Here is a 115,343-nt window from a genome sequence, read left to right as displayed (position 1 = left end):
ATTCAAGCACCTATAGAGAAGAAAGCCGTTTCAGGAGAACAGCTAAACTCACTCATATCTCAGCTATTGCCTGCATTAGAATCAGCCCTTGCCGCAACCGATGTGAACGCTATAAGTTTGCAGCTGACTACACTGGCAACCTCCCCGACGATCTCAAAAAAAGATTTCGTAGCGATAAACGGTATCAGCGCATCGATTCTCGAAAAGTGGATCGCTAAAGGCGTTGTTCTTCTTGCTCCTACCCCTTCGAGCACAGTCACTCAAAAACGCAAAAGCATCAAAACAGGTCAAATGCAAACTATCGTAATGGAACGTCACGGTAATACATTGATCAATCTCGAAGCATGGCGTGAGAAAAACCGTTAGCAAGCCATCAAGTGCCGCTACATAAAGCCTTGAGTCAGATTATTCAAACTAGCAGGGACTAACAATGTTTGATTATCGCGTTTCCAAACACGCTCACTTTGACGATGCATGTAAGGCATTTGTGAGTCGTCATAACCTCACCGAACTTGCCGCGCTGATGGGGACTAAACCCCAAATCCTGCGCAATAAGTTCAACCCAGCCCAGCCCCACAAACTGACTTGTGAAGAAGTCCTGTTGATCACTGACATGACAGAAGACGCTGCACTACTCGACGGTATGCTGGCACAAATTAACTGCCTTTTGTACCTGTTAACGAGCTCGCGACGTCGAATCTCTCAACCTACGCACTCCAGGCAACAGCGGCGGTTGGTTCTATTACTGCCGATGCTGTTCGGGGAGGAAATGTTTGTTCACAGCGTAGGATGTCGTTACTTGATGGAGTGAATGCTGGTATCAGGCATCTCTCACTGATCGGTCTAATTGTTCAGGGCCGTGTCCAGGCTTCACCTGCTCTGGCTTCTGCGGTAGGCGCTATCGCCAGCATCACCATAAATGGGATGGTGTGACCATGGCCATATCTATTGCTCCCCTGCTGAAGCAACAATCCGCTGCCCGTCATTTCGGTCATGGCTGGATTGAATTACCAGGCGGTGGACACTAGAACCATGCGCCACGCCAGGCTGCTTTTGTAACCTCGTCAACTCCAGCCAAAAGAAGCTGTTATTTAAGCGCCTATTTAGTTGAGGTCTTCATGTTATTAGCAAACGAAAAACAAAGAGAAATTGGGATCAAACATCTCTCCCGTATAAAAGAAATGCTTCCTTTCCGTAAGAACGCAGCGCAGGAAGCATTTGACGAAAGTCCGCCACATATGAGTAAAACTATTTTGCTTCCATGCTGGATTAAAATCCCGCCATGTGGAAATGAAGTTTTCGGAACTAACTTACGCCGAACGTAAGCAAGTGGTTGCCGCACTGAATTCTTTAATTGACCTACTGGACTCGCTTCCAAAATTTATCAGTGATGATGATTGCACATTAAATATTAAACACTAACCAAGATTTAATTAATTGGCGTTCAACTCGCCGGGCATTGCTTTGCCTAAAAACAAGAATATCACAATGAATATCAACCAAACCAAATCAACTGACGCAGTAATTGACCATTCGCAACCAGATAGCGATCACTGTGGTGTCTTAGTTCTCTTAAATGAAACCAGGTAAGATCAGCGTCGTAACAGCGCTAATATTTTCTCTTCGCGACTGCAGGTTCTTGCCACCTACATCATCAAGCATGAGATGACCGTAATCGAGGCCGTTGAAGCTCTGCGTGTAAAAGCTGAGCATCTTCAGAACGAAGCGGCGGAGGTTCACTAATGCCTGATTTATTGGATTCAATCACAGAGCGTCAGGCCAACATCCTTGAACATCAGATTAACGCTGCCTGTCAGACGGTAACGGGCGTATCTGCAATATTCTGCCTCGACTGCGACCGCCCTATCCCTGAGACTCGTCGCGCCGCTTTGCCCGGTGTTGATACTTGCGTTACTTGTAAAGAACTCCAGGAGTTCAGAGATCGGCTTTACCGGGGGCGGACATGACTATTTTCTACATTCAGGCTGGTGTCTTGGCGGTGATCGCCAGTGGATTTCTGGCCGCTGACATTAGTTATGCAGATTTTCATAAACGGGCTGAGAAACGTAATGAGGGATTGAATAAATGACCCCCCTTTGAAAATACCTTCGGCACAACGAGAAGCACTATGTCTTATAAAGGGCGTATTTTGGATACATCCCATCATGGCAAGCGGGTGCCTTTGTCGCATCAACACAACCCACTACAGCCGGTCGGATTTCTCCAGCTATTAGCGAACCTACAAAATGGCACCAGTCAGTAGGAACAGCTAAAATTGAAGTGTTCACTGGGACATGAAGCCGATCATTTAAAAAGAGAAGGATTGTCTGCCGAGAGCGATTTACCGATATATGAATATCTGTCTCTAGCTCTGTTCAAGTCTGCCACGCCAGCGCTGGCGTGGATCACACTGGATCATGCAACTGCATTAAAAGCGACCTATAAAGCGGGCAGGCGTGGCGGGGATCGCATTGCGCGCAGCCAGCGCTGACGTTTTGGCCTCTTGCATGTGGATACATACAGTATTAGTCTTATGGACAATCCACTAGAATCACAGTAATTAAGTAGTAGGTATAGGATCAATATGAAGAAGAACCAAAAATTCAAAGTGATAGACCTTTTCTGCGGTGCCGGAGGGTTGTCGGCGGGTTTTTTGAAAGGAAAATCAGCTCAATACTTTGAAAGTATTTTGGCTATTGATAATGATCAAGCTGCTATCAAGACCTATAACGCTAATTTTGGTAATCATGGCGTAGCTGTCAACATCGACGAATGGATTGAATCGAACGAAATTCCTCAGGCAGATATTGTTATCGGGGGCCCCCCATGCCAGGGCTTTAGCTTGCTGAACAAAAACCGTGAAGGAGACCATCGCAGAGCTCTTTGGGAACCCTACATGGATATTATTGAACGTTCAGGTGCATCCATCTTCGTTATGGAAAATGTACAAGGGTTGCTTAAAAGCGAAGAATTTCAAGATATCACCGCAAAAGCGGTTCAACTTGGCTTCAGGCTTCTCAATCCCTCACTATTGAATACTGCAGACTATGGCGTTGCACAAACCCGCAAACGAATAATTGCTGTTGGTATCAAAGAGACACTTTTTCAGTTAGATGAGCTGCCAGATTTTCCACCGCCTCCAACGCATCGTTCGCCAGATAAGAGCGGGACTTTGCCCATCTGGAGATCTGTAAAAGAGGTCATTGCAGATCTTCCCGAACCAGTAGGGACTGAAGTCAGAGATGTCGCATCTCCTTTAGACCTACATTTCGGTCGAAATCCCACCCCTTTGTCTCAAGAACGCTACAGAGCGGTTCCCCCTGGTGGCAACAGATTTGATCTTCAGAAAAATCGGCCTGAATTAACTCCAGCCTGTTGGATAAAGAAAACTTCTGGTGGCACCGATTTATTCGGAAGGTTATGGTGGGATAGGCCATCAGTAACGATTAGAACGGAGTTTTTCAAGCCTGAGAAAGGTCGCTACCTGCATCCAGATAAACATCGCCCGATTACACATCGTGAAGCAGCTCGAATTATGAGCTTCCCTGATGATTTTATCTTTATTGGCACAAAAACAGAGATAGCAAGGCAAATCGGCAATGCTGTTCCGCCAATTTTTGCCGAGAAGATTGCAGCATTTATCATTCAACTCATGGAATTAAGAGCAAGTAATGGCGAGACGATCAAAGCAAAGCATCCCGGAAAAGCTGCGTAATGAACTGCTTGAACTCATAGTCGATTTCGAGCACAAGCTATTAGGTGAGTCACTGCGGGACCAAGTTAAAGCATTGGTTCCTGCTAACCACATTTTGCGAGATCTGGGCAGTTCCCTTGTGGTTGGTGATAACAGTAATTCAGCAAGAGACCGTATTCTCTCCTATCTGGCTAAATACCCCCGTCAAATAATTCATGGTGATGAACTGATGGTGGTTGCAGGAATTAGTGAGTATGCACGTAGGATAAGGGAGCTTCGAGTCGAGTTTGGCTGGGCTGTTTTGAGTGGGAAATTGCTTAAAGAAATGATTGAACAAAATGAGGTGACGCTGGAAGAGCTTGGCGCAGATTCTCTTCAATCACTTAAAACCGATGTTTATACACTTATCAATCCTGTTCAAGATAAAGAATCTGCCCATCGATGGAACGAAGCCAATGAGCTGCGAAAAAGCAAACTATCGGTAAAAGATAAAATTCTGCAGCACTTAAGGACTAACGTTGGCCGAGCTGTTTCTGGAGAAGAGTTACGATATTTGGCTAACGATAGCAAAGAGTGGGCGAGGCGAACCCGTGAATTGAGAACTGAAGAAGGTTGGCCAATAGCAACAAAAAATTCGGGTAGGCCCGAACTCCCTGTAGGAGCTTATCTTTTAGAAGAAGACCGCCAGGCAAAAGTTCATGATAGGAAAATCCCTGACCCAGTGAGGGTCAAGGTCTTGGAAAGGGACAAGCACTCTTGCAGAATGTGTGGGTGGAATCATGACATTAAGAAGGCTAATGATCCACGCGCACTCTTAGAATTGCATCATATTAATCATCATGTTCATGGGGGCAATAATACAGTGGATAACTTAATTACTTTATGTAACGTTTGCCATGACGAAATACACAGAAATAATCAAGATGATATTTTAATAAAACTCATTTTATAATCTCTTTTATTTCAGGGAAGGAGCGCCTTTGCCTAACGTTCCTTATTTATCAAAGAAACGTATATCCACAGAAAGTTATTACTTTCACACCCTGATGAAAGTTAACTTCCCTAATTATCTCCTGCAACGGCGTCAACTCGTTCCTAACGAACACCTGAGCCGCCTTCTCTACATCCCCAACCCCCCCGCATTATCTGGGATGATCCCCATCATCTGCGGTGGTACACGGTGCGCAGTTAGCAGGTCGTCACGTGTGACTTTCTTGATATTGAAAAAATCATCCTTGGTGGCGACTTCACTGAGCGGGACAATCTGAATACCGACTTTCTTGTCGTTCAGCGCATACATTGGAGATATCGTAAGTTGCCAATCCCTCAGGTTCACTCAACAGGTCGATTTTACCGCTGCTCAACACTGCAACAGTCATACATCACACCTCCGGTTAGAGTCATAGCGGTGGCAGGAAATTTGCCTCTTCATTAGCACTACAGAAATACACCAAAAGCATCCTGTGTCTTCTAACTATGAGTGAACTCATTCAATGTCAACACAAAAATCAGAGATTAAAGAAATTAAACCAGGATTAACATAAAAAACATCCTGGATTAGTTAAAAATCACTTGCTAACACCCCAGGAGTGATAGATTATCTCTCCATACTTACTATGGAGATTCATATGAACAACGATAATTTGCCAACCCCAATGACTGGTTCACTTGACGATTTACTCAGTATTGGTGACGGCGTGGATGAAAAACAATTTAAGGTTTTTGTCGGACATAACCTCGGACACAGAGTCTTTTTGCTTCAAGTTCCGATGCATGAGTTTTACAAAATCTCAGAAGTTGCAAATGAGCAAGCATGTGAAGGAGCAGCAGTTGCACAACGCAAACTCGATCCTGTACATGCTCAAAAGTTAGCAAAATACATTTTGAAAGGCTTGGTTTCTTCGGCAATCAGCCATCGGGAACAAACTAAAAAGTCTGAAATTCCAGCTCTTACCGAACTATTAGCGAAAATGGGTAAACAGCCTTACATGTCCCTACAACCCCTTGTTACAAATGTGAGAGACATAGGCGTTAATGGGCGCGAATTAAGAGCAGAAAGAATTACAGCTAGTAATGACGGGTCGACCGTTGGCTTTAAAGTCTACATGTCGCAGAAAAACATTCTCTGGGTCATTGATGGTCAACATCGTCGTGAAGCTATGAACATGGTATTCGAATTCCTTGATAATATCTTAAAATCAAGGAATTACCCTAAAAAAGGATCACTTTACGATTCTCCGACGCAAGATGTTAGTCATGAGGAATTATTAGCCTGGCAGGCTGCTCATGAAAGTGCGCGGGCGTTCTCGACTGTTTCAGTGGAAATGCATCTCGGCTTATTGCCTCTACAAGAACGTCAACTTTTCCATGATTTGAATAATCTTAGTAAAAAAATAGATAAAAACCTTGCTCTTAAGTTCGATAATTCAAATCCAATAAATCTCTTCATTAAAGAAATCTTAATTGAAGAATTGGGCGTGAAGATTATTGAAAAAGATGTTCGCGATTGGAAAGATGATGAAGGGGGACTGTCTTTGAAAGATGCTGTTTCCATTAACTCGATATTATTCTTAAATAAAACCAATATTTCTGGCGCAACACCTATTATTGTTCAAGAGAGGGCCTCAAAGGCTAAAGATTTTTGGGTATCTGTTAATGCAATACCTGGTTTTGGTGAGGCTGGAGCAAAAAACAATACTGTTGTAGCACAATCAGTGATGCTTAAAGCGCTTGCCAAACTTATTTATGACTTCAATTTCAGCGCAAGAAAACCAGATGATGGCGATGAGTTAAGCGCAAAACTTCTTAATGCTATTACAGATATCGACTTCTCTCATGAAAATCCTATGTGGCGTTATTATGAGCTTAATGATGAAGAACGTAATAAATTCGAGGGCCTTAGTGACTATTTGCCTTCCGATGATAGCGGTAACCGTGACTTAGGGGCATATCAAAACGGTTTAATGAGATTTGGCGCTAAGCATAATGATATTTACCCACTATTGGGTGACATCATCAGATGGAAATTATCATTACCTAATCGTCATACTAAATAATTTAGAAAACCCCTCGGTAATTCGAGGGGGTTTATTATAATTAAAAGATAATTTATACTCGCGGAAGTTTATAACATCCTTTACAAACCAGCCACTAACCTCCTTCATCCTCTCTTGCAGCATCGTCAGCTCGTTCCTTACGAATACCTGAGCCGCCTTCTCCACATCCCCAAATCCCCCGCATTATCTGGGATGATCCCCATCATCTGCGGTGGTACGCGGTGCGCGCTTAGCAGGTCGTCGCGTGTGGCTTTCTTGATATTGAAAAAATCATCCTTGGTGGCGACTTCACTGAGCAGGACAATCTGAATTCCGCCTTTCTTAACGTTCGGCGCGTACATAAATAGGTTACGGAAATTGCCGATCCCTTTGATTTCACGCATCTGCCGAATACCTTTGAAACTTTGCGCGGGATCGGTCATATACAAGATATAACCTGCGTGTGCGCCGTTCTGATAATACTTACGGCGGAATAACGTGGCTGACTCATTCAGCCAGGCCGAATTTAAAGCGCTGAGAAATTCAGGTAGGCCATACAGTTCCTGATTAATATCCGGTTCGATAAGGTGAAAGACGCTACCCTTTGCGAACTGGTACAGCTCTTTCCACTCCTGCACAAACAAGTACGTCTCCTCTTCAACTCCACGACGATTATATTTTGCCGGTACACATTCAAAACATAAGGGTTCGCCAAGTTGGTGGCGCCGCAATCATATTTAGCAGCATGGCAGTTTTGGTTTCAGGGCTGCTGCGGTTTACCCATACTACCGGAAAGGCAAACTCCCCCATAGAGTGGAAACACTCTGAACATAATATAATCTATTGAATTTGATATATTTTATTGATTTTTTTTAAAAAAAAGACCGAATACGATTCCTATATTCGGTCTAGGGAAATGGCTCTTGGGAGAGAGCCGTGCGCTAAAAGTTGGCATTAATGCAGGCGGTTAAGCCGTACAACTTAAAGCGTAGTTGAGAGTTGCTCGTTTTCCAATCAACTTGTAACCAAGTGATAATAACTTCGCTAAATTAGTTGCTCTTTGTGATAACAATCTCAAAACAGAGGTGAGATTGCTGGCATAGAGCAGGGCTTTAAGACTTAGCAAAGGGTTTCGGCTTTGGCGATGAACGGAGCGAGGCTCATTTTCTGGCCTGGGTTTTTCGGGTCGTCGAGCAGGATTTTCTCCAGCGGCACGGCCTGTACTTTGTGGCTCTTCACCTGCTCCCGCGCGACATCGTTCAGGGGATACTGCGCCAGCGTGCTGTCGTTAATCACATACAGCGCCTTGCCTGCACGGCATTGCAGCATGACTTCTTCGCGGGTGAATGCCCAATCTTTGCCGTACTGGAGACGTGAAACCGTCACTAGCTCAGGCGCGGCGAAGCTGCTGGCTGACACAGCGAGCAGCAGAGTGGCAAGGAGTGTTTTCCTCATGGCTTTTTCCTTTATAACTAACTTTAAAACGTGATCACGCCGAAGCGAGTCGCCCTTCCCTGCTATCTAATTTAGAATGGCGACAGCGTGGCAAACCAGCTGACCAGCAGCATCACCACCAGCGATAGCACTAACTCGAGCTTGGTGGCGGAAGCCAGTCGCTGATAGGCCAACTGCGGCTGGGTCGGGATCAGCGGCACTAACCGATAGCGATTAAATATCGCCACGCCGGTCATCACCGCCACCAGCGTGATTTTAACCAACAGCAGTTGGATATAGCGCGACGACAGGTCTGTAGGCAGGCGTTGCAAAATAATGGCGCTGTTGAGTATTCCGGTGAGGATCACCAGCGCGACCGCCACGTGCCCGCAGGTTGAGAAGCGAATGAGCGTCGCTATGGCGTAAGGCCGCGTCTCGTCCCGTTCGGTGTAAAGCAGGCAACCTAACAGTGGAAGTAAGCTACCGAACCAGTAGGCGGCGCTTAGCAGGTGCAAGGTGTGATTACCGCGTTGCAACAGGCCCAGCGCGCCTTCGTTCATGGCCGCGTGACCAATCAGTGCCTGGCTGAACAGCAGGCCGGTGCTGGTTAAGAACATCAGCATCACCCGCCCCGGCAGCCAGTCCATCAGCCACACCATCAGCGCAATCGCAGTGAGTAACAGGTGCCAGCGCCAGACCTCACCAAAGGTGGTGGTCAGCACCAGTAACCAGACATTGAGGTTTAAACAATCCTCAAGGCCGTTGCCCATCAATCCAGCTTGAATCGCCAGCATGCCAACCGCCGTTAGCGCGGCGACTCCGACCGAGAGGGTCATCAGCCGCTGATTCTGGTTAAGCAACCCTGTTGCGAATCCTTTCGGTGCCAGCAGTCCCGTCATCACGCTGATGCCAAATATCTGCATCACCGCGGCAAAATGGAAAAACCGACACAGAACAAACAAAGTGGCCAGAGTCATGGCTTATTGCACCGTGAAACTGTACTGCCCCTCAGTTTTGTGACCATCCACTGAAACGACGTGCCATGAAACGGTGTATTTGCCCGCCTTCAGAGGTGCATTCAGAGGCACGATGGCCTGAGTCTTGTCGTTGGCCGCCAGAGCCAGTTTGCCCGTCTCGATAGCTTTGTTGTCAGGTCCGCTCAGCGCGACCTTGCTGAAATTAGGTTCAATCCCTTCGCTGAAGCCCAGAGTCAGCTCGGTGGGTGCAGATTTGAGGGTGGTATCGGCAGCCGGGGTTTCAGTTTTCAAGTGAGCATGCGCCAGAGCCTGTTGTGACATAAGACCTAAAGCAAGCACCGCGGAAGTAGCCAAAATACGGCAGAGAGAAGAGGATTTTTGCGACACAATTTTTCCTTAGCTTTCTGGTTGAGGGATTTTAACGCCGCAACTTTAGCGCAAAGTCGCCCTGCAAGTCTGTCAAATTTAAGGGATGGTTTAGGGAATCGTTAAGCAGAACCGAAGTTTGGCACTTTTTGCCCCAAGGCAAAAACAAAAAAACCGCAGCGCTATCAGGTTGCCCTGAAGCTTACTGCGGTTTATTACCAGACGTTTTTGACGACGAAGTAATTAGGCTGATGGACCTTGGTTGACCATGCCTTTCAGATCTTTGTCGACGAAGAACAGACCATTGCCGGTGTTGCTAACCAGTCCCAGTTTATCAAGAACAGATTTGAACAACGTCTCTTCTTCATGCTGCTCAGCCACGTACCACTGCAGGAAGTTGAAGGAAGAGTAATCTTTCAGCGTCATAGCCAGGTCAGCAAGTTCATTGATTTTGGTGGTGATGTGCTGCTCATGCTCGTAAGTCTGCTGGAAGACGTCGGACAGTGACTCAAACTCCACCGGCGGCGCGGCAATCGCACCCAGCAGTGGCAGAGCGCCGGTGTCGCTGACGTATTTGAACAGGCGGTGCATGTGTTCCATCTCTTCCTGCGAATGTTGCATCAGGAAAGCGGCGGCACCTTCAAAACCTTTATCGCTGCACCATGCGCTCATTTGCAGATATAAATTGGCAGAATAGAACTCAAGATTCAGTTGTTCATTCAACTGATCGATCATTTCTTTTTTAAGCATAATAGCTCCACATAAATTGGCGAATAGCAGGATGAATTCATTATTTTTACGCATTATGCCGATCGTAGAACAAAATAAAAACACCTTATTTACAATAATAATGATATAAATAAAGAAAATACATAATCCATTGATAAATAACGAATTATAAATTTCATTCAAATCTTATTGAGAATTATTCACAGGGAATATAAATATTAAAAGAGAATCATTCTTATTCTTTATTTATTTCTTTTTAAGCTATTTCCCGCCTTATTTTCGAAAATAATTAAGAATGATTCTTATTACCTGAAATTAATTAGCAGATTAAAAATGGGCTGTGAACATTCACCCAACGCGCTGGGTCGAGTACAATGCGCGCCAAGGCTCGCTTAGGGGAAAATCAATGAACAAGAATTTGGCTGATCTGAGTAAAGAAGAGATGGATAAGGTGAACGTTGATTTAGCCGCGTCTGCCGTGGCGTTCAAAGAGCGTTACAACATGCCGGTGGTGGCAGAAATGGCCGAGCGCGAGCAGCCAGCACACCTGCGGGATTACTTCCGTGAGCGCGTGGCGCACTATCGCGCAGAGTCGCACAAATACTCACGCCTGCCGTACGAACCTAAGCAAAAGTAGCCTTAAGCTCGGCCAGCAGGCGCGGGTTGAAGCCTTAAGCGCGGGCGAAACGCTCGTTGGCGCGAATCAGCTGGTCGAGAATGCCTGGCTCGTCAAACGAGTGCCCTGCCCCTTCAATGATATGCAGGTCAGCTTCCGGCCAGGCCTGCGCCAGATCCCACGCATTCTGCACCTGACAGGCCATATCATAGCGCCCGTGAATGATAACCCCCGGAATATGCCGAATACGCTCGACGTTCTTCAACAGCTGATCGTCACTGTCTAAAAAGCCCATATGGGTGAAGTAGTGATTCTCAATGCGCGCGAAGGCCAGAGCAAAATCATCTTCGCCAAAGGATGCCGCGTCTTCCGTTGGCAGCAGCGTGACCGTCTCCCCTTCCCACAGGCTCCAGATTTTTGCTGCTTCGAGCTGCACGGCCCGGTCGTCGGAGGTGAGGCGTTTACGGTAAGCCGCCATCACGTCCCCCCGCTCTTCTGGCGATAAAATCGATAACATGCGCTGCCATTTGTCAGGGAAGAAGCGCGACGCGCCTTCCTGATAGTACCAATGCAGCTCCTGCTTTCTCAGGGTGAAGATGCCGCGCAGGACGATTTCACTGACGTGCTCGGGATGGGTCTCGGCGTAGGCCAGCGCCAGCGTCGCGCCCCAAGAACCACCAAACACCAGCCACTTATCCACACCCGCCATTTTGCGCAGACGCTCAATATCTTCGACCAAATGCCAGGTAGTGTTGTTGTCCAGACTGGCGTGAGGTTTGGATCGCCCGCAGCCGCGCTGGTCAAACAGCATGACGTCGTAATCGTTGGGATTAAACAACTGGCGATGAACAGAGGAACAGCCGCCGCCCGGCCCGCCGTGAATAAACACCGCCGGTTTGCCCTGCGGATTACCGCTGCGCTCCCAATAAATCTGGTGACCGTCGCCGGTGTCCAGCATCCCGCTGGCATACGCCTCTCTTGGCGGATATAAACCTTTCAATTTCGGCATGGCGTTTCCTGTTTTTTGAGGTCCAGAATATCAATTTCTCATTTACGCTTTCTCATAACAGCGCATCAGGCTAAGCCGGTCAATCAACAACATGTTGTTAACAATAAAAAAATGCATTTTTTCAATCAGTCGCACAGTAAATCAGCGCCGTTGTATAAAGAAACGGCATAACGTCGCAAAAAATTCCTCATAAGAGCATGTCAAAAAACAATAACTCGCATAGAAACATGCCGTTGAGCGAAACCTCGCCGCCCGCTATTGCAAGTTGAGCGAATTAAGCAGTAAATAGGTGAGCAACCCAATCCACTAGCTTTAGAGAGGCAAGCCACCATGAGTAAAGGAATGGATAGCAAAAAGAATGCGAAGAAGAAGCCGCTGAAAACGCCAGCTGAGAAAAAAGCTGATAAGAAAGCCAAAAAGGCAGCCGCTTAACGGTTTCTTGAGTCATTTAAGTCACACCGTTTCGTATTGATACAAACCCGCTGATAGCGGGTTTTTTTGTTTATTTACCCTCTGCGTCAGCGCCATCACCGCTATCTGCTGGCATGTTGTTCTCCGCTAGGGCCATCCGCAGAAAAGTGCGGAGGGTTGGTCAGGGGCCACCTATCCTTTACACTTTGATCATTGAGAAGCTTGCTCATTAATAAGAACCAAACAGGAGAATCGGTATGACATTCCGGGTAATTGATACGGAAACCTGTGGCCTGGACGGCGGCATTGTTGAAATCGCCACCGTCGACCTGATAGACGGCGAGATTGTGCAGCCGATGAGCGACCTGATAAGCCCAGATCGGCCGATTAGCCATGAGGCGATGGCCATCCACCACATCACCGAAGAGATGGTCGACGGCAAACCGCGCATCGCGGCGGTCATCGGCAAGTATCACGGCAGCCAGTATTACGTGGCGCACAATGCGGCTTTCGATCGCGGCGTGCTGCCTGAGATGCACGGGCAGTGGATTTGCACCCTGAAGCTGGCACAGGCGCTCTATCCGAATATTCGTTACAGCAACCAGTATCTGCGCTACGCCCTGAAGCTCGACGTCACTGTTCCCGAGGGCCTGTACCCGCACCGCGCCCTGTATGACTGCTATGTCACCGCCGCGCTGCTCAAGCGAATTATTGCGGATTCAGGCTGGAGCGTGGAGAAAATGCTCGAGATAAGCAACAGTCCGACCCTGTTGCGGACACTGAAGTTTGGTAAATACCGTGGGCAGAAGATTGAAGATATCGCGCTGCAAGACCCGGATTATCTGCGCTGGATGTTGAAGTCGATTAAAGATTTAAGCGGCGATATGCGCTTTAGCATTGAGCATTTTCTGGAGAAGTAATAAAAACTTGCTGACGTCACGCGGCCCTTTCATCGCGAAAAGGCCGCGCTATTAACTCACTGAATTACGACTTTCCCGCCAGTGCCAGAACAAAAGCATATTCCAGCGCAATGTCTTCGTAAGCCTTGAAGCGCCCCGACTTGCCGCCGTGACCGGAATCTATATCGGTGTACATCAGCAGCTGGTTATCGTCAGTTTTCAACTCACGCAGCTTCGCTACCCACTTGGCCGGTTCCCAGTATTGCACCTGAGAATCATGCAGGCCGGTGGTCACCAGCATGTTGGGGTAATCCTGCGCCTTCACCTGATCGTACGGGCTATATTGCAGAATATAGTCGTAGTAGGTTTTGTCATTCGGATTGCCCCACTCGTCATACTCGCCGGTGGTCAGCGGGATAGACTCGTCGAGCATGGTGGTCACCACGTCAACAAATGGCACCTGCGCCACTATGCCGCGATACAGCTCCGGGGCCTGGTTAATCACCGCGCCCATCAGCAAGCCGCCGGCGCTGCCGCCCATGGCATAAACCTGACTGGCTTCGCCATAGCCCTCGGCCACTAGTTCTTTGGTGACGTCGATGAAGTCGTGGAAGGTGTTCATCTTATTGAGCAGCTTGCCGTTGTCATACCACTGCTGGCCCAGCTCTGCGCCGCCGCGAATGTGCGCCAGAGCGAAGACAAAGCCGCGATCCAACAGACTCAGGCGGCTGCCGCTAAATGCCGGGTCCATACTGCTGCCGTAAGAGCCGTAGCCATAGACCAGCAGCGGGTTGCTGTTGGGTTTGAAGGTATCACGGCGGTATACCAGCGAAACCGGCACTTTCACGCCGTCGCGCGCGGTTACCCAAACGCGCTCGCTGCGGTAGTTGGCCGCGTCGAAATCTTTCACTTCCTGCTGCTTCAATAGCCTGCGCTCGCCAGTGTCCAGATTCAGCTCAAACAGCGAGCTTGGCGTGGTCATTGAGGAGTAGCCGTAACGCAGCAGCGCGGTGTCCGGCTCTGGGTTGTAGGCCAGCCAGGTCACATAGGTCGGGTCATCAAAGCTTAGGGACTTCTCTTCACCCGTCGCCCAGTGGATCTGGCGCAGGTTGGTCAGCCCCTGCTCGCGCTCTTCCACCACCAGCCAGCCGCGGAACAGGCTAAAGCCCTCCAGCATCACCGCCTCGCGCGGGGCGATCAGCGTCTGCCAGCTGGCTTCGTTGTTATCGGCGCTTTTGTATAAACCGAAGTTTTTACCGTCTTTTGGCGCGGCGATGTCGCGGTTCGAGCGAATGTAGAAATGGCCCTGGTAGTGGTCCAGCCCGTATTCATGGTCTTTACGGCGCGGCACGAATACCTGCGGCTTGGCCTGCGGGTCGTTGGCGTCTAGCAGCAGCACTTCGGAGGTGGTGGTGCTGTCGAGATGAATAATCACATATTGGTCGGAGGTGGTTTTATCCAGACCGACGTAGAAAGTGTCATCTTTCTCTTCATACACCAGTTGGTCGTTTTTCGGATCAGTGCCGACGGTGTGACGGTAAACCTGATACGGCAACAGGGTCTTTTTATGTTTGCGCACGTAATACAGAGTCTGGGAATCGTTGGCCCACTCGCTGCCTGCGGTGTTTTTCAGCAGGTCATCGTTCCAGCTCTCATCCTGCAAATTCTTGATGCGAATGTCATATTGGCGGCGAGAGAGAAAATCTTCCGAGACGGCCATTAGCTTGTTGTCTGGGCTGATATCCAGACCGCCCAGCGTGTAGAACTCGCTGTCGCTGGCGCGCTCATTGCCGTCAATCAGCGTCTGCCACTGCTCGCTCTCGGCGGCTGGCTGGCGCAGATAGATCGCGTATTCATTGCCCGGCTCGTAGCGGGTCTGATAGCGGTAGCCGTGTTTGACATAAGGTACCGAGTGGTCCTGCTGCGCGATGCGCGCTACCATCTCTTGATACAGGGTTTCACGCAGCGCCTGATGGGGTAACAGCGCCTGTTCGGTATAGGCGTTTTCCGCCTGCAAATAGCTCAGCACGTCGCTGTTGGCGCGGTCATCGTCACGCAGCCAATAGTAATTATCGACACGGTCTTCACCGTGGATGGATAGCGTTTTAGGGCGTTTTTCAGCCTTTGGAGGTGTGATCATCAGGCTTTCTCTCAATATTCTTGAAGGTTTATGCAGAGTGACAGGTTTATTTTGCGAAACCAAGCACTAAGCGGGCAAGCGAGGTGGGGAGCAGGAAACAGCAAGAGTAAGCGCCGTCGGGCAAGGTGCCGAGGCGCTTTAAGCAGAATTAGTGCGGCGTGCCGTAGGTGATCTGGCCAATCTGGCAGTTAAGCGTTACCGGATAGGTTTTCTCAGCGCGGTTACCGCGCGCTTTCACCGGAACGCTCCAGTTGGCGCTGTCGCCCGTAATGCTGTCGGGGGAGATCCACACTACCGGCGTTGAGGTGCCGAGCAGTTTTTTATCTTCGTCCCAACGGGTAATACGGTTTTGCAGAAAATCACGTTTTACCAGAGCGGCCACTTCATCCTTGCTGGCATTGTTGCAAGGCGCGATGGTTATGGTGCGACTTTGCTGCTCCGAGGTCTGCGCGGCCTGCGCTGCGCCACTCAATCCTGCTACTGCCACCACTGCGCTAAGAATTAATTTGTTCACGTTTCGCCTCCCGAATGCGGATTCTGTCCCTGACCGAACGCTGCATTAAGCGATATCCTTGCTTAATGCAGGGTCATATTTAACAGGCACATGTTAATCTATGACAAGATCATAACACAACGTTAACATGGCGGCGGCGCGAACTTATTTCTCGGCTGCTGGCTTATCGCAGGATAATGGCTTTGCAGCTTTTGCCTTTGATTTTGCCTTCCTGCAAGCGTTGCAGGGCTTTCTTGGCGCTTTTCTGGCGAATCGCTACATAGGCGTGAACCGGGAACATATCGATTTTCCCCACTTCTGCCGCCGTCAGCCCGGCATCACCCGTCAAGGCACCGAGAATATCGCCGGGACGGATCTTGGCTTTGCGGCCGCCGTCGATGCACAGGGTGGCCATTTCTGGGTCCAGCGCCACTGGCGTTGCCGACATGACCTGCGCGGCAGGCTGCCAAACCACGGCCTGACGGGTGTAATCTTCCAGCGCGTGAACGCGCACCATCTCCTGCGGCGTGACCAGACTCACCGCCAAGCCGCTGGTGCCTGCACGGCCCGTACGGCCTACGCGGTGGACGTGGACTTCCGGATCAAACGACAGCTCATAGTTGATCACCAGACTCAGCTGTTTGATGTCCAAACCGCGCGCGGCGACGTCGGTCGCCACCAGTACGCGGCAACTGCCATTGGCGAAACGCACTAATACGCGGTCACGGTCGCGCTGCTCGAGGTCGCCATTCAGCGCCAGCGCGCTAATGCCCTTGCCTGCCAGTGCTTCGTAAATCTCCTGGCAGTCGCGCTTGGTGTTACAGAACACCACGCAGGAAGCTGGCTGGTGCTGATACAGCACCGCCGTGAGCAGCGCCAGACGCTGGTTGCGGTCAGTTTCGATGAATACTTGCTTGATGTCGGCAATGTCATCTTCGCCTTCAATTTCAACTTTCACCGGCTGACGCTGGAATTTGTTGCTGATGCGCTCGATGCCTTCCGGATAAGTGGCGGAAAACAGCAGGGTTTGGCGATCTTGCGGCGCGTAGCTCACTACGTCTTCGATATCTTCGCTAAAGCCCATATCCAGCATGCGATCCGCTTCGTCCAGCACCAGCACCTTCAGCTGATCCAGCTTAAGCGTGCCTTTACGCAGGTGCTCCTGAATACGGCCCGGCGTGCCGACGATGATATGCGCGGGATGCACCAGAGACTCAAGCTGAGGTCCGATAGCCTGGCCGCCGCACAGGGTCAAAATTTTAATGTTCTGGGTGAAGCGTGCCAGACGGCGTAGCTCTTTGCTGACCTGATCGGCCAGTTCACGGGTTGGACAGAGCACCAGCGACTGGGTCACGAATTGCCCGACGGTGATTTTATCCAGCAGCCCGATGCCAAACGCGGCCGTTTTACCGCTGCCCGTTTTGGCTTTGGCGCGGACGTCCTGCCCTTGCAGGATAGCCGGTAAAGACGCGGCCTGAATGGGGGTCATTTCGGCATAACCCAGCTCGGACAAGTTAGATAGCTGCTCGGCGGGCAGTGGCAGGACGGAGAATGAATGCGTGCTCAAGGCGATAACTCTTTATATAAGGCAGAAAATTCGGGGCAGCGACGGAAAAAACGGCGCCATGATTTGGGCTAAATGATAACAGAGAGACGGCCTGCCCGCCTTACTCAGCGAACGTCATGCACAAAAAAACCCGCACTAGGCGGGTTTTTCATGCTGCGCAGCGACAGATTGTCTGTCACTGCCCCGAGGTCAAGACGCTCAGGCGTTTTTGCTGTAAGACTTACAGTGCAACAACGTTAGCAGCGGACGGGCCACGTGGGCTGTCCTGAATGGTGAACTCAACGTTCTGACCTTCGGCCAGCGTTTTGAAACCATCGCTGTTAATTGCGGAGAAATGCACGAAAACGTCTTTAGAACCGTCGGCCGGAGTGATGAAACCGAAACCTTTGCTTTCGTTGAACCACTTGACCTGACCAGTTAACTTACTCATTTTTATATCCTTTACTATTTTAAAAGCATCCGCCTCGATCGCGAGTGCAGTGATATTAACGCATATTCAGCCGCCTCACGCAAATCGCACTCTTTGCCGCGCAATCGTTTTCGTCGCCTTTTTTTTCCGTTATAATGCGCCCGAACTGCTCACAGGGCGGCGAATTTGGCCTATGAATGCGCCATCAGCACACCTTTTCAACCACCACAGATCTGGGTACGAAGCTATGTTAACCATTGGTACTGCACTGCGCACCGGCGCGACTCGCGTCATGTTATTGGGTTCCGGCGAGTTGGGTAAAGAGGTCGCCCTTGAATGCCAGCGTCTTGGTCTGGAAGTGATTGCCGTTGACCGCTATGCCGATGCTCCCGCCATGCAGGTTGCCCATCGTAGCCACGTGATCAACATGCTCGACGGCGAGGCGCTGAAGCAGCTTATTGAGAGCGAACGCCCTGATTTCATCGTGCCTGAGATTGAAGCTATCGCCACCAGCATGCTGGTTGAGCTTGAGAAACAAGGCCACAACGTGGTGCCGACTGCCGAAGCCACGCGCCTGACTATGAACCGCGAAGGCATTCGCCGTCTGGCCGCTGAAACCCTGAAGCTGCCAACCTCTACTTATAAATTCGCCGACGACGAAGCCGCTTTCCGCGCCGCCGTCGATGAAATTGGCTACCCGTGCATCATCAAGCCGGTAATGAGTTCCTCCGGCAAAGGCCAGAGCCTGATCCGCAGCGAAGCGACATTACAGCAGGCGTGGGACTACGCCCAGCAAGGTGGCCGCGCCGGTGGCGGTCGCGTGATTGTGGAAGGTCTGGTGAAGTTTGATTTCGAAATTACCCTGCTGACCATCAGCGCGGTGGACGGCATTCACTTCTGCGCGCCAATCGGCCATCGTCAGGAAGATGGCGACTACCGCGAATCCTGGCAGCCACAGCAAATGAGCGAGCTGGCGCTGCAACGCGCCAAAGATATCGCCGAAAGCGTGGTGAAAGCCTTGGGTGGCAAGGGTTTGTTCGGGGTTGAGCTGTTTATCTGCGGCGATGACGTGGTGTTCAGCGAAGTCTCCCCGCGCCCTCACGATACCGGCATGGTGACCCTGATTTCTCAGGACTTGTCAGAGTTCGCTCTGCACGTGCGCGCCTTCCTCGGCCTGCCAATCAGCCAGATTCGCCAGTTCGGCCCGTCGGCTTCTGCGGTGATTTTGCCTGAGCTGACCAGCAACAATGTCACCTTTAGCGGGCTGGAAAATGCCTTGGTTGGCTCGAATCAGGTTCGCTTGTTCGGTAAGCCAGAAATCAGTGGCAAACGCCGTCTGGGCGTGGCGCTGTCTATCGGCGACAGCGTGGAAGAAGCCGTCGAAACCGCCAAGAAAGCCGCGGCGGCGGTGGTGGTTAAGGGCTAAACCTTTATCTGCTGAAGTTGAATGCAAAAAAACCGGGCCTGCGAAGGACCCGGTTTTTGTATCTCTTGCGCCCGGCTTCTCAGCCCGGCTAGGCATTATTCGTCTTCGTCATCAAAAATGACGGTGACGCGGTCGCCCTGATGCTTGGTGCGAATTTCGTCCGCCACCGTGGCAATGGCTTCGCCGCTGCTCATGCCGTCGGCCATCAATTGGCGGATACGGTCGGCGGCCTGTTCCTGTTCGCTATGTGAAAGTGAAGGCATACCTGTCAGCATGGGAGTGTCCTGTTTCTGGGTCATGAGGGAAATACGGTCAGCAATGTCGCCATTCAAGCGCCACTACAACGTGAAGGACCGCCAGTATACTCCTTCTTACTGCATTGGCCTATGCAGCTTTCAGGGGCGTAAATCTATGTTAGGATCGCCACCCTGTTCCAGCCCATTCGTCAGACATCGTGAAGCCATCCATGCAGCCTGCCCAGAATTACCGTTTACACGCGCTCCCTTACCATCCCGATGCCCTGCTGGCGCGGTTCGCCCCGCTCTCTGCTCAGCCGTGGGCCATGCTGCTGCACTCCGGCTCGGCAGATCACGCCCATAATCGCTTTGATATTTTAGTTGCCGATCCGTTGATCCGGCTGACTACCCGTGGCGATAGCACGGAGATTACCAGCGCAACAGGCACTCAGGTGAGCGACGCGGATCCGTTTCTGCTGATTGACCAGCAATTAGCCCTTTCGGGCCTGCGGGCCGAGTCGCGCGAAGATCTGCCGTTTCTCGGCGGCGCGCTGGGGCTGTTCGGCTACGATCTGGGCCGTCGGGTGGAAACCCTGCCGAACCTTGCCGAGCAGGACATTCAGCTGCCCGACATGGCGGTAGGCATTTATGACTGGGCGCTGATTGCCGATCACCAGTTGCAGCGCCTGACGTTGGTGTGCCACGGCGACATTCAGCAGCGTCTGGCATGGCTTGAATCTCAGACCCCGCCGGCGGAAAGCAGCGAATTTACGCTGCACGGCAACTGGCAAGCCAACATGAGCCGCGAGCAGTATGGCGCGAAGTTCCGCCAGATTCAGGAGTACCTGCACAGCGGCGACTGCTACCAAATCAATCTGGCGCAGCGTTTTTCCACCCGCTATTCCGGCGACGAGTGGCAAGCCTTCCTGACGCTGAACGCCGCTAACCGTGCCCCCTTCTCAGCCTTTATTCGCCTGCCGGATAACGCCGTGCTGAGCCTCTCGCCGGAGCGTTTCCTGTGGCTGGAGAACCAGCGCGTGCAGACGCGGCCGATCAAAGGCACCTTGCCGCGCTTAGCCGACCCGCAGGCCGATGCCCAACAGGCGCTGCGCCTCGCGGCGTCAGAGAAGGATCGTGCGGAGAATCTGATGATTGTCGATTTGCTGCGTAACGACATCGGCCGCGTCGCCACCCCCGGCAGCGTGCGAGTGCCGGAGCTGTTCGTGGTCGAGCCATTTCCGGCGGTACATCACTTAGTTAGCACCATCACCGCCGACCTCCCGGCGGCGTGCCACGGCAGTGATTTATTACGCGCCTGCTTCCCCGGCGGCTCTATTACCGGCGCGCCAAAAGTCCGCGCCATGCAGATTATTGAAGAGCTGGAGCCGCATCGCCGTAACGCCTATTGCGGCAGCATCGCCTATATTAGTTGTTGTGGCACGATGGACAGCAACATAACTATTCGCACCCTATTGACCGAGGGCGATCACATTTATTGCTGGGCGGGCGGTGGTATTGTGGCGGACAGCGTAGAACAGGCGGAATATCAGGAGACTTTCGACAAAGTGGCCCGAATTCTGCCTCAACTGGGAGAACCTAAGCATTGATGAGCCTTGAAAAAGCGACCGAGATGCCGCGTTATTCACCTGCGGTAGAAGAGTTCTTGCGCCGTTTCCAACTGCAACTCCCAGCCTCTGCGCCAGCCAAGGTGACGGGGAAACGTCAGGCGGCGGTGCTGATCCCGATCATCTGTCGCGAGCAGCCGACGCTGCTGCTCACCCGCCGCTCTGACCGCCTGCGCAAGCACGCCGGGCAGGTCGCCTTCCCCGGCGGCGCGGTGGACGAGACGGATTCATCGATTATCTTCACCGCACTGCGTGAAGCGCAGGAGGAGGTGGCGATCCCCTACGGCGACGTCAACGTGCTCGGCACGCTGGCCCCGCTCGACAGCAGCACGGGTTTTCAGGTCACGCCGGTGGTCGGGCTGCTGCCGGTAGATGTGCCGCTGCACCCCTGCGAAGACGAAGTGGCCGAGCTGTTCGAGATGCCGCTGGAAGAGGCGTTTAACCTGTCGCGCTATCACCCGCTGGATATCCATCGCGCCGGCACTCACCATCGCGTTTACCTTTCCTGGTATCAGCAGCAGTTCGTTTGGGGGCTGACCGCCGCCATTATTCGCCGTCTGGCGGAGCAAATTCGCGCCTAATCCCCTCTTTTGATATGGCCATAATTTACACATTGGTCACATTTCGGCATCAAATTACTTTATTTCATGCGAAAAAAGCCACTTTAGGTCACAGGGCCTTTTACACTGTGTGTTAAGTCCGGAATAAAACTGCGATAATCCACTACTAAAGATTAATTAAACAGTAAATCTATCCGGGCATGATGCACATGACAGTGCCATCGGCCAAAACAGGAGTATTCAACGTGATTAGCGTTTTCGACATGTTCAAGGTCGGTATTGGTCCTTCCAGCTCCCACACGCTGGGGCCGATGAAAGCGGGCAAACAGTTTGTGGATGACCTGCTCGAAAAAGGCATGATGGCCGACGTCACTCGCGTTGCGGTAGATGTCTATGGCTCGCTGTCGCTGACGGGTAAAGGACACCATACTGATATCGCCATTATCCTCGGGTTGGCGGGCAACAAGCCTGACACCGTGGACATTGATGGCATTCCGCACTTCATTCGCGATGTCGAGCAGCGCCGCCGTCTGCCGCTGGGCGACACCCACCACGAAGTCGATTTCCCGCAGGACACCGGCATGGTGTTCCGCAATGAAAATCTCTCCAAGCATGAAAATGGCATGCAGATCCACGCTTTTGCGGGCGACAAGCTGCTGTACAGCAAAACCTACTACTCCGTCGGCGGTGGTTTTATCGTCGATGATGAGCATTTCGGCCAGCCGGTGCTGGATCAGGTCACCGTGCCTTACGCCTTTAACTCGGCGAGCGAAATGCTGGCGAAGTGCAAAGAGACAGGCCTGTCGCTGTCTGCGCTGATGATGAAGAACGAGCTGGCGCAGCACAGCAAGCAGGATATTGAGCTCTATTTCGAAAATATCTGGCAGACCATGAAGGCCTGTATCGATCGCGGGTTGAACACCGAAGGCGTGCTGCCGGGGCCGCTGCGCGTGCCGCGTCGCGCTCCTGCCCTGCGCCGGATGCTGGTGTCCAACGATAAGCTCTCCAATGACCCGATGAACGTCATTGACTGGGTGAATATGTTCGCGCTGGCGGTCAATGAAGAAAACGCCGCCGGTGGCCGCGTGGTGACGGCACCGACCAACGGCGCCTGCGGTATCGTGCCGGCGGTTTTGGCCTATTATGACCAGTTCATTGAATCCGTTAGCCCAGACATCTATTTGCGCTACTTCCTCACTTCCGGCGCTATCGGTATTCTTTACAAGATGAATGCCTCTATCTCCGGTGCGGAAGTGGGTTGTCAGGGTGAAGTGGGCGTGGCCTGCTCAATGGCGGCTGCCGGTCTGGCGGAACTGCTCGGCGGCAGCCCGGAGCAGGTATGCGTGGCGGCGGAAATCGGCATGGAACACAACCTCGGCCTGACCTGTGACCCGGTAGCTGGGCAAGTGCAGGTGCCTTGTATCGAGCGTAATGCGATTGCGTCGGTGAAAGCCATTAACTCGGCGCGTATGGCCCTGCGCCGTACCAGCGAGCCTCGCGTTTCTCTGGATAAAGTCATCGAAACCATGTACGAAACCGGCAAAGACATGAATGCCAAATACCGCGAAACATCGCGGGGTGGTCTGGCCATCAAAGTACAGTGTGATTAACCTGCCTCAACGCTGATAGTTACCCCGGCCGCCCTCGGTTTTATGCAGTAATACCGAGAGGTGGCCGCATGAAATCTGCCCTTCAGTAAACTCCACAGCCATTTGTTCTCTATTAACAGAAACCCCCTGTAATATCAGGAAAAACTCATTTCACCCTCTTGCATTCTCCGCGGCTGCTACGGCATTCTGCGTTATTACTGAAACACGTGTTACGTCAGCTATTCTGGTTCACCAAGCCATAAAACGAATAAGCCGCTATCTTCGATGGTGGACATGATAAGGGCATTCATCCGTGACAACGTCACTTTCGCGCATTTTGTCGGAATTTGAGGAGCAGTAGTATGCCTTTTTCACCGATAGCGCTCGCAAAATATCGCTCCTACCGCGTGGCCTTCGCCGCCGCGATTGGCCTTTTCGCCCTGATCATGACGCTAGGTATTCGCATTTGCGAACAGAGCCGGGTCATCAGTTTGAATCAGCAGCGGCTGGCAAATCACACAGTGCAAAAACTGGAGAACCTTCTACAGCCTGCAACAAAAGTTTCGTTTGGCGACTTTATCGCGGCGGGTACCGGCTGCGCTCAGCAGCAAATCGGTTTGCAGCGCGCCGTGGCGAGAATTCAAACCCTGCGCGCCATTGCCTTAGTGATAAATGGCAAAATCGTCTGTTCGAGCCTCGCGGGTGCGCTACAGGTGGACTTCAACCAGCTACTGCCCGAACTGGCGTTAGGCAACAAGCGGGTGCAGCTGCGCTACTCGATCATGACGCCAGAAAGCATCCCGACGCTGGTGCAGTGGCAGCCGTTAGAAAACTATAATCGCAACGGCGTGCTGTTTGTCTATAACATCGGCATTCTGGGAAATTTCCTGCTAGAGCCGCAGCCACCTTATGCCAATCGTATCGTGCTTAACGTGCTCAATCAGAGCCTGGAATACGACAAAAACCACATTGTGCCGCGCAGCAAGCTCGGCGGTGATGAAGTGGTGCAGGCCTATTCCACCCATAATGATTTCTCCATTTCGCTGTATGGCGATACCGCCACCACCATTGCCTGGGGCGGCCTCCCTTCTCACCTGCCCCTATCACTGCTTATCAGCCTGCTGGTCGCCATCGCCACCTATTTGCTGTCCGCCAGCCGCCTCAGCCTGGGTTATCCGATTAGCCATGCTATCTCCCATCGCGAGTTTCAGGTCTATTGCCAGCCAATCATAAATAGCGGCAATGGCACCTGCGTCGGGGTTGAAACCCTGATGCGCTGGAAGAACCGCCGCCAGGAGTGGGTGTCACCCGAACTGTTCATCCCGCTGGCCGAGCAGCATGGGTTAATTATTCCGCTGACGCGCTACCTGCTGCGTCAGGTGAGTGAGAACCTGCACCTTTTTCCGCCACGCGAAGACTTCTACATTAGCGTCAACGTCGCTGCGCAGCACTTCCACAATATGGAAATCATTGATGACGTCCGCGATCTCTGGCTTTCCGCCAAGCCCGACGTCTCGCTGATGCTGGAGCTGACCGAGCGTACCCGACTGCAGGAGCTGAGCGCGCAGCATATAGCCAAGCTAAAAGCCATGGGAGTGATGCTGGCGATTGACGATTTCGGCACCGGGCATAGCTCGCTGAGCTACCTCAAGGCACTGAATCCTGACGTGTTGAAGATTGACCGCGCCTTTACCGCTTCCATTGGCACTGACGCCATTAACGCCACGGTGACTGACACCATCATTACGTTGGCCCATCGCCTGAAGCTGAAACTGATTGCCGAAGGGGTGGAAACGCTGGAGCAGGCCAACTATTTGCGCGAGCGCCAGGTGGATGCGCTACAGGGTTTTTACTTCGCCCGTCCGATGCCGATAGATATCTTCCCGCAGTGGCTTGAACGCTATGAGCAGAACAATCAGCTGGCCGCGCCATTTTCCTTCTAAGGAGGATTTTGGCTGGGCAGAATAGAAAACGGCGACCGAAGTCGCCGTTTTTATTGCTGAATCACCCTGACAGGTTATTCGGCCTCGTGCCAATCATGCTCAGATTTAATCTTGGTTATCTTCACGCGCTCAATACGGTACTCGGCGAGTTCGATAATTTCGAATTTCAGCGGCGGGATCTCAATGATTTCCCCCACTTCAGGCATTTGCCCCGACTGGGCTAACAGCAGACCGGCCAACGAGGCGTAGTCGTCAGTTGGGCTGACCAGCTCGTAGGTGTCGAGGATCTGCTGCAAGAGGTGCAAATCGGTGCCACCCTTGGCAATCCAGCCGTCGCCATCGACGATCACGTCTGGGGTTTCATCCTCGTCCGGGAACTCACCGGCAATGGCTTCCAGCACGTCCAAAGGCGTTACCAGCCCTTGCACCACGCCAAATTCATTGCTGACAATCACCAAACGGCCTCTCGCACGGCGCAGAACCGACAACAGGTTGATGACGTCGATAGTTTCCGGCACCACGATTGGCGCAGTCTTTTCGGCAAAGGCGACAATGTTTTCGCCGTTTTCCAACGCCACCAGCAGGTCTTTAGCGCGCACCACGCCAATCACGTCATCCAGAGAGTGGCGACAGATTGGGAACAGGCTGTGCGGCGTGTCCAGCAGCTGCATGCGGATTTCCGCCGGAGAGCGTTCGCAGTCGACCCACGAGATATCCGCGCGCGGCGTCATGATGCTGCGCAGAGAGCGCGAAGCCAGCGTCAGGACGCCGCTAATCATGTGGCGCTCTTCTTCGGCGAAGGTTTCTTGGTTCGGCAGCGTCTGACGTTGATCGTCTTCTTCTTCATGACGGTGGCTTTTGCCCCCCATCAGGCGATGGATCGCCTCGGCCGTGCGTTCACGCATTGGGCGATTCGACTGGCTCTTGAGGAAGTTGCGACGCGCGATTTGGTTGAACAATTCGATAAGAATCGAGAAACCAATGGCGGCGTACAGGTAACCTTTCGGAATATGGAAACCAAAACCTTCCGCAATCAGGCTCAGACCAATCATCAGCAGGAAGCTCAGACAGAGCACCACTACCGTCGGGTGATTGTTCACAAAGCGCGTTAGCGACTTGGAGGCCAGCAGCATCACGCCCATGGCGATCACCACCGCGGTCATCATCACTGCAAGGTTATTCACCATGCCGACGGCGGTGATCACCGCGTCGAGGGAGAATACCGCGTCGAGCACCACTATTTGCGCCACCACCGACCAGAAACTGGCGTAACCGCGGTTATTACCGCCGTGGCTTTGCTGCCCTTCCAACCGCTCATGCAGTTCAGTCGTGGCTTTAAATAGCAGAAATATCCCCCCCAGCAGCAGGATCAGGTCGCGCCCGGAGAAACTAAATTGCGCGATGCTGAAGAGCGGCGTGGTGAGTTTCACCATCCATGAAATCAGTGACAGCAGGCCGAGGCGCATAATTAGCGCCAGTGACAGGCCGATAATACGGGCCTTGTCGCGCTGCTTTGGCGGCAGCTTGTCAGCCAGGATGGCGATGAAAACCAGGTTGTCGATGCCGAGAACAATTTCCAGCACGACCAGTGTCAGTAGACCGACCCAAATCGATGGGTCCATTAAAAATTCCATATTAGGCCCCGTGATTCACACAATGAGAAAAAAGACGCAAGACGTTCCCGCCAGAGCTGGTCCGGTGGTTGAGATCAGTGGTGATCTGAGTAAACGATTTCAATGCGGCATTAATCCGACCTGAATAGGCGAAATTGCCGGAATACTGAGAAAAGAAGGAAAAAGAGGATAAGTGACGTCGGTGACAGTCCATAGGGAGGGCTGAGGCCCGATACTCCTGTGCAATTATTGGGAAAGCAACTCTATCAGGAATCATTTATTCGGAAAAGAATGTTTTTGGCTCCAGAGTATTCCACTTCCACTATGCTGTTTTTGTATGCAATGACATAACTCATTCATCATACGTCGTTCAATAGCAGACAGTCGTCACATAATTTATTTTTTCACACACTAAAATAAATCCGGTCGCACAACCTGTTGAGGTTCTGCAATGCACGCTTCTTGTTGTTTATCAGAAATTAATGACTGAAAAGCACGAAGGTTCTGAGTCATCTCTCAATGGACCGCGCGCAAGAACAGCAACATTCGTCACGGGTAACAAAAGTGTCGAATTTAATGAGCACCCACACTTATGTGCATAACCTTAAGGGTTAACAGAGGAGGTAGCGAGTGAGTATTGCTATTATCATCGGCACGCATGGGTCAGCAGCCGAACAGCTGCTGAAAACGGCGGAAATGATTTTAGGCGAACAGGATAACGTCGCCTTTATTGATTTCGTTCCCGGCGAAAATGCTGAAACATTAATTGAGAAATACACGGCAAAGCTGGGTGGACTTGATACCAGCAGCGGCGTGCTCTTCTTAGTAGATACCTGGGGTGGCAGTCCGTTTAATGCCGCCAGCCGAATTGTCGTCGACAAAGAGAATTATGAAGTGGTCACTGGGGTGAATATCCCTATGCTGGCGGAAACCTTCATGGCGCGTGACGACAACCCTTCGTTTGCTGAACTGGTCGCCATTGCGGTGGAAACCGGGCGTGTTGGCGTGAAAGCGCTGAAAACCCCTGAACCAGAAACAGAAACAGCCGCTGTTCAACCTGTGGCTTCGGCACCTAAAGCGGCCGCGCCAGCGCGTCCAACAGGCCCGAATGATCACATGAAAATTGGCCTGGCTCGCATCGATGACCGTTTAATTCACGGTCAGGTTGCGACACGCTGGACCAAAGAAACCAATGTTAACCGCATCATCGTCGTCAGTGACGAAGTAGCCGCCGACCATGTCCGTAAGACATTGTTGACGCAGGTTGCTCCTCCTGGCGTGACGGCGCACGTCGTCGATGTGGCTAAAGCCATTCGCGTTTACGACAACCCAAAATATGCCGGCGACCGCGTTATGCTGTTATTTACCAACCCGACAGATGTTCTGCGCGTTGTTGAAGGTGGGGTAAATATTACGTCGGTTAACATTGGTGGTATGGCATTCCGTCAAGGTAAAACTCAGGTTAATAACGCCGTTTCCGTCGATGAAAAAGATATTGAAGCTTTCAAGCAATTGAACGCCAAGGGTATCGAGCTTGAGGTGCGTAAAGTCTCTTCTGACAGTCGCCTGAAGATGATGGATCTCATTAATAAAATGAATTAATAAACTCAGCGAATTAAAGCGACAGATTTTTAACAAATAATCTGTTTCTGATGAGCTTATTTTACTCAGAGTCCTTTTGTCATAGGAGAAGTGCAATGGAGATCACCACACTACAGATTGTGCTGATATTTATTGTTGCATGTATTGCGGGGATGGGTTCCATCCTTGATGAATTCCAGTTCCACCGTCCTTTAGTGGCTTGTACCTTAATCGGTTTTGTTCTTGGTGATGTTAAAACCGGGATCATCATCGGTGGTACGCTGGAAATGATTGCCCTTGGCTGGATGAATATCGGTGCGGCAGTGGCGCCCGATGCCGCCCTCGCCTCCATCATTTCAACCATCCTGGTTATTGCCGGTGGTCAGTCGGTTGGCGCGGGTATTGCCCTTGCTATCCCACTGGCAGCGGCGGGTCAGGTTCTTACCATCATCGTTCGTACCATCACCGTTGCCTTCCAGCACGCGGCTGACAGTGCGGCAGAACGCGGCAACCTGCGCGCTATCTCCTGGATCCACGTTTCGGCGTTGGTACTCCAAGCGATGCGTATCGCCATCCCTGCCGTGATCGTTGCCGTGTCTGTTGGTACCGAAGTGGTTCAGGAAATGCTGGCATCTATCCCTGCTGTTGTGACCAACGGTCTGAACATTGCGGGCGGTATGATTGTGGTCGTCGGTTATGCGATGGTCATCAACATGATGCGCGCCGGTTACCTGATGCCGTTCTTCTACCTCGGTTTCGTCACCGCTGCTTTCACTAACTTCAACCTGGTTGCCCTGGGTGTGATTGGTGTGGTTATGGCAGTGCTGTACATCCAGTTGAGCCCGAAATACAACAAGTCTGCGCAAGCGGCTGGGCCAGCACAGGGTGTTAACGATCTCGATAACGAATTAGATTAAGGGTGAGAGAAATGGTTGATCAAACTGCAGTTAGCCAAACTCCTGAAAAGAAACTAACGCCAGGCGACATTCGCGGTGTGTTCATGCGTTCGAACCTGTTCCAGGGTTCATGGAACTTTGAACGTATGCAGGCACTGGGTTTCTGTTATTGCATGGTTCCGGCCATTCGTCGTCTCTACCCAGAGAACAACGATGATCGTAAAGCGGCCATCAAACGCCACTTAGAGTTCTTTAACACCCATCCATACGTTGCGGCACCTGTACTGGGCGTAACGTTGGCGATGGAAGAGCAGCGTGCCAACGGCGCACCTATCGACGACGCGGCCATCAACGGCCTGAAAGTCGGTCTGATGGGTCCATTGGCTGGCGTGGGTGACCCAATCTTCTGGGGTACTGTTCGCCCGGTATTCGCCGCCCTTGGCGCGGGTATCGCGATGAGCGGCAGCCTGCTGGGTCCACTGCTGTTCTTCGTCCTGTTTAACCTTGTACGCCTGCTGACTCGCTACTACGGCGTGGCATATGGCTACAAAAAAGGTGTCGATATCGTTAACGATATGGGCGGCGGCTTCCTGCAAAAACTGACCGAGGGGGCGTCAATTCTCGGCCTGTTTGTCATGGGGGCCTTGGTTAACAAGTGGACGCACGTCAACATACCGCTGGTGGTGTCGACCATTACCGACCAAACCGGTAAAACCACGGTGACTACCGTTCAGACCATTCTCGACCAGCTGATGCCGGGTCTGGTTCCACTGCTGCTGACCTTCGGCTGTATGTGGCTGTTACGCCGTAAAGTTAACGCCTTGTGGATCATCATTGGCTTCTTCGCCATTGGTATCTTCGGTTACTGGATTGGCCTGTTAGGTCTTTAAGTAATCACTAAGCCGGGGGAGCCTATCCCCCGGCTTTTTTATGCTTTCACGCTGGAGAAGTTTGCATGTCCCTCACTGATATCGTCCTCGCCGTCTTCGCCCTTCTGCTTCTGGCCTACGCCATTTACGACGAATTCCTGATGGGATCTAACAAAGGGAAAACGCTGCTGCGCGTCAACCTGCGCCGCCGTAACAAGATTGATTGCATTATCTTTATTGGCCTGCTGGCCATCCTGCTTTATAACAATGTGAATGCTCAGGGCACGCCGATCACCAACTACTTATTAATAGGTCTGGCGCTAATTTCTTTCTATATCTCGTTTATCCGCTGGCCAAAAATGTTGTTTAAATCGACAGGCTTTTACTACGCCAATGCATTTATCACCTATGACCGAATCAAATCCATGAATCTCTCAGAGGATGGCGTTTTAGTGATCGAACTGGAACAACGCAAGCTGTTAATAAGGGTTAACCAGTTAGACGACTTGCAGAACATCTATAATTTAATGATTGAACATCAATAAGTTACGTAATTTATGCTATTGGCTATATTTAATAGCATTATATTTAAATAACGCCAATTACCCGTAGAGTTGTTATTGATGTTTAATTCCACAATTTGTGAGTTTATTATCCAATCAATATGATCAGTGCGGGTACTTAATGAAAATCATTATCTTTGAGAATGCTAAACCCTAAATTATTTGTTGTTGTTATCAATTAAAATATTATGTTAAGGTTGCGCCGTCATTTGGGGAGTAGCCGGTTTTTGCATCCATTGTCTTGTACAATAGATGTGAAAACGCTCGTATCAACATACTCGTTTTGAAATAAAACGTGGTGCGAGCAGCCGTAAGGTTGGCGAGACCATAGACGCGTAGCTCCGTCGTAAGGTTGGGGGTGGGTTACGTGTATATGGAAACACCCGGCCGAGGTAACACTCGTGAACTTATCCGCAACACTGATTCTGGCTTTCGGCATGTCGATGGACGCATTTGCGGCGTCGATAGGCAAAGGCGCCAGCCTGCACCGCCCTCACTTTCGTGAAGCACTGCGCACCGGTTTAATCTTTGGCATCATCGAAGCTATCACCCCGCTGATTGGTTGGGGCATTGGCTTGGTCGCCAGCAAATATATTATGGCGTGGGACCACTGGGTCGCCTTCACCCTACTGTTCATTCTGGGCGCGCGCATGATTCTGGAAGGTTTGAAGAATAAACCGCAGGAAGAAGCCACCGCGCAAAGCCGCCACGGCTTTTGGATTTTGGCCGCCACCGCCATTGGCACCAGCCTAGATGCTATGGCCATCGGCGTCGGCTTGGCTTTCCTGCAGGTGAATATTATCCATACCGCGCTGGCTATCGGGCTGGCCACCACCATCATGGCGACCATCGGCATCCTCTTAGGACGCTTTATCGGCCCGCTGTTAGGGCGCTGGGCCGAAGTGCTGGGTGGCGCGGTGCTGATTGGTATTGGCTGCAACATCCTGCTGGAGCACCTAGGCTATCTGAGCTGAGAAGCCTGTTAGGCGCGGCGATGCACTCTAATGAGGAAGTCGGTTTCACAGGAGAACGACGTCTCAGCCAGCAACGCCGCTTTAACTTCTTCGGTGGCCCGCCACGCAAAGGGCGTCATCTGCAATAGATCAAAAGCTTCGGCACCCTTCAACTTCATTGGATACGCCAGCGTCTCCTGACTCACCCGCTCAAAGCCTTCCAGCCGTTCATCCAACTCGGCGTGCAGTTTCACTTGCGAATAGATAAGCCCTTTCAGCTGGTATAAATGACGCGGCCCCGGCGCGACGGTCAGTACCAGCCCGCCGAACTTAACGGCGCGATATAGCTCTTCTGCCTTGCACGGCGCATAAATACGCAGTACGGCGTCAAGCGACTGGTCGGCAAACGGCAGGCGGTGGCTCGACGCCACGCAAAAGTTCACCTCACGATAGCGTTTGGCGGCGTTGCGAATGGCCACTTTGGCGACATCCAAACCATACACCTCGATCCTGAGCAGCTCGCTCAAACGACGCGCCACCTCGGCGGTGTAATAGCCTTCACCACAGCCGATGTCCAACAGCGTCGAGGCCTCTGCCGGCAGCGCCTCGTTCAGCCGCTGCGCCACAAGATCGCGCAAAGGCTGGTAATGACCAGCGTCGAGGAACCGGCGGCGCGACTCCATCATCTCCGGGCTGTCCCCCGGCTGCTTCGAACGCTTATGCTGTACGGGCATCAAATTGACATAGCCTTCTTTGGCATGATCAAACTGATGATTTTGCGGGCAGCGCCACTGGCGATCGTTAAGCGTAAGTGGCTGATGGCAAAGAGGACATTGATAACTCATGAAGATCCTAAAGGGAATTCGCGGTGCCCGCAGGCAGAATGCCGCCAAGTCTAAAGAACGCACCCGAGAGTTGCAACCGCTGGCAAGGAAAGGAAAAACCCAGCTACACTGAGTCTTCGACGTTTTACTTATTTGACGTGGTTTATATGACTGACATTTCGGCGTTACTCAGCCAGATACCTGGGATCCGCCACGGCTTCGGCAGCAAGCGCGCTCTAATCCCCGAGGTTTTAGCCGAGTTTGAAACGACCCGGCCGCAGAAAAAGCAGGTCCACGGTACCCGCATCGTGGATATCATCCAGCCCGCCCAACCCTGTGGCGAAGCTGACGGCTTCTATACTTCCCAGCCCGGCATTCTATTAACCGTGTTTAGCGCCGACTGCCTGCCGTTAATTTTCAGCTGTCGGGACGGTCGCCGCGTGGGCGTGGTGCATGCCGGTTGGCGTGGGCTAAAGGCGGGCATTATTGAGAAAATGGCCGAACGCATTAATCAAGACGGCAGCGTGGAGGATTGGGTGGTATCAATCGGCCCGGCGGCGCGCGCCTGCTGTTATGAAGTCAGCCAAGAGCTGGTGGATGAGTTTCTGCGCGATCTGGACCTGCCGCCCGCACTGATCTCCCCTTCCCCGCGCCATCTCGACTTAGCGGCCATTGCTCAGGCCAAGCTTGAGCATTTAGGCTTTGGTGCCATTGACCATAGCGGCGGCTGCACCATCTGTAGTACCGAGCTGGACGGTAGCTCTACCTACACCAGTTTTCGCCGCAACACCCACCAGCGGGCCAAAGACCCAACGCATCCGGGGATCAGTGGTCGCAATCAGCAATCGGGCATTATGATTTTGCCTGAGTGACGCGGCCTCAGATCGCAGATACAAAAAAACCCGCACATGGCGGGTTTTTTTCACAGCTGATGCTGCTTAGACTGGAGTTACATCAACAGCAGATGGGCCTTTCTGGCCATCTTGAATTGAGAACTCAACGTTCTGGCCTTCAGCCAGAGTTTTGAAGCCGTTGCCCTGAATGGCAGAGAAGTGTACGAATACGTCTTTGCTGCCGTCAGCAGGAGTGATGAAACCGAAGCCTTTAGACTCGTTGAACCACTTAACCTGACCTTTAATCTTTGCCATCTTGAGTATTTCCTTTGGATTGTTTAAAGCCGCCTATTGGCGTTACATAGACAAACTAGAGTCGTTACTGCTTGAGGCACTAAGATATAAATCGGCAGAGAAGCAGCGTTCAACGATAACGTTTTTACTCAAGTCTTCTTTACTGAAAATGCCACACATATACAGAACCGTACCTCGTTTTACCCATATGCGTTATCACATAAACTGATTTCGATGGCAAGCCATTTTTAATCAGTGATGGACGTGTCGCACATATTTGAGCCGGTTAAAGCCGGTAGCCGTTTGGCTAAGCTGAAATATGTTGATAGACATGCTTTTTTCTGCTTAACAGGGAAGCCTGTCTTTGATTCAAAACAATAACGACTAGCCCTGATTATTGCTCATTTAATGGCGAACGGTAAGCGTAAAAGACAACTTTATTTGAATTTTTATCTTTTAAGATATGCCATGAAGTACTGAGAGGACTGCGCCGCAACGCTCGCTACTGATTGGTTATGCATTCACCAAAATGGGCGCACTTGAAGGCCGTGGTGCATTTCATTGGTCCGCCCGTAATCTATTGCACCGCAAGCGAGCAAACAATTTTATTTCAACTAATAACGCTGCCTTATTAGTTGGTATAATTTCAGCCGCCCATAGCGCCATGGTCAATATGGCAATAGCGCCTGTTTCTAGTATTTAACATTATGATGAAATAATAATGACCGGATGGTTAAATTACTGTTTATTATATAACCACAGTTAATTTAAGTATGTTTAAATCCGAAACTGGATTTATATTTTAATAAACCCTTTACAGTGATCGTCATCACGATTCCATTTTCTATTTGGGTAGAAAACGAGAGCTAAGAGACATTTTCAGCGTTTCACCGGTTTTAGCCTCTGCCCGGCAGGCGGCTCAGCAGCAAGGCGCTGGGCCTATGGCGATGTTATCGGGCGGGGGAAATGATCATCAGCCATGACGAGAGGATAGCCTCCCGTCAATAAGCGTTAATACGGTAACTATTTCACTCAGGCAGAATGCTCTGCCCAATTTTCAACGGATAAAAACGCGCGGCGATTTCTGCATTGTTTTGCGTGGCCTGGGCTAATTCCTGCAAAGGCTCATCCAAAGATTCATCCGCTAATTCAAACACCCCCCAGTGAATTGGCACGGCTTTGCGGCATTTTATTTCTGCGAACACCTCTACCGCCTGCTGCGGGTCCATATGCTGCGCACTCATGAACCATCGTGGTGCATAGGCGCCGACCGGGATCGCCGCCAGATCGAAAGGCCCCAGCTTATCGCCAATAACTTTGAATTGATTGCTATAACCACTGTCGCCGGAGAAGTAGAAACGCAGGTCGGCGCTGGTGACCACCCAGCCACACCAGAGCGAGCGATTTCGGTCCCACAGGGTTCTCATACTCCAGTGGCGGGCGGGCACCGCGTGGAAAGTCAACCCGCCAAAGCTGTGCTCCTGCCACCAGTCCAGCTCGGTGACGTGGCGCGCGCCCTGGCGTATCAGCCAACGCTTCATGCCCAGCGGCACAATAAACTCCAGCTCGGGGAAGCGGCGCAGCAGCCGTTTAATGGTCGGCTTATCCAGATGATCGTAGTGGTTGTGCGACAGCAGCACATAATCGATGTGCGGCAAATCCGCGACGTCGGCGCTCACCGGCGTCTTACGTTTTGGGCCGTAGAATTTCAACGGCGAGGCGCGAGCAGAGAGCACCGGGTCCATCAGCACGGTTTTCCCCGCAATCCGTAACAGCAGGCAGGCATGGCCGAGGAACCACAGGCGATCTTCGCGGCCGCTAAACTCGGCCTTCTGCCACCACTGGGAAATAAAATGCTCATAGCCACGGCGCGGCGGCTTGGGCAACTGCTGCTCTTTGCGCTCGCGCTGCCAGCGCTTGAGATCGCCGTCCTGTCGATTATGAGGTTCAGGATTGGTAAACCCTTCCGGCGTATGGTGCGGCTTAGACGCATCATAATAGGGATTTTTAATAGCCATAACGTTCCTTCAAATTACGCAGACAGCTTACTTATTGGGAAGTAAAAACCGCGATGAAGGCTAGCCTCATCGCGGTTTGGGTGTGAATAAACAGTAGTATGTACAAAGTTTTACTGCAACATCCGTGACAGGACTTTACTCAGGCAGCTTCTGCACAAAGTTTGGTGAGATTTCTGGCTCCAATCATAAGGGTAGCAACGTAAGATTGCCGGCGGGTAACCACTTCTACCGCCACACGAGAGTCTTTGTATTTGATGAGGTACGTTGAGGGCCAGCCTTGGCGTCGCGTGCCGTAGGCTTTTTCATGACTGTCGATGGCTGCATGGGCAACCACCAGATGGGAGAGATTTTTATCACCTTTAATGATGCGCTTCATAATGGACTCCGCCTTAGACACAACTGTCAAAATGAGGAAACATTAATCACTTGATACGCATCGCTTCGCGCGATGCTTATTCGAATCACTTCTTTGCAACTTTGTTACAGAATGAGTATCTCTGCGCTTTTTATTGCGCGCAAGTTTTACTTAACAAGAAACAAACCATCGCAGCACGCAGTGGTCGGTGACTATCGGCATGCCAATGCCCCTGCTCGCTTTGGATTTGCGCAGACCAGCGGGTATCCCCCGGCCGTTCAGTGGCATTAAGGCTAATTTTATTGGCACAAATAATCGGCCAGGCATCGGAAGGGTTGTTGCAATAGTCTTTACCTTTGACGCCGCCGTAGGGATACCATTTGTCGGGCTCTTCGCCCGTCAGTAAGGCAATATTGTGGTTCAGCTCGCTGTCGTTCTCTTCAGACCATTTAATCATCGTCATTCCATCGGGTATCGTTGTTGCCCTGAGACTACGACAGAAATAAGACAGTTTTATGAAAGCCAAATCGGAAACAAAGAAAAGCCCGCAAGTAGTAACACCGGCGGGCTTGGGTCAGATCAAAAGCATCAATCCAAACGCTTATCTTTCGGGGATAAAGCCCCGCAGGCTGAGCACGGAATCCTCTTCCTCAGGCTCTTGAGGGGTTGGCCCTTTAACCTGCGCAGCAAGAATTTTTAACAGCTCCGTTTGTTGGCGCTGCTGTTCAGCGATTTCCTGTAAAAGCTGAATTTGCTGATTAGCTCTGACGCTGGCGCGGTTAACCACAAACCACAGCAGCAAAAATAGCAAAATAAACAAAACACACAGCACCAATGAGGCCAGGCTGGATTGGCCCATTGCGAGATCGAACATTGACAACCCTACAGCTAAATTTTAACGAGCACGTATCTTACCATTCCGCTGAAAGCTGGGAAGAGCCCATCCCAAAAACTCGCCATTTTTAGCGGTCTGGGCGGGAAAACTACCAGGGGATGAAGGATGTCACCGCGCAGACACCGAGTTCAAAGTTTCCACCTTGATCGCAGTAGCTGTTCAATGCCAGAAGATAGAGCGCGATGCAGATAACCAAGAGAACTAAAATCAGGCTAAGTTTCTTCAGGTTAAAGAAAGATCGTTTCGGTTTTATGGTCGGTTTCTTCCGGTTGGTATCGGGTTTATCAGAGCTCAACGTCAGCATCCAACACTTAATGATTCATAAAGTGATGCTACGCCACGAACCTTAAACAAAATATTAACAACCCCGCCCCTATCCACATTAGCAGCACATATTACTAAGTAAGAAGTATTGATTCTAGGAATACACTGTATTTTTACACTGCCCATAGCGACGGGATCCTTCTTACATCTATACTTATCAACACCCTGAGACTCCTCAGGGAGTACAAAAAGGAAGGCAGCAAATGGGTGCGATTAAAGCCATTATTGTTTTGGTGATTATTTATGCAATTTTTCTCTTCTCAGGTTATGGCGTTACCGTGGGAAGCAGCGAAAATGCGGCAGGATTGGGCCTGAAGTGTCAGTATTTAACGGCGCGAGGTATTGTTGATTCACAGTATCTGCATACCGATAGCGGCATCGTTGGCGTGGCCAAGTGCCCGATATTCAAGCAAATAGATGAAGTGGTCGACAAAAAATAGTCGCGCCGTACAGCGAAATAGCGTTAATAGAATGCCCACCAAGGTGGGCATTTTTTTGCCTGACGCCCATCAACAGCCTGACGACTAGCTGTCGTGCTTGGTGAATTTCAGGTCAATCAGCGCGATAGCTTTTTCGATGGCGCGCTTGGTGACGGGATCCGCGCCCGCCGGATGACGTGAAAAATCGATGCTTTTCAGCTGGTGCGACATCTTGTCGCGCACTTCGGTCGGTGCAATGACGTCAATCACATCCAAAATCTGCTTAATGACCAGCTGACAGGCGACTAAGTCAGACGCGTACTCTTGTTCTTGGGTTAAAAGCTCGGACATGGGAATTCCTCTTGGCATGCACGCAATGTAGGCGCACTTGGCTAAAAAATTTGGCCGCCAGAATAGCATGTCGCGTCAATTATTTTATCCCGACGGTGCTCATCTGCGTTGAGAATGAGCGGAATGTTTAAATTCTCGGCAATCAGGTCAGCCCGCCTGTGGTTATCGCTGCATATCTTCTATGCTTGATGAAGCGGAGCAAAAAGGAGAGGTTATGTTCGCGCTTGTATTGACCATTTGCTATCTCGGTGGTGGCTGTGATGATCTGGCTATCGATGCCTTTGATACCAAACAACAATGCATGGCCGCTATGCGGCAGGAGGGTTTGCGCCACGCCGGATGCTACCCATTGGAAGATTTTATCGACGGCTACTATCTGCCCGCCCGAGAGAATGCTGACTTTTAGAGGGTGATCACACTATATTGTCCTGTTCTTGTAACAGCTCTAACATAAATCTGACATATGTATTGCCAAACGTATCAGCCAAAGGTATGACTATCCTGTTACTTATTGATATTTAACTATATTAACAGGACAGGAGATGGCAATGATGCAGCAAAAACGTAACGCGATTTTCAAGCAAATCCCTCTGGCACTCTTAATTTCCAGTACCTTCCTTTCCTCAATTCCCGCCTTGGCCGCACAAGTGCCCGCTGGCGTGGAATTGGCTGCTAAACAAGAAATTGTGCGTAACAACGGCAGTGAACCGGCTTCTCTTGATGCCCACAAAGTCTCCAGCGACGTTGAATTCAATATCATTGCCGACCTGTTCGCCGGGCTGGTAAGCATTGATGATCAAGGTAATCCTCACCCCTCTCTGGCGGCTAGTTGGGATAATAAAGACAATAAAGTGTGGACCTTCCATCTGCGTCCCGACCTGAAATGGTCCGACGGTTCGCCAATCACCGCCGAAGACGTGGTATTCAGCTGGCGCCGTTTAGTAGATCCAACCATCGCCTCGCCGTATGCCACTTACCCAAGCAGCATGCATATTCTCAATGCCGCGGACATTACCGACGGTAAAAAGAAACCTGACACTTTGGGCGTGAAAGCCCTCGACGCGCACACCGTTGAAGTGACGCTGGACCAGCCGATCTCCTATTTCCTCGGCATGGCCGCGCACCCAACGCTGTTCCCACTGCCGGAAGCCGCAATCAAAAAATTTGGCGATAAGTGGACCCAGCCGGGCAATTTAGTCAGCAGCGGCGCCTTCAAGCTCGATAGCTGGACCGTTAACGAACGCGTCGTTTCTGTACGCAACCCGAATTACTGGGACAACGAACATACTGTTGTTAACAAAGTCACCTACCTGCCGATTGTTTCCGGCACCGCCGACGTCAACCGCTATAAGGCCGGTGAAATCGATATCACGAGTACCGTGCCTGAAATCCAATTCGCCGCGCTGAAAAAACAGCTGGGCTCGCAGGTGCATGTCGGCCCTAAACTGGGCGTGTATTACTACTCCCTCAATACCACCCGCCCGCCTTTCAACGATGTACGCGTTCGTCAGGCACTCAATCTGGCATTGGATAAGGACATTATCGCCAATAAGGTGTTGGGACAGGGGCAAAAACCCGCATGGGCCGTGGTGCCGGATAACACGGGCGGCTTCGAGTTTAAGAAAAATAAATATCAGCAGATGACCCAAGAGCAGCGCGTCGCCGAGGCGAAAAAACTGCTCAGCGAAGCAGGCTATGGCCCTTCCAAACCTTTAAAATTCAATCTGTTGTACAACACGTCGGAATCTCACCAGCGTATTGCTATCGCCGCCAGTTCGATGTGGAAGAAGAATCTGGGCGTGGATGCCACCCTGCAAAACCAAGAGTGGAAAACCATGCTCGACACCAAGCGTCAGGGTAACTATGACGCAATACGCTATGCCTGGATCGCCGACTACAATGAGCCATCCACGTTCCTGAATACCCTACGCACCGGCGATAGCGAGAACTCCTCGAAATTCAGCAACGCCGCCTATGATAAAGCGCTGGACGACGCACTGACGGCGAAAGACAAAGCCCAGGCCGGTGAATTCTACCAACAGGCTGAAGACGTGCTGTCGGAGCAGGTTCCGGTTATCCCGCTGTACCAATATGTCAGCGCCAAACTGGTGAAACCTTTCATTGGCGGTTACGACAATAAGAGCCCGCTGGGTTACATTTACACCAAAGATTTGTACGTGATTAAGCACTAATTTTTCACTGCCGTTATCCGGCGGCGCAGTGGCTTAAAGGCTGCTGCACCGCCGGACTTCACTTCTCCCTCCTGCTTATGCCCATCGCGAAAAGTTCATATTTCTCCCTGCATCGGGGCTTGCCTCATCGCGTCCAGATGTTAGATTGGAGAAAAATCACACAGCGGGAGGAGAGATGAAATTATCGGAAAGTGAAATCCAACCCCTCTGGGATGAGGTTTCACGAATTATTGGCGATGCGGTGATCCATTTGCATCATCGGGGAGAGTATTTGAGCAATGACGCGCTGGTCGGCTATCTCGACGGTCAACTGGGCAGCACGCAAAATGTAAAAAGCCGCATCCTGTTGGGCGCGGCTATTAATATGTTAAAGGCCAATCGGGTGAGAAATTAACTCAGGCAGACTGCACGATCTCGGGGGTTAAGGTGCGCAGGCACTTGTCTAAGACCACATAACTGCCTTTCTCGCCGTACAGATAGCCATTCATCACCATCCAATTCAGCGTGGCTTCAAAGTCGATAATCAGTTCGCGGCCGTCAAGGCCCGGCTCTTCGACCCTTTCGCCCTGCTCATCGACAAAGAAATAGTCATAGTTCGGCACGGCGGCAAACATGCTGCTCGGCGGCTCTTCGTTGGCTTCTTTATCCAGCGTCCAGCCGGTTCTGCTTGCGCCAAATTCACCGTTTCGCAAAGCCTGATTCACGACTTCAAGAGAATCAAACTCAACCGCCCTGGGTAAGGCGTTAATTAGCGCCGCCCTGCTTAACTTATAAAACAGAATGAAATTTTGCATTTTGCCTCTACTCCACACACAAAACGCCCGACCACGCACGTGGACAGGCACTGAAATGAGAAGATCACTATTGAAGGGGCGCAGTTTATCTATTCCCTCTCATTACTGCGAGAGAAGGAAGGAATAAACTGCGCAATAACGTGGCATCCGGCCCTATTTAGACTGTGCAGCACGTCCTTGCGCAAACAGGAAAATCCGCTGAGTGATGTCATCAGCCCCCAAGATATTGCCTTTCTGCTCCAGATTGGCGCGGGCGTAGGCAATATCATGGGCCTGATCCACCATCATAATCACTTTATCGCGGGTCTCTTTATCCAGATTTCCCAGCAATGTGGTCAGGATGGCTTGATAGGCGTTGGAGGCATAAGTCAGCTGCTTTTCGCGCTGTTCGAGTGCCTCAATGCGGGCTACCAGAGACTGCAAAAGGTCATGTTCAGACATAGTGATATCCTTCTGTTCTGGTGAAGGCGACCCAGCGAAATATCGAACAAGCAGGTCATTGCACTGAGCCTACTGATAAGTTTAGCAGAGCGTGCAAAAGTGCTGATAAAACTGTTTACATTCCCGCGCCAGCCCGTCCGATGATTAAACCAATATTCAACCGTTTAGTATCTCATTTCGCGGCGTTGCCAAGCTGTAACTACGTCCCCGCTCGGCCAAATTCCCACAACGCTCAGGCCGTGCGGCTTGCAGAGGCGATTCGCGAGTGACTCAGCTCAACAGGTAACAAATGCAGCAACTGGTTACAGATGCCCCCATAGAATATCGGGCCGCGATGTGACATTTTCAGCGCAGGTTTAGCCTTCTTTGTTGACGTGGTGAGATGAATTTATGACAAGAAAAACGATTTACACTCTGGCTCTGACCATGATGTTGTCGGTCAGCACACTGGCTCATGCCGAAGGCTGTCTGAAAGGGGCAGCGGTGGGCGCAGCGGCCGGACACCTTAAGCACCATGCCGTATTGGGTGCCGTGGCGGGCTGTGCTGTCGGGCATCACTTAGCCGCCAAGGCGAAGGAAGAGAAGGCGCAGACGGCGGCCAATAAATCTTAAAATTCAGGGAGCTTCGGCTCCCTGATTATTTTTCCACAGTCGCGTTCTGCTACAGCTGAATGGTCTCGAAACGGCCATCCAGCAGCGGCTTGCAGAGGATCTTGTAGCCGTCGCTGTCAAAGTAAGTGGAGACTTTTTGCAGACTCTCCTCATCTTGCAGCGAATCCACTGTGCCGAGATAGAACCAATCCTGAATAATATGGTACTGGGTGAATCTCGCCCCTTTCTCAACAATGGCAATGCGCCCCGGCCAGTTCCAGCAGTGCAGCCGCAACGACGCCAGCGACGCTTCCAGACGCTGTTGATGCGCGTCCAGTGATTCCGCGCCGCAGCATGCCCCGGCGCAGCGCTTCAGGCTGTAGCGAAAACAGGCGCGGTTTTTAGCCAGCTTCTCAATGCCCAGAATGCCATAACAGAGCTTCTGCTCATCCGCCAACTGCCGCAGCTTTTCTAACGCCACGGTGCGATTGGCAAACAGCCCAAACAGCCCCGGTGTGCTGGAGAAGTCGATCTCTTTGGCATAAGCCACCGCCACCTTGCCCTCTTGAATATGCAACGAGCAGAGCTGTTTGGAACGCCGCAGCCTTTTATTAAATAGCGGCTGCTGCTCCTTAATCATCCGCGCCTCGGTCAGCAGCGCGCCCAGCTCCCCTGCCGTTTCGACAAAGGAGATATGGGTGGTCTGGCGCAACATGCGGGCTTCGTCTTTCGCGCGAAAATGGGACATCACGCGAGTACGAATGTTTACGCTTTTGCCGATGTAGAGCGGCATCTGCTCGCTCACACCGTGAAAAATATAAACGCCGGGAGAAGAAGGCAACTGCGCCAAATTATCTCGCAGATGCTCAGGATATTGGTAAATTTCAGCGGCAAACTCGCTGCGGGACAAATTCCTCAAACGTTCTCACTTATCTCTGTATTGCCATTAGGACGACACAATCACACGGTTTCGCCCTTCCTGCTTGGCAAGATACAGGGCTTCGTCGGCCTTTTTCAATACTTTCTCTGCGTGATTTTTGCTCGACACCCCCGCAGCCACCCCGAGAGAGATAGTGATTTTATCGATATCCACCACGTCCATTTCAGCCACCATGCCGCGCAAACGCTCGGCGATTTGCGCCGCGACGTCCAGCCCGGTGCCCGGCAGTACCATCAAAAACTCCTCGCCCCCGTTGCGACAAAGAATGTCGCTCTCGCGCGAACTGGCGCGGATCTGCTGGGCAAGCTGCTTGATCACTTCATCGCCGGCGTCGTGACCATAGGTGTCATTGACCTTTTTAAAGTGGTCGATATCCAGCGCGATCACCGAGAAGCTCAGCTTCATCTGCTGGATATATTCCAGCGCCGTCGCCAGTCCGCGCCGGTTAAACAGCCCGGTCAGCGGGTCGGTTTGCACTTCAAACTTCAACTTACCGATTTTCTTTTGCAACAGGCTGATGCCCACCAGCAGCGCGCGTTTCAGCTGCGTTACTTCGAAATACCAGTCCGGGATCATGCGAATATTATTGGAAACGTCTGGCTTATCCATCTCATTGGCGCTACGAGCCAGCTGGCGCAGAGGCCGGGCAATCAGCCGCGAAAGCAGCCACACGCAGAGCAGCGTCACCAGCGCCAACGGCGTCAGATGGCGCAACACTTTAAACATCAACCCCTGCAACGGCTTGAGGGTGGAGTCAGTCGGGCGCAGCGTCACGATTTCCCACCCGGTCGAGGGAACCTGCGCATAGCCCGCTAACACGGCTTCGCCGGTGTAATTCTCCATCACCAGACTGCCGTTGCTGGCTTTTTTCACCGCATCGGTGATGGGCCGTGGCGGTAACACTTTGCCCACGTTGTCCATATTGGGGTGGTAGAGCACGCGCCGGTCGCTGTCGATCACCGCGATATAAGAACCATCGCGATAATAGTGTTCGCCCAGCAGCTCGTTAAGAATACTCTTCTGCTTGAGATAAATGGTGCCGCCGATATAACCACGATAGCGGCCATCGGCGGTGACAATTGGCGTAGAGATATTGATAACCAAATTATTGGCAGCGGAAATATAGGGCTTGCTGACCAGCGGCCGCCTCTTCTTCAGCGCCTCGACCGAGCCTGGGGTGGAGATGGTGCGCCCCATCAGCTGCAAACTGTCTGGCGACGTAGCGCGGATCAGCCCGTGGGCATCGGTGATCACCACCGAGTTAAAGCTGTCGCTCTGGTATTTGAGACGGGCAGTTTCAGCCTGCAAAATCGCCGGATCGTCAAAATGCTCGGCGGCAATACGGCTGCTGTAAAACAGCTGTTTTTGCATGCTGCGGATAAACAGCTCCGTGCTCGCGGCAAGCTTAGTGGCGTATACCCGGTTGGCTTCCAGCGTGTTATCAATCAGCAGTTGGCGCTGCACGCTATAGCTGGCGTAGAAACTGTTAGCCAGCGTCACGAAGGCACTTGTCACGGCCAAAATCAGGATCAGACGGCGAAGATCGAGACGGAAAAAGGCGCTGGAAAAGGATGATAGTGACAAGAAAATAGCCCTTGTGGAAAAAGTGGCTCATGTTTACCACTGCCCGTTACGCGGCACAAGGAGGACACTGGAAAAATCCTTAAAATCAGCAGATACGGATAGGAAACAGACTTAATACAGGCGATCAAAAAAGGCGGTGATCATTTCAGCAAACATATCGACTTGTGCTGTTGACTCTTAGGTCAGTCATTTCTATGAAGCAAAGGTAAATCAATTTATATTTAATGAACCCCTAATAATATTCCTAGAGATATCCCTCAATTCCATAGTACACTACTTAAACCCATTTAATTTCTAAAAGGTTCTCATAGACATGAATTTAGATTTGGTTTTTTCATCAAGAAAAAACAAAAACCTTAGTGCTATATTAGATGTTTCCTCATGTTTTATCATAATTCTAATACTCAATTTTACAATAACCCCTCCTATTGACGTTAATAGTTCCTTTACCAGCGCAGGTGAAATAATAAATCACCTATGGATTTCGTCACCTTTAATTTTACTATATTTATTAATGAGAACCCTAAAGGCGCCATCTATATTTTCTTTATTTATAAATATCATGGCGATACTTTTACTTAATTACATAAACATAACTAAAACAGCATTAACAGGGGAACCATTGTCATTTAACGACCTATCCTCGGGCGTTAACTTAAGCATTACTGCAAAATATATAAATTATAAATCCGTATCTTCCGCATTATTTCTAACTTTAATTGGCATTATTATTTTTGTTTTTGGAAGAAAAATTAAAACAACCATTAATAATTACATAATTATAGTTACTTCATTACTAATCCTTATGCCATTCACCTTCTCCTCTTATTTCCCCGTAATACTTGGTGACAATAATTTAATCACTGAAAAATTTAATGCCTTAGAAAAAAAATTCAACATTACATATTTATCCTGGGATTGGCAGAAAAATGCACTCGTAAATGGATTACCTATGCATTTAATCCAAACAAGCGCTAGAAAATCGATACCCACCGCATCAGCGGTTGAAAGAAAGGAATTCTTAGAGAATAACATCGACACTCCAATTACGTCATCAACAAAACCCCAAAATATCATCTATATCCTTTGTGAGTCATGCTGGTATAACAATGACCATTTTAAAGAGTACTTTCAGCCTTTGCTTAATGCAGGGTTTAAAGCATTTAGAGCTACCTCTCCTGTCTACGGCGGAGGAACAGCGAATGCCGAATTCGAAATGTTGACAGGACTTCCTAGTAATTCTGGTGTGCTGTCTGGAATAATTTACCAAGAATATGCAAGCCTCATGAAGGATAACTCAGCCACTTTGCCTAGTATGTTACATACTGAAGGCTATAAAACGATTGCTGCTCACAACTATGGAGGAAAGTTTTGGCGCAGAGATGAAGTGTATAAAAAATTTGGCTTTGATAAGTTTCTAAGCCTCTCTGATATGGGAGAGCTTCCTCAAAAATATAGTCTACAAAGAAAATTTGGTGCTTGGCCACCTGATGACTTCCTTCTCTATAGAACAGTATTAAATGAAATAAGAAATAATAAAGATAACAAAATGTTTTTTAACCTTATCACCATGTCAACACATGGCCCTTTTCAGCATGAAAATGATTTTGGTGAAGGTATATACGCGCAAAAATTGCAGGAATCAATGACAAGATTATCTTGGTTTACTAACGAACTAGCCAAGCTTGATCCAAATGCCATTATTCTAGTTTATGGTGATCATAAGCCTGCGCTTAATAGATTTTTCTATGAAAATAAAATTTTCCCTGCCGATTTATTTATGAAAACTGGCAAAGAGGATAATGATTTCTTATTTAAGAAAGATGCTACACCAGCCGATTATGGAGATGTACCTGTCTTCATAAAAAGCAATAATGAAGAACTCGTTAACAAGGTGATATCGGAAGCTAATGGAAAACCGTTCTTCTGTATATCCTCAATTTTCGATAAGAATTTTATACAATCTGGGTTATTTTCTTTTAATTATAACATCCAGCATGGATGCCTTGCTCAGCAGCCCTATGACTATAAAAAAATGACAACTTTTACCCCTGCTTGGATTTATGCGTTATCACTTTTCGAATAAAATTGGGGGCATAATAGCATTATACGATTGTAACTTTGGCTTCTGAAATGAGCTAATAAGGATAAGCTGGTCACATTGGTGATAGGTGTGGCCAGCGATACTAGATTCACGTCACATGGTAGCTAAATTTCGAACTTGTTCCTCTAAGTTTGAACCAATAGTGCATCCATTAAGAACCAAGACGCCGGTCAGCAGCCATTTTTTCATCCAAACCCTATCAAAGTGACAATTCAATAATGTTCTCTGCGCCAATCCTCCTCAGGGATTGCGGCATGAACATAGCAGAATCACCGTGAGATTTGCTATCGACCTCAGCCTGAATTAAAGGCGTAACTCAGCTGTTTTCAACGAATCGGCAGCATGACATGCGCCGTAAAATCGCGCGCTCTTACTTAAGCTACAGTAATGAAAAACATCGATACGTTATCTTTCCTGCAGGTAAACAAACCAGGTTTCAAACTAAATTGTGAAGGTGAGTTAATAAGGAGTTTTCTTAGAAGGATGTGACATAAGCGTGGGTTAAGGCATTAAAAAAGGAGCCCTAAGGCTCCTTTTCTCATTCATTCCAGCAAATTACATGTTGGAAATGATATCGTCGCCGAACTCGCTGCATTTACGCAGTTTCGCGCCGTCCATCAGACGTTCGAAATCGTAAGTCACAGTTTTGTTAGCGATCGCGCCTTCCATACCTTTAACGATCAGGTCTGCGGCTTCGAACCACTCCATGTGACGTAACATCATTTCTGCGGACAGGATGATGGAACCTGGGTTCACTTTATCCTGACCTGCGTACTTAGGTGCAGTACCGTGGGTTGCTTCGAACAGTGCGCAATCGGAACCGATGTTAGCACCCGGTGCGATACCGATACCGCCAACCTGCGCCGCCAGGGCGTCAGAGATGTAGTCACCGTTCAGGTTCATACAGGCGATAACGTCGTATTCAGCCGGACGCAGCAGGATCTGTTGCAGGAATGCATCAGCAATAACGTCTTTAATGATGATGTCTTTGCCGTTGTTTGGGTTCTTGATTTTCACCCATGGGCCGCCGTCGATCAGCTCACCGCCGAACTCTTCGCGTGCCAACTGGTAACCCCAGTCTTTGAACGCGCCTTCGGTGAACTTCATGATGTTGCCTTTGTGAACCAAAGTCAGGGAATCACGATCGTTGGTGATAGTGTATTCGATAGCCGCGCGAACCAGACGCTTGGTGCCTTCTTCAGAACAAGGCTTGATGCCGATACCGCATTCTTGTGGGAAGCGAATTTTCTTCACGCCCATTTCGTCTTGCAGGAACTTGATCACTTTGTCTGCTTCAGCAGAACCGGCTTTCCACTCGATACCCGCGTAGATGTCTTCGGAGTTCTCACGGAAGATAACCATGTCGGTGTCTTCTGGGCGTTTAACCGGGCTTGGAGTACCGGTGTAGTAACGAACCGGACGCAGGCAGATGTACAGGTCAAGCTGCTGGCGCAGGGCAACGTTCAGGGAGCGAATACCGCCGCCGACTGGGGTAGTCAGTGGGCCTTTGATAGCCACGCGGTAATCACGAATCAGGTCCAGAGTCTCTTCTGGCAGCCATACGTCTTTACCGTAAAGTTCAACCGATTTCTCACCGGTGTAGATTTCCATCCAGGAAATTTTGCGTTCGCCGTTGTAGGCTTTTTTAACCGCCGCATCCACAACCTTGATCATGGCTGGGGTCACGTCAACGCCAATACCGTCGCCTTCAATGAACGGGATAATAGGATTATTAGGAACGTTCAGTTTACCCTGGGCGTCAACTGTGATCTTCTTACCTTCAGCCGGAACAACTACTTTGCTTTCCATTAACCTCTCCTTCGAGCGCATTTTTGTTAAAAATTTGTAAGATGCGGGTCGATATTACTTCAATAATCGCCCCGCGCCAATCCGAAACGGTTTTCACGTATAATGCGCCAATTATCTTTTATCTCAATGTCTGTGAGAACAATGTCTGTTAAAAATCACCACGTTAAACGTTTCAGCAAGCGGCCTAACAGGGTTCGTCCCGAACAAAATGCGCCACGAAAAGTGCTATTGTTCAATAAACCTTACGATGTGCTACCGCAGTTTACTGACGAAGCCGGACGCGCCACGCTAAAAGACTACATCTCATTAACAGGTGTCTACGCCGCAGGCAGGCTGGACCGCGATAGCGAAGGTTTACTGGTGCTGACCAACGACGGCAAACTGCAAGCCGCGTTAACTCAGCCGGGCAAACGCACCGGCAAAGTCTATTATGTGCAGGTGGAGGGTGAACCCGACGATGGGGCGATTACTGCCCTGCGTTCAGGCGTCGAGCTAAAAGATGGCAAAACCCTGCCAGCGGGCGTGGAGCTGGTGGCCGAGCCTGAGTGGCTGTGGCCGCGCAACCCGCCAATTCGCGAACGCAAAGCGATCCCAACCCGCTGGCTGAAAATCACCTTATACGAAGGTCGCAACCGACAGGTGCGCCGCATGACGGCCCACGTCGGCTTTCCCACTTTACGTCTGATTCGTTTTAGCATGGGCGAGTACCAGCTTAGCGACTTACAGCCCGGCCAATGGAAGGAGATTACTGATGTTTAAACCCCACGTTACCGTGGCCTGCGTGGTGCAATCGCAGGGGCAGTTTTTGATTGTCGAAGAGACAGTCAATGGCAAAGTGACCTGGAACCAGCCCGCCGGACACCTTGAGGCAGACGAAACGCTATTTAGCGCGGCGAAACGCGAACTCTACGAAGAGACGGGGATCCACGCCGAGCCGCAATCCTTCTTGAAATTGCACCAGTGGCAAGCGCCCGACGGCACGCCATTCCTGCGTTTTGCCTTTGTGATTGATTTGGACCAGCAGCCTGCCACCGCGCCGCAGGATAGCGATATCGACCGCTGCGTGTGGGCAAGCGCGGAAGAGATCCTCAGCTCGAAACAGCTGCGTTCGCCACTGGTGGCGGAAAGTATTCGCTGTTACCAGCAGAGCGCGCGCTACCCTCTTGACCTGCTGGCCAATTTTAATCTGCCGAACTAGCTCAAACAGCCATCCACGGCTGATGGCCTGAGGCACCAAACGACGGTGCAGCAGGCCGCCTGACGTGCTAAAATCCCGCGCTTAGTTTTTAGGTAGTACCCTCTGTCCGGTCCGGAGTGACTTTTTGTTGCGCGCGGCCTTCATCCTCGTGTGACCTTCTGGCAGTGAAATGTCAGTCAAAAGCGCCACCCGTCGGGCAATTTATTTATGCAATTCGGTAAAATCATTCGGAATGACAATGTCTGAAGACAACAGCCAGAAAAAAGTGATCGTCGGTATGTCCGGCGGTGTCGACTCCTCCGTCTCGGCCTATTTGCTGCAACAGCAAGGCTATCAGGTGGAGGGCCTCTTCATGAAAAATTGGGAAGAGGACGACAATGAAGAGTATTGCACCGCAGCCACTGACCTCGCCGATGCGCAGGCAGTCTGTGACAAGCTGGGTATCAAGCTGCACACCGTCAACTTTGCGGCGGAATATTGGGACAACGTGTTCGAATTATTCCTCGAAGAGTACAAAGCGGGACGCACGCCAAACCCGGATATCCTGTGCAATAAAGAGATTAAATTCAAAGCCTTCTTGGAATTTGCCGCCGAAGATTTAGGGGCAGATTTCATCGCCACCGGCCACTATGTGCGCCGCAAAGACTTTGACGGCATCAGCCACCTGCTGCGCGGCACCGACGGCAATAAAGACCAGAGCTACTTCCTCTACACATTAGGCACGGACCAAATCGCCCAGAGCCTGTTCCCGGTGGGTGAGCTGGAAAAGCCTGAAGTGCGCCGCATTGCCGAAGAACTGGACCTGATCACCGCTAAGAAGAAGGATTCCACCGGGATCTGCTTCATCGGCGAGCGCAAGTTCAAGGATTTCCTTGGCCGCTACTTGCCAGCTCAGCCTGGCCCAATCAAGAGTGTTGATGGTCAGGACATGGGACAGCATCAGGGCCTGATGTATCACACCCTCGGCCAACGTAAAGGTCTGGGCATTGGCGGCCAGAAAGACGGCGGCGAAGACCCGTGGTACGTGGTGGACAAAGACGTGGCGAATAACATTTTGTACGTCGCTCAGGGTGGTGAACACCCGCGCCTGATGTCCGTGGGCCTGATTGCTCAACAGCTCCACTGGGTGGATCGCAAAACCCTGACCGAGCCGCTGCGCTGCGTGGTGAAAACCCGCTATCGCCAGCAGGACATCCCTTGCACCGTCACGCCGCTGGGCGAAGATCGCATCGACGTGCGCTTTGACGCGCCGGTGGCGGCAGTGACGCCGGGGCAATCGGCGGTGTTCTACATCGATGAGATCTGCCTCGGTGGCGGTATCATCGAGCAGCGCCACCCGCTGTAACGCAGTAAATATCAATTCGGGACGCCAATGCGTCCCGAATTTTTGACCAGAATATGCCCGTAAATCTGCACTTATTCCGAACTGGGTTTAAAAAGGATTTTATGGCATGATCTGCGGCTCAGATTCGGCCAGCCGGTTGGTGTCCGAACAACGCTTACAGGAGTAGACGTGGCTAAAAATTATTATGACATTACGTTGGCATTGGCCGGAATGTGCCAATCAGCACGTCTGGTGCAGCAATTAGCCCATGAAGGGAATTGCGCGCAGCATGAAATGTCAGTGTCGTTGCGCAGCCTGCTGGAGATGAATCCAGCCTCAACGCTCGCGGTCTACGGCAATAATGAAGCCAATTTGAAAATGGGTTTAGAAACGCTGCTTGGCGTGCTCAACGCTAACCGTCAGGGGCCGGGCGCGGAATTAACCCGCTATGCGCTAAGCCTGATGGTGTTAGAGCGCAAACTGAATGCCAATAAAGCGGCGATGAACAAGCTTGGCGAACGCCTCGATCAGCTCGACCGTCAACTAGCCCATTTCGAACTTGAATCTGAGACGATCATCAGCTCACTGGCGGCGATTTATGTCGATATCGTCAGCCCGGTCGGCCCGCGCATTCAGGTCACGGGTTCACCTACCATTTTGCAAAACCCTCAGGTTCAGGCCAAAGTCCGGGCCGTGCTGCTGGCGGGTATCCGCTCAGCCGTGCTGTGGCAGCAAGTAGGCGGTGGACGCCTGCAACTGATGTTTTCCCGTAATCGCTTGTTTGAACAGGCGAAAAATATTTTAGCTCATTGTTAAGACCAGGAGTTGCTACCGATGGAATTATCCTCACTGACCGCCGTTTCCCCCGTTGATGGACGCTACGGTGATAAAGTCAGCGCGCTGCGCGCAATCTTCAGCGAATTTGGCCTGCTGAAATTCCGCGTGCAGGTTGAAGTACGTTGGCTGCAAAAACTGGCAGCGTGCGCAGAAATTAAAGAAGTTCCTGCTTTTGATGCTGACGCAAACGCTTTCCTTGACCAGTTGGTGGCAAATTTTGATGAAAAGGATGCTCAACGCATCAAAGACATCGAAAAAACCACTAACCATGACGTTAAAGCCGTTGAGTATTTCCTGAAGGAAAAAGTCGAAGCGATCCCTGCCCTGCACGCGGTGTCTGAGTTCATCCACTTCGCCTGTACTTCTGAGGACATCAACAACCTGTCCCACGCGCTGATGCTGAAAACCGCTCGCGAAGAGGTGATTGCTCCTTACTGGCTGAAAATCATTGATGCCATTAAAGGCCTGGCGCACCAGTTCCGCGACATCCCGCTGCTCTCCCGTACTCACGGCCAGCCTGCTACGCCATCCACCATCGGTAAAGAGCTGGCTAACGTCGCTTACCGTATGGACCGCCAGTACAAACAGCTGCAACAGGTTGAAGTGCTGGGCAAAATTAACGGCGCGGTGGGCAACTACAATGCCCACATCGTGGCTTACCCGGAAGTGGACTGGCATAAATTCAGCGAAGAGTTCGTGACTTCATTGGGCGTGACCTGGAACCCGTACACCACCCAAATCGAGCCGCACGACTACATCGCCGAGCTGTTTGACTGCGTGGCGCGTTTCAACACTATCCTGATCGACTTCGACCGCGACATCTGGGGCTACATCGCCCTGAACCACTTCAAACAGCGCACCATCGCTGGCGAAATCGGTTCATCCACCATGCCGCACAAAGTGAACCCGATCGATTTCGAAAACTCCGAAGGTAACCTCGGACTGTCTAACGCCGTGCTGCAACACTTGGCGAGCAAACTGCCGGTTTCCCGCTGGCAGCGCGACCTGACTGACTCCACCGTGCTGCGTAACCTCGGCGTGGGCTTGGGCTACGCGCTGATTGCCTATCAGGCCACCATGAAAGGCGTGAGCAAGCTGGAAGTGAACGAAGCCAATCTGGCCTTCGAGCTGGATCACAACTGGGAAGTGCTGGCTGAGCCGATCCAGACCGTAATGCGCCGCTACGGCATCGAAAAGCCATATGAGAAGCTTAAAGAGCTGACTCGCGGTAAGCGCGTTGACGAAGCCGGCATGCACAGCTTTATCGACGGCCTGCCACTGCCTGAAGAAGAGAAAGTGCGCCTGAAAGCCATGACGCCGGGCAACTACATTGGCCGCGCGGCGAAGATGGTTGACGAGCTGAAATAGCTTTTTGCCTTCACATAGCGCAAATCAGTGATATCAGGCGACCTGCGGGTCGCCTTTTTTGTTATAGAATAGAAACCATTACTAGAATCACGCTGGCTACAGGAAAACTGCGGTTTATGAGCACGGACACCAACCAACGCCTACTCGAGCTTCTCAAACAAAACCTGGCCGCCGCCGGGACGCAGCCGCTTTATCTCTGTTTTAGCGATGTTGTCGCGCAGGCGATCAAAGAGGGAGTTCTGGCTGAAGGGGATTTTCTACCCAGTGAGCGCCAGTTCACCGAAGAGCTGGGGATCTCACGCATCACGGTGCGCAAGGCACTGGCGAGGCTGGAAGAAGCAGGCAATATTGGGCGTTCGCGCGGTTACGGCACCTTTATTAAAAAGGCCGGCGAGGCCAAACTCTCTTACTCGCTGGCCGATGTGAAAGGCTTCTCGCGCGAAGTAATGCTGCAGGGCCGCAAGCCTGACACTCTTTGGATCAGCCGCGAAAAGGTGCCCGCCGAAGCACTGGTCGCCAGTAAATTAGCCATCACCGAGCGCACGCCGGTCTATCGCCTCAAGCGTATTCACTATATTGATACGCGCCCGATGTCCGTTGCACTCTCCTACGTGGTGGTGGACGCCATTGCCGACGTGCAGGATATCGGCGTTTCGCTCTACGACTATTTCCATCGCAATAATATCGAGTTAGGCGCGCTGCAAAGCCGCGTCAGTGCCGCCATGTCTGACGACGAACTGATGCAATCGCTCCAGTTGAAAACCCCGATGCCGATCTTAATCATTCGCCAAACCCTGTTCGATGGGCAAAACCGCCCCATCGAGTACAGTGAAAGCTTCTGTCGCAGCGACATGTACGAATTTATCAGCGAGGATTAATCCTCGCGGCTCATCTCATCGGCGAGCTGGGCCAGCGTTGGCGCGCAGTCGCCGCCCGGCTTAGACACCACGTAGGCCGCCACGCAGTTCGCCAGCATCATGCTCTGCCAGTGACTTAATCCCAGCGATAGTCCCGCCAGCAGCCCGGCGCAGTGGCTGTCGCCCGCGCCAATGCTGTCCACCATGGTCACTTTACGCGGCGCAATCCAGCCGTGGTCGCTTTCTCCGCCAAAGTAGTAACTCCCTTTCGCGCCGCAGCGCAACACTACCAGTTCGCCGGTTTTACCGTGCAGCTGGCGGCAGAAATGCTCTTCGTCGTCGCGATAGCCGAGCAGGCCCGCCTCGCGCTGGTTAAGGGTCATGATCACCCCCGGACGCAGCAAACCGTCGATGAACTCTGGTGACATGGTGTCGAGACGCGGGCCTAGGTCCAGCACCACGCGCACCTCGGCGGGCAGCGCCTGCATCCACGCCACCAGCACCCCGCCCTGTTTGGCGCCTAGCTGATAGCCGGAGAGATACACCAGCCCGCTGGTCGGCGTGCGGTTCTCCAGCCACGCCGTCTGCCACTGGTTCTCGACGCCGTCGATGGAGATAAAAGTGCGTTCACCGTCGGGTTCCACCAGCGCCAGGCACCAGCCGTTATCCGCGCCGCCGACCTGCAAGTCAGACTGAATGCCGCGCTGGGCCATCTCATCGCGCAGCCGGGTAGCCCACATGCCCTCTCCCAGCGGCAGCAGGTTGCGGCTATGAATCCCCAGCTGTTTGAGGCCAAGCGCGATATTTAGCGCGCAGCCGCCGAGGTGAAATCCTGACACGCTGGCGGCGGTGTCGCCACCGCGCTCGGGCAAGGCGTCGGCGTGCGCCACCATGTCCATCACCGCCGCGCCGACCACCGTCACCGGACACTGCTGGTGCCAGTTCCCCTGCATCAGCGTGTGGAGCAGTTCGCCGTGCTGGTTGCTCATGCCGCCTCCCCAGCGCGCTGGCGGAAGCGCAGGAAGGCGCTGCTGTAGGTGGTCATATCCAGCGGATTGACGCGTTTTAATTCGGCAAGGTACTGCGCGTCGAAGGCGTCAATGCCCTGCAAGGCGCCGCAGATCGCCGTCGCCATTGCGCCGATGGTGTCGGTATCTCCACCCAAGTTGGCGCACAGCACGGCGCAGCGGTTCGGGCAGCCTTCGGCCAGTTCAACCATGGCGATTGCCGCCGGAACCGACTCAATGGTGCTCACTCCCGCGCCCACCAGCTGGTAAACCTGCTCGGAAGCCTGCTCGCTGCCGGTGGATTTCGCCACTACCTCCAGCGCCAACTCGATGCGAGCGGCCAAAGAGGCGCTGAAGGTGGTGCTCTGGCGGGTCTGGGCGTATTTGGCAATGTCCGGCAACGCCAGTTTAATCTCCGCCCAGCTCGCTCCTTCAATTGCTTTGGACACCGCCCAGGCAATCACTACGGCACCGGCCACGGCGATATCAGACTTATGCGTCGGGCTGGAAGCCAGCCACACCTGTTGGCAGAAGTGCTCCAGCGGCGCAGAAGGCAGCACGCAGCCCAGCGGCGACACACGCATCGCCGCGCCGTTGGTCACGCCGTTGTTCTCCAGCTCACTGATCGCCACGCCCTTCTTCTGCTCGGCTAGCGCCAGCTTCGAGCTTGGTCCCAGAATGTTTTTGTTAAAGGCGTCAAAGCCGTCCACCCAGCGAATGACGTTGCGGGCAATCAGCTCCGGCACCACTTCGCCATCGGCTTCAATCAGGGCATCGGCCAGCGCCAGCGCCATGGAAGTGTCGTCGGTAAACTGCGCGGCGGTGAAGTAGCAGGCAGCGTTGTTTTCAGCCGGGCCATCAAGAAAACGGTCAATCCAGCCAAAATGCTTTTTCACCCGTTCACGCGGCCAAAGCTCTGACGGCATACCCAAGGCGTCGCCCAGCATTTGCCCATAGAGCGCGCCAAGAATGCGGTTTTCGCGGGTTATCTGTTGCATCTGTTATCTCCATAAATAGGACCACTGGCGAGCAGCGCGCCCGCCAGAGAAATCATTAAAATCAAGAACGTGCCAGTGTTACCGGTTCAATCGTTTTGCTGCGCTCGCGGAAGAACAGCAGGAATAACAGCATCACCGCGACCACCATCGCCGCGCCAACGCCCCACACGGCGAACCAGTCGAAAGTCATGCCGTTGCGCGGCGTAGTCAGGGCGAAAGTGGTCATCGCGCAGCCCCCCAGCCAGTTGCCGATAAAGCTGCCCAGCCCCTGGCAAATCAGGGTGATCAGCCCCTGTGCCGCGGTGCGCATGTGCGCCGGGGCCTTTTTATCGACATAGATATAGCCTGTGACGAAATAGAAGTCGTAGCTCACGCCGTGCAGTAGGATGCCGAGGAACAGCATGCTGTAGCCCCACACATCCTCGGTGCCGCCGTAGATAAAGAAGATGTAGCGAATGGCCGCCGTGATGAAGCCGAGCATCAGCACCTTCTTGATGCCGAAGCGTTTGAGCAGCAGCGGCAAGGCAAGCAGTGCAAAAATCTCCGAAACCTGACCCAGCGTCATCCAGCCGGTGGCTTCATTCAGCCCGACCTGCGTCAGATAGCCGTTGGCGAACTGGTAGTAAAACGCCAGCGGCATGCAGAACAGGAAGGAGCAAAGCGCGAAAATCGCGAAAGAACGGTCTTTCAGCATCGCCAGCGCATTCAGGCCAAACAGCGCCTTGATATCCACCGGGCCACTACCCTTGGCAGGCGTATCCGGTAGCCAGAAACTATAAAGCCCCAGCGCGATAGAGGCCGCGGCGGTCAGCCACAGTGGCAGGTTGGTATCAGAGATATTGCCCATGCCGAGCATCGGAGGCAGGACAAAACCGATGAACAGGCCCGAAGCAATCCAGCCCAAGGTGCCCAGCACGCGGATGCGCGGGAACTCTTTTTCGGGATCGCCAATGTTGGCGAACGCGATGCTATTAGTCAGCGCCACGGTAGGCATGTAGGTGATGGCATAGACCACCAGCAGCGGGAAGAAAGAGGAGAATTGGGTTTGCAGCGCGATGAAACACATCAACGCGCCCCCTGCCAATAAGAGCCAGGCGAGAACCTTTTGCGCGGCAAAATAGCGGTCAGCGATAACCCCTACCAATACCGGCGAGAGAATAGCGGCGATGGCGGTGCTGCTATAAGACCAGGCGATTTCAGATGGGCTAAAGCCCAGTTTATTGAGGTATTGCCAGAGAGGCACAAACCACGCCCCCCAGATAAACCATTCAATAAACATCATGACGGACAGCTTCAGATGGGTACGTTTCATTATTATATCCTTGCTGAATGAGACACCTTTAGCACGAATCTCAGGTCGGCTACAGGCAGATAAAGGCATCTATCAGATACCTTTATAATACCTTAATAATACATTTAAAATCTTACCGCGATCTTTCTCACATTTCCTGTCATCACTCCTGAGGGGCGTTTATAATTGGTTTAGCTTTCATTTAAGTTACCCCCCGTCGTGTTTATCTGGCGTTGAAGCAAATGTTTCTGGATACGTTAGAGTTGTGTCACGATTTATCCTCGAGATTTCAGCCAAATGGGCGTAACAATGCCTCTTACTCGCGCTAACAACCTCGGGATCACTATGCAAATATTGGCCGGGGTTCGTTGTACCCTGCATTAAAAAGGAGTTGTTATGCGAATTCTGGTTGTCGAAGACAATGCGCTGCTGCGCCATCACCTCTCGGTGCAAATGCGCGAAATGGGCCATCAGGTTGATGCTGCTGAAGACGCCAAGGAAGCCGACTACTTTTTACAGGAACACGCGCCGGATATTGCCATCGTTGACCTCGGCCTGCCCGGTGAAGATGGCCTGAGCCTGATCCAACGCTGGCGTAGTCATCAGGCAAAATTGCCGATTCTGGTGCTAACCGCCCGCGAAAGCTGGCAGGACAAAGTGGCCGTGCTGGAAGCGGGTGCTGACGATTACGTCACCAAACCTTTCCATTTGGAAGAGGTTATCGCCCGCATGCAGGCACTGATGCGCCGCAACAGCGGCCTGGCGTCACAGGTGATCACCCTCGCACCTTTCCAGATTGACCTGTCGCGCCGCGAACTCACCGTCAGCGAACAGCCGGTCAAACTGACCGCCTTTGAGTACACCATCATTGAAACCCTGATCCGCAATGCCGGTAAAGTGGTCAGCAAGGACTCCCTGATGCTGCAATTGTATCCTGATGCCGAGCTGCGTGAGAGCCACACCGTTGACGTATTGATGGGCCGTTTACGCAAAAAATTGCAGGCTGAATATCCTACCGACGTGATAACCACCGTGCGCGGTCAGGGTTATCGTTTCGACATTCGTCCGTAACGCCGTCGAGCACACTTTTATGAGATTTCGCAAAGGAAAGCCCTTCTCACTGCGCTCGCGTTTTATGGTCGCCACCGCTGGCGTGGTGCTGGCGCTGTCACTGGCTTACGGGCTGGTGGCGGTAGTCGGCTATATGGTCAGCTTCGACAAAACCGCCTACCGCCTGCTGCGCGGTGAAAGTAATCTGTTCTTCAGCCTTGCCCAGTGGCGCGATAACAAGCTGACAATTAATGTGCCGCCAGATTTGGATCTCAACTCGCCAACCTTAGTCTTTATCTATGACGACAAAGGCAACCTGCTGTGGGCCCAGCGCCGCGTGCCGGAGCTTGAGACGCATATCGACAAAGAGTGGATGAACAAGCCCGGTTTCTACGAAATCGACACGGACACCCAGGTCAGTAGCGAGGTCATTGGCGATAATCAACAAGCCAAAGACAAGCTGAAAAATTATGACGACACTGACGCCAACGCCCTCACCCACTCCATTGCGGTAAATACCTACTCGGCCACCTCGCGCCTGCCCGCGCTGAATATCGTGGTGGTAGATACCATCCCGCAAGAGCTACAGCGTTCCGATTTGGTGTGGGAGTGGTTCAGCTATGTGCTGATCGCCAACTTGCTGCTGGTTATCCCGCTGCTGTGGCTGGCGGCCTACTGGAGCCTGCGGCCCATTAAGGCGCTGATCCGGCAAGTGGCTGAGCTGGAAACCCACGAGCGCGAAGCCTTGGATGAAAACCCGCCGAGCGAGTTGAAAGGCTTGGTGCGCAATCTTAATACTCTGCTGCACGGCGAGCGCGAACGCTATGACCGCTATCGCACTACGCTGGCGGATTTGACCCACAGCCTGAAGACGCCGCTGGCAGTGTTGCAGTCCACGCTGCGCTCTCTGCGTAACGGCAAACAGATGACTATTGAACAGGCAGAACCCGTGATGTTGGAGCAAATTAGCCGCATTTCGCAGCAAATTGGCTACTATTTGCATCGCGCTACGCTGCGTTCCGAGCACAACATTTTGGTGCGCGAAGTGCATTCGGTGCCGGGCCTGCTCGACAGTTTATGTTCCGCCTTGAATAAGGTGTATCAGCGTAAAGGCGTGGCGCTGACGCTGGATATCTCGCCAGAAATCACCTTTATTGGCGAAAAGAATGACTTTATCGAAGTGATGGGCAATGTCATCGATAACGCCTGTAAATACTGTCTGGAGTTTGTCGAGATCAGCGCGGTGTATGCTGAGAAGCAGCTGGTGATCCTGATTGAAGATGACGGCCCCGGCATTCCCGAAAGCAAACGCGAAGTGATTTTCCAGCGCGGCCAGCGCGCTGATACGCTGCGCCCCGGCCAAGGATTAGGCTTATCCCTGGCCAGTGAAATTATTGAGCAATATGACGGCCAGATTATTATTGGCGACAGCCCGCTCGGCGGTGCAAGCATGCGGGTTTGCTTCGGTAAACAGCACGACGTGGACAACGATTAAGCTTTCCTCCGGCAATTCGTCCGAGTTACCGGTTATTAATGAAATTTGCAGGCGATTGCCCAATGCAGCCGCCTCGCCTTCCGTTATAATCCTCTCAGTGACTCTCATTTACGCCATGGAAAACATTTATGGATTATCAACTCGACTTGGACTGGAATGACTTTTTGCAGCGTTATTGGCAAAAACGTCCGGTGGTTCTTAAACGTGGCTTCAAAAACTTCATCGATCCTATCTCTCCAGACGAGCTGGCCGGACTGGCGATGGAGAACGAAGTCGACAGCCGTCTGGTCAGTCATGAAGACGGTCGCTGGCAGGTCAGCCACGGTCCCTTCGAAAGCTATGATCACCTCGGTGAAAATAACTGGTCGATTCTGGTTCAGGCGGTTGATCACTGGCATGAGCCCTCTTCCCACCTGATGCGTCCTTTCCGCCATATTCCTGACTGGCGTATGGATGACCTGATGATCTCCTATTCAGTGCCGGGCGGCGGCGTTGGCCCTCATCTGGACCAGTATGACGTGTTTATCATTCAGGGTACCGGCCGCCGTCGCTGGCGCGTTGGGGAGAAAATCCCCATGAAACAGCACTGCCCGCACCCGGATTTGCTTCAGGTTGAGCCGTTCGAAGCCATTATTGATGAAGAGCTTGAGCCGGGCGATATCGTCTATATTCCGCCGGGCTTCCCGCACGAAGGCTACTCGCTGGAACACGCCCTGAACTACTCGGTCGGTTTCCGCGCGCCGAACGCCCGCGAAATGCTCAGCGGCTTTGCCGACTATGTGCTCTCCCGAGAGCTTGGCAGTAAGCGTTATGGCGATCCAGAGCTGGTTGAGCGCGAGCACCCGGCGCAAATCCTGCCAAACGAACTGGACGGTCTGCGCAATATGATGCTGGAGCTGGCGGGCGACTCCGAGCACTTCAACAGCTGGTTTGGTGAGTTTATCTCCCAGTCGCGCCACGAGCTTGACTTAGCGCCGCCGGAGCCGCCTTATCAGGCCGGTGAAGTTTATGAGCTGCTGGAATCGGGCGAAACCTTGCAGCGCCTCGGCGGCCTGCGCGTGTTGCGCATCGGCGACGTGTGCTACGTCAATGGCGAAGCTATCATCACGGAGCAAGTTGCCGCCGCTGACGCCTTAACGCGTCACCTGACGGTAACTCGCGAGATGCTAGGCGACGCGCTGGATGACCCGTCATTCCTCGCATTGATCTCTGCGCTGGTGAACAGCGGCTACTGGTACTTCAATGATTAATCGTTGAAGTTAACCATATAAAAAAGGGTGCGTATCCTCGCGGAGCGCACCCTTTTTGTTTTCACTTCGCTAAACAGCAGAGTTATTTTTTGGCGTTGCTGGCCGTCAGTTCGGCAATACGCATCACCACGCTGACCGCCTTCTCCATCCCCTCCAGCGTGACAAACTCATGCTTGCCGTGGAAGTTGTAGCCGCCGGTGAAAATGTTCGGGCAAGGCAGGCCGCGGAAGGAGAGCTGCGCGCCGTCGGTGCCGCCGCGAATTGGCTTCATCAGCGGTTCGATTTCACAATCAATCATCGCCTGTTTGGCAATTTCAATGATGTGCGGATGCTGCGCCACTTTGTCGCGCATATTGTAATAATGGTCATCAAGAGTCACCTCGATATAGCAGTCGCGGTGCAGCCCTTCGCCCACCAGATGCGCGATATCGATGATTTTCTGCTTGCGCGCTTCAAAGTTCGCCTGATCGAAATCGCGAATAATGTAGTGCATTTCGGCGCGTTCGACCGAGCCTTTCATCGACGTCAGATGGTAGAAACCTTCGTAACCTTCTGTTTTTTCAGGTGTTTCATCAGCTGGCAGTTCGGCATGAATTCGTACCGCCAGCGACAAGGCGTTGACCATCACCCCTTTGGCGCTGCCGGGATGGACATTATTGCCGACAATTTTGATGGTCGCCGAGGCGGCGTTGAAATTCTCAAACTCCAGCTCCCCGACGCCACCGCCGTCCACGGTGTATGCCCATTGGGCGGCAAAAGCCGGGACGTCGAAAGACTGCGCGCCCTTGCCGATCTCTTCATCTGGGGTGAAAGCAATGCGCAGCGGCCCGTGCGGGATCGCGCTATTTTTCAGACGCGCCATGGCGGTAACGATAGTGGCGATGCCTGCTTTATCATCCGAGCCGAGCAGGGTTTTGCCGTCGGTGGTGATCAGCGTCTGGCCCAGCAGCTGGTGTAGCACCGGGAACATCACCGGCGAAAGCACTTCGTCGCCGTTACCCAGCGCAATATCACCACCGCGATAATTTTCAACAATTTGAGGATTGACGTGCTTCGCCGTGAAATCCGGCGCCGTGTCTAAATGAGAGATAAAGCCGATAGTCGGCACAGGCCAGTCGACATTGCCAGGCAAGGTTGCCATCACGCAGCCTTTGTCACTGAGCGTGACCTGATCAAGGCCGAGTGCAATCAATTCTTTCTGAAGTTCACGCGCCAGCTTCAGCTGCCCTTCCGTGCTAGGCGTGTGTCGAACGTTGACCTTCGATTGGGTATCAAACGAAACGTAGTGTAAGAAACGATCAAGCAACTTATCCATAATTAGGTATCCTCTAGCGACCGAGTTTTATTATGCGCAGCATGAATACCTCGGATATTGCGTCAGGTCAGTTTTCACCGAGTTTAGCCAATGAAGTCTTCTGCTCAGACGCAATTTTAGCAAAATGGAATGACAGACGAAAAAAAGCCCGGCTAGCGCCAGGCGTTTTCTTGTTTGGTCAGGAAGGCATGAATAAACTCAGGCACCACCTGACTGGCAAGGCCATACTTGCGTTCATCAAACTGGCTCTCCACCTGACTTGGCTCGAGATTCAGCTCAATGGTGTAAGCCCCGCCCATCTTGGCTTCGTGGACAAATCCCGCCGCCGGATAGACATGGCCCGAAGTGCCAATAGCGATAAAGAAATCCGCTTTCGCCAGCGCCTGATAAATCTCATCCATACCAATAGGCATTTCGCCGAACCACACCACGTGCGGGCGCAGCGGCGCGGGGAACTGGCAACAGTGGCATTTGTCATTCACCGACAGGTCGCCCGGCCAGTCGAACACTTGTCCGGAGTGGGTACAGCGCACTTTGAGCAATTCACCGTGCATATGCATCACGCGCTTGTTTCCGGCGCGCTCGTGCAAGTTATCGATGTTCTGCGTCACCAGCATAAAGTTATCGCCCAGCGCGTCTTCGAGCGTGGCTAAAGCGTGATGCGCCGCGTTGGGCTCAATCTCGGCGTTTTGCAACTGCTGGCGGCGAGCGTTGTAGAACGCCTGTACCAGTTCAGGATCGTTGCGATAGCCTTCCGGCGTCGCCACGTCCTCGACCTTGTGCTCTTCCCACAGGCCGTCGGCGGCGCGAAAGGTGCGGATGCCAGACTCAGCGGAGATCCCCGCCCCGGTCAGCACCACAACAAAAGGCCGCTTCAGCGATGCGGCGGCCATATTGTCTCGATGGAAAATATTTGAGCGAAAACGTTGGTGCCGTATGCGCTTGTTTTTGCGAAATCGACACAGACGATGGCGTGTGCGCATATGTGCTCCTGCTCTTGGAAACTTAGGTAAATCTTCTAACGCCTACTTTTAACAGTAGACGTCTTGGTATTACTGTCCGCCACTCAACACGCGCGCAGGATCTATCCGGCTGGCTCGTCTCGCTGGATACCAACTGGCCAGCAGGCTCAGTACCAGTGCGGTAAACAGTACGCCCGCTACGTCAATCCAGTGTAGCTCCGACGGTAAAAAGTCGATGAAATAGATATCGCCTGACAGGAACTTATGCCCGGTGAAGCTCTGCAATGCATTAATAATGTTGGTCAGTTGGAAGGAGGCGATAACCCCCACCACCACGCCAACGATGCTGCCCACCAGCCCGGAAAGTAAACCGTACCAGATGAACACCGCGCGAATAAGCCCGTCCTTGGCGCCCAGCGTGCGCAAAATCGCAATATCGCTACTTTTATCTTTTACCGCCATCACCAGCGTAGACACGATATTGAAACATGCCACTCCGATGACTAATACCATCGCCATATACATAATGGCGCGAACCATCTGAATATCGCGATACATGTAGCCGTAAGTGCCAATCCAACTGCTGATGTAGACATAAGCGTGGGTCACTTCGCCCGCATCTCGCACCAGCTTTTGCGCGGCAAATACGTCATTAACTTTGATATCAATCCCGGTGACGCTGCTGCCCATTTCCTGATACTGCTGGGCATCCGCCAGCGGCACCATGGCAAAGCTGTGGTCCAGCTGGCCACTGAGTTGCAGGATACCGGTAACGTGCAGGCGAATGCGCTTGGGCTGCAACAGCTTCATTTCAGGGTCGCTGTTCGGCACCATCACGGTGACCCAGTCATCCTGCTTCACGCCAATGGCATCCGCCACGCCTTTACCCAGAATCAGCTGCTGTTCACCGGCTTTAAAGTTTTTCCAGGCATCGCCCTGCACGAAGTTTGGCGCAGCGCTGACGCGTGATTCCTGCTGCGGATCCACCCCTTTCAGCTTGATGGCGCGCAGCTTAGCGCCGTGCTCAATCAGGCCGTTAAATTCAATATACGGGGCGGCGGCGGCAATGCCGGGCACTTTTTCTACGCGCTCCAGCACGCCCTGCCAGCCATTGAAAGGCTGATTAACCGGGCGAATTTCACCATGCGGCACCACGGCAAGAACGCGCTCTTTTAGCTCACGTTCAAAGCCGTTCATCGCGCTTAGACCGACGATCAGTACCGCCACGCCAAGGGCGATACCCAGCGTGGAGATAACCGAAATCAGCGACACCATGCCGCTACGGCGACGCCCGCGACTAAAACGCAGGCCAATTAATAGAGAAAAGGGAATGGCTGACATTACTTCGCTCCCAGCAGGGTCGAGTCCTGTTGCAGCTTGCCGTCACGCATCTCCAGCTGGCGATTCATCCGTTTCGCCAGTTGCAGGTCATGGGTGACCACCAGAAACGCCGTGCCCTGACGGACATTCAGCTCGCCGAGCAGGTCAAAGATACTATCAGCATTTTTCTGGTCGAGGTTACCGGTTGGCTCATCGGCCAGCACCAGCGACGGGCTGTTAACCAGCGCGCGGGCAATGGCGACGCGCTGACGCTCACCGCCGGACAGCTCGGACGGGCGGTGTTTGCTGCGGTGCTGTAAGCCCACCGCCGCCAGCATCGCCATGGCTTTCTCTTCCACTTCGGCCTTCTTGCCTTTGCCAATCAGCAGCGGCATGGCCACGTTTTCCAACGCGGTGAAGTCCGGCAGCAGGTGGTGGAACTGATAGATAAAGCCCAGCTCGCGGTTACGCAGCTCAGCCTTGGCGGCGGAGGACATGGTGTTAAGCGAGGTGTTTTTGAATACCACGTCACCCGAGGTTGGCGAGTCCAGACCGCCCAGCAGGTGCAGCAAGGTACTTTTACCCGATCCCGAACTGCCGACGATGGCCATCATTTCGCCCTGTTGAATGGCAAAAGAGACATCGCGCAGCACGTCGGTGTGCATTTTGCCTTCCTGATAGGTCTTACAGAGGTTTTCGCACTGCAATAAGATTCCGCCCTGCGACGATAAAATGTTACTCATAACGTAAAGCCTCTGCGGGTTGGGCGGCAGCTGCGCGCCACGAAGGGTAAAGCGTAGACAGTAGAGCGATGACCATGGCGACCAGCGCGATGACCACGACTTGCATAGGTTCGATATCGACCGGCAGTGAGCCGCCGTCCAGCATCAGGCCAAGAGCTGGCATAATGGTATTGAGCTGGGTCGCCAGCACCACGCCAAGCACGGCGCCGAGCAGCGCGCCGATGATCCCGGCACTCGCGCCCTGCACCATAAATAGCGCCATAATCTGGCGACGGGTCAGACCCTGAGTTTTCAGAATGGCCACCTCGCCCTGCTTCTCCATCACCAGCAGGCCGAGAGAAGTAATGATGTTAAACGCGGCGACTGCCACAATCAGGCTGAGCAGCAGGCCCATCATGTTCTTCTCCATGCGCACGGCCTGGAACAGCTCGCCGCGACGCTCGCGCCAATCTTTCCACTCGGTGCCCTGCGGCAGGGTTTGGGTGCTGAGGTTATCCACATCCAACGGCTGGTTGAGGTAAAGACGCCAGCCGGTCACGTTGCCTTTCGGATAGAGCATCAGGCGCGAGGCATCCTGCTGGTTAACCAGCATCTGGTAGCCATCTACTTCACTGTTCGCAGCAAAAGTGCCCGCCACGGTAAACAGGCGCTGGCTTGGAATGCGACCCATCGGCGTGAACTGGCTGACGCTGGTCACCATCAGGCGCAGCTGGTCGCCGCGTTTCACTTTCAACTGTTGTGCCAGCTGGTCGCCAAGAATGATGTTGTACTGGCCCGGTTGCAGCACCTGCTGATTGACCGCCACCATGTAGTTCGACAGCGGATCTTTTTCGTCAGGATTGACTCCGAGCATCACGCCAACGGCGACGCTACCCGGGCTTTGCAGCACCACATCGCCAGTGGTGAAAGGCACGGCGCGGTTGACGCCTTTCAGTCCGGCGACGGCGTCATGGTTGATTTTCTGCGGATCCAGCGAACCCTGTGCTGTGGTGACTAACGCCTGAGGCATCAGACCCAGAATGTTGTTTTCCAGATCCTTCTCAAAACCGTTCATGACCGACAAGACAGTAACCAGCGCCATCACCCCGAGGGTGATGCCAATAGTAGAAAGCCAGGAGACAAACCGCCCAAAGCGGTCTGAAGCACGTCCGCGCATATAGCGCAGACCTATGAATAACGCGACAGGTTGATACATGACATCCGTATTAAGTGCGTGGCGAAGACAAAAGTTGTCAAGGATAATAAAGGCTCGCTTGGCTTTATGGAACCATAATACCTAAAGTAATCGGTTAAACCTTTAAGCTTTCTGCCCAAAATAATTCGGGTTGACCCCGATTAGGAGCACGTCGCAAGATACGCTCTGTAAATCAGGTCCCTATGGCCGCCGACAACGAGATAACAACACTGCCTATGCCTCAAGATCATCGTTATTCTTTGCCTGAACGCGCTGGTGACACCCGAGTTCTTGGCCAACTGACTGGCTCAGCCTGCGCGCTGGAATGTGCCGACATCAGCGAGCGCCATGCAGGTCCGGTGATGCTTATTGCGCCCGACATGCAAAATGCCCTGCGCCTGCGCGATGAAATTCAGCAGTTCACCGACCTGAAAGTGATCAATATTTCCGACTGGGAAACGCTGCCATACGACAGCTTCTCGCCGCATCAGGAGATAATCTCCTCGCGCCTTTCCAGCCTGTACCAGCTGCCAACCCTCGAACGCGGCATCATTATTCTGCCGGTCAACACGCTGATGCAGCGCGTTTGCCCACACGAATTCTTGCACGGCCACGCGCTGGTGATGAAGAAAGGCCAGCAGCTCTCCCGCGACAAACTGCGCGCCCAGCTCGAACAGGCGGGGTATCGCAGCGTCGATCAGGTGATGGAGCACGGCGAATTCGCCACCCGCGGCGCCCTGCTCGACCTCTACCCGATGGGCAGCGACGAGCCTTATCGCATCGACTTCTTTGATGATGAAATCGACAGTCTGCGCGTGTTCGACGTTGATACCCAGCGCACGCTAAGCGAAGTGGAGCAGATTAACCTGCTGCCGGCGCACGAATTCCCGACCGACAAAAACGCCATCGAGCTGTTCCGCAGCCAGTGGCGCGAAAAGTTCGAAGTGCGCCGCGACGCTGAGCACGTTTATCAGCAAGTCAGCAAAGGCACCTTCCCGGCGGGGATCGAGTACTGGCAGCCGCTGTTCTTCAGCCAGCCTTTAAGCACGCTGTTTAGCTATCTGCCAAAAAACACCCTGCTGCTGAATACCGGCGATTTAGAAGGCGCAGCCGAGCGTTTCTGGCTCGACGCCAACCAGCGCTACGAGAGCCGCCGCGTTGACCCAATGCGCCCGCTGCTCGAGCCTGAAGCCCTGTGGCTGCGGGTGGATTCCCTATTTAGCGAGCTGAAAGCGTGGCCGCGCATTCAGTTAAAAACGGAAGAGTTGCCGAAGAAAGCCGCCAATACCAACCTGAGCTATCAGGCCCTGCCGGATCTGTCGGTTCAGCCGCAAAACAAAGCGCCGCTGGACAATTTGCGCCGCTTTAACGAGTCGTTCAGCGGCAGTTTGGTGTTCTCGGTTGAAAGCGAGGGACGCCGCGAAACGCTGCAAGACCTGCTGGCCCGTATCAAGCTTAACCCGACGCTGATCACCCGCATTGAGCAGGCCGCCACGGCGGGCCGCTACATTATGATTGGCGCCTGCGAGCGCGGTTTCCTCGACAGCGACAAACAGCTGGCGCTGATTTGCGAAAGCGACCTGCTGGGCGAACGCGTTGCCCGCCGCCGTCAGGACAGCCGCCGCGCCATCAACACCGACACGCTGATCCGCAACCTCGCCGAGCTGCGCCCCGGCCAGCCGGTGGTGCATATGGAGCACGGCGTCGGGCGCTATCAGGGCCTAACTACGCTGGAAACTGGCGGTTTCACCGCCGAATACCTGATCCTGACCTATTCGGGCGAAGACAAGCTGTACGTGCCGGTTTCCTCCCTGCACATGATCAGCCGCTACGCCGGTGGCGCGGATGAAAGCGCTCCGCTGCACAAACTGGGTGGCGAAGCCTGGTCGAAAGCGCGGCAAAAAGCCGCCGAGAAAGTGCGCGACGTCGCCGCAGAGCTGTTGGATATCTACGCCCAGCGCGAAGCCAAAAGCGGTTTTGCCTTCAAGCATGACAAGGAGCAGTATCAACTGTTCTGCCAGAGCTTCCCGTTCGAAACCACGCCAGATCAGGCGCAGGCTATCAACGCCGTGCTCACCGACATGACCCAGCCGCTGGCGATGGACCGTCTGGTGTGTGGCGACGTCGGCTTCGGCAAGACCGAAGTGGCGATGCGCGCGGCGTTTCTGGCGGTATCGAATAACAAGCAGGTGGCGGTGCTGGTGCCAACTACCCTGCTGGCGCAGCAGCACTTCGACAACTTCCGCGACCGCTTTGCTAATTGGCCGATTCGCATTGAGATGATGTCGCGATTTCGCAGCGCCAAAGAGCAGAACGCGGTGCTGGAGCAGGCGGTGGACGGCAAGGTGGATATCATCATCGGCACCCACAAGCTGTTGCAGAGCGATTTGCACTGGAAAGACCTCGGCCTGCTGATTGTCGACGAAGAGCACCGTTTCGGCGTGCGCCACAAAGAGCGAATTAAGGCGATGCGCGCCGATGTGGACATCCTGACGCTGACCGCCACCCCTATCCCACGTACGCTGAATATGGCGATGAGCGGCATGCGCGACCTGTCGATTATCGCCACGCCACCGGCGCGCCGTCTGGCGGTGAAAACCTTCGTGCGCGAGTACGATAGTCTGGTGGTTCGCGAGGCGATTCTGCGCGAAGTGCTGCGTGGCGGGCAGGTTTACTACCTGTACAACGATGTTGAAAACATTGAAAAAGCCGCCGACCGGCTGGCCGAGCTAGTGCCGGAAGCGCGCATTGCTATTGGCCACGGCCAGATGCGCGAACGCGACCTTGAACGGGTGATGAACGACTTCCACCACCAGCGTTTTAACGTGCTGGTCTGCACCACGATCATCGAAACCGGTATCGATATTCCGAGCGCCAACACCATTATCATTGAGCGCGCCGACCATCTCGGCCTGGCGCAGCTGCACCAGCTGCGCGGTCGCGTCGGCCGTTCGCACCATCAGGCTTATGCCTACCTGCTGACGCCGCCGCCAAAAGCCATGTCTACCGACGCGCACAAGCGTCTGGAAGCCATTGCGTCACTGGAAGATCTTGGCGCAGGCTTCGCGCTGGCCACCCATGATTTGGAAATTCGCGGGGCCGGTGAGCTGCTGGGAGAAGGCCAAAGCGGCCAGATGACCAGCATCGGCTTCACGCTGTACATGGAGTTGTTGGAGAACGCCGTCGAGGCGCTGAAAGAGGGCCGCGAGCCGTCGCTGGAAGATTTAACCACCAGCCAAACCGATGTCGAAATGCGCATGCCGGCCCTGCTGCCGGAGGATTTCATCCCTGACGTCAACACTCGCCTGTCGCTGTACAAACGCATCGCCAGCGCCCGTAGCGAAGGGGAAGTGGACGAGCTGCGCGTTGAGCTGATTGACCGTTTTGGCACCCTGCCGGACGGCGCGCGCAACCTGCTACACATCGCCGTGCTGCGCCTGAAGGCCAAAGAGCTGGGCATCAAGCGTATTGAGGGCAATGAGCGCGGCGGGTTTGTGGAGTTCAGCGAGAAGAACCGCGTCGATCCGGGCTATCTGATTGGCCTGTTGCAGAAACAGCCGCAGGTGTATCGCCTCGACGGGCCGACCAAGCTGAAGTTCATGATTGACCTGACGGACCGGCCAAAGCGTTTGAAATTTGTTGATGATCTACTGGAAGCCTTTAGCGAACATCTGGTTTAACCACTAAAAGCTTCACCCAAAGCCTGTGTCAGCCAATGCTGCCACAGGCTTTTTTATGCCTTTCTCGGTGAACAACATCATCGGTCAAAACCCTTTTTTAAGAATTCATTTACACTAACCCTGTATTTTAGACTCCAGCCAGCAAACCAAGGGATTAGCAGTGATAGGGATAATTTTACTGGCTGCCGGTAGCGCCAGCCGCTTCCGCGCCGCCGGAGGCCAAGGCAATAAGCTCAACGCCAGCCTGCCGGGCAACACATCAAGCCTCTTCGCCACGACCTTACAGCAGGCGCTGACCAGCGGATTGCCGGTGCATGTCGTCACTCGTCCTGACAACCAACAGGTGCAGGCCGAGTGTGCCAAGGCTGGCGTGACCACCACCCTGCTCGACAGCGCCGGAAGTGGCGACTCCATTGCCGCCGGGGTAAAGGCTACCCAGCACTGGTCCGGCTGGCTGGTGCATCTCGCCGACATGCCTTTCGTGCCCGCCGCCCTCTTCCTGCGCGTCTCTCAGGCGTTGCAAAAAACCTGCACTGCACGCCCTTATTGGCAAGAGCAGCCGGGCCATCCGGTCGGCTTTAGCAGCATGCTGCGCGACGAGCTGCTTGCCCTGCGCGGCGACGCGGGCGCGCGTGAACTGCTGGAGAGATACCCCGCGCTGGCCATTGCCGCCGACGGCCCTACAACCTTCATCGATATCGATCTTCCCGCCCAGCTTGGTAACGCGCTTTAGACAGGAACTCTTATGCAACACCTTGATATTCAGGTTATCGAACGGGCGGAAGAGTGGCTTCAGCAGCAGCCGGTCTGGCTGTGTACCGTGCTCACCACCTATGGATCTTCGCCGCGGGCGCCGGGTGCGCTGTTGGCGGCGACGCGCGATGGCTCATACTGCGGCTCGCTCTCCGGCGGCTGCGTGGAGGATGATTTTCTACAACGCATTGCCGAGGATGAGTATCTGGCGGCCAGTCAGGTGATTCGCTATGGCGAAGGAGGCATGACGCCCAACGTCGCCCTGCCCTGCGGCGGCTCGCTCGACGTGCTGGTGGAGTATCTTCCCGCCTCGGATTCAAGCCGAGAGTACCTGTCGCGCATGGCGCAGGCCCTTCGCGGGCACTACGCCCTGAATAAAACCCTGACGCTGCCTCAGGCTTGCGACCATCTGGCGCTGACCGGCTACCACAGCCACACCAAAGTCAGCCGCCAGGGCAATAATATTCAGCTACATATTGCCGCCGCGCCGCGCCTGCTGATCGCCGGATTATCCAGCGTGGCCCTTTACTGCGCCGATTTCGCCTGCGCCTTGGGGTTCGAAGTGGTGGTGTGCGAATGCCGTGAAGAGGTGCTGGAGAACTTCGTCTCAATGTTGAAAGCCGATGTGAAGTTAGAACACAGCTTCCCGGCGAAATACCTAGAGGACCATGGCTGCCACGCCAATACCGCCATTGTGGCGCTGACCCATGACCCGCGAATGGACGATTTAACCCTGATGGAAGCCGTGAACACGCCAGCCTTTTATATTGGCGCCATGGGTTCACAGCTTAACAGCGCCCGCCGTCGGGAAAGGCTACGCAATATTGCACAATTCGCTCCTGAAGATTTCGAGCGGCTGCACGCCCCCGTCGGGTTAAATATCGGCAGTAAGACCCCGGCGGAGATAGCGCTGGCAGTGATGGCCGATATTGTGAAACACAAAAACGGCACGGCCTGAAAACAAAAAAGCCTGAAGCATTTGCCCCAGGCTTTTTTCTGCGTCGAACGGCGTGCTATTAGCTGCGGGTAAGCTGCAACTGGCCGCTTTTATCCAACGGGATTTGCGTGCCTGGATCATGGTCCATACGCACTTTGCCTTGCTGGTTGCCGATTTTATAGGTCACGTCATAACCCAGCATTTTTTCTGACTTGTCGTAAACGGTGTTACAACGCTGCTGCTGAGTGGTGTAAGTGTCACCTTCCTGCATGCTGCTTTGAACCCGGTTACCGGCATAGCCGCCGCCCAGTGCGCCCGCGATGGTCGCAACATCACGACCACGACCGCCACCAAACTGATGACCCAGTACGCCACCGGCGACCGCACCCAGTACGGAACCGGCAATCTGATGCTCATCCTGCACAGGGCGTCTGTGGGTAACAGTCACGTTACGGCACTCCTGGCGTGGAGTTTTCAGCGTTTCTTTAATCGGCGTCGCGCTGAGCACTTGTGCATACTCTGGGCCAGATGAAAAAACATTCATACTTGCGACAGCTGCAATACCGAGCGCAGCCGCTACACCAATACCTACGCCAGCTAACATTGACTTGTTCACAGGACATCCTCCTGAAATGTTACCACGCATTTTGTCTCCCGCTGCCGGAGTGGCTGACGCTGTACGCCAGCGTCAAGAGACAAAACCTCAAAGGGCTAGGCCGCTAGGTTGAGGGATCGGCGTGCGTGAATCGCCGTCTGTAAACAATGCAAAGTCTGCACAATGTTTCCTATTCCGACAATAAGATTTAGGGATGAAAAGCGCGGGTTTATAAGGCAGAAATGCTTGTTTAGGAGAATTCTTAGCTAGCGAAGGGATTTATATAACATCTTATGCTGAATTGAACCGGCTGGCTGGCAAAAAGAAAAAAGCCTGTTAATACAGGCTTTTTGATTCATCAGTGCTTAAGGCCATGCCCTACAGCATTAATGCAATTTCAGGCGCGGGCGAATCACTTTGTTAATGCCGCCCACCAGCATCATCAGGCCGGTTTTGGCGTAGCCGTGCAGTGCAATCTGGTGCATACGGTAGAGAGAAACATACACGATACGCGCCAGACGCCCTTCGACCATCATCGAGCCTTTCATTAGGTTGCCCATCAGGCTGCCGACGGTGCTAAAGCGCGACAGCGATACCAATGAGCCGTGGTCTTTATAGACATAGTCTTTCAGGCTATGGCCGTTGCGCTGCGCCATGATGTTGTCGAAGCAGCGCGACGCCATCTGGTGAGCAGACTGCGCGCGAGGAGGCACGAAGCCGCCGCTCTTTTGCGGGCATGACGCGCAGTCGCCGATGGCGAAGATGTTCGGGTCGCGAGTGGTTTGCAGCGTTGGCTCAACCACCAGCTGGTTGATACGGTTGGTTTCCAGCCCGGCGATATCTTTCATAAAGTCCGGTGCTTTGATCCCCGCCGCCCACACCATCAGGTCAGCGTCGATAAACTCGCCGTCTTTAGTGTTCAAGCCATTGGCATCGGCACTGGTGACCATGGTTTTGGTCAGCACGCGCACGCCAATCTTAGTGAGTTCCTGATGCGCCGCCGCAGAAATGCGCGGTGGCAGTGCAGGAAGAATACGCTCGCCCGCTTCCACCAGCGTGACGTTAAGCGCCTGATTATCCAGACCTTCAAAGCCATAGCTGTGCAGCTGTTTCACCGCGTTATGCAGCTCGGCGGACAGCTCAACGCCGGTCGCCCCGCCGCCGACAATGGCGATATTCACCTTCTTCTGCTTGTCAGGGTTTGCAGAGAATTTGAGGAACAGATTGAGCATTTCGTTGTGGAAACGGTGTGCCTGATGGGGGTTGTCCAAGAAGATGCAGTTCTCTTTGACGCCCGGCGTGCCGAAGTCGTTTGAGGTACTGCCCAGCGCCATGACCAAAGTGTCATAGGCGATATCACGCGCGGGCACCAGCACTTCGCCGTTCTTCTCGTCGCGGATCTCAGCCAGCTGTAGGGTCTGAGCCTCGCGATCGATATTGATCAGAGAACCAATCTGGAAGTTAAAACCGTGATTCCGCGCATGGGCCAGATAGCTCAGGGCATCCACGCCGTCATCCAGACTGCCGGTTGCTACTTCATGCAGCAAAGGTTTCCATAAATGGCTGTGGTTGCGATCCACTAAGATGATTTCTGCTTTCTTCTTACGGCCCAGTTTATGGCCCAGGCTGGTCGCCAGTTCCAATCCACCCGCTCCGCCGCCAATAATGACAATTTTCTTCATAGTAGCAGTCAAATGACCCCCTCAAATGTGAACCAATTGTTATCTAAGAGTAAAATTAATATCCTTAGATTACATAGGGTTGGCTTAAGTTAATTCGGTATCTTTCCCGAGAATAACACGCGTGGTGATTTGGTCATACCAAAATTGACCTACATCAATTTAAATTCATTTGGCTAATTTTAGTTACGGAAATGGCACGGCTTTTGACCGTTTTTAATCAGGGAGTTAGCGCGCAGAAAGTCGAGAAAAAAGTCCTGCCTCAGTGGCAAGTTTAGGGGAGTTCGGTCAGGCAAAAAGTTAAAAAACGGCCGCAAATGTGATTCGCTGGCCGTTTTTTTGTTACTCGTCGCAAACTCAGGCGAGGTTTTTGAAGGCTTTGATGCGTTGCAGGTGTGGCGAGATATCTTTGAATTTGTGGCCCTGCTTGTCGTCCCAGACAATCTCATAGTAATGGTGCAGCGCGCTGGCGCTTTCATTGCTGTCGAGCACGCCATCCTCGCGGGATAAAATCACCAGACAGCGATCGCGGTTTTTCTCGCGAAAATCGCTGACGCACTTGGTGGCGATGTCCAGATACTCTTCCGGGCGGTCGATTTTGCCGGTCATATTATCCTGCGGCGCAAGGTTCGGGTTGAACATCACCTGACGAATCCCGCACAGGAAGCCGATACGCTCGGCCCAGAAACCGCCCAGCCCCACGCCGCAAATCAGCGCCCGCTGATCGCCGGATTGCTGAATGGCTTTATCCACTTCTTTTAACAAATGCTGCATGTCGTGACGCGGATGAAGCGTGCTGTAGCTGATGAAGCGAACGTCCGGGTCGATAAACTGGAGTTGCAGCACCTTTTCATGGTTGCCGGGGCTGGTTGAGTCAAAGCCATGCAAATAAATGATCATCGTTTTCCTCGTCCTGACTGTGCGTTGATTAGATTAGCGAGCCGACTGTTTATGCTCCTGCCAGCGGGCATCCAGCGCGGTGAGCTCGCGATTGGACTGCTGCCAGCGGCTGGAATTTAACAAATCGCGGCGTGCATCTTTCCCACTGTACTTGCCCCGATGGTACAGGCCAGCCACCTTGTCTGCTTTGACCGGAGACAGGTTATCTAACACGCTCACGGCTCCCTGACGGTTGTTGCAAACCAAAATCATGTCGCACCCGGCATCCAGCGACGCCTGTCCGCGCTCGGCATAGCTGCCCATGATCGCCGCCCCTTCCATCGACAGGTCGTCGGAGAAGATAACGCCGTTGAAGCCCAGCTCCTGACGCAAAATCTGCTGCAACCAGTAAGGCGAACCACTCGCCGGACGCGGATCAGCTTGAGTATAGATAACGTGAGCGGGCATCACCGCATCGAGCAGCTTTTTCTCGTTGAGCTGGCGGAAAATCGCCATGTCATGCTCGCGAATGACTGACAGCGGGCGGTCATCGCGCGGCGTCTCTTTGTGCGAATCAGCACTGACCGCGCCGTGGCCGGGGAAGTGTTTGCCGGTGACTTTCATGCCCGCGCTGTGCATGCCGAGGATGAACTGTTCGGCCATCTCCAGCGCTTTTTGCGGTTCGGCGTGGAATGAGCGTTCGCCGATAGCGGCGCTGAAATGACCGATATCCAGCACCGGCGCGAAGCTGATATCAATATCCATCGCAATCATCTCAGACGCCATCAGCCAGCCCGCTTCCTGCGCCAGACGCTTGCCTTCGTGCAACTCGTTGAGCTCAGCAAAAGACTGCGCGGCAGGAATGCGTGTAAAGCCCTCGCGGAAACGCTGCACGCGGCCACCTTCTTGATCGACCGCCAGCACCAGACGCTCTCTGGATGCTTCGCGTATTTGGCGGATCAGCTCGTGCAGCTGGTCCACGTCATGGTAGTTACGGGTAAACAGAATCAGGCCGCCAACCAGCGGATGTTGCAAAATCTCGCGCTCTTCAGCATCCAGCTCATAGCCGGCAACGTCTAACATTACTGGGCCCACGTCGTTTCTCCTTTATTTATTATGCTTGCTACCGGGGATGGCGCTGGTGAATAGGCTCTCACGCAGCGGCTGCGCCCAGTCTGTAAATAGCCGATCGCCGGTCTGCTGCCAGCGAACTTCAAACCACATCAACATTAAGTACTCTACCCACGGCGTCCAGCACCGAATTTGCTGCTGTAGACGCCGGGTAGCTTTATTGCCGCCATAGCCGCCAGCGGCAGCATAAGCTTGTAGAAAATATTGCTGCTTCTCGCCGCTCCAGCCGTTGCCGCGAAACAGCGCCGCAAGCTCTAAGGCGACGTCGCCGTCGGCGGCGTACTCCCAGTCAATCAGCCGCAGCCCCTGCTCGCCGTCCACCAGATTGCCGGGGTGAATGTCCATATGCATCACCGCCAGCTTCAATGGCTGTGGCTCGGGCTGGCGCATAAAGCGCTGGTGCAGGCGCAGCCACTCGGGAGTCAGGCGCGAACGGTCAATTTGTTGCCAATAGCGGGAAAATTGCTGGTGCAGTTGCAGCCGATGCCCACTGGGCGGCAGCCGCTGTAGTGCGACGACCCTTTGGCTTATGCGCTCCACATTATGCGGACTAGAAAAAAATTCCGGCACGCAGGGTTCGCCATTCAGCCATGTCACCACTAACCACGGCGGGGAGATGAGGCGGGTTTGTGGCGCTATATTCAAGGGGGAAACATTACGCAGCAGGTCGTGCTCGCGGCGGCGATTCACTCCCAGCGCGGCCTTGTCAGCCGACTGCATGCGCGCCAACAGCGTTTGGCCCACCGTCTCGATTTTCCAGCTTTCGCCCGTCAGCCCCGTCACCGGACTTAAATGACAACCGGCGGAAAAGACCGCCGGAAGTTGTTGTGCTAAGCGCTGCTCGAGTGAGGCCTTAATGCTGGACGGCACCGTTGCCCGACCACACAATTTCGCCACTCGGCACGGTCATCATCTGCATTTTCAGCGTCGGTGACTTCACATCGCCGGTCACCGTGCTGTACAGCACGTATTGGGCGTTAACGTAGCGCGCCAGACCAATCGCCTTGCTGCGCGAACCCAGACTGTCGTCAACCGACAGGCCTAACGCCTGCTTGGCGCTGGCTAACTGGGTATCAGGAACCACCTGGAATTTGTTATTGGTGGCCAGCGCATTGTGCAGCGCCGCCGTGGCGTTGGCTACCTGCAGAGAGCCGTTGGTGCTGTTTTTCACGCTGTCGAGCAGCAGCACGCTACCCGCCTGAACGCCGTCGGCCTGCAGCATTTTCGCTACCATCGGTTGAACACTGGCATTCCAATTAATAGTTTGCTCTTTCGGCGGCTGCGGCACGGTTTCTGGCGGCGGCGGCACTTCAGTTTGCGGTTTCTCTGGCTCAACCGGGGTGACTGGCGCGGTTGGCTGCTCAGGCTGCTGCTGCTGTTTGTTTGGCAAGGTACAACCACCGAGGATCAGGGCGGCAAAGGCCACCATGAGGAAATACTTTTTCATCAACCTACTCCGTAGAGGAAATTAAAGGTAGAGGTGAACACGCACCCTGTAGGCATCAAGATTGCCGTTCAGGGAGGAGATGGTGAGATCACTATTGGCCGGAACGGTAATGGTTCTGGCTTCGGCAATAGGGAGTAAATCCAGCCCCTGCTTGTCATACCAATAGAAACGATAGTGCAAGGTCACGGCGTGAGGCTGGCTGTTGCTCAGCACGCTACTGGCTTGTTTACGCCCACCGACTTCGGAGATAGACGGCGCGCTTGGGATGATCCCCGCCGTCAGCACCGGCGATTCCATGATGACGGTCTGCTGATTGTTTAGTGCAATATGCGGGTCACTGCTACAACCCATCAGTAATACAACGGGTAACAACGCCATCAAAAAACGCATGGTACTTCCTTTTAACAAAGGGCTTTATGAAAACAAAGCGTTATGGACGCACCAACATCGGGCCAAGCTTACGGCCGCCAACCAGATGCATATGAATGTGATAAACCTCCTGACCACCATCGCGATTGCAGTTCACAATCAGGCGATAACCGTTTTCAGCGATGCCCTCCTGCTCGGCAATTTTAGCCGCGACGGTCATCATGCGGCCCAGCGCGGCTTCATGCTCGGTCGTCACGTCATTCATGGTCGGGATTAACACGTTAGGAATGATCAGGATATGGTTGGGTGCCTGAGGAGCTATGTCGCGAAACGCGGTGACTAACTCATCTTGATAAACCACGTCCGCAGGGATCTCACGGCGGATAATTTTGCTGAAAATTGTCTCTTCGGCCATCTTGCCACTCCTTATCTTAGTCAAAAGCAATGCCACCAGTATGAGTGACAATTTCTATTCCTTTCAACCTGATTACGCTTTTTAAACCTTAATTGGCTTAGAAAGCGCCATCCCTCGCCCGAAATGCCGTTTTGCCCGATAACAGACATGAAAAAAGGAGGCCGAAGCCTCCTTTTTGCTACTGCTCAACGCTAATCCGTGGATTAGTTGTTGCGCATGTATTCGTCCATATCCGTTTTCAGGTTATCAGACTTAGTACCGAAGATTGCCTGAACGCCCGAACCCGCGACGACCACGCCTGCTGCACCCAGTTTCTTCAGGCCAGCCTGATCCACTTTGGAGACATCAGCCACGCTAACGCGCAGACGGGTGATGCAAGCATCAAGGTTAGTGATGTTCTCTTTACCACCGAACGCCTGAACCAGAGAAGCGGACATTTCTGAGCCACCCTGAGCAGATTGTTCGCTGCTGCTCTCTTCGCGACCTGGTGTTTTCAGGTTCAGTTTCACAATCAGGAAACGGAAGATGCTGTAGTAAACGATGGCATAGATGATACCCACCACAGGGAACAGCCAGATACGGCTGCTGTTGCCGCTCAGCACGATGAAGTCGATCAGACCGTGTGAGAAGCTGGTACCGTCACGCATACCCAACAGGATACAGATTGGGAAGGCCAGACCTGCCAGAATCGCGTGGATTGCGTACAGGATTGGTGCCACGAACATGAAGGAGAATTCGATTGGCTCGGTGATACCGGTCAAGAATGAAGTCAGCGCAGCGGAGATCATGATGCCGCCAACTTTAGCGCGGTTTTCAGGTTTCGCTGAGTGCCAGATAGCGATCGCAGCCGCTGGCAGACCATACATTTTGAACAGGAAGCCACCAGACAGTTTGCCCGCAGTTGGGTCACCCGCCATGTAGCGAGGGATGTCACCGTGGAACACCTGACCGGCTGAGTTCACGTATTCACCGATTTGCATCTGGAATGGAACGTTCCAGATATGGTGAAGACCGAATGGAACCAGAGCACGCTCAACCACGCCGTAGATGCCGAAAGCAACCACTGGGTTCTGGTAAGCCGCCCATTGGGAGAAGGTCTGGATAGCCGTACCCACTGGTGGCCAGATGAAGGACAGCACCACGCCCAGGAAGATAGCAGCCAGGCCGGAAATGATTGGGACAAAGCGTTTGCCCGCGAAGAAGCCCAGGTACTCAGGCAGCTTGATGCGGTAGAAACGGTTGAACATGTAGGCTGCAATCGCACCAGCAATGATACCGCCGAGAACGCCGGTGTCTGCTAAGTGTTTAGCGGCAATTTCTTCCGCCGGTAAGTGCAGTACCAGTGGCGCAACAACTGCCATGGTTTTCACCATGATGCCATAGGCTACTACAGCCGCCAGTGCAGAAACACCGTCGTTGTTAGTAAAGCCCAGTGCTACACCGATGGCGAAAATCAGCGGCATGTTGGCGAAGACTGAACCACCAGCTTCGGCCATGACGTGGGAAACGATCATTGGCAGCCAGCTGAAGTTTGCCGACCCGACGCCAAGCAGAATACCTGCGATTGGCAGTACGGATACTGGCAACATCAGCGATTTACCCACCTTTTGAAGGTTTGCAAACGCGTTCTTAAACATAATTGAGTGTGCTCCTGAGTAATGATGCTTTAGATACTTCTCACGGCGTCCGCTTATATGAGTCCGCAAACTGCCGCGTTGCAAGGTTATGAAAACCCTTGACGTTCAGGGTGTCTAAGCACCCTTTTGAATTTTTACGAAGGGTAAAATAATTCCCTTTTTTAATGTTTGATGGCAGTCACGTTTTATTGAAAAAAGACGGCAAGCGCGTTTAAAAATGAGACATTTGTTAAAGAAAATCTCAAATTAGTCGCGTTAAGCAGCCTAAAACGGATGTGCACATTACCCGTTCAGGCCATTAATTACGAGACGTAAAATAATTCCAGTGAATGTGACTGCTTTTTAAGGCTAGCTCAGGGAGGAAGTGTTGAGGTGAAAGAGGCGTGAAAAGTTGGCGGTTGTGGCTTCGGCCAGAGCGTCCAGACTCACCCCTTTCAATACGGCCATATACTCAGCCACGTCGCGAACATAGGCTGGCTGGTTCTCTTTACCACGGTGCGGAACCGGCGCCAGATAAGGCGAGTCGGTTTCAATCAACAGACGATCCAGCGGCATATAGCGAGCCACTTCGCGCAGCTGCTCGGCATTACGGAAAGTAACTATCCCTGAGAAGGAGATGTAAAAGCCCAGATCCAGTAAGAACTCCGCCGTCGGCAGATCTTCCGTAAAGCAGTGCAGCACGCCGCCGCACTCACCGGCTTTCTCATCGCGCAGGATATCCAGCGTGTCCTGTCGTGCGTCGCGCGTATGCACAATCACCGGCTTGTTCAGCTCGCGGCCCACGCGGATGTGATGGCGGAAAGACTCTTGCTGCAAGGCAATCTGCTGCTCTTCTTTCTGGTAGAAGTAGTCGAGGCCCGTCTCACCCATGGCAACCACTTTCGGGTCCGCCGCCAGCTGGCTCAGCTCGTCGAAATCATAACCACCATCAATGTTCAATGGGTGTACGCCGCAGGAAAACGCCACTTCCGGGCGATCGCCAATCAGCTGGGTCATGGCACGGTAGCCCGGCAAAGTGGTCGCCACCGCCAGCATAAACTTCACGTCACGCTCACGGGCTTTTTCTACTACTGCATCCACGCCGCTGTGCAGCTCGTTGTAATCCAGACTGTCGAGATGACAATGGGAGTCGACTAAAAACATAATATTTAACTCTTTACGATGGTTTTGGCAGGTCAGCGCGCCACCGAAATGACACGCTGCTGAATAATCTTTCGGACTTAATTAGCCCAGCAGCTGTTCCCACTCGAGCAATTGCTCGGTGAGGATAAGCTCCCGGTTGACGCCAGTAATAGTTAGCAACTGCTGGCGGCAGTGCATCCAACCCTGCACGCTTTTCTGCAATGAATCATTGGTTTGCAAATGGGCAATCTGGCTAATCAAATTCTGTTGGTCGTGATTGATGATGAACTGCCCGGCGTTTTGCTGCCATTTAATGGCGTCGAGCAGCAGTGAGCATAGCCACTGCACGCGCTCGCCGACGTCATCATGATTAAGCTGCGGCAGCAATGAGAGCATATCCCGCTGCTGGCAGCTTTCAGCCAACTGCTGGCACAGCGCCACACGCTGCTTCCAGCGCTCGGGCTGCAACAGCGCTTGCGCCGATAGCGGCGTACCGTTGCCAAGCCTGAGAGCAGTTTTAATAGCTACCGGATCGGCGCTCAGTTGGCGATTGAGCCACTGCGCCGCCAGATTTTCGTCTGGCGTCGCCAAATGCCAATACTGGCAGCGGCTGCGCAAAGTCGCCAGCAGGCTGGCCGGTTCGGTACAACCCATCAGGAAATAGGTTTTCACCGGCGGCTCTTCCAGCGTTTTCAACAGCGCGTTGGCCGCCGCCTCGGTCAGCAACTCAGCGTCGGGCAGCCAGACCACTTTCGCCCCACCCTGCTGAGAATAGTTGTAGAGCGTTTCAATCAGTTGACGGACGGGATCAATACCGAGCGAATTCTTGCCTTTTTCTGGCGTTAACACGTGGCAGTCAGGATGGTTTCCGGCAATCATCAGCTGGCAGCTGTGGCAGGTGCCGCAGCTTTTCTCGCCGTCTTGATGCTGGCACAGCAACCAACGGCTCAGTCCGTAAACCAGAGCGTCCTCGCCCATACCGCGCGCCGCGTGCATCAGCAAGGCATGGTGGCCCCGGCCAGATTGGTATTGGCTCACCAGTTGACGATAAGGGGCGCTCAGCCACGGATACCATGTCATTGCGCTTCGCCCTGCTGCTCGGCAAACCACTGTTGCAAAGTCTGCTGAATAGAGGCCGTGACCTGTTCCAGAGGCTGCGAAGCGTCAATGGTTTTGATCCGCGAGTCTTGCGCTACTAGACTAAGGTAGCGCGCGCGCGTCCGCTCAAAGAACGGCAGAGCCTCTTTCTCAATGCGATCTAGCTCGCCGCGCGCGCTGGCGCGTTGCAAACCAATTTCAGGCGGCAAATCGAGATACAGCGTCAGATCAGGACGGAAGTCCCCCAGTGAGATATCACGCAGCGAGCGCATCAGCTCAGCGTCGATGCCACGACCGCCGCCCTGATAAGCTTGCGAAGAGAGGTCGTGACGATCGCCCACCACCCAGGCTCCGCGCGCTAAGGCGGGCATAATAACGGTTTCCACCAACTGCACGCGGGCGGCGTAGAGCATCAGCACTTCGGCTTTCACCGTCGGCTTGTCGTCGTCAACGCCGCGTTTAAACAGGTCGCGCAGCTTTTCAGCCAAAGGCGTCCCGCCCGGCTCGCGGGTGAAGACAATCTCCTCGACGCCGAGTTGGCGAAGTTGGTTTACCACGACGTCGCGCGCCGTGGTTTTACCGGCCCCTTCCAGACCTTCAATAACAATAAACTTACTTTTCATTCTTATTTTTCAATGCCTCGCGATACACACGCACCGCTTTATTGTGATTTTCGAGGTTAGTCGTAAAGGTGTGGCCGCCTTTGCCGTCAGCCACAAAATAGAGGTAATTGGTCGTTGCCGGATGAGCCGCGGCTTCGATCGAGGCTTCGCTCGGCATCGCGATTGGCGATGGCGGCAAACCAGAAATTACATAGGTGTTGTAAGGCGTCGGCGTCTCCAGATCTTTACGGCTGATATTACCTTTGTAGCTCTCACCCATGCCGTAAATCACCGTGGGGTCAGTCTGCAAGCGCATGCCGATGCGCAGACGGTTGATAAATACCGAAGCCACTTCCGCGCGCTCCTCTTTAACCGCCGTCTCTTTTTCAATAATAGACGCCATGGTTAGCATATCGGTTGGCGTTTTATAAGGCAGTGAATCAGCCCGGCCTTTCCAAATAGTGTCTACCGTCTTCTCCATATGCTGGTGAGCGCGCTTGAGCAGAGACAGGTCAGTCATGCCCGCGGTATAGAGATAAGTATCAGGATAGAGCCAGCCTTCGGCGTTTTTGGTGTCGGTCATGCCCAGCGCGGCGGCAATTTCTTCGCCGGTTTTGCCACTCAATTCATGTTTGAGATAACCTGCGTTATCCAGCACTTTCATCCAGTCGCTGAGTTTAAAGCCTTCCACCAGACGCACGCTAAACTGCGCCTCTTTGCCACTTCTCAGTAATTCGAGCATTTGGCGAACCGTCATGCCTTTTTCAAAGCGATAGGTCCCAGCTTTGAAATTACTCAGCTCCGGCTCAATGCGCAGCAGCCAAGAGAAGTAGGGATTTTTTTGCATTATCTGGTGCTTCACCAGAAGGGTTTCCAGCACCACGCGGCCCGTACCGGCAGGCAGAGTAAAGATAGTCTCACTACTGACATTGATCGGGCGATCGCCAAAAGTTTTCACTTTATGGTAACCAAAAGCCAGCGCAGCAAGCAGAATGACGATAATAAGAGCAGGGATTTTGAGTTTTTTATTCTTCATAAATGTTCACTTCTGATGCGCTGGTTTAACAAACCTGATGTAAAAAGTCGTTCAAGGTTGACGACGTAAAATGCCAATCTTCAACCTGACGCACCGGCATAAAGGGCATCAGGGCATTACAAATAATCACTTCGTCTGCATCGCTCAGGGTCTGTGGCGGCTCTGAAACCACGGAAACGCTAAACCGGCCACTTTGCTCAAGCAATGCAATAATATGGTTACGCATCACGCCAGACACCCCTGACAGTGACAGATCGGGGGTAAAAACCTTTTCCCCTTTGCGCCAGAAAAGATTGGCGGCACAGCATTCTACCAGCATCCCGGCGGTATCAACCACTAGCGCCTCTTGGGCGTCCGTTTGGTCGAGGTGCAAACGCACCATCACCTGCTCGAGGCGGTTAAGATGCTTAATACCGGCTAACAGCGGGTTTTGGCTGAGCGCCACTGGGCTAAGGGCCAGTTTAATGCGCTGTTCGCGCCATGCGTGATAGTGCGCCGGATAATTAGAGGTGGAGATAATTCGCGTCGGCGAGACACAGCCTTGAGGGCTATAGCCCCGACCGCCTACTCCGCGCGTAACCATCACCTTGAGCACAGCTTCGTCGCGTAGGCTGGCGGCGTGGGCCATTTCGGCCTCGAGCAATGCCCAATCCACGCCCGTAATCATCAAACGCTCGGTCGCGGCTTTTAGCCGGTCGAGATGCGCTGACAGCAGCTTTACCTTCCCCTCTGAGATATGGGCCGTTGTAAAGCTGCCGTCGCCAAATTGCGCAGAACGGTCGCCTACTGGCAGTAAATTGGTCGAGACACCGTTAATCCACATTACTTACTCCCACTGTGACGCTTGTGAGCCAGTCCGCTGCGAAGCCTGAGGCAGTTCGCTTAACCTATCAAGTAGAGCATTCCGACTTTATACCGCGAGTATCAGATAACAAAAAGGCCCGAATATCGGGCCTTTCAGACATCTTCAACAGGCTGGGAATATCCCGTCAGACTTTACGGAAGACCAATGAACCATTGGTGCCGCCAAAGCCAAACGAGTTACACAGCGTGTATTCCATATTGCTTACCTGACGAGCTTCGTGCGGAACAAAGTCCAAATCACAACCTTCATCTGGATTATCCAAGTTAATAGTTGGAGGGACAGCCTGATCGCGCAGCGCCAGCAGGGTAAAGATGGACTCTACCGCCCCGGCCGCGCCCAGCAGGTGGCCGGTCATAGACTTGGTCGAACTCACCAGCACGCGCTGTGCGTCAGCACCAAACACCGATTTAACGGCTTGGGCCTCGGCTTTATCTCCGGCGGCGGTAGAAGTACCGTGCGCGTTGATATAGCCAATTTTAGAGGCGGCAATGCCAGCATCGCGCAAGGCATTTTCCATCGCGAGAGCTGCGCCAGCGCCATCCTCAGGAGGAGAAGTCATGTGGAATGCATCGCTGCTCATACCAAAACCAACGATTTCAGCATAAATTTTCGCACCGCGCTTTTTCGCGTGTTCGTACTCTTCCAGCACCATAATGCCAGCGCCATCGCCAAGTACGAAACCATCACGTTCTTTATCCCACGGACGGCTCGCGGCCTGCGGATTATCATTACGCGTAGATAAAGCACGTGCAGCGCCAAAACCGCCAACGCCCAATGGGGTACTGGCCTTTTCGGCACCGCCGGCTAGCATGACGTCGGCATCATCATAAGCAATGATTCGCGCAGCATGACCAATATTGTGAACACCAGAAGTACAAGCTGTGGCAATTGAAATGCTCGGTCCACGTAAGCCAAACATAATGCTCAGATGACCGGCAATCATGTTTACGATAGTGGAAGGAACGAAAAATGGGCTAATTTTGCGGGGTCCGCCGTTAACCAATGAAGTATGGTTTTCTTCGATTAGACCGAGACCGCCAATACCTGAACCTATCGCCGCACCAATTCGCGGGGCGTTTTCGGCAGTGACTTCAAGCCCAGAGTCTTGCATCGCTTGGATGCCGGCAGCAATGCCGTACTGGATGAAGGCGTCCATTTTGCGGGCATCTTTGCGCGAAATGTACTCTTCACAGTTAAAATCTTTTACTAAGCCAGCAAAACGCGTTGCAAAGGCACTAGTATCAAAATGGTCGATTAGGCTAATGCCACTCTGACCGGCAAGGAGAGCGTTCCAAGTGGACTCTACAGTATTGCCGACAGGAGACAGCATGCCAAGTCCAGTCACTACAACTCGACGCTTAGACACGTTGTGTCCTCCAGGGAGGGAAAATTGATACGGTGGGTCAGAAAAAACTTAGGCGGTCGAATGACCGCCTAACTATCTAAACTAAAAGCAGATTAGCTTACTGCTGGCTAGCGTTGATAAAATCAATAGCTGCCTGAACAGTGGTGATCTTTTCAGCTTCTTCGTCAGGGATCTCGGTATCAAACTCTTCTTCCAGAGCCATAACCAGCTCAACGGTGTCGAGAGAATCAGCGCCAAGGTCGTCTACGAAAGACGCAGCATTAACTACTTCTTCCTGTTTAACACCCAGCTGTTCAACGATGATTTTCTTAACGCGTTCTTCGATAGTGCTCATACTCTTAAATTTCCTATCAAAACTCGCTTTCGCGATGGTTTTCGTAGTGTATAAAATGTTGAAAAAGATGCAACTAAATCCCGGCTGGTCAAACCACGAATTTGCTCTATTTTGCGGTTTTTACCGCAAATAACGCAAATAGTTTCGTAATTTTTAAATCATGTACATGCCGCCATTGACATGTAATGTTTCACCAGTGATGTAGCTGGCCTCATCAGAGGCTAAAAAAGCAACTGCGCTAGCAATTTCTTTGGCATCACCCAACCGGTTGGCTGGAACTGATGACAAAATGCCTGCGCGTTGATCATCTGTCAACGCCCTTGTCATGTCCGTCTCAATAAAGCCGGGAGCAACGACGTTGACAGTAATGCCGCGTGAAGCCACTTCACGCGCCAAAGACTTGCTAAAACCGATTAACCCGGCTTTAGCTGCCGCGTAGTTCGCCTGCCCTGCGTTACCCATAGTCCCAACAACAGAACCAATTGTAATGATCCGGCCAAAACGCTTTTTCATCATAGCCCGCATTACTGCTTTTGACAGCCGAAATACTGAAGTCAGATTCGTATCAAGAATATCCTGCCACTCGTCATCTTTCATTCGCATGAGAAGGTTATCACGTGTGATACCGGCATTATTAACTAAAATGTCAATTTCGCCAAATTCAGCTCGAATCGTAGCCAATGTTTGCTCGATCGATGCAGAATCAACCACATTTAGGGCAATGCCCTTGCCGTTTTCACCTAAATATTCGCTAATTGCAGCCGCGCCGCTTTCGCTTGTTGCAGTACCAATGACTTTCGCGCCACCGGCAACCAACTTTTCTGCGATAGCACGACCAATGCCACGGCTTGCGCCTGTGACGAGGGCAATTTTACCTTCGAAGCTCATGATGTTCCTCTTATTCTTGTTCGAGCGCAGCAGTCAGGCTGGCAGTATCATTTACGGCCGCTGCTGTTAAAGTATCAACAATACGTTTAGTCAGGCCGGTAAGAACTTTACCTGGTCCAACTTCAACTAAATGTTCAACGCCCTGCGCTGCCATGAATTCGACAGATTCAGTCCAGCGAACCGGGTTGTAAAGCTGACGAACCAGCGCGCTGCGGATAGCTTCAGGCGACGTTTCAACTTTGACATCCACATTGTTCACAACCGGATATTGCGGCTCACAAAAAGTGACGTTCTCAAGCGCAACGGCCATTTTATCGGCAGCAGGCTTCATCAGCGCACAGTGAGACGGCACGCTAACAGGCAGAGGCAGTGCGCGTTTTGCACCGGCGGCTTTACAAGCAGCACCCGCGCGCTCAACGGCTTCTTTATGCCCGGCGATAACCACTTGGCCCGGAGAGTTGAAGTTAACTGGCGAGACTACCTGCCCCTGTGCAGACTCTTCACAAGCTTTGGCAATAGCGTCGTTGTCCAGGCCAATAATGGCGGACATCGCGCCAGTGCCTTCTGGCACGGCTTCTTGCATCAGTTTCCCACGCAGTTCAACCAGCGAAATAGCCTGTTTGAAGTCCAGCACGCCAGCACAAACCAGAGCGGAATACTCGCCCAGACTGTGACCGGCGAGATAAGCAGGCTTCGCGCCATTGCTTTGCTGCCATACACGCCAGATAGCGACAGACGCCGCCAGCAACGCAGGCTGGGTCTGCCAAGTTTTATTCAGTTCTTCCGCAGGACCCTGCTGTACCAGCTCCCACAGATCATACCCTAGCGCAGATGAAGCCTCTGCAAAGGTTTCCTCAACAATCGGATGCGCAGCCGCTAAATCAGCCAACATCCCCAAGGCTTGAGAGCCCTGCCCAGGAAAAACAACTGCTATTTTTGTCATTTTGATTATCCTGTTAAATCAGAAACGTACCAGCGCCGAGCCCCAGGTAAAGCCACCGCCAAATGCTTCGAGAAGAACCAGTTGCCCGCGCTTGATACGGCCATCGCGAACGGCTTCATCGAATGCCGCAGGAACAGACGCTGCGGAGGTATTACCATGGCGATCGAGGGTCACGACGACTTTATCCATGCCCATGCCCAGCTTTTTAGCCGTTGCGCTGATAATGCGCAGGTTGGCCTGATGCGGAACCAGCCAATCCAGCTCTGAACGATCAAGATTATTGGCCTCGAGCGTTTCTTCAACGATATGAGCCAATTCAGTCACGGCGACTTTAAAGACTTCGTTGCCCGCCATAGTGACGTAAGCCGGTTTTTCTGGCGCAGACTGATCTGGGTAAGCCAGCGTCAACAAGTTGCCATAGTGGCCATCGGCGTGCATGTGAGTGGAGATAATCCCCTGCTCTTCTGACGCGCCAAGCAGTACAGCACCCGCGCCGTCACCGAACAGAATCACGGTGCCGCGATCTTGCGGATCGAGCTTGCGCGACAAGGTGTCAGAGCCGATCACTAATGCATAGCGAACAGCACCGTTCTTGACGTATTGATCTGCAACGCTCAGCGCATAGGTGAAGCCTGCGCAAGCTGCTGCTAAGTCAAATGCCGCGGTATCTTTGATACCCAACATGTTTTGAATCTGACATGCCGAGCTTGGGAATGCGTGGGTAGATGAGGTTGTCGCAACAATGATCAGACCGACTTCGCTTGCGCTAACGCCTGCCATTTCAAGTGCCTTCTCTGCTGCATGCAGGCCCATTGTGGCCACAGACTCATCCGGTGCAGCGATACGACGTTCACGAATACCTGTACGGGTGACAATCCACTCGTCGGAGGTATCCACCATTTTTTCTAAGTCGGCATTAGTCCGAACTTGCACGGGTAAATAGCTCCCCGTACCGAGAATTTTTGTATACATGTACGATCAGTCACTCTTGGGTAATACAGCCTCAAGGCGCGCGGCTATCCGATGTGGAACTTGCCGCTGCACCGCCTGCACAGCCTGTTCGATAGCAACAGCGAACGCTCGCTGATTTGCTCCGCCGTGGCTTTTAATAACGATGCCCCGTAATCCTACTAAACATGCGCCATTATACTGGTCTGGATTGAGATGGCCGAAGCGCTTTGCTAATTTCTTCTGCAAAATACGGCCTAACCATTTCAGCCACCAAGCCTTCTTGCCACCCTCCCCAGAGGATTTTAACAGTGACAAAAACATCCTTATTACACCTTCCATGGTCTTGAGTGTGACATTCCCGACAAAGCCATCACACACCATCACATCAGTTTTACCGGTTAACAGCTCATTGCCTTCAAGATAGCCGATATAGTTGATAGCTGGCGTATTTTTTAAAATGGCTGCCGCGTCACGAATGTTATCCAGCCCTTTCGACTCTTCCTCGCCGATATTCAGCAAGGCTACGCGCGGGTTCTCAATGCCGATGACTTCTTCAGCCATCACCGAACCCATCACGGCAAACTGGACCAGCATCGTGCTGTCACATTCAACATTCGCCCCAAGATCCAACACCACCGTTTTACTGCGCAGCTGATTCGGTAACACCGTCATCAGCGCCGGGCGTTCAATACCTTCCAGAGGCTTTATAACCATTTTTGCGAGTCCCATCAGTGCACCAGTATTACCAGCACTGACACAGGCCTGCGCGTCTCCACTCTTAATCAGCTCTAAGGCCACCCGCATTGAACTTCCTTTGCTGGCCCGGATAGCTTGCGATGCGCGAGCGTCGCTGGCTATAACTGATTCAGCAGGAATAATCCGAATTCGTTCTCTCAGAGAAGGATCGGCTTTAGCAAGGAAAGGCGTGATTGCGTCGGGATCCCCGACCAGAAGAAGATGGAGTTCAGAATTAGAGATCAGTGCCTGCAATGAAGCAGGCACTGTGACGGAAGGACCGAAGTCCCCGCCCATTACATCTAACGCAAGGGTTAGACGAGTCAAGGTATCGCCTTGCTAGTACTTATCATGAGTGAGTTATCACGCAAATAAGTAGCAAGCAAATCTCAGCCGATTACCTTGCGACCGCGGTAGAAACCGTCGGCAGTGATATGGTGACGCAGGTGAGTTTCACCAGAAGTTTTGTCCACAGACAGAGTGGAAGTGGTCAGAGCATCGTGAGAGCGACGCATGCCACGTTTAGAACGGGTTGGTTTATTCTGTTGTACGGCCATGGACCTTACTCCTTAAGTACTTTTCTTTAAACTCGCTAATACGGCAAATGGATTTGGTTTCTCCGCCTCTTCAGGCAGTTTACCAAATACCATGTCCGCGTCGGACACTTCACAGTGTTCAGATTCATGTACCGGAACGACAGGCAAAGAAAGAATGATTTCATCTTCAATCATTGCCAGCAGATCAACTTCGCCAAAGTCGTCGACTTCGATCGGCTCGTACGCTTCCGGTAATGCCTCAGCCTGTTCATCATTGCGAACAGGGCTAAAACAATATGTTGTGTGAACCTGATGCTCAAACGTCTTACCACATCGCTGACATTCCAGAGTTACGAGAACTGCTGATTTGCCTTCGATAACGGCCAGCCGTTGATTGTCGATATTAAACGACAAAGATGTTTCCACATCAGAATCAACACTAACCACTGATGCCGCAACTCGTGTTACCTGATCAGGCGTGTAGACACCGGAGTAATCTAAACGCTTTTGGGCTGTACGAACCGCATCAACGGCCAAGGGTAATTTTACTTTTTGCATAGGGCGCGCATATTAACTTTGTAACGACATAGAGTCAAAGAAAAAGGCCTCAAAACCGCACCTTTCACCAATATTCGCTTCCACAGCGGCCAACAGTTTAAGATGTGCAAATAAATAACGCTACGCTTTGTGAAAAAAATAATAATGCCAACTTTACCCCCTATTCTGCTCGCTTCGACATCAACCTACCGCCGCGCACTGCTTGAAAAGCTTAACCTTGAGTTTAGCTGTGCCGCGCCGAATATCGACGAGTCGCCCTATGCTAATGAATCGCCTGAAACTTTAGTCAAACGATTGGCCGAAGCCAAGGCGCGGGCTTTGATGCACTCGCATCCCAATCATTTGATCATCGGTTCAGACCAGGTCTGTGCAATCGAGGGAAAAATCACCGGCAAGCCTCACACCTTTGAGAATGCGAAACGACAATTGCGCGCGGCAAGTAGCAAGGTGGTGACCTTCTACACTGGCCTGTCACTGCTCGATAGCCGCACTCAGCAAGCCGTTACCTTATGCGAACCCTTTGAAGTTTCCTTCCGGGCGTTAAGCGATGAAGAGATAAGCAACTATTTAGAGATGGAACAGCCTTACGATTGCGCGGGGAGCTTTAAGTGCGAGGGGGTGGGGATCAGTTTATTTAGCCAACTCAACGGCAGAGATCCCAATACGCTGATTGGTCTGCCGTTGATTGCACTGCTGGAACTGTTGCGCGCTAAAGGGGTCAATCCCCTTCTGCGCCAACAGTCAGTATAAAAGCATTAGCCTTTGGCAGGTTTGAGACGCAGCTTCTTCAAGCAGTTGCGCAGTTTGGCATCCATTGGAGCCTCAATGCGCAACGTCTCGCCGGTACCAGGGTGCTCAAAACGCAAAGCAGCGGCATGCAGGAATAGGCGATTTAACCCCGTTCCGGCTAATTGTCCGTCAAAATCGCGATCGCCATATCTGTCGTCAAAAGCAATCGGGTGCCCCGCATACTGGGCGTGCACACGGATCTGGTGCGTTCTTCCAGTTACCGGGCTGGCTTTAATCAGCGTGGCGAACTCGTAGCGCTCTTCAATTTTAAAGCGGGTTTCAGAAGGCTTGCCTTCCGCACTCACCCTGACGATACGCTCACCGCTCTGCAAAATGTTTTTCAGCAAGGGGGCCTGTACCACTTTGCAGTGGGATTGCCATTCGCCCTGAACCAGCGCGAGGTAATCTTTCTGCATGCTTTTTAAACGCAGTTGCTCATGCAGCGAACGCAATGCCGAACGCTTTTTGGCCACCAGCAGAACGCCTGAAGTGTCTCTGTCCAGACGGTGCACTAACTCAAGGAAACGCGCGTCGGGGCGTAAAGCTCTTAGGCCTTCGATAACGCCAAAGCTCAACCCACTCCCGCCATGCACCGCGGTGCCGGAAGGTTTGTTGAGGATCAGCAGATGATCGTCTTCATAAAGGATGCAGTCAGCTAACGCGGCAACTTTATCGAGTTTGGCAGAGACCGGCGCTTCATCTCGCTCGGCAACGCGAACCGGAGGTACGCGCACTTCGTCGCCAGCCAACAGCTTGTATTCAGGTTTAATACGCTTTTTGTTTACCCGCACTTCACCCTTGCGCACGATGCGATAAATCATGCTCTTAGGTACGCCTTTAAGGATGTTGCGCAGGAAGTTATCTATGCGCTGTCCGGCTTCGTCTTCGGAAATGGGGATTAATTGTACAGATGGATTCTCAGTTTTCATGGGTCGCGATTCTAAATATCCGGCACGGTTCGCGCCACTGGTTTTTATGAGCTTAGCGTTTAGTTTATCAGCAACTGGGCTGGAAAACCCGACGAGCGGTAAGAATGAAGGGATAATCAATGCGGGTTACATCGCATAAGGATAAGAATCTTTACTGCAACTACTAAAGTCACCTTGCTATCACTGTACATGCAATGGAATAATGAGGTCACTTTCCGCGTTCTTTTCCTTAAGTTAGGGAAAACGCAGGAATTATAGATTTGTCTGATCGAACAAAAGCGCAGCAATGGCGTAAGACGTAATGTGAAATCAAGCAATTAGCGGGCTGCGGATTGCAGCTTGGCCGGCAAATGGAATGAGATCTGTTAACCTAAATTCAGAAGCTATTCCCCTACTAAAAGTACTGCTTTCATAACGCTGGTATGGTTAATACGGCAAAAGCAGGCTTACCGAAATAATGCGCCCCTATGCAAGCGACAACCGTGAGGTTGACGACTTTGCGAGAAGACTCGGGGCCAACGGTTTATCCGGCCATGAGGTTATTTTGCCCGCAGCTCTGTCAATAATGCAAAAATAACGAGTAAGTTAAGATGAAAAGAATGTTGATAAACGCAACTCAGCAAGAAGAGTTGCGCGTTGCCCTTGTGGATGGACAGCGGCTCTATGATTTGGATATCGAAAGTCCGGGTCATGAACAGAAAAAAGCCAATATTTACAAGGGTAAAATCACCCGCATTGAACCAAGTCTGGAAGCGGCATTCGTTGATTATGGCGCTGAGCGACATGGTTTCCTCCCCCTCAAAGAAATTTCTCGCGAATACTTCCCTAGCAATTACTCCTCGCATGGCCGCCCAAACATCAAAGATGTTCTGCGCGAAGGTCAGGAAGTTATTGTTCAGGTAGATAAAGAAGAGCGTGGTAATAAAGGTGCAGCACTGACGACCTTCATCAGTCTGGCCGGTAGCTATTTAGTGTTAATGCCTAACAATCCTCGCGCTGGGGGTATTTCCCGCCGGATTGAAGGTGATGACCGAACTGAACTGAAAGAAGCGTTATCTTCGCTGCAACTGCCAGACGGCATGGGCCTCATCGTGCGTACCGCCGGTGTAGGTAAATCCGCTGAAGCACTCCAGTGGGATTTGACCTTCCGTCTCAAGCACTGGGACGCCATCAAAAAAGCCGCCGAAGGCCGCCCTGCTCCCTTCCTGATCCATCAGGAAAGCAACGTCATCGTGCGCGCATTCCGCGATTACCTGCGCCCAGACATTGGCGAAATCCTGATCGACAACCCTAAAATTCTCGATTTGGCTAAAGAGCATATCGCAGCCTTGGGTCGTCCAGATTTCAGCAGCAAAATTAAGCCTTACATCGGTGAAATCCCGCTGTTTAGCCATTACCAGATTGAATCTCAGATTGAATCTGCGTTCCAGCGTGAAGTGCGTCTCCCTTCCGGTGGTTCCATTGTTATCGACAGCACCGAAGCCCTGACCGCTATCGACATCAACTCCGCACGTGCAACGCGCGGCGGCGATATCGAAGAAACCGCATTCAACACCAACCTTGAAGCAGCAGACGAAATTGCTCGCCAATTGCGCCTGCGCGACTTGGGTGGCCTGATTGTTATCGACTTCATCGACATGACGCCAGTGCGCCATCAGCGTGAAGTTGAAAACCGTCTGCGTGATGCCGTTCGTCAAGACCGTGCTCGCATTCAGATTGGCCGTATCTCTCGCTTTGGTTTGCTGGAGATGTCGCGTCAGCGTCTCAGCCCTTCTCTGGGTGAGTCTACGCACCACATCTGTCCACGCTGTGCCGGTACCGGGACCATTCGTGATAACGAATCCCTGTCACTGTCGATTCTTCGTTTAATCGAAGAAGAAGCGTTGAAAGAAAACACCAAAGAAGTTCACGCCATTGTTCCAGTGCCGATTGCTTCGTATCTGTTGAACGAAAAACGTGAATCAGTCAATGCGATTGAAAAACGTCAAGGCGGCGTGCGCGCGGTGATCGTGCCTAACGATCAGATGCAAACACCTCACTATTCCGTACTTCGCGTACGTAAAGGTGAAGAGTCCTCGGTACTGAGCTACTTGCTGCCGCAGATTCATGAAGCAGAAATGCTGCAACCTTCTGAAGATATGCCTGCTGAGCGTAAACGCCCAGAGCAGCCTGCACTTGCCGCATTTGCTCTGCAAAGCGAAGCGCCGCCAAGCTCTTTTGACCGTCCTGAAGCCATTGAGCAGCCAGCAGCACCGACTCACCCAGCCTCTGTAGCAGCGCCTGCTGCCGCTAAGCCGGGTCTGGTCAGCCGCTTCTTTAGCGGGTTGAAAGGTCTGTTCGCCTCTGAGCCGCAGGCTGAAGCTAAGCCAGTTGAAGTAGCGAAAGTTGAACCTGAAACCACTGAGAACGAAAATCGCCGTAACGGTGATCGTCGTAACCAGCGTCGTCAGGGCAATGGTCGTCGCGATCGCAACGGTGAGCGCGGTGAGCGTGGCAACCGTGATAATCGCAGCGAAGGTCGCGAAAACAATCGTGATAACCGTGGCGAAGGCCGTGATAACCGCGAGAACAATCGCGAGCCGCGTGAAGATCAGCGTCGTAACCGTCGCAATCAAGAACCTGTCGTCGCCGCTGAAACCCGTAACGAAGAAGAAAACACCTCTTCTCGCGACGAGCAGCAGCAAGCTCCGCGCCGTGAGCGTGGCGATCGTTCACGTCGTCGTTCCGATGACAAACGCAAAAATACCCCAGAAGATAAAGTCCAAGAAGTTGTTGCTCAGGAAGTTGTCGCTAACGTTGTTGAAGAAACGGCTCAGGAAGATCGTCAGCCAACTCAACGTCGCCAGCGTCGTCAGCTTTCCCAGAAAGTACGCTTCGAGTCTGAAATCGATCATGAAGCTGAAGCAGCTGCCCAGCAGTTGATCACCGGCGTCATGCCAACGGTAACGCCAGCCGCGCAAGAAACACGCGCTGAGCCAGAAGTTGAGCAAACTGCGGCAGTCGAAACAGATGACAGTCAGAACGAAGGCGGCCGCGAAGGTGGTATGCCACGTCGCTCGCGTCGTTCACCTCGCCACCTTCGCGTCAGCGGTCAGCGTCGTCGCCGTTACCGTGATGAGCGTTACCCATCACAGTCACCGATGCCATTAGTGGGTGCGTTCGCTTCGCCAGAAATGGCATCTGGCAAAGTGTGGATCAGCTACCCAGTGGCTCAGGCCGCTGAACAGCAAGATGAACATGCAGCCGTGGTTGAGAAGGCCGAGACACTGACTAATCAGGTTGAAATTGCTCAGGAAAACACCCCTGCACCTGTCGTCACTGAAGTGGTTGAAGCGCAGAAACAACCTGCTGTTGAAACGCCAGTAGCAGAAGCACCAGCAGAAACTCAAGCTCCGGCAGTTGAAGAACCCGCGCCAGCAGTGGCTCCGGTTGAAGAAGTTGCTAAGCCTGAAGTAACAGAATCAGTGACTGCAGAACCAGAGGTTGTAGAGCAGCCTGTTGCTGACGAGCCAGTTTTGGTTGAAGCAGAAACTGCCGAGCCAGTTGAGCCAACGCCAGTGGTTGAAGTTAAACCTGAAGCTCAGCAGCCTGTTGTTGTTGAACCAGTGGCTGTAGCGAGTGAGCCAAAAGTTGAAGCCGTCCAGCCAGCAGAAGTTAAAGCTCCAGCTCCAGCTCCAGCTCCAGCTCCAGCTCCAGCTCCGGCTGAGGCTGAGGCAGTCACTACCGATGTGGTTGCTCCGCGCTTCAAACATCACGCTACCGCGCCAATGACCAAAGCGCCTGCTCCGGCTTATGTTCCAGAGCCTGCTCGTCAGAGTGACTGGGTGCGTCCAGAGTTCAACTTTGATGGCAAAGGTTCAGCGGGTGGCCATGCAGCAGTGACAACTGCAACGGCTCCGGCAACCAAGCCAGCAATGCCAACTGAGTAATAGGGCATTCTGGTCATAAAAAAACCCGCTTCGGCGGGTTTTTTATTGGTCCAGATTCACGAGCTAAGAAGTGAATTAGCCGATTTTTTTCAGACGCTTGATGTCCAAACGAGAAACCTTTTTCTCGATAAAGCGCGCAAAACCTACCAAGTGCTCAGTTTCATTGTGCTGGGACAGAGCTTCTTGCGTGGCCCAGCGTTCATAGAAAATAAAAGTCTCGGGATGGTCGATATCCTGGTGTAAATCATACTGAAGGCAGCCTAACTCCTGGCGGCTATGCTCGATCAACTGGTGCATAGCGTCCGTGACTTCTTTCAGAAATTCAGGCTTAGCGACGATGGTAGCAACGACTCTGACTTCCATAACTTCTCCTTTAGCAGTAGCCTTTAAATATGGATGAAGATGAGGATTAGTGAAACCCTGCCCCTACTATGGCCCTCTGTTTGCCTCAATTTCAATGTTAACTTTATTAAACAGATGCAACTGAACAGTTTTCAGCTTATCCTTGTTCCCCGCCGTTAATGCATCTGAAATTCACGTATTGCTTTTCAACGCCGGAGCCCTGCCTGATGACCGCAACACCGCAAGTTTTGAAAATTCGCCGCCCAGACGATTGGCATATTCATCTGCGCGATGATGAAATGCTCGCTACCGTTTTGCCTTATACCAGTGAAGTTTTTGCCCGCGCCATCGTCATGCCTAATCTGACACCGCCGGTCACCAGCGTTGCAGCCGCAGTGGCTTATCGCGATCGCATCAACGCGGCTATCCCTGCTGGTCACAACTTCACCCCCCTGATGACCTGCTATTTGACGGACTCTCTCGACCCGGAAGAAGTTGCTCGTGGTTTTCTGGAAGGCGTGTTTACCGCCGCCAAACTTTACCCGGCAAATGCAACCACCAACTCACAACACGGCGTGTCCAACGTTAAAGCGATTTACCCTATTTTCGAGCGTATGCAATCGATTGGCATGCCGCTGCTGATCCACGGTGAAGTAACGCATAGCGACGTAGACATTTTCGACCGCGAAGCGCGCTTTATCGATGAAGTGATGGATCCTATCCGCACCCACTTCCCTGAACTGAAGATTGTTTTTGAACACATCACCACTAAAGAAGCGGCTCAGTACGTGCTCAGTGGCAATGAGTATATTGGCGCGACTATCACCCCACAGCATCTAATGTTTAACCGCAATCACATGCTGGTTGGCGGCATCCGCCCTCACCTGTTCTGCTTGCCGATTTTGAAGCGTAACGTGCATCAGCAGGCCCTGCGCGACGTTATCGCCAGCGGCTCTAATCGCTTCTTCCTCGGCACCGACTCAGCACCTCATACCAAAGGCCGCAAAGAGTCGAGCTGTGGTTGCGCGGGCTGCTTTAACGCCCCTCTGGCAATCCCTGCCTATGCCACCGTGTTTGAAGAGATGAATGCCCTGCAGCATTTGGAAGCTTTCTGCTCTTTGAACGGCCCGCGTTTCTATGGCCTGCCAGTGAATGAAGATTTCATCGAAATCACAAAAGTCGCCGTGACCCAGCCGGAAGAAATTGCCTTGGGTGATGAGACGGTGGTTCCTTTCCTCGCCGGGCAGACCTTGCAGTGGAAAGTCACTTCTCATTAAGTGAAAGTGCCGCCAGATGGCAGTTTCTCGTCTGGCGGTGACATAAATCCATGTGCCCCTTGCTTACTGCATAATATGACTGTATAAATATACAGTCATATCAATTCAGGGGGTCATATGCGTGTTGAAGTCACAATCGATAAAACCAAACCTCTTCCAGCCGGTGCTCTAGAAGCGCTGTCAGGTGAATTTAGTAAACGGATAAACCAACAATTTTCCGACACCGACAACAAAGTTCAGGTTCGCTACGCTGGCTCTAATAACCTCTCCGTTATGGGTGCGCCGAAGACAGACCGCGATCGTATTGAAGAAATTCTGCAAGAAACCTGGGAAAGCGCCGACGAGTGGTTTTCCACGGATGAATAACGTCAGTGTCGCGATCCTGATTGATCGCTCAATCTTAATTGCGGCATTAAAGGATAAATAATAATTAGGTTGATATATAACCAGGCTCTCTAGAGCAGTTTTTACCGGGCGTCGCTGTCCGGTTTTTTTCATTTGCCTTATTTCTAAGATTATTCCCTGTTTTAATTGTTTTCGTCCGCTTTATTCATCTTTCATCACACTTTTTTTACTGTTAAAAACATTAATAGCCCCCAAAAGCCTCCTTAAGTGTTTATACTGGAATTGCTCACCAGATAATGAGCCGCATTGATCCTCGTTAGTTACTCATGCTAGTCACTACAAATTAAGGGGTCTATATGGACAGAAATGATGAAGTTATTCAAACACACCCACTTGTGGGCTGGGATATCAGTACCGTCGACTCTTACGATGCAATGATGATACGTCTTCATTACCTGTCTTCAAAAGACCAACCGGCAGAAGATGCCAAAGTAGACAGAACATTGTGGTTAACGACAGACGTAGCGCGACAACTGATTAACATTCTCGAAGCTGGTATAGAAAAGATTGAATCGAACGAGTACGAGTACATTGACCATCGCAAACACTAGTTTTCACCTACCACTCTAAAAGCACCCTCACATTGATGTCAGGGTGCTTTTTTTATGGCTCTCACCGCAACATGCGCACACTTAACCACACTGTCTGGCCGGAGTTAACTTGCCTTTCGGTGAGCTATCTCTCTATTATGCCCAACAATATTTTCTTAAAAATCATCAGAGGAAGCTGAAATGCAATACGACCTCATTATTGTCGGCAGCGGTTCTGTCGGTTCAGCGGCAGGGTACTATGCAACGCGCGCCGGTCTAAAAGTATTGATGATAGACAGCGCCATGCCGCCCCATCAGGAAGGCAGCCACCACGGCGAGACGCGAATTATCCGTCACGCCTATGGCGAAGGTGCGTGCTACGTGCCGATGGTGCTGCGCGCCCAGCAGCTGTGGGATGAGCTGGCAACGCTAAGTGGCGAGAAGATTTTTCATCGTAGCGGCGTAATTAACATAGGGCCGCTGGACTCAGAATTCATCAACAATGTAAAAAGCACCGCCGTTGATTATCAACTGAATACCCAGTCGATGAGCGCCGAGGAGATCAGGGCTAAATGGCCTCTGATTGCTATCTCCGACGAATACTGCGGTGTGTTTGAAAAGGATTCGGGCTATCTGCAAAGCGAGCTGGCCGTTGCCGCTTATATTCGCCTGGCGCGCGAGGCAGGCTGTGCACAACTGTTTAAATGCCCGGTGGAATCGATAAGCTACAATGAGGATGGCGGCGTTACGGTCACTACTCATGAAGGCAGCTATCGTGCGCCGCGCATTGCTTTAACGGCTGGCACCTGGATTAAAACCCTGCTGCCAGAGCTGCCTGTTAGCCCGGTGCGCAAGGTGTTTGCGTGGCACCACGCCGATGGCCGCTACAGCGAAGAGAATCACTTCCCGGCGTTTACTTTCCAGACCCTCACCGGTGACCAATACTATGGTTTCCCGGCGGTAAAAGATGCCCTGAAGCTGGGCAAACACAATGGCGGTCAGCCGATCGCTGGCCCTGAAGGGCGTAAACCCTTCGGGAGCATCGCCGCAGACGGCACAGAAGTGTTCAATTTCCTGCGCCACCACCTGCCAGGCGTCGGCGTTTGCCTTCACGGCGCTGCTTGCACCTATGACGTGACTGCCGATGAAGATTTCATTATTGATACCCTGCCTGAGCATGACAATACGCTTATCATCACAGGTTTGAGTGGCCATGGTTTTAAATTCGCCAGCGTATTAGGTGAAATCGTTGCCCAATTTGGTGCAAACCAAAAAACCGAGTTTGACTTTACGCCTTTCTCGCTTTCGCGTTTTAACTAAAATCACTCAACTATTTTTCGGTTTTAATAACCAGAAAATATCGTCAAAAGGCCATTCAGCTAGCAAGAATGGCCGTTAATCTTATCCCCAAGCGTTTTCGAATTGACACATTTGCCATTATGAATCTATCCTTCCAATAGCTATCACAGGAGTGGTGGTTGTCGCGCAACGATTGCGCATGGACAAGGACGTTTTATGAAAATATTAATTATTGAACCCTGCGGCTTTACCCGTCTCGGAATACACTCTTTCTTATTCAATAACAATCAGATAGAAATTCTCGACTTTGTGAGCATTGCCGATGCTATTCCTCACATGACGCAATTTAACCCTGAGCTGGTGCTGATTAATATCACCCAGCTTTGCCAAAACTCGAAATTCTCGACAGAAATAAAAACCTTCCTCGATCTTCTGCAAGATACGGCAATGTTTTGTTATCTGGATTCGCAATATCCTGTCACTAACCATCCGGTACACATCACTAACGATGTTTATATTCTTAATAAACAGCTTGTGACGACCTTGTTGAAAACCATCGCTGAAGGTAGCACCTATTATCCGCCTTATAACACTCGCTGTATCTTTAGCGAGCAAGAAATACTGGTGATGAATTACTGGATGTCGGAAATGCCCAATCACAAGATTGCGCGCAAGCTTGAGATCAGTAATAGAACGGTATATGTGCATAAACGCCATCTGGCGCAGAAAATTAAAGTGAGAAACAGGCTCGAGTTCTGTTTTGTGTATAATTTTATCAAATACCTTTTTTGGCCGATCAACGAATCAGCTCGCGCGCCTATCAGTCGGCAGATAAAAGACGAAATCCTGACGCTCTACAAACAATAAAACACCATAAAAAACAAAGAGAAAGACCTTTCTTTCTCTTTGTTTAGATCTCTTCAATTTTACTTGGCCGGCTTACCATCCCCGAGCAGTACAGCAATCTTATGCCCCGCTACCGTAGGTTCAAATGCAATCTTCAGCACAATGGTTAGCGGCACCGAAAGTAGCATTCCTACCGGTCCCATCAGCCAGCCCCAGAATATTAATGACATGAATACAACTAAAGTGGATAACCCCAAACCTTTTCCTAATATTCTCGGCTCAACAATATTGCCAATAATAAGATTTATCGCCAAATAACCGGCAATTAAGGTTATCCCCTCACTGACACCATTAAATAAAAAAGCCTGAATGATCGGCGGAATGGCGGCAATTATCGAACCAATGTTAGGGATATAATTTAATGCAAAGGCTAATAAGCCCCAGAGAAAAGCAAAACGTACTCCGAGCAAAGCCAGCAATGCCCAAATCGTTAACCCGGTGGCTATGCTAATTAACGTTTTGATCACCAGATAGCGCGTCACGCTGTCTAAAGCGCGTTGAATACTTCCCGCTCCCTGTGCTCTGTTTTCGGATAACTGATTTAACTTGTAGGGCAACTGCGGCACTTCAAGCAGCATAAATACGACGGTCATGACCAACAGGAAAACGCCCGCCATGGCATTAGAAAGATGAGTGATAAGGCGACTAATCAGGTTGATGGCATAGCCAGGATCAAAATACCCGGCCAGCGTTTCAAAGGAAAAACCCAGGCCATTAATCTGTAAAAGGCTCTGCAAATCTTCGAACTTCTGCGAAATCAGGCCACGGTATTGTGGCAGCGTGCGGCCAAAGTCATTGAGCGTCACAATCAGCATACTGGTAAGGAAAACCATCAGCATGACGACAATGGCCGCGACTAACAGAACGGCCAGAGGGCGTGGAAAACGAATTCGCTCCAGGCGAACAATCAGCGGGTTGAACACGAAAGCCAAAAACAGTGCCAGAATAAAAGGCACGATAATATCCGCCGCCGATTTGATCCCTGCGAAGATGATCACCAGCATGCCCATCATAATGGCGATCTTCAAACCCTTTACCGTCACCACGGACTTGGCCATTCATCTCTCCCTTTATTGCTTATATTGAGTCTCGTCACGCGATTAGCTGCTGATTTAATTAGTATGACTTATCTTCTTATGCCACTCCGGAATTTACATTTCAAAGAGTAGCATATCGCCAAATTAGCTATGCAAAACTAAAAAAGGAGGAAAAATTAGCGAAGAATGTGTTTTTTATATCAAATATATTGATATATAAATAACTTTACCAAGCCTTGCAAAACCTGACAAAAAGCCAACCTTATCTGAATACCTATATTTAACACTGCGCCATTGAATAAAAACCATGAATCTTATTCAAATATAAAGAACAAGTTTAAATAAGTTAAATAGATTGGGATTTATTATTGATTAAATGTTTCCACATGTTTATTTTCATTTAAAGGATGCTGCTTAATTAAGGAATTGCCGTGCAGTGGAAAAACACACCCGTTCAATTTGGCCATCTTTCCGTGCTGATGCATTGGCTGGTTGCTGTGGCTTTTTATGCCATGTTTGCCTTGGGGCTATGGATGGTCGGGCTGGGGTATTACGATGGTTGGTATCACCGTGCGCCCGAGCTGCATAAAAGCATCGGCGTCTGCGTTTTCGCGGTGATGGTCTTGCGTCTGGTTTGGCGTTGTCTCTCTCCGCCCCCTTCCCCGTTAAAAAGCTACAGCAAGGCAACACGCCTTGGTGCCTGGCTGGCCCACGTGGTGCTGTTTGTTGGCTTGTTCACCATTTTGATCAGTGGCTATCTCATTTCCACTGCCGAAGGTCAGCCCATTAGCGTCTTTGGCTGGTTTGAGATCCCCGCCACCCTGTTTGGTTTGAACCAGCAGGCAGACATCGCGGGCGTGATTCATCTCTGGGTGGCTTGGGGCATCGTCATTGTTTCTGTACTTCACGGCCTTGCGGCGCTTAAACATCATTTTATTGACCGGGACATCACCCTAACCCGCATGCTGGGGCAACGGCCGCGTTCCGATTAACTTGTTGGATAATGGAGGATCATCATGTTCAAAAAAACCACTCTGGGCTTAACGCTGGCGTCTTTGTTACTCGCTGCTGGTAGCGCAACGGCGGCTAACTATAAGATTGATAAAGAGGGGCAGCACGCCTTTATCGAGTTTCGTATCAAGCACTTGGGTTACAGCTGGCTGTACGGCAGCTTTAATGATTTCGACGGCGGTTTTACCTTCGATGAGAAAGACCCATCGGCTGACAAGGTGAATGTCACCATTAATACCACCAGCGTCTTCACCAACCATGCCGAGCGCGACAAGCATTTGCGCAGTGCCGAATTCCTTAATGTCACCAAGCACCCGCAGGCGACCTTCACCTCAACGTCGGTGACAAAAGAAGGTGATGGTCTGGCTGTCACTGGCGATTTAACGCTAAACGGCGTCACCAAGCCTGTGACTCTGCAAGCTAAGTTGCTCGGCCAGGGTAAAGATCCGTGGGGCGGCTACCGTGCAGGCTTTGAAGCGGCAGGGAACATCAAGCTGAAAGATTACGGCATCACGACCGATTTGGGACCGGCCTCGCAAGAAGTGGAGCTAATCATCTCGGTGGAAGGGGTTCAGGAGAAGTAATTTCGCCTGGCATTCTCGCTAAAAAAAGGGCCTGTATCTGATACAGGCCCTTTTCACTTCATACTGGCAAATTACTGTTTTTCAGGTGCCGGAATGTGCATGGTGGTCTGCAAAAGACCTTTGGACTTATTGAAGACTTTAATACCATTTTCCCGCCCGGCTCGCAGTGCACGCTGTTCTTCTAGCGGCAATTTCAGCTCGGTCTGGCACATTTCGCTACAGCATCCCTCAAACTTGGCCGCGCAGCTGGGGCACTGGATGAACAGCAGATGGCAGCCGTCGTTAAGGCAGTTGGTGTGGCTGTCGCACTCGGCGCCGCACTGGTGGCAGTGGGCAATGACGTCGTCTGAAATGCGCTCGCCCATGCGTTCGTCAAACACAAAGTTCTTACCTTTGAATTTGACCGGCAGGCCCTGCTCTTTGGCACGACGGGCGTACTCGATGATGCCACCTTCAACATGATAAACATTTTTAAAACCGTTATGCATCATATAAGCACTGGCTTTTTCGCAGCGAATGCCGCCGGTGCAGTACATGACGATTTTCTTCTCTTTATCTTCTTTCAGCATGTCCACCGCCATCGGCAGTTGGTCGCGGAAAGTGTCTGAAGGTACTTCAATCGCCTTGTCAAAATGGCCCACTTCATATTCGTAGTGGTTACGCATGTCGACAAACAGCGCGTCGGGGTCGTCAATCATCGCGTTGACTTCTTCGGCTTTGAGATATTTCCCGACGTTCGACGGGTCAAAGGTATCGTCCTCAATGCCGTCAGCCACGATGCGATCGCGCACTTTAAGACGCAGAACCCAGAAGGATTTGCCATCGTCTTCCAAAGCGATATTCAAACGAATCTGGTCCAATGCAGGATGGCTAGCGAAAAGCGCGGTTTTGAACGCTTCGAACTGATTGTTTGGCACGCTGATTTGCGCGTTGATCCCTTCGTGTGCCACATAGATTCGACCAAAGACATTAAGTTTGGTCAGGCAGACGTAGAGCATGTCGCGGAAGGCTTTTGGGTCTTCGAGGTGGAAGTATTTATAAAAAGAAACCGTGGTACGCGGCTCAGTTTCAGCCAACATGCGCGCCTTCAGTTCCTCGTTAGAAATTCGGTTATGTAACACTGGCATGGTGTACTTTCCTGTCTTTCGAGGTTAATGCTTAGTTAATCAGCGGGGCTGGTAATGGGCCACAGCACCACTTTTCGAGCGGCAACATCATACATTAAACCAACATTTTCGACATCTTCCGTTGCAAAATTTCGGTTAAAAGGTTGAGGAAAGGCGGCAAGTGCTAAGGCAAAGCGCGGGAAATGGGATAATCTCAAATGAGTTAGGGTGAATTCTCAGCCATTAAACCAAGATAATGAGGAAACTATGAGTAAGCTTTTCCAACCCATCTCGCTAGGTAATCTGACATTAGCTAACCGCATTATCATTGCCCCGATGTGCCAATACTCTTCTGATAACGGCAAGGCAACAACCTGGCATCATGCTCATCTTGGGCAGCTCTCTTTCTCCGGCGCGGGGTTGCTTATCCTCGAAGCCACCGCGGTAGAAGCCATTGGCGGCATCTCGCCCCAAGATTTAGGTTTGTGGGATGACGAAACCGAAGCCGCCATGAAAGATCTGGTCGCTTCCCTTCGCGATAACAGCGACATTCCTCTCGGCTTACAGCTGGGCCACGCCGGACGCAAGGCCTCCTGCCACGTGCCGTGGAAAGGTGGCAAGCAGCTGACGAGGGAAGAAGGCGGCTGGCAGACCATAGCTCCTTCTGCCATACCCTTCGCAGATACCGATGCCACGCCAGAAGCCATTTCGTTAGAACGCATTGCCCAGCTGAAAGCGGCTTATGTGGAATCCGCTAAAAGAGCTGACCGCCTGGGCTTTGACCTGCTGGAGCTGCACGGCGCGCATGGCTATCTGCTGCACCAGTTCCTGTCGCCACTCTCCAACCAGCGCACCGATAACTACGGCGGCTCGCTGGAAAACCGTATGCGCCTGCTGCTTGAAATCTATCAGGAAATTCGTCAGGCCTTTTCTGCCGACAAGCCTATCGGCGTGCGTATTTCCGCCACGGACTGGGTTGAAGGTGGCTGGGACTTAGAGCAGTCGGTGGTGCTGGCGAAAGAGCTAGAAAAGCTGGGTTGCAGCTATATTCACGTCTCCAGCGGCGGCCTGAGTCCGCAGCAGAAAATCACCATTGGCCCGAATTACCAAGTGCCCTTTGCCGAGCGCATCAAGCAGGAAGTCAGCACGCCGGTGATCGCCGTAGGGCTGATAACGGAGCCAGATCAGGCCGAAGCTATTGTTGGCACAGGTCAGGCGGATATGGTGGCTCTGGCACGCGGAATTCTCTATAACCCGCGCTGGCCGTGGCACGCCGCGGCTAAACTTGGCGCAAAAGTTTCAGCACCGAAGCAATATTGGCGCAGCGAGCCGCACAATGTTAAAGGGTTATTCTGGTCAGAATAATCAGAGTTTAAGCGCATTATTATTAATAAGAGGGGCAACGCAAGTTGCCCTTTTTTATTGTAAAAACCAGCACGCCTTCAATTTGTGTTAATTCAGCCTTTTTTAAATCAAATTTTATGACGTGGAAAATTGACAAAATAGCGATGTCTGCCGATATTCAAACGATCTTAACCGTACGATGATTCTGGGCTTGCTCACAAAAGCGGCGCCCTTTGCGCTATTGATAGGCAGATAGCTAACAAATGAACTATTCATGCCGTTAATTTTCACCTGAAACCTAAAAAATGCCACAATACGTCACTTCGCTTAAGGGAATGACTCGCAGCGGCTATGAAAGCCGGGTTGTGGTGTGTTTTCTGTGGCTGGCTACTGCATATAGACAGAGCTTATATCTTCTTACTTCGACACATTGACGCAGAGATTTTATGACTCAGGTACCGACCTTTACACGTTCACTACTGCATCCACGTTATTGGATAACATGGCTAGGATTAGGCCTGCTTTACCTGCTGGTGCTTCTGCCGTACCCGGTGATTTATCGCCTGGGTACCGGGCTAGGCCGTTTTTCTATGCGTTTTTTAAGACGACGCTTTAATATTGCCCAACGCAATCTCGAACTCTGCTTCCCAGAAATGAGCCCTGAACAGCGCGACCATATGGTGCTGAAGAATTTTGAATCCGTGGGGATGGGGCTGTTTGAAACGGGCATGGCGTGGTTCTGGCCAGACCGGCGTATTGAACGCTGGTTCAAAGTCAGCGGGCTTGAGCACATCCAGAAAGCGCGAGACAACCAGCAAGGCGTATTGCTGATCGGCGTCCACTTCCTGACGCTGGAACTCGGCGCGCGCATCTTCGGCATCCATAATCCGGGGGTTGGGGTCTATCGCCCGCACGATAACAAACTGATGGATTGGATCCAGACTAAAGGCCGCATGCGCTCCAATAAAGCGATGATCGACCGCAAAGACCTGAAAGGCATGATCCGCAGCCTGAAACAGGGTGACATCATCTGGTACGCGCCGGACCACGACTACGGCCCGCGCAGCAGCGTCTTCGTGCCCTTCTTCGCCGTGGACAAAGCCGCGACCACCACCGGGACTTACCTGCTGGCTCGCATGGGTAAACCGGCGATCATCCCGTTCACGCCGCGCCGTTTGGAAAACGGTAAGGGCTATGAGTTACTTCTTCATCCGGCAGTTGAAAACTTCCCGCTGGAAGATGAAGTGGTCGCTGCGGCTTATATGAATAAAGTGGTTGAGGATGAGATTCGCCTCGCGCCTGAGCAGTACATGTGGCTGCACCGTCGCTTTAAAACCCGTCCAGAGGGTGAACCTTCTTTATATCAAGCTCTCGAATAATGCCTGCGTTTTGCCGCCCAAGGTGCACTGCCTTGGGCTTTCCCAGCCCTGCCTCCTGCCCTCTGCGTAATACTTATCTCGCTAATCATTGATCTTTTGCAATGCAGCAAAATTCTTAAACCGGTATTTTATTTTCTGCGTTAACTTTTCCGTAACATCATTGATGTGACTGATTAATAGGCGCATAATTATCACCCTAACGCATGATAGTTAATCCGCTCTGGCACTCGCCCGACAGCTCAGAGCCAATGGACCTTTCATATCGGTAATTTATGACATCGGAACCCGCAGCAGAAACGGCACCAGACCCTATAAATTGGAAGCGAAATCTCTTCGTTGCTTGGATAGGATGTTTCCTGACTGGCGCAGCATTCAGTCTGATCATGCCCTTCCTGCCCCTGTACGTTGAAACCCTCGGTGTAACTGGCCATGAATCCCTGAACATGTGGTCCGGCCTGGTTTTCAGCATTACGTTCCTGTTCTCCGCCATCGCCTCACCCTTCTGGGGCAGCCTGGCTGACCGTAAAGGTCGTAAAATCATGCTGTTGCGCTCTGCCCTCGGCATGGCGATTGTGATGGCCTTGATGGGTCTGGCAACCAATATTTGGCAGTTTCTGGTGTTACGTGCTCTGCTCGGCCTGCTCGGCGGCTTTGTGCCCAACGCCAACGCGCTGATTGCTACTCAAATCCCCCGCAATAAAAGTGGCTGGGCGCTAGGGACTTTATCCACGGGCGCGGTTAGCGGCGCTTTGATTGGCCCACTGGTCGGCGGGCTGCTGGCCGACAGCTACGGGCTTCGCCCGGTGTTCTTCATCACCGCCTTCGTGCTTTTCCTGTGCTTTATCATGACGTTGTACTTCATTCGCGAACAGTTTATGCCGGTTAACAAGAAGGATATGCTGAATCGCAAACAGGTTTTCGCCTCGCTGAAAAATCCCAAGTTAGTGCTATGCCTGTTCATTACCACCATGATTATTCAGGTGGCGACGGGGTCGATTGCGCCAATCTTGACGCTGTACGTCCGCGAACTGGCGGGGAACACGCAGAACCTGGCCTTTATCAGCGGCATGATTGCCTCGGTGCCGGGCGTGGCGGCGCTGATGAGTGCGCCAAGGCTGGGTAAGCTGGGGGATAGGATTGGCCCGGAGAAAATTCTGGTGGCCATGCTGGGCGTGTCGGTGCTGCTTCTCATTCCGATGGCCTTTGTGCAGAACCCGCTGCAACTGGGGATCCTGCGCTTTATGCTTGGCGCGGCTGACGGGGCGCTGCTGCCTGCGGTGCAAACTTTGCTTATCTATAACTGTACTAATCAGGTCGCCGGGCGAGTGTTCAGCTATAACCAGTCGTTCCGCGACGTGGGTAACGTGACCGGCCCGCTACTAGGTGCCGCCGTCTCCGCAAGCTACGGCTTCCGCACGGTGTTTTGCGTCACTGCCGTGGTGGTGCTTTTTAACGCCGTTTACTCCTACTGGAGCCTGCAACGCCGCCAACGCGAAGTGACGGCGGAGTAAATCAGACCGTCCAGTCGCGCCGCGCCAAGACCACGCGATAACCGTCAGCATCTTCAAAGGTGCTGCCGGTTTCATCCGAATTTTCAAACTACCCTAACAGCTCAAACCCCAACCCCTGCTGATACATCTGCGCGATGATCCGAATATTGTCGGTGGGGCGAGCAATGCGCAAAACGGCCTGCCGTGAAATCATGAGCGCCAATCTCCTTGTGGGTGAAGTGGTCTGAAAAAAGCAAAAAACGGTTAATTTCTGCGTTATTAGCCGGTGAAAACTTGCAACCTCAGCCATAGCGTCAACAATTAGTGAGTTAGAAAACACACAGAATTTTATAACTCAGCCGTTAGCGCCTAATAACTAACGCATTAAACATTATCCACCATCCTCATTAAAGCAACTCAGGAGAAAAAGATGAGCATGTATGCAACCTTAGAAGAAGCCGTTGATGCCGCCCGAGAAGTGTTTCTTGAGGCTGCGCGAGACGCCACCGATAACGATGAAGAGGCGATCCCTGAACAGTTCAACCTGCAAAAGTATGTGATGCAGGACGGCGATATCATGTGGGAAGCTGAGTTCTTTACCCGCGATGGCGATGCCGTTGAGAGCACCAATTTCCGCAGCGGCGAGGCGGCTCAGGCTATTTTTGATGGCGACTACGACGCGCAAGAGCTGGAGGAGGAGTGGCTGGACGAAGGTACGCTCTACGAATGGGACGAAGGTGAATATCAGTATGAGCCGCCCTTAGATACCGAAGAGGGCAAAGCCGCGGCCGATGAGTGGGATGATGAGGATGATTACCCGGGCAAGGATATAGACTAACGCCCGAAGCAATCCCTCACTCATATGGCCCGTGGCGGGCGTCAATCGGCAGCATGAAGGTGTCGACAATCATCGACAGCGGAACGTCGATAATAGTGACATAGCGCCACGGGCCGTCTCGCACGTCCCACTGCACGCCCGGATAATATTGATTACCGTGCCCCTGCCCCGGAACGGTTCGGCTGATAATGCTGCCGCAGCCTGTCAGGGTAACGACCAGCGCCCCGAGGGCGACAGCGCGTAGCATTGAATGTCTTGTCACACCCTTCCCCGCTGATAAAAAACCACTCATAAAAAAGGCAGGATGCTGATGCATCCTGCCTTTTATCTCTCTCACCGTTGTGCTTTACAACAGCGTTAACTCAAGGCATTTAGACCGGCTTGGCTTCCAGAGTCTGTGTCTCAGGGAAAGCCTGAACGTTACGCGGCAGCTCGCTGTAGTAGGCGCTCCACGCGTGTTGATCAGGTTGAGTCCAGACCGCAGAGTGCAGGCGTGCCATGATCACCGGGTCACTCAGCAGGACCAGACGGTCTGCTTTACTCAAGGCTTTCGGCCCGGTGTTGAATGCCTGCTCCAGACGATACTGACGGCCATTCTCAATGCTTGGGCGCAGCAGGTGACGCGAGGTCGCCATGGCCGTTGCCAGTGCATTGAAGCTTGGGTCAAATACCGCGTGCATGAAGCCGTTTTTCAGCGAACGAGAACGGTTCAGCATCAGGTATTCGTCAGTCGCCACCAGCTCGCGTGGCGGGTTGTACTCTTCAGGGATCAAGAACAGTTTGGCTTTCTTGCTCTTAATACCCAGCGTTGCACGACTCGACAGCACCGAAACGAACGGCGACAGAATCAGGGAGAAGACGATTGGCGCCAACCACCACAGGAAGCGCAGGTCCAGCCACGCCATCCCGCCAGCCCACACGGCACCCAACAGCAGTTGCGAACCGTGGCGCTTGAAGGCTTCGCCCCAAGGAGTGTCGTCATCATCACGCTGTGGAGAGTTCCACACCACTTCCCAACCCAAGAACGCGCTCACCACGAAGACGGTGTGGAACAGCATGCGCACTGGAGCCAGCAAGACGGAGAACAGCATCTCAAGCAGCATAGAGAAGAACAGACGAATGCCGCCGCCATACTCTTTCGCGCCCTTGGCCCAAATCAGCACAATACTCAGCAATTTAGGTAAGAACAGCAGCACCAACGTGGTGGAGAACAGGGCTATCGCCAGCTCAGGACGCCATTGCGGCCAGACCGGGAACAGCTGCCTTGGCTGCAGGAAGTATTGCGGCTCCATCAGTGTATGCACCACTTGCAGCGCGGTAGATAGCGCCAGGAACATAAACCACAGCGGAGCAGACAGGTAGGACATCACGCCCGTCAGGAACACCGCGCGGTGCACCGGGTGCATGCCTTTAACTAAGAACAGACGGAAGTTCATCAGGTTACCGTGACACCAGCGGCGGTCGCGTTTCAGCTCGTCCAGCAGGTTCGGTGGCAACTCTTCATAACTGCCCGGCAGGTCATAAGCAATCCACACGCCCCAACCCGCGCGACGCATCAAGGCAGCTTCGACGAAGTCATGGGACATGATAGAACCCGCGAAGGAACCTTCACCCGGCAGCGGCGCAAGGGCGCAGTGCTCAATGAAAGGTTTCACGCGGATAATGGCATTGTGGCCCCAGTAGTGAGACTCACCCAACTGCCAGAAATGCAGGCCAGCGGTGAACAGCGGGCCGTAAACGCGAGTGGCAAACTGCTGACAGCGCGCGTACAGCGTATCCATGCCAGACGCCTTAGGGGCAGACTGGATAATACCGGCGTTCGGGTTGGCGTCCATCAGACGCGCCAGGCCCGTCAGACATTCGCCACTCATGACGCTGTCGGCGTCGAGAATAACCATGTAGGCATATTCCCCGCCCCAGCGACGGCACCAGTCATCGATGTTACCGCTTTTACGTTTTACACGGCGGCGACGGCGACGATAGAAGATGCGGCCATGGCCATCAACGTCGCGACACACTTCCATCCACGCCTTTTGCTCGGCCACGCAGATATCCGGGTCGTAACTGTCACTCAGGACGTAGATGTCGAACTGGTCGAGATCGCCGGTAGCTTTCACGGATTCATAAGTCGCACGTAAGCCCGCGAATACGCGTTCTACGTCTTCATTACAAATCGGCATGATAAGCGCGGTGCGATTGTTCGGGTTCAGCGGCTCATTACCGGTCGTCGAGGCGGTAATACTGTATTTATCGCGCCCGATCAGCAGCTGTAAGAAGCCCATCAGCGCGGTCCAGAAGCCCGCCGAAACCCAACAGAACAGGATGGCGAACAGCACCAGAATCCCGGTCTGCAAGACATAAGGCAGCAACTGTAAGACGGATTGCAACCAGTCTTGATTCAACATATCTGCGGGGTCGATGAGCGCCCAGCCCTGATATGGCAAGATGGTTTTCATGTACCAGGTGGCGATGGCGGTTTGTACCAGCATCAACACCAGCAGAATGTAGCGACGCACTGAACCGGCGTGACGCCATCTTTTTTCCGACTCTGGCATTTCAGATGAGCCGTCGCGACGGGAAACGGTGCTGCGCCCCCGCAGACTGTCCCAGAAACGCCCTACCGGGTTGGTACGCCAAACATCAGGGAACATGCTGGAACGCTTCACCGGCGGCATGGCATTCAAAATGGTGCGGCCTTCGTTGTCTACTTCAGACAAGCTGCCGTTTTCCATGGCGTCTGGCCAGCTTCCTGCCACACGCGTCTTAACGGAAAGCAGAGGGGCATCAGCGTCGGAAACGTCAGTAGTCATCGTTGATTCACCGCCGATTAGGCGGTGAACGGTAGCAAAGGCTTCTCCCTCGGAAGGAGGGAGTTGCTGAATTAGCGCCGCTTTCTGCTCTTCAGAGAGCGGCAAAGCCTTCACGTAATCTTGAGTAGAATGCGTTGACTTATTCATTGGCAGGCAGCTGATAGCTCCAAGTTTCACTCAGTGTTTTCTCGCCATTAACCAGAGAAGCGCGCATTTCGATTGGCTTCTTAGGATCTTTCACTTTCAGGCGCAGCGTTAAACGCCAGCCTTTAGTTACTGGATTATAGCGGACATTATTTTCTACCAGATCACCGTTGTCACCGACACTCACCTGCGAAGCGACCGGGGTGTCATCTTTCAGCGCTTTCAGGTTAGGGCCGACAAAGTCCACCAGGAACGCCACGCTACCGTCTGCATCACGTGTCAGGTTGGACTGCTTAACGTCCCCCGTTGAACGCATGGTGCGCTGTACCCACGCCAGATCAGGAGAGTGCAATTTCTCTTCTTCACGGCTGAAGTGCAGGCGATAGTTCAGATCTAAAGGTTTACCCACTTCTGGCAATTGATCCGGAGTCCAGAAAGCCACGATGTTGTCATTGGTTTCATCGGCAGTTGGAATTTCCACCAGCTCGATTTTGCCTTTGCCCCAATCGCCTTTGGTTTCTACCCAGCCACTTGGACGCAGATCGTAACGATCGTCTAAATCCTCGAAGTTGGAGAAGTCACGGCCGCGTTGCAGCAGACCAAAGCCTTTTGGATTTTCCATGGTGAACTGACTCACGGACAGGTGTTTTGGATTATTCAGCGGACGCCAAATCCATTCACCATTGCCGGCTTGAATTGAAAGACCGTTGGAGTCATGCAGCGCTGGGCGGTAGTTCATCACCGGCGAAGGCTGGTTAGCACCAAACAAGTACATGCTGGTCAGCGGAGCAATACCCAGTTTGCCGACTTTGTCGCGCAGGTAAACTTTGGATTGCACGTCAACGGTCGCTTCTTTACCCGGATAAACGTCGAGGCGATAAGCACCGGTTGCACGAGGAGAGTCGAGCAAGGCGTAAATGACTAAGTGCTTTTCATCTGGATTTGGGCGCTCAATCCAGAACTCACGGAAGCGAGGGAATTCTTCACCAGAGGCCAGCGCGGTGTCGATAGCCAAGCCGCGGGCAGACAGGCCATACACCTGACCTTTACCAATAACGCGGAAATAGCTGGCACCCAGCACGCTCATGATTTCATCATCTTTATCCGCTTTATTAATTGGATAAAGTACTTTGAAACCGGCAAAGCCGAGGTTTTTGACCGTGTCAGCATCATGCTTCACATTGCCAAAATTGAAATAGTCGGGATTGTATTTAATCTCTTTAACGGTATTGGCCGTCACTTCATTGATTTTCACCGGAGTGTCGAAGTACATCCCCTGATGATAGAACTCAAGCTTGAAAGGCGTGTTCTGGTTTTTCCAGTACGCTTTATCATGGTTGAATTGAATTTGTTGATAATCCGCAAATTTCAAATCACGGAATTGAGACGGCAGGTTGCTTTTGGGAGCTTCATAGCCCTTGTCAGCTAACGCTTTTGCTTGTTTAGCTACATCATCAATAGAAAAAGCCCATGCAGATGAAGAAATCATGGACATCAACACTGCGGCACTCAGCAAACGGACTTTAGTCATACGTGGCCCTTTGGAAAAATTTTTACCCGGCACATCCCCTCCTTTACGTGCGCTTAACTCATTCAGTCTATTTTAATTGAACTGTCAGGTTTCCGACAACATGAGAGATTGATGGTTCATCCCATTGATGAACCGTTTAAGCACACAACGGCACAAGGATATCAATTCGTTGAAACTCCGGCTATGGAAACTTGTCCGATAACATAGTAGGTTCTTCCTTTGACGAATATTAAGCTAATGTAAGGATCGAAAACTTTTTCTTACCAGTCTCTAATTACCTGTTCGCGATTTAAGCACTAAAATCAGGATAAGCTTCATACAACGGATACGTAATGAAACCACAAACTCAACAGCGCGAGTTCTTTTTGGACTCTATCCGAGCCTATTTGATGCTGCTCGGCATTCCATTCCATATATCATTGATTTACTCCAGCCACATCTGGGCAGTAAACAGTGCTGTGCCGTCGGATGGACTGACCATATTTAATGACTTTATTCACGCCTTCAGAATGCAGGT

Annotated in this window: 114 protein-coding genes, 6 pseudogenes and 1 riboswitch (2 of these 121 cut by a window edge); of the genes and pseudogenes, 55 read left to right on the top strand and 65 right to left on the bottom strand. The window is 52.2% G+C overall.

Annotation, left to right across the window (positions count from 1 at the left end; all coding sequences use genetic code 11):
• The 9 genes and pseudogenes from SBO83_RS02830 to SBO83_RS02790 all read left to right on the top strand — a co-directional run.
• Positions 1-366, top strand: partial view of a hypothetical protein gene (locus tag SBO83_RS02830; protein ID WP_396130383.1) — the 3' portion only. The gene continues 18 nt to the left of window position 1, outside the view; only the last 366 of its 384 coding nucleotides appear in the window; the start codon falls outside the window, past its left edge; its stop codon occupies positions 364-366.
• 64 nt (positions 367-430) lie between these two features.
• Positions 431-933 (top strand): annotated as a pseudogene (locus SBO83_RS02825) (phage regulatory CII family protein).
• A 2-nt stretch (positions 934-935) separates the two neighbouring features.
• Positions 936-1,028: a phage filamentation protein Fil family protein gene (locus SBO83_RS02820; RefSeq protein WP_396130382.1), complete on the top strand. Its 93-nt coding sequence runs from the start codon at positions 936-938 to the stop codon at positions 1,026-1,028.
• 90 nt (positions 1,029-1,118) lie between these two features.
• A pseudogene (locus SBO83_RS02815) lies at positions 1,119-1,422 on the top strand (hypothetical protein).
• A 180-nt stretch (positions 1,423-1,602) separates the two neighbouring features.
• Positions 1,603-1,743: pseudogene (locus tag SBO83_RS02810) on the top strand (DUF2732 family protein); the annotation flags it as partial.
• Positions 1,743-1,967, top strand: coding sequence for a TraR/DksA C4-type zinc finger protein (locus tag SBO83_RS02805; protein WP_396130381.1), 225 nt, complete (start codon positions 1,743-1,745; stop codon positions 1,965-1,967). The pseudogene SBO83_RS02810 and the gene SBO83_RS02805, both read left to right, overlap by 1 nt.
• Entirely contained in the window at positions 1,964-2,089 is a 126-nt protein-coding gene (locus SBO83_RS02800; RefSeq protein WP_396130380.1) for a hypothetical protein, read from the top strand. The genes SBO83_RS02805 and SBO83_RS02800 overlap by 4 nt, the downstream gene beginning before the upstream one ends.
• Before the next feature lie 495 nt (positions 2,090-2,584).
• Positions 2,585-3,715, top strand: coding sequence for a DNA (cytosine-5-)-methyltransferase (locus tag SBO83_RS02795; protein WP_396130379.1), 1,131 nt, complete (start codon positions 2,585-2,587; stop codon positions 3,713-3,715).
• Positions 3,672-4,646, top strand: a complete 975-nt coding sequence (locus tag SBO83_RS02790) for an HNH endonuclease (RefSeq protein ID WP_396130378.1) — start codon at positions 3,672-3,674, stop codon at positions 4,644-4,646. Before SBO83_RS02795 ends, SBO83_RS02790 begins: the two co-directional genes overlap by 44 nt.
• Before the next feature lie 49 nt (positions 4,647-4,695).
• Here SBO83_RS02790 and SBO83_RS02785 read toward each other — a convergent pair.
• Positions 4,696-5,020, bottom strand: a pseudogene (locus SBO83_RS02785) (phage portal protein); the annotation flags it as partial.
• Between the two features lie 302 nt (positions 5,021-5,322).
• Here SBO83_RS02785 and SBO83_RS02780 point away from each other — a divergent pair.
• A complete protein-coding gene (locus tag SBO83_RS02780; RefSeq protein ID WP_396130377.1) occupies positions 5,323-6,750 on the top strand; it encodes a DNA sulfur modification protein DndB in 1,428 nt (475 codons plus the stop codon).
• On the opposite strand, the pseudogene SBO83_RS02775 reads toward SBO83_RS02780, so the two are convergent.
• From SBO83_RS02775 to ftnA, 5 genes and pseudogenes are all read right to left on the bottom strand, one after another.
• Positions 6,727-7,457: pseudogene (locus tag SBO83_RS02775) on the bottom strand (phage portal protein); the annotation flags it as partial. The gene SBO83_RS02780 and the pseudogene SBO83_RS02775 sit on opposite strands and share 24 nt — an antisense overlap.
• Positions 7,458-7,848: 391 nt before the next feature.
• Positions 7,849-8,184 carry a YebY family protein gene (locus tag SBO83_RS02770; RefSeq protein WP_100935376.1) on the bottom strand — a complete coding sequence of 112 codons (336 nt, stop codon included), beginning with the start codon at positions 8,182-8,184 and terminating at the stop codon, positions 7,849-7,851.
• Positions 8,185-8,255: 71 nt separating this feature from the next.
• A complete protein-coding gene (copD, locus tag SBO83_RS02765) occupies positions 8,256-9,140 on the bottom strand; it encodes a copper homeostasis membrane protein CopD (protein WP_396130376.1) in 885 nt (294 codons plus the stop codon).
• Positions 9,141-9,143: 3 nt separating this feature from the next.
• Positions 9,144-9,530: a copper homeostasis periplasmic binding protein CopC gene (copC, locus tag SBO83_RS02760; RefSeq protein ID WP_396130920.1), complete on the bottom strand. Its 387-nt coding sequence runs from the start codon at positions 9,528-9,530 to the stop codon at positions 9,144-9,146.
• Positions 9,531-9,749: 219 nt separating this feature from the next.
• Positions 9,750-10,256: a non-heme ferritin gene (gene ftnA, locus SBO83_RS02755; RefSeq protein ID WP_034791262.1), complete on the bottom strand. Its 507-nt coding sequence runs from the start codon at positions 10,254-10,256 to the stop codon at positions 9,750-9,752.
• Between the two features lie 385 nt (positions 10,257-10,641).
• On the opposite strand from ftnA, the gene SBO83_RS02750 reads away from it, so the two are divergent.
• Positions 10,642-10,872 carry a DNA polymerase III subunit theta gene (locus tag SBO83_RS02750; RefSeq protein WP_353502486.1) on the top strand — a complete coding sequence of 77 codons (231 nt, stop codon included), beginning with the start codon at positions 10,642-10,644 and terminating at the stop codon, positions 10,870-10,872.
• Between the two features lie 34 nt (positions 10,873-10,906).
• Here the strand turns inward: SBO83_RS02750 and pip are convergent, their stop codons facing one another.
• Entirely contained in the window at positions 10,907-11,860 is a 954-nt protein-coding gene (gene pip / locus SBO83_RS02745; RefSeq protein WP_396130375.1) for a prolyl aminopeptidase, read from the bottom strand.
• A 668-nt stretch (positions 11,861-12,528) separates the two neighbouring features.
• Here pip and exoX point away from each other — a divergent pair.
• Positions 12,529-13,191, top strand: a complete 663-nt coding sequence (gene exoX, locus SBO83_RS02740) for an exodeoxyribonuclease X (protein ID WP_396130374.1) — start codon at positions 12,529-12,531, stop codon at positions 13,189-13,191.
• Between the two features lie 64 nt (positions 13,192-13,255).
• On the opposite strand, the gene SBO83_RS02735 is transcribed toward exoX, so the two are convergent.
• From SBO83_RS02735 to cspE (SBO83_RS02720), 4 genes are all read right to left on the bottom strand, one after another.
• Positions 13,256-15,310 (bottom strand): S9 family peptidase, encoded by a 2,055-nt coding sequence (locus SBO83_RS02735; RefSeq protein WP_396130373.1) that lies wholly within the window; start codon positions 15,308-15,310, stop codon positions 13,256-13,258.
• 148 nt (positions 15,311-15,458) lie between these two features.
• Entirely contained in the window at positions 15,459-15,824 is a 366-nt protein-coding gene (gene yebF / locus SBO83_RS02730; protein WP_353502490.1) for a protein YebF, read from the bottom strand.
• A 163-nt stretch (positions 15,825-15,987) separates the two neighbouring features.
• On the bottom strand, positions 15,988-17,370 hold the full coding sequence (gene dbpA / locus SBO83_RS02725) for an ATP-dependent RNA helicase DbpA (protein ID WP_396130372.1): 1,383 nt from the start codon (positions 17,368-17,370) through the stop codon (positions 15,988-15,990).
• A gap of 220 nt (positions 17,371-17,590) precedes the next feature.
• Positions 17,591-17,800 carry a transcription antiterminator/RNA stability regulator CspE gene (cspE, locus tag SBO83_RS02720; protein ID WP_034791273.1) on the bottom strand — a complete coding sequence of 70 codons (210 nt, stop codon included), beginning with the start codon at positions 17,798-17,800 and terminating at the stop codon, positions 17,591-17,593.
• A gap of 226 nt (positions 17,801-18,026) precedes the next feature.
• Between cspE (SBO83_RS02720) and purT the strand changes: the two genes are divergently transcribed.
• Entirely contained in the window at positions 18,027-19,205 is a 1,179-nt protein-coding gene (purT, locus tag SBO83_RS02715; RefSeq protein ID WP_396130371.1) for a formate-dependent phosphoribosylglycinamide formyltransferase, read from the top strand.
• A gap of 95 nt (positions 19,206-19,300) precedes the next feature.
• On the opposite strand, the gene SBO83_RS02710 is transcribed toward purT, so the two are convergent.
• Positions 19,301-19,480 (bottom strand): YoaH family protein, encoded by a 180-nt coding sequence (locus tag SBO83_RS02710; RefSeq protein WP_034791275.1) that lies wholly within the window; start codon positions 19,478-19,480, stop codon positions 19,301-19,303.
• A gap of 191 nt (positions 19,481-19,671) precedes the next feature.
• Between SBO83_RS02710 and pabB the strand changes: the two genes are divergently transcribed.
• From pabB to SBO83_RS02690, 4 genes are all read left to right on the top strand, one after another.
• Positions 19,672-21,048, top strand: a complete 1,377-nt coding sequence (pabB, locus tag SBO83_RS02705) for an aminodeoxychorismate synthase component 1 (protein ID WP_396130370.1) — start codon at positions 19,672-19,674, stop codon at positions 21,046-21,048.
• Complete coding sequence (locus SBO83_RS02700; protein ID WP_396130369.1) at positions 21,048-21,647, top strand: CoA pyrophosphatase; 600 nt, start codon at positions 21,048-21,050, stop codon at positions 21,645-21,647. The genes pabB and SBO83_RS02700 overlap by 1 nt, the downstream gene beginning before the upstream one ends.
• 224 nt (positions 21,648-21,871) lie before the next feature.
• A complete protein-coding gene (locus SBO83_RS02695) occupies positions 21,872-23,236 on the top strand; it encodes an L-serine ammonia-lyase (RefSeq protein WP_034791278.1) in 1,365 nt (454 codons plus the stop codon).
• 341 nt (positions 23,237-23,577) lie between these two features.
• Positions 23,578-25,158, top strand: coding sequence for an EAL domain-containing protein (locus SBO83_RS02690; protein ID WP_396130368.1), 1,581 nt, complete (start codon positions 23,578-23,580; stop codon positions 25,156-25,158).
• 74 nt (positions 25,159-25,232) lie between these two features.
• Here the strand turns inward: SBO83_RS02690 and SBO83_RS02685 are convergent, their stop codons facing one another.
• Positions 25,233-26,792 carry a TerC family protein gene (locus tag SBO83_RS02685; protein WP_396130367.1) on the bottom strand — a complete coding sequence of 520 codons (1,560 nt, stop codon included), beginning with the start codon at positions 26,790-26,792 and terminating at the stop codon, positions 25,233-25,235.
• Positions 26,793-27,401: 609 nt separating this feature from the next.
• Here SBO83_RS02685 and manX point away from each other — a divergent pair.
• The 5 genes from manX to mntP all read left to right on the top strand — a co-directional run bounded on the left by manX (position 27,402) and on the right by mntP (position 31,654).
• Positions 27,402-28,373, top strand: a complete 972-nt coding sequence (manX, locus tag SBO83_RS02680; RefSeq protein WP_353502496.1) for a PTS mannose transporter subunit IIAB — start codon at positions 27,402-27,404, stop codon at positions 28,371-28,373.
• A gap of 95 nt (positions 28,374-28,468) precedes the next feature.
• A complete protein-coding gene (locus tag SBO83_RS02675) occupies positions 28,469-29,269 on the top strand; it encodes a PTS mannose/fructose/sorbose transporter subunit IIC (RefSeq protein ID WP_034791285.1) in 801 nt (266 codons plus the stop codon).
• Positions 29,270-29,280: 11 nt separating this feature from the next.
• Complete coding sequence (locus tag SBO83_RS02670; RefSeq protein ID WP_353502497.1) at positions 29,281-30,138, top strand: PTS mannose transporter subunit IID; 858 nt, start codon at positions 29,281-29,283, stop codon at positions 30,136-30,138.
• 65 nt (positions 30,139-30,203) lie between these two features.
• Entirely contained in the window at positions 30,204-30,662 is a 459-nt protein-coding gene (locus SBO83_RS02665; RefSeq protein WP_396130366.1) for a DUF986 family protein, read from the top strand.
• A 216-nt stretch (positions 30,663-30,878) separates the two neighbouring features.
• Positions 30,879-31,071, top strand: a riboswitch (yybP-ykoY riboswitch).
• A gap of 10 nt (positions 31,072-31,081) precedes the next feature.
• On the top strand, positions 31,082-31,654 hold the full coding sequence (gene mntP / locus SBO83_RS02660; RefSeq protein ID WP_396130365.1) for a manganese efflux pump MntP: 573 nt from the start codon (positions 31,082-31,084) through the stop codon (positions 31,652-31,654).
• Between the two features lie 8 nt (positions 31,655-31,662).
• Here the strand turns inward: mntP and rlmA are convergent, their stop codons facing one another.
• Positions 31,663-32,478: a 23S rRNA (guanine(745)-N(1))-methyltransferase gene (gene rlmA, locus SBO83_RS02655; protein WP_396130364.1), complete on the bottom strand. Its 816-nt coding sequence runs from the start codon at positions 32,476-32,478 to the stop codon at positions 31,663-31,665.
• Between the two features lie 146 nt (positions 32,479-32,624).
• Between rlmA and pgeF the strand changes: the two genes are divergently transcribed.
• Positions 32,625-33,329: a peptidoglycan editing factor PgeF gene (gene pgeF, locus SBO83_RS02650; RefSeq protein ID WP_396130363.1), complete on the top strand. Its 705-nt coding sequence runs from the start codon at positions 32,625-32,627 to the stop codon at positions 33,327-33,329.
• A 66-nt stretch (positions 33,330-33,395) separates the two neighbouring features.
• Here the strand turns inward: pgeF and cspE (SBO83_RS02645) are convergent, their stop codons facing one another.
• The 7 genes from cspE (SBO83_RS02645) to SBO83_RS21415 form a co-directional block, all read right to left on the bottom strand.
• Positions 33,396-33,605: a transcription antiterminator/RNA stability regulator CspE gene (cspE, locus tag SBO83_RS02645; protein WP_353502502.1), complete on the bottom strand. Its 210-nt coding sequence runs from the start codon at positions 33,603-33,605 to the stop codon at positions 33,396-33,398.
• 42 nt (positions 33,606-33,647) lie between these two features.
• On the bottom strand, positions 33,648-33,764 hold the full coding sequence (locus SBO83_RS02640) for a DUF2627 domain-containing protein (protein ID WP_353502503.1): 117 nt from the start codon (positions 33,762-33,764) through the stop codon (positions 33,648-33,650).
• 848 nt (positions 33,765-34,612) lie between these two features.
• A complete protein-coding gene (locus tag SBO83_RS02635) occupies positions 34,613-35,602 on the bottom strand; it encodes an MBL fold metallo-hydrolase (RefSeq protein ID WP_396130362.1) in 990 nt (329 codons plus the stop codon).
• Between the two features lie 139 nt (positions 35,603-35,741).
• Entirely contained in the window at positions 35,742-35,978 is a 237-nt protein-coding gene (locus SBO83_RS02630; protein WP_353502505.1) for a DUF4060 family protein, read from the bottom strand.
• 130 nt (positions 35,979-36,108) lie between these two features.
• A complete protein-coding gene (locus tag SBO83_RS02625; RefSeq protein ID WP_353502506.1) occupies positions 36,109-36,414 on the bottom strand; it encodes a phage protein NinX family protein in 306 nt (101 codons plus the stop codon).
• Positions 36,415-36,558: 144 nt separating this feature from the next.
• The gene (locus tag SBO83_RS02620) at positions 36,559-36,831 is read right to left on the bottom strand and encodes a YebO family protein (RefSeq protein WP_353502507.1); all 273 of its coding nucleotides are present in this window, start codon (positions 36,829-36,831) and stop codon (positions 36,559-36,561) included.
• Between the two features lie 109 nt (positions 36,832-36,940).
• Positions 36,941-37,063 (bottom strand): PhoP/PhoQ regulator MgrB, encoded by a 123-nt coding sequence (locus SBO83_RS21415; RefSeq protein ID WP_437342034.1) that lies wholly within the window; start codon positions 37,061-37,063, stop codon positions 36,941-36,943.
• Positions 37,064-37,379: 316 nt separating this feature from the next.
• Here SBO83_RS21415 and SBO83_RS02610 point away from each other — a divergent pair, with 316 nt between their 5' ends.
• A complete protein-coding gene (locus tag SBO83_RS02610) occupies positions 37,380-37,616 on the top strand; it encodes a YobH family protein (RefSeq protein ID WP_034791302.1) in 237 nt (78 codons plus the stop codon).
• Between the two features lie 84 nt (positions 37,617-37,700).
• On the opposite strand, the gene SBO83_RS02605 is transcribed toward SBO83_RS02610, so the two are convergent.
• On the bottom strand, positions 37,701-37,946 hold the full coding sequence (locus SBO83_RS02605) for a DUF2766 family protein (protein WP_034791303.1): 246 nt from the start codon (positions 37,944-37,946) through the stop codon (positions 37,701-37,703).
• Between the two features lie 214 nt (positions 37,947-38,160).
• Here SBO83_RS02605 and SBO83_RS02600 point away from each other — a divergent pair, with 214 nt between their 5' ends.
• From SBO83_RS02600 to SBO83_RS02590, 3 genes are all read left to right on the top strand, one after another.
• Positions 38,161-38,352, top strand: a complete 192-nt coding sequence (locus SBO83_RS02600) for a YdfD/YebW family protein (protein WP_353502509.1) — start codon at positions 38,161-38,163, stop codon at positions 38,350-38,352.
• Positions 38,353-38,494: 142 nt separating this feature from the next.
• A complete protein-coding gene (locus SBO83_RS02595; RefSeq protein ID WP_396130361.1) occupies positions 38,495-40,138 on the top strand; it encodes an ABC transporter substrate-binding protein in 1,644 nt (547 codons plus the stop codon).
• A 175-nt stretch (positions 40,139-40,313) separates the two neighbouring features.
• Positions 40,314-40,532 (top strand): hypothetical protein, encoded by a 219-nt coding sequence (locus tag SBO83_RS02590; RefSeq protein ID WP_353502510.1) that lies wholly within the window; start codon positions 40,314-40,316, stop codon positions 40,530-40,532.
• Between the two features lies 1 nt (position 40,533).
• On the opposite strand, the gene SBO83_RS02585 is transcribed toward SBO83_RS02590, so the two are convergent.
• Together SBO83_RS02585 and SBO83_RS02580 are read right to left on the bottom strand one after the other, a co-directional pair.
• Complete coding sequence (locus SBO83_RS02585) at positions 40,534-40,932, bottom strand: hypothetical protein (RefSeq protein WP_353502511.1); 399 nt, start codon at positions 40,930-40,932, stop codon at positions 40,534-40,536.
• Positions 40,933-41,085: 153 nt separating this feature from the next.
• On the bottom strand, positions 41,086-41,373 hold the full coding sequence (locus SBO83_RS02580; protein ID WP_353502512.1) for a hypothetical protein: 288 nt from the start codon (positions 41,371-41,373) through the stop codon (positions 41,086-41,088).
• A gap of 390 nt (positions 41,374-41,763) precedes the next feature.
• Between SBO83_RS02580 and SBO83_RS02575 the strand changes: the two genes are divergently transcribed.
• Positions 41,764-41,985 (top strand): hypothetical protein, encoded by a 222-nt coding sequence (locus SBO83_RS02575; RefSeq protein ID WP_353502513.1) that lies wholly within the window; start codon positions 41,764-41,766, stop codon positions 41,983-41,985.
• Positions 41,986-42,034: 49 nt separating this feature from the next.
• On the opposite strand, the gene cho is transcribed toward SBO83_RS02575, so the two are convergent.
• Entirely contained in the window at positions 42,035-42,883 is an 849-nt protein-coding gene (cho, locus tag SBO83_RS02570) for an excinuclease Cho (protein WP_396130360.1), read from the bottom strand.
• Between the two features lie 27 nt (positions 42,884-42,910).
• Positions 42,911-44,488: a diguanylate cyclase gene (locus tag SBO83_RS02565; protein WP_396130359.1), complete on the bottom strand. Its 1,578-nt coding sequence runs from the start codon at positions 44,486-44,488 to the stop codon at positions 42,911-42,913.
• A gap of 313 nt (positions 44,489-44,801) precedes the next feature.
• Here SBO83_RS02565 and SBO83_RS02560 point away from each other — a divergent pair, with 313 nt between their 5' ends.
• Positions 44,802-46,574 carry an LTA synthase family protein gene (locus SBO83_RS02560; RefSeq protein ID WP_396130358.1) on the top strand — a complete coding sequence of 591 codons (1,773 nt, stop codon included), beginning with the start codon at positions 44,802-44,804 and terminating at the stop codon, positions 46,572-46,574.
• 573 nt (positions 46,575-47,147) lie between these two features.
• Here the strand turns inward: SBO83_RS02560 and icd are convergent.
• Positions 47,148-48,401, bottom strand: a complete 1,254-nt coding sequence (icd, locus tag SBO83_RS02555; protein ID WP_353502516.1) for an NADP-dependent isocitrate dehydrogenase — start codon at positions 48,399-48,401, stop codon at positions 47,148-47,150.
• 102 nt (positions 48,402-48,503) lie between these two features.
• Between icd and rluE the strand changes: the two genes are divergently transcribed.
• The 6 genes from rluE to SBO83_RS02525 all read left to right on the top strand — a co-directional run bounded on the left by rluE (position 48,504) and on the right by SBO83_RS02525 (position 54,006).
• Positions 48,504-49,160, top strand: coding sequence for a 23S rRNA pseudouridine(2457) synthase RluE (gene rluE / locus SBO83_RS02550; RefSeq protein WP_396130357.1), 657 nt, complete (start codon positions 48,504-48,506; stop codon positions 49,158-49,160).
• A complete protein-coding gene (locus SBO83_RS02545; RefSeq protein WP_396130356.1) occupies positions 49,153-49,599 on the top strand; it encodes an NUDIX domain-containing protein in 447 nt (148 codons plus the stop codon). The genes rluE and SBO83_RS02545 overlap by 8 nt, the downstream gene beginning before the upstream one ends.
• Positions 49,600-49,837: 238 nt before the next feature.
• Positions 49,838-50,944: a tRNA 2-thiouridine(34) synthase MnmA gene (gene mnmA, locus SBO83_RS02540; RefSeq protein WP_034791324.1), complete on the top strand. Its 1,107-nt coding sequence runs from the start codon at positions 49,838-49,840 to the stop codon at positions 50,942-50,944.
• A 168-nt stretch (positions 50,945-51,112) separates the two neighbouring features.
• On the top strand, positions 51,113-51,739 hold the full coding sequence (gene hflD / locus SBO83_RS02535) for a high frequency lysogenization protein HflD (protein WP_396130355.1): 627 nt from the start codon (positions 51,113-51,115) through the stop codon (positions 51,737-51,739).
• A gap of 18 nt (positions 51,740-51,757) precedes the next feature.
• Positions 51,758-53,128 (top strand): adenylosuccinate lyase, encoded by a 1,371-nt coding sequence (gene purB, locus SBO83_RS02530; protein WP_396130354.1) that lies wholly within the window; start codon positions 51,758-51,760, stop codon positions 53,126-53,128.
• A 116-nt stretch (positions 53,129-53,244) separates the two neighbouring features.
• Entirely contained in the window at positions 53,245-54,006 is a 762-nt protein-coding gene (locus SBO83_RS02525) for a UTRA domain-containing protein (RefSeq protein ID WP_396130353.1), read from the top strand.
• Here SBO83_RS02525 and SBO83_RS02520 read toward each other — a convergent pair.
• From SBO83_RS02520 to SBO83_RS02510, 3 genes are all read right to left on the bottom strand, one after another.
• On the bottom strand, positions 54,003-54,974 hold the full coding sequence (locus SBO83_RS02520; protein WP_396130352.1) for a PfkB family carbohydrate kinase: 972 nt from the start codon (positions 54,972-54,974) through the stop codon (positions 54,003-54,005). The two genes, SBO83_RS02525 and SBO83_RS02520, sit on opposite strands and share 4 nt — an antisense overlap.
• Positions 54,971-55,990, bottom strand: coding sequence for an ADP-ribosylglycohydrolase family protein (locus SBO83_RS02515; protein ID WP_396130351.1), 1,020 nt, complete (start codon positions 55,988-55,990; stop codon positions 54,971-54,973). The genes SBO83_RS02520 and SBO83_RS02515 overlap by 4 nt, the downstream gene beginning before the upstream one ends.
• 61 nt (positions 55,991-56,051) lie before the next feature.
• Complete coding sequence (locus SBO83_RS02510) at positions 56,052-57,302, bottom strand: nucleoside permease (protein WP_396130350.1); 1,251 nt, start codon at positions 57,300-57,302, stop codon at positions 56,052-56,054.
• A 375-nt stretch (positions 57,303-57,677) separates the two neighbouring features.
• Here SBO83_RS02510 and phoP point away from each other — a divergent pair, with 375 nt between their 5' ends.
• The 3 genes from phoP to SBO83_RS02495 all read left to right on the top strand — a co-directional run bounded on the left by phoP (position 57,678) and on the right by SBO83_RS02495 (position 61,076).
• Positions 57,678-58,352 (top strand): two-component system response regulator PhoP, encoded by a 675-nt coding sequence (gene phoP, locus SBO83_RS02505; protein ID WP_353502526.1) that lies wholly within the window; start codon positions 57,678-57,680, stop codon positions 58,350-58,352.
• Positions 58,353-58,371: 19 nt separating this feature from the next.
• The gene (gene phoQ / locus SBO83_RS02500; RefSeq protein ID WP_396130349.1) at positions 58,372-59,826 is read left to right on the top strand and encodes a two-component system sensor histidine kinase PhoQ; all 1,455 of its coding nucleotides are present in this window, start codon (positions 58,372-58,374) and stop codon (positions 59,824-59,826) included.
• 128 nt (positions 59,827-59,954) lie between these two features.
• Positions 59,955-61,076 (top strand): ribosomal protein uL16 3-hydroxylase, encoded by a 1,122-nt coding sequence (locus tag SBO83_RS02495; protein ID WP_396130348.1) that lies wholly within the window; start codon positions 59,955-59,957, stop codon positions 61,074-61,076.
• Between the two features lie 82 nt (positions 61,077-61,158).
• On the opposite strand, the gene pepT is transcribed toward SBO83_RS02495, so the two are convergent.
• From pepT to lolC, 5 genes are all read right to left on the bottom strand, one after another.
• Positions 61,159-62,391: a peptidase T gene (gene pepT / locus SBO83_RS02490; RefSeq protein ID WP_396130347.1), complete on the bottom strand. Its 1,233-nt coding sequence runs from the start codon at positions 62,389-62,391 to the stop codon at positions 61,159-61,161.
• Between the two features lie 152 nt (positions 62,392-62,543).
• On the bottom strand, positions 62,544-63,374 hold the full coding sequence (gene cobB, locus SBO83_RS02485) for a Sir2 family NAD+-dependent deacetylase (protein ID WP_353502530.1): 831 nt from the start codon (positions 63,372-63,374) through the stop codon (positions 62,544-62,546).
• Between the two features lie 69 nt (positions 63,375-63,443).
• Positions 63,444-64,694, bottom strand: coding sequence for a lipoprotein-releasing ABC transporter permease subunit LolE (lolE, locus tag SBO83_RS02480; RefSeq protein ID WP_353502531.1), 1,251 nt, complete (start codon positions 64,692-64,694; stop codon positions 63,444-63,446).
• Positions 64,694-65,416 carry a lipoprotein-releasing ABC transporter ATP-binding protein LolD gene (gene lolD / locus SBO83_RS02475; protein WP_034791345.1) on the bottom strand — a complete coding sequence of 241 codons (723 nt, stop codon included), beginning with the start codon at positions 65,414-65,416 and terminating at the stop codon, positions 64,694-64,696. The genes lolE and lolD overlap by 1 nt, the downstream gene beginning before the upstream one ends.
• Positions 65,409-66,611 (bottom strand): lipoprotein-releasing ABC transporter permease subunit LolC, encoded by a 1,203-nt coding sequence (lolC, locus tag SBO83_RS02470; protein ID WP_034791346.1) that lies wholly within the window; start codon positions 66,609-66,611, stop codon positions 65,409-65,411. Before lolC ends, lolD begins: the two co-directional genes overlap by 8 nt.
• Positions 66,612-66,826: 215 nt before the next feature.
• Here lolC and mfd point away from each other — a divergent pair, with 215 nt between their 5' ends.
• The 3 genes from mfd to SBO83_RS02455 all read left to right on the top strand — a co-directional run bounded on the left by mfd (position 66,827) and on the right by SBO83_RS02455 (position 71,981).
• Positions 66,827-70,270: a transcription-repair coupling factor gene (gene mfd, locus SBO83_RS02465; RefSeq protein ID WP_353503991.1), complete on the top strand. Its 3,444-nt coding sequence runs from the start codon at positions 66,827-66,829 to the stop codon at positions 70,268-70,270.
• 160 nt (positions 70,271-70,430) lie between these two features.
• On the top strand, positions 70,431-71,003 hold the full coding sequence (locus SBO83_RS02460) for a nucleotidyltransferase family protein (protein ID WP_396130345.1): 573 nt from the start codon (positions 70,431-70,433) through the stop codon (positions 71,001-71,003).
• Between the two features lie 12 nt (positions 71,004-71,015).
• Complete coding sequence (locus SBO83_RS02455; protein WP_396130344.1) at positions 71,016-71,981, top strand: XdhC family protein; 966 nt, start codon at positions 71,016-71,018, stop codon at positions 71,979-71,981.
• A gap of 58 nt (positions 71,982-72,039) precedes the next feature.
• Here SBO83_RS02455 and SBO83_RS02450 read toward each other — a convergent pair whose 3' ends face one another.
• The 22 genes from SBO83_RS02450 to yceD form a co-directional block, all read right to left on the bottom strand.
• Positions 72,040-72,576, bottom strand: a complete 537-nt coding sequence (locus tag SBO83_RS02450; protein WP_034791349.1) for a glycine zipper 2TM domain-containing protein — start codon at positions 72,574-72,576, stop codon at positions 72,040-72,042.
• Positions 72,577-72,941: 365 nt separating this feature from the next.
• The gene (locus SBO83_RS02445) at positions 72,942-74,249 is read right to left on the bottom strand and encodes an FAD-dependent oxidoreductase (RefSeq protein WP_396130343.1); all 1,308 of its coding nucleotides are present in this window, start codon (positions 74,247-74,249) and stop codon (positions 72,942-72,944) included.
• A 342-nt stretch (positions 74,250-74,591) separates the two neighbouring features.
• On the bottom strand, positions 74,592-75,134 hold the full coding sequence (gene ycfP / locus SBO83_RS02440) for an alpha/beta hydrolase YcfP (RefSeq protein ID WP_353502536.1): 543 nt from the start codon (positions 75,132-75,134) through the stop codon (positions 74,592-74,594).
• A gap of 33 nt (positions 75,135-75,167) precedes the next feature.
• Positions 75,168-76,196: a beta-N-acetylhexosaminidase gene (nagZ, locus tag SBO83_RS02435; protein ID WP_396130342.1), complete on the bottom strand. Its 1,029-nt coding sequence runs from the start codon at positions 76,194-76,196 to the stop codon at positions 75,168-75,170.
• A gap of 24 nt (positions 76,197-76,220) precedes the next feature.
• Positions 76,221-77,141, bottom strand: a complete 921-nt coding sequence (locus SBO83_RS02430; protein WP_396130341.1) for a phosphotransferase — start codon at positions 77,139-77,141, stop codon at positions 76,221-76,223.
• Positions 77,098-77,691 carry a penicillin-binding protein activator LpoB gene (gene lpoB / locus SBO83_RS02425; RefSeq protein ID WP_353502539.1) on the bottom strand — a complete coding sequence of 198 codons (594 nt, stop codon included), beginning with the start codon at positions 77,689-77,691 and terminating at the stop codon, positions 77,098-77,100. The genes SBO83_RS02430 and lpoB overlap by 44 nt, the downstream gene beginning before the upstream one ends.
• 21 nt (positions 77,692-77,712) lie before the next feature.
• Positions 77,713-78,081 (bottom strand): YcfL family protein, encoded by a 369-nt coding sequence (locus SBO83_RS02420; RefSeq protein WP_396130340.1) that lies wholly within the window; start codon positions 78,079-78,081, stop codon positions 77,713-77,715.
• Between the two features lie 40 nt (positions 78,082-78,121).
• Positions 78,122-78,475 carry a purine nucleoside phosphoramidase gene (gene hinT / locus SBO83_RS02415; RefSeq protein ID WP_353502541.1) on the bottom strand — a complete coding sequence of 118 codons (354 nt, stop codon included), beginning with the start codon at positions 78,473-78,475 and terminating at the stop codon, positions 78,122-78,124.
• Between the two features lie 203 nt (positions 78,476-78,678).
• Complete coding sequence (gene ptsG, locus SBO83_RS02410; RefSeq protein WP_353502542.1) at positions 78,679-80,112, bottom strand: PTS glucose transporter subunit IIBC; 1,434 nt, start codon at positions 80,110-80,112, stop codon at positions 78,679-78,681.
• Positions 80,113-80,460: 348 nt separating this feature from the next.
• Positions 80,461-81,255, bottom strand: a complete 795-nt coding sequence (locus tag SBO83_RS02405) for a metal-dependent hydrolase (RefSeq protein ID WP_396130339.1) — start codon at positions 81,253-81,255, stop codon at positions 80,461-80,463.
• A gap of 81 nt (positions 81,256-81,336) precedes the next feature.
• A complete protein-coding gene (gene holB, locus SBO83_RS02400; protein ID WP_396130338.1) occupies positions 81,337-82,314 on the bottom strand; it encodes a DNA polymerase III subunit delta' in 978 nt (325 codons plus the stop codon).
• Positions 82,311-82,955, bottom strand: coding sequence for a dTMP kinase (gene tmk, locus SBO83_RS02395; RefSeq protein ID WP_396130337.1), 645 nt, complete (start codon positions 82,953-82,955; stop codon positions 82,311-82,313). The genes holB and tmk overlap by 4 nt, the downstream gene beginning before the upstream one ends.
• Positions 82,945-83,970, bottom strand: coding sequence for an endolytic transglycosylase MltG (gene mltG, locus SBO83_RS02390; RefSeq protein WP_353502546.1), 1,026 nt, complete (start codon positions 83,968-83,970; stop codon positions 82,945-82,947). Before mltG ends, tmk begins: the two co-directional genes overlap by 11 nt.
• A gap of 25 nt (positions 83,971-83,995) precedes the next feature.
• On the bottom strand, positions 83,996-84,793 hold the full coding sequence (gene pabC / locus SBO83_RS02385) for an aminodeoxychorismate lyase (protein WP_396130336.1): 798 nt from the start codon (positions 84,791-84,793) through the stop codon (positions 83,996-83,998).
• Between the two features lie 166 nt (positions 84,794-84,959).
• Complete coding sequence (gene fabF, locus SBO83_RS02380; protein ID WP_353502548.1) at positions 84,960-86,201, bottom strand: beta-ketoacyl-ACP synthase II; 1,242 nt, start codon at positions 86,199-86,201, stop codon at positions 84,960-84,962.
• Positions 86,202-86,298: 97 nt separating this feature from the next.
• Entirely contained in the window at positions 86,299-86,535 is a 237-nt protein-coding gene (gene acpP / locus SBO83_RS02375) for an acyl carrier protein (RefSeq protein WP_015690190.1), read from the bottom strand.
• A 153-nt stretch (positions 86,536-86,688) separates the two neighbouring features.
• A complete protein-coding gene (gene fabG / locus SBO83_RS02370) occupies positions 86,689-87,423 on the bottom strand; it encodes a 3-oxoacyl-ACP reductase FabG (RefSeq protein ID WP_034791377.1) in 735 nt (244 codons plus the stop codon).
• 10 nt (positions 87,424-87,433) lie between these two features.
• Positions 87,434-88,366, bottom strand: coding sequence for an ACP S-malonyltransferase (gene fabD, locus SBO83_RS02365; RefSeq protein WP_396130335.1), 933 nt, complete (start codon positions 88,364-88,366; stop codon positions 87,434-87,436).
• Positions 88,367-88,384: 18 nt separating this feature from the next.
• Positions 88,385-89,338, bottom strand: coding sequence for a beta-ketoacyl-ACP synthase III (locus tag SBO83_RS02360; RefSeq protein WP_396130334.1), 954 nt, complete (start codon positions 89,336-89,338; stop codon positions 88,385-88,387).
• 6 nt (positions 89,339-89,344) lie between these two features.
• A complete protein-coding gene (gene plsX / locus SBO83_RS02355) occupies positions 89,345-90,379 on the bottom strand; it encodes a phosphate acyltransferase PlsX (protein WP_034791383.1) in 1,035 nt (344 codons plus the stop codon).
• A 62-nt stretch (positions 90,380-90,441) separates the two neighbouring features.
• The gene (gene rpmF / locus SBO83_RS02350; RefSeq protein WP_013576249.1) at positions 90,442-90,609 is read right to left on the bottom strand and encodes a 50S ribosomal protein L32; all 168 of its coding nucleotides are present in this window, start codon (positions 90,607-90,609) and stop codon (positions 90,442-90,444) included.
• A 12-nt stretch (positions 90,610-90,621) separates the two neighbouring features.
• Complete coding sequence (yceD, locus tag SBO83_RS02345; protein WP_034791386.1) at positions 90,622-91,146, bottom strand: 23S rRNA accumulation protein YceD; 525 nt, start codon at positions 91,144-91,146, stop codon at positions 90,622-90,624.
• 144 nt (positions 91,147-91,290) lie between these two features.
• Between yceD and SBO83_RS02340 the strand changes: the two genes are divergently transcribed.
• Positions 91,291-91,896: a Maf family nucleotide pyrophosphatase gene (locus SBO83_RS02340; protein WP_396130333.1), complete on the top strand. Its 606-nt coding sequence runs from the start codon at positions 91,291-91,293 to the stop codon at positions 91,894-91,896.
• Positions 91,897-91,901: 5 nt separating this feature from the next.
• On the opposite strand, the gene rluC is transcribed toward SBO83_RS02340, so the two are convergent.
• Positions 91,902-92,864 (bottom strand): 23S rRNA pseudouridine(955/2504/2580) synthase RluC, encoded by a 963-nt coding sequence (gene rluC, locus SBO83_RS02335; protein ID WP_353502553.1) that lies wholly within the window; start codon positions 92,862-92,864, stop codon positions 91,902-91,904.
• A 590-nt stretch (positions 92,865-93,454) separates the two neighbouring features.
• Between rluC and rne the strand changes: the two genes are divergently transcribed.
• Positions 93,455-96,793, top strand: a complete 3,339-nt coding sequence (gene rne / locus SBO83_RS02330) for a ribonuclease E (protein WP_396130332.1) — start codon at positions 93,455-93,457, stop codon at positions 96,791-96,793.
• Between the two features lie 75 nt (positions 96,794-96,868).
• Here the strand turns inward: rne and SBO83_RS02325 are convergent, their stop codons facing one another.
• Positions 96,869-97,156, bottom strand: a complete 288-nt coding sequence (locus SBO83_RS02325; RefSeq protein ID WP_396130331.1) for an antibiotic biosynthesis monooxygenase — start codon at positions 97,154-97,156, stop codon at positions 96,869-96,871.
• 206 nt (positions 97,157-97,362) lie between these two features.
• On the opposite strand from SBO83_RS02325, the gene pyrC reads away from it, so the two are divergent.
• The 5 genes from pyrC to SBO83_RS02300 all read left to right on the top strand — a co-directional run bounded on the left by pyrC (position 97,363) and on the right by SBO83_RS02300 (position 101,513).
• Positions 97,363-98,412 (top strand): dihydroorotase, encoded by a 1,050-nt coding sequence (pyrC, locus tag SBO83_RS02320; protein WP_396130330.1) that lies wholly within the window; start codon positions 97,363-97,365, stop codon positions 98,410-98,412.
• A gap of 117 nt (positions 98,413-98,529) precedes the next feature.
• Positions 98,530-98,778, top strand: a complete 249-nt coding sequence (gene dinI / locus SBO83_RS02315; RefSeq protein WP_353502557.1) for a DNA damage-inducible protein I — start codon at positions 98,530-98,532, stop codon at positions 98,776-98,778.
• A gap of 335 nt (positions 98,779-99,113) precedes the next feature.
• Positions 99,114-99,368 (top strand): biofilm formation regulator BssS, encoded by a 255-nt coding sequence (bssS, locus tag SBO83_RS02310; protein ID WP_353502558.1) that lies wholly within the window; start codon positions 99,114-99,116, stop codon positions 99,366-99,368.
• Positions 99,369-99,548: 180 nt separating this feature from the next.
• Positions 99,549-100,667 (top strand): N-methyl-L-tryptophan oxidase, encoded by a 1,119-nt coding sequence (gene solA, locus SBO83_RS02305; RefSeq protein WP_396130329.1) that lies wholly within the window; start codon positions 99,549-99,551, stop codon positions 100,665-100,667.
• A 195-nt stretch (positions 100,668-100,862) separates the two neighbouring features.
• Entirely contained in the window at positions 100,863-101,513 is a 651-nt protein-coding gene (locus SBO83_RS02300; protein ID WP_353502560.1) for a LuxR C-terminal-related transcriptional regulator, read from the top strand.
• 59 nt (positions 101,514-101,572) lie between these two features.
• Here the strand turns inward: SBO83_RS02300 and SBO83_RS02295 are convergent, their stop codons facing one another.
• Positions 101,573-102,610, bottom strand: a complete 1,038-nt coding sequence (locus SBO83_RS02295) for an AI-2E family transporter (RefSeq protein ID WP_396130328.1) — start codon at positions 102,608-102,610, stop codon at positions 101,573-101,575.
• Positions 102,611-103,020: 410 nt separating this feature from the next.
• Here SBO83_RS02295 and SBO83_RS02290 point away from each other — a divergent pair, with 410 nt between their 5' ends.
• Together SBO83_RS02290 and SBO83_RS02285 are read left to right on the top strand one after the other, a co-directional pair.
• Positions 103,021-103,581 carry a cytochrome b/b6 domain-containing protein gene (locus SBO83_RS02290; protein WP_396130327.1) on the top strand — a complete coding sequence of 187 codons (561 nt, stop codon included), beginning with the start codon at positions 103,021-103,023 and terminating at the stop codon, positions 103,579-103,581.
• 24 nt (positions 103,582-103,605) lie between these two features.
• Positions 103,606-104,184, top strand: a complete 579-nt coding sequence (locus SBO83_RS02285) for a YceI family protein (protein WP_396130326.1) — start codon at positions 103,606-103,608, stop codon at positions 104,182-104,184.
• A 71-nt stretch (positions 104,185-104,255) separates the two neighbouring features.
• On the opposite strand, the gene trhO is transcribed toward SBO83_RS02285, so the two are convergent.
• A complete protein-coding gene (trhO, locus tag SBO83_RS02280; protein WP_396130325.1) occupies positions 104,256-105,311 on the bottom strand; it encodes an oxygen-dependent tRNA uridine(34) hydroxylase TrhO in 1,056 nt (351 codons plus the stop codon).
• A gap of 246 nt (positions 105,312-105,557) precedes the next feature.
• Here trhO and SBO83_RS02275 point away from each other — a divergent pair, with 246 nt between their 5' ends.
• The 3 genes from SBO83_RS02275 (at position 105,558) to mdtG (ending at position 109,524) form a co-directional block, all read left to right on the top strand.
• Entirely contained in the window at positions 105,558-106,655 is a 1,098-nt protein-coding gene (locus tag SBO83_RS02275) for an NADH:flavin oxidoreductase/NADH oxidase (protein ID WP_396130324.1), read from the top strand.
• 425 nt (positions 106,656-107,080) lie between these two features.
• A complete protein-coding gene (locus SBO83_RS02270) occupies positions 107,081-108,013 on the top strand; it encodes a Kdo(2)-lipid IV(A) acyltransferase (RefSeq protein ID WP_353502566.1) in 933 nt (310 codons plus the stop codon).
• A gap of 272 nt (positions 108,014-108,285) precedes the next feature.
• Positions 108,286-109,524, top strand: a complete 1,239-nt coding sequence (gene mdtG, locus SBO83_RS02265; RefSeq protein ID WP_396130323.1) for a multidrug efflux MFS transporter MdtG — start codon at positions 108,286-108,288, stop codon at positions 109,522-109,524.
• 91 nt (positions 109,525-109,615) lie between these two features.
• Here mdtG and SBO83_RS02260 read toward each other — a convergent pair.
• Positions 109,616-109,717: pseudogene (locus tag SBO83_RS02260) on the bottom strand (glyoxalase); the annotation flags it as partial.
• A 216-nt stretch (positions 109,718-109,933) separates the two neighbouring features.
• Here SBO83_RS02260 and SBO83_RS02255 point away from each other — a divergent pair.
• Positions 109,934-110,341, top strand: a complete 408-nt coding sequence (locus SBO83_RS02255) for a MysB family protein (protein ID WP_353502569.1) — start codon at positions 109,934-109,936, stop codon at positions 110,339-110,341.
• 16 nt (positions 110,342-110,357) lie between these two features.
• Here SBO83_RS02255 and SBO83_RS02250 read toward each other — a convergent pair whose 3' ends face one another.
• The 3 genes from SBO83_RS02250 to SBO83_RS02240 form a co-directional block, all read right to left on the bottom strand.
• Complete coding sequence (locus SBO83_RS02250; protein ID WP_396130918.1) at positions 110,358-110,588, bottom strand: YceK/YidQ family lipoprotein; 231 nt, start codon at positions 110,586-110,588, stop codon at positions 110,358-110,360.
• A gap of 124 nt (positions 110,589-110,712) precedes the next feature.
• Positions 110,713-113,298, bottom strand: a complete 2,586-nt coding sequence (mdoH, locus tag SBO83_RS02245; protein WP_396130322.1) for a glucans biosynthesis glucosyltransferase MdoH — start codon at positions 113,296-113,298, stop codon at positions 110,713-110,715.
• Positions 113,291-114,826 (bottom strand): glucan biosynthesis protein, encoded by a 1,536-nt coding sequence (locus SBO83_RS02240; protein ID WP_396130321.1) that lies wholly within the window; start codon positions 114,824-114,826, stop codon positions 113,291-113,293. The genes mdoH and SBO83_RS02240 overlap by 8 nt, the downstream gene beginning before the upstream one ends.
• Before the next feature lie 332 nt (positions 114,827-115,158).
• Here SBO83_RS02240 and mdoC point away from each other — a divergent pair, with 332 nt between their 5' ends.
• Positions 115,159-115,343, top strand: the 5' end (the start) of a protein-coding gene (gene mdoC / locus SBO83_RS02235) for a glucans biosynthesis protein MdoC (protein WP_396130320.1). Its footprint extends 1,000 nt past the window's final position; only the first 185 of its 1,185 coding nucleotides appear in the window; the start codon lies at positions 115,159-115,161; its stop codon lies beyond the right edge, outside the window.

Source organism: Ewingella allii (assembly GCF_044430645.1).
Classification (GTDB): Bacteria; Pseudomonadota; Gammaproteobacteria; order Enterobacterales; family Enterobacteriaceae; genus Ewingella; species Ewingella allii.
Note: the sequence above shows the minus strand (reverse complement) of the source record. Positions and strands in the feature narration are given on the sequence as shown.

Coding starts and splice junctions, on each gene's coding strand:
- SBO83_RS02420 (WP_396130340.1), bottom strand. CDS start 78,081: ATGCGTTTTTTGATGGCGTTGTTACCCGTTGTATTACTGATGGGTTGT.
- SBO83_RS02405 (WP_396130339.1), bottom strand. CDS start 81,255: ATGTTTTTAGTCGACTCCCATTGTCATCTCGACAGTCTGGATTACAAC.
- acpP (WP_015690190.1), bottom strand. CDS start 86,535: ATGAGCACTATCGAAGAACGCGTTAAGAAAATCATCGTTGAACAGCTG.
- pabB (WP_396130370.1), top strand. CDS start 19,672: ATGCAGCCTGCCCAGAATTACCGTTTACACGCGCTCCCTTACCATCCC.
- solA (WP_396130329.1), top strand. CDS start 99,549: ATGCAATACGACCTCATTATTGTCGGCAGCGGTTCTGTCGGTTCAGCG.
- SBO83_RS02690 (WP_396130368.1), top strand. CDS start 23,578: ATGCCTTTTTCACCGATAGCGCTCGCAAAATATCGCTCCTACCGCGTG.
- SBO83_RS02455 (WP_396130344.1), top strand. CDS start 71,016: ATGCAACACCTTGATATTCAGGTTATCGAACGGGCGGAAGAGTGGCTT.
- SBO83_RS02495 (WP_396130348.1), top strand. CDS start 59,955: ATGGATTATCAACTCGACTTGGACTGGAATGACTTTTTGCAGCGTTAT.
- SBO83_RS02240 (WP_396130321.1), bottom strand. CDS start 114,826: ATGACTAAAGTCCGTTTGCTGAGTGCCGCAGTGTTGATGTCCATGATT.
- SBO83_RS02300 (WP_353502560.1), top strand. CDS start 100,863: ATGAAAATATTAATTATTGAACCCTGCGGCTTTACCCGTCTCGGAATA.
- SBO83_RS02670 (WP_353502497.1), top strand. CDS start 29,281: ATGGTTGATCAAACTGCAGTTAGCCAAACTCCTGAAAAGAAACTAACG.
- SBO83_RS02295 (WP_396130328.1), bottom strand. CDS start 102,610: ATGGCCAAGTCCGTGGTGACGGTAAAGGGTTTGAAGATCGCCATTATG.
- SBO83_RS02780 (WP_396130377.1), top strand. CDS start 5,323: ATGAACAACGATAATTTGCCAACCCCAATGACTGGTTCACTTGACGAT.
- fabD (WP_396130335.1), bottom strand. CDS start 88,366: ATGACAAAAATAGCAGTTGTTTTTCCTGGGCAGGGCTCTCAAGCCTTG.
- SBO83_RS02250 (WP_396130918.1), bottom strand. CDS start 110,588: ATGCTACGCGCTGTCGCCCTCGGGGCGCTGGTCGTTACCCTGACAGGC.
- SBO83_RS02620 (WP_353502507.1), bottom strand. CDS start 36,831: ATGTTCGATCTCGCAATGGGCCAATCCAGCCTGGCCTCATTGGTGCTG.
- SBO83_RS02515 (WP_396130351.1), bottom strand. CDS start 55,990: ATGCAACAGATAACCCGCGAAAACCGCATTCTTGGCGCGCTCTATGGG.
- SBO83_RS02580 (WP_353502512.1), bottom strand. CDS start 41,373: ATGTCTGAACATGACCTTTTGCAGTCTCTGGTAGCCCGCATTGAGGCA.
- SBO83_RS02605 (WP_034791303.1), bottom strand. CDS start 37,946: ATGTCCGAGCTTTTAACCCAAGAACAAGAGTACGCGTCTGACTTAGTC.
- SBO83_RS02635 (WP_396130362.1), bottom strand. CDS start 35,602: ATGGCTATTAAAAATCCCTATTATGATGCGTCTAAGCCGCACCATACG.
- pgeF (WP_396130363.1), top strand. CDS start 32,625: ATGACTGACATTTCGGCGTTACTCAGCCAGATACCTGGGATCCGCCAC.
- rlmA (WP_396130364.1), bottom strand. CDS start 32,478: ATGAGTTATCAATGTCCTCTTTGCCATCAGCCACTTACGCTTAACGAT.
- pepT (WP_396130347.1), bottom strand. CDS start 62,391: ATGGATAAGTTGCTTGATCGTTTCTTACACTACGTTTCGTTTGATACC.
- SBO83_RS02560 (WP_396130358.1), top strand. CDS start 44,802: ATGAATTTAGATTTGGTTTTTTCATCAAGAAAAAACAAAAACCTTAGT.
- rpmF (WP_013576249.1), bottom strand. CDS start 90,609: ATGGCCGTACAACAGAATAAACCAACCCGTTCTAAACGTGGCATGCGT.
- SBO83_RS02800 (WP_396130380.1), top strand. CDS start 1,964: ATGACTATTTTCTACATTCAGGCTGGTGTCTTGGCGGTGATCGCCAGT.
- SBO83_RS02675 (WP_034791285.1), top strand. CDS start 28,469: ATGGAGATCACCACACTACAGATTGTGCTGATATTTATTGTTGCATGT.
- SBO83_RS02665 (WP_396130366.1), top strand. CDS start 30,204: ATGTCCCTCACTGATATCGTCCTCGCCGTCTTCGCCCTTCTGCTTCTG.
- SBO83_RS02270 (WP_353502566.1), top strand. CDS start 107,081: ATGACTCAGGTACCGACCTTTACACGTTCACTACTGCATCCACGTTAT.
- SBO83_RS02805 (WP_396130381.1), top strand. CDS start 1,743: ATGCCTGATTTATTGGATTCAATCACAGAGCGTCAGGCCAACATCCTT.
- SBO83_RS02325 (WP_396130331.1), bottom strand. CDS start 97,156: ATGGAAGTCAGAGTCGTTGCTACCATCGTCGCTAAGCCTGAATTTCTG.
- SBO83_RS02710 (WP_034791275.1), bottom strand. CDS start 19,480: ATGCTGACAGGTATGCCTTCACTTTCACATAGCGAACAGGAACAGGCC.
- lolE (WP_353502531.1), bottom strand. CDS start 64,694: ATGTCAGCCATTCCCTTTTCTCTATTAATTGGCCTGCGTTTTAGTCGC.
- rne (WP_396130332.1), top strand. CDS start 93,455: ATGAAAAGAATGTTGATAAACGCAACTCAGCAAGAAGAGTTGCGCGTT.
- SBO83_RS02750 (WP_353502486.1), top strand. CDS start 10,642: ATGAACAAGAATTTGGCTGATCTGAGTAAAGAAGAGATGGATAAGGTG.
- ptsG (WP_353502542.1), bottom strand. CDS start 80,112: ATGTTTAAGAACGCGTTTGCAAACCTTCAAAAGGTGGGTAAATCGCTG.
- SBO83_RS02545 (WP_396130356.1), top strand. CDS start 49,153: ATGTTTAAACCCCACGTTACCGTGGCCTGCGTGGTGCAATCGCAGGGG.
- hinT (WP_353502541.1), bottom strand. CDS start 78,475: ATGGCCGAAGAGACAATTTTCAGCAAAATTATCCGCCGTGAGATCCCT.
- bssS (WP_353502558.1), top strand. CDS start 99,114: ATGGACAGAAATGATGAAGTTATTCAAACACACCCACTTGTGGGCTGG.
- SBO83_RS02820 (WP_396130382.1), top strand. CDS start 936: ATGGCCATATCTATTGCTCCCCTGCTGAAGCAACAATCCGCTGCCCGT.
- SBO83_RS02595 (WP_396130361.1), top strand. CDS start 38,495: ATGATGCAGCAAAAACGTAACGCGATTTTCAAGCAAATCCCTCTGGCA.
- yceD (WP_034791386.1), bottom strand. CDS start 91,146: ATGCAAAAAGTAAAATTACCCTTGGCCGTTGATGCGGTTCGTACAGCC.
- mfd (WP_353503991.1), top strand. CDS start 66,827: ATGCCTCAAGATCATCGTTATTCTTTGCCTGAACGCGCTGGTGACACC.
- ycfP (WP_353502536.1), bottom strand. CDS start 75,134: ATGATCATTTATTTGCATGGCTTTGACTCAACCAGCCCCGGCAACCAT.
- mdoH (WP_396130322.1), bottom strand. CDS start 113,298: ATGAATAAGTCAACGCATTCTACTCAAGATTACGTGAAGGCTTTGCCG.
- nagZ (WP_396130342.1), bottom strand. CDS start 76,196: ATGTTAGACGTTGCCGGCTATGAGCTGGATGCTGAAGAGCGCGAGATT.
- pyrC (WP_396130330.1), top strand. CDS start 97,363: ATGACCGCAACACCGCAAGTTTTGAAAATTCGCCGCCCAGACGATTGG.
- purT (WP_396130371.1), top strand. CDS start 18,027: ATGTTAACCATTGGTACTGCACTGCGCACCGGCGCGACTCGCGTCATG.
- exoX (WP_396130374.1), top strand. CDS start 12,529: ATGACATTCCGGGTAATTGATACGGAAACCTGTGGCCTGGACGGCGGC.
- rluE (WP_396130357.1), top strand. CDS start 48,504: ATGCGCCAATTATCTTTTATCTCAATGTCTGTGAGAACAATGTCTGTT.
- SBO83_RS02525 (WP_396130353.1), top strand. CDS start 53,245: ATGAGCACGGACACCAACCAACGCCTACTCGAGCTTCTCAAACAAAAC.
- fabG (WP_034791377.1), bottom strand. CDS start 87,423: ATGAGCTTCGAAGGTAAAATTGCCCTCGTCACAGGCGCAAGCCGTGGC.
- mnmA (WP_034791324.1), top strand. CDS start 49,838: ATGTCTGAAGACAACAGCCAGAAAAAAGTGATCGTCGGTATGTCCGGC.
- phoQ (WP_396130349.1), top strand. CDS start 58,372: ATGAGATTTCGCAAAGGAAAGCCCTTCTCACTGCGCTCGCGTTTTATG.
- lolD (WP_034791345.1), bottom strand. CDS start 65,416: ATGAGTAACATTTTATCGTCGCAGGGCGGAATCTTATTGCAGTGCGAA.
- SBO83_RS02585 (WP_353502511.1), bottom strand. CDS start 40,932: ATGCAAAATTTCATTCTGTTTTATAAGTTAAGCAGGGCGGCGCTAATT.
- lpoB (WP_353502539.1), bottom strand. CDS start 77,691: ATGAAAAAGTATTTCCTCATGGTGGCCTTTGCCGCCCTGATCCTCGGT.
- SBO83_RS02255 (WP_353502569.1), top strand. CDS start 109,934: ATGAGCATGTATGCAACCTTAGAAGAAGCCGTTGATGCCGCCCGAGAA.
- pabC (WP_396130336.1), bottom strand. CDS start 84,793: ATGTGGATTAACGGTGTCTCGACCAATTTACTGCCAGTAGGCGACCGT.
- SBO83_RS02640 (WP_353502503.1), bottom strand. CDS start 33,764: ATGTGTGGCATTTTCAGTAAAGAAGACTTGAGTAAAAACGTTATCGTT.
- SBO83_RS02590 (WP_353502510.1), top strand. CDS start 40,314: ATGAAATTATCGGAAAGTGAAATCCAACCCCTCTGGGATGAGGTTTCA.
- SBO83_RS02520 (WP_396130352.1), bottom strand. CDS start 54,974: ATGAGCAACCAGCACGGCGAACTGCTCCACACGCTGATGCAGGGGAAC.
- SBO83_RS02790 (WP_396130378.1), top strand. CDS start 3,672: ATGGCGAGACGATCAAAGCAAAGCATCCCGGAAAAGCTGCGTAATGAA.
- cspE (WP_353502502.1), bottom strand. CDS start 33,605: ATGGCAAAGATTAAAGGTCAGGTTAAGTGGTTCAACGAGTCTAAAGGC.
- purB (WP_396130354.1), top strand. CDS start 51,758: ATGGAATTATCCTCACTGACCGCCGTTTCCCCCGTTGATGGACGCTAC.
- mdtG (WP_396130323.1), top strand. CDS start 108,286: ATGACATCGGAACCCGCAGCAGAAACGGCACCAGACCCTATAAATTGG.
- SBO83_RS02610 (WP_034791302.1), top strand. CDS start 37,380: ATGGGTGCGATTAAAGCCATTATTGTTTTGGTGATTATTTATGCAATT.
- trhO (WP_396130325.1), bottom strand. CDS start 105,311: ATGCCAGTGTTACATAACCGAATTTCTAACGAGGAACTGAAGGCGCGC.
- SBO83_RS02275 (WP_396130324.1), top strand. CDS start 105,558: ATGAGTAAGCTTTTCCAACCCATCTCGCTAGGTAATCTGACATTAGCT.
- SBO83_RS02510 (WP_396130350.1), bottom strand. CDS start 57,302: ATGAAACGTACCCATCTGAAGCTGTCCGTCATGATGTTTATTGAATGG.
- lolC (WP_034791346.1), bottom strand. CDS start 66,611: ATGTATCAACCTGTCGCGTTATTCATAGGTCTGCGCTATATGCGCGGA.
- SBO83_RS02340 (WP_396130333.1), top strand. CDS start 91,291: ATGCCAACTTTACCCCCTATTCTGCTCGCTTCGACATCAACCTACCGC.
- SBO83_RS02625 (WP_353502506.1), bottom strand. CDS start 36,414: ATGATTAAATGGTCTGAAGAGAACGACAGCGAGCTGAACCACAATATT.
- SBO83_RS02770 (WP_100935376.1), bottom strand. CDS start 8,184: ATGAGGAAAACACTCCTTGCCACTCTGCTGCTCGCTGTGTCAGCCAGC.
- SBO83_RS02285 (WP_396130326.1), top strand. CDS start 103,606: ATGTTCAAAAAAACCACTCTGGGCTTAACGCTGGCGTCTTTGTTACTC.
- SBO83_RS02600 (WP_353502509.1), top strand. CDS start 38,161: ATGTTCGCGCTTGTATTGACCATTTGCTATCTCGGTGGTGGCTGTGAT.
- dinI (WP_353502557.1), top strand. CDS start 98,530: ATGCGTGTTGAAGTCACAATCGATAAAACCAAACCTCTTCCAGCCGGT.
- SBO83_RS02795 (WP_396130379.1), top strand. CDS start 2,585: ATGAAGAAGAACCAAAAATTCAAAGTGATAGACCTTTTCTGCGGTGCC.
- SBO83_RS02360 (WP_396130334.1), bottom strand. CDS start 89,338: ATGTATACAAAAATTCTCGGTACGGGGAGCTATTTACCCGTGCAAGTT.
- holB (WP_396130338.1), bottom strand. CDS start 82,314: ATGACATGGTATCCGTGGCTGAGCGCCCCTTATCGTCAACTGGTGAGC.
- pip (WP_396130375.1), bottom strand. CDS start 11,860: ATGCCGAAATTGAAAGGTTTATATCCGCCAAGAGAGGCGTATGCCAGC.
- SBO83_RS02735 (WP_396130373.1), bottom strand. CDS start 15,310: ATGATCACACCTCCAAAGGCTGAAAAACGCCCTAAAACGCTATCCATC.
- SBO83_RS02685 (WP_396130367.1), bottom strand. CDS start 26,792: ATGGAATTTTTAATGGACCCATCGATTTGGGTCGGTCTACTGACACTG.
- rluC (WP_353502553.1), bottom strand. CDS start 92,864: ATGAAAACTGAGAATCCATCTGTACAATTAATCCCCATTTCCGAAGAC.
- SBO83_RS02630 (WP_353502505.1), bottom strand. CDS start 35,978: ATGAAGCGCATCATTAAAGGTGATAAAAATCTCTCCCATCTGGTGGTT.
- icd (WP_353502516.1), bottom strand. CDS start 48,401: ATGGAAAGCAAAGTAGTTGTTCCGGCTGAAGGTAAGAAGATCACAGTT.
- mltG (WP_353502546.1), bottom strand. CDS start 83,970: ATGAAGAATAAAAAACTCAAAATCCCTGCTCTTATTATCGTCATTCTG.
- ftnA (WP_034791262.1), bottom strand. CDS start 10,256: ATGCTTAAAAAAGAAATGATCGATCAGTTGAATGAACAACTGAATCTT.
- SBO83_RS02575 (WP_353502513.1), top strand. CDS start 41,764: ATGACAAGAAAAACGATTTACACTCTGGCTCTGACCATGATGTTGTCG.
- phoP (WP_353502526.1), top strand. CDS start 57,678: ATGCGAATTCTGGTTGTCGAAGACAATGCGCTGCTGCGCCATCACCTC.
- SBO83_RS02700 (WP_396130369.1), top strand. CDS start 21,048: ATGAGCCTTGAAAAAGCGACCGAGATGCCGCGTTATTCACCTGCGGTA.
- cspE (WP_034791273.1), bottom strand. CDS start 17,800: ATGAGTAAGTTAACTGGTCAGGTCAAGTGGTTCAACGAAAGCAAAGGT.
- tmk (WP_396130337.1), bottom strand. CDS start 82,955: ATGAAAAGTAAGTTTATTGTTATTGAAGGTCTGGAAGGGGCCGGTAAA.
- cobB (WP_353502530.1), bottom strand. CDS start 63,374: ATGCGCACACGCCATCGTCTGTGTCGATTTCGCAAAAACAAGCGCATA.
- copD (WP_396130376.1), bottom strand. CDS start 9,140: ATGACTCTGGCCACTTTGTTTGTTCTGTGTCGGTTTTTCCATTTTGCC.